Genomic DNA, 94,980 nt, shown 5'->3' with positions numbered 1-94,980 from the left:
CTAACTCATAAAAACGGAATTGAAGTGAACTTCACTTCTATTCTCATGAGCGTTTTTGGCTTCAAAGAGCCGAGTTCCAAAGAACTTGGCTGTTCGCCTCAAACGCCCACGCTTATCGGCTGTATATTTTTAAGGATCGAAGCAGAGAATTTCTTCTTTGCTCCCGACTCGCTGCGATCAGCGAAGCCTTGAATTCTAGCACAGTTTTTAGCGTCGTTGCAATCAAATTTCTTCGATCTTTCCAACACCAGCGATCTGCATCGCTTCTCTTCAGCAGAGCCTTGCATTGTAGCACGTTTTTTCAACCCGCCAACAACAAGAATCCTACCGCAGCAATCAGAGCATCAGCCCCAACCACCAGATAAGACCACCAAAGCAACCCTCTCATAAAAAAAGCCACCCTTGCGGGTGGCTTTTTTCTATCCTGGCGGAAACGGAGGGATTCGAACCCTCGATGAGGCTCTACACCCCATACTCCCTTAGCAGGGGAGCACCTTCGGCCACTCGGTCACGTTTCCGGAATGACGTTATTGTAACGTGCTTTTTTGCCGGTTTCGGCAAAACGATGATTTTATTCCGGCTTGTCGAGACCGAAGGCGGTGTGCAGGGCGCGCACGGCCAGCTCCAGGTACTTCTCGTCGATGACGACGGAGGTCTTGATCTCGGAGGTGGAGATCATCTGGATGTTCACGCCTTCCTGGCTCAGTGCACGGAACATGGTGGATGCCACGCCCACATGGCTGCGCATGCCGATGCCGACAATGCTGACCTTGGCGATGTTGGGGTTGCCGACGACTTCGGTGGCACCCAGGGCGGGCACGACCTTGTCGCGCAGCAGCTCCATGGCGCGTTGGTAGTCGCCCTGGCTGACGGTGAAGCTGAAGTCGGTTTTGCCTTCCTTGCTGATGTTCTGGATGATCACATCGACTTCGATGTTGGCATCAGCCACCGGACCCAGGATGCCGTAGGCGATGCCGGGGGTGTCGGGCACGCCGAGAACGGAGATCTTGGCTTCGCCGCGGTTGAATGCGATGCCGGATACGACGGCCTTTTCCATTTTTTCGTCTTCCTCAAAAGTAATCAGCGTGCCGGAGGTGGATTCCTCCTCCAGGTCGATGTCCCAGGGCGTGAAGCTGGAGAGCACGCGCATGGGCACCTTGTACTTGCCGGCAAATTCCACCGAGCGGATCTGCAGCACCTTGGAGCCGAGGCTGGCCATCTCCAGCATTTCCTCGAAGCTCACGGTGTTCAGGCGCTTGGCGGCCTGCACCACGCGCGGGTCGGTGGTGTAGACGCCGTCCACGTCGGTATAGATAAGGCACTCGGCCGCCTTCAGCGCCGCAGCCACGGCCACGGCCGAGGTGTCGGAGCCGCCACGGCCCAGCGTGGTGACATGTCCGTTGGGATCGATGCCCTGGAAGCCCGTGATGATGACCACGCGGCCAGCGTCGAGTTCGGCACGAACGCGCTTGTCGTCGATGGACTCGATGCGTGCCTTGGTGAAGCTGCTGTCGGTGCGCACGGGAACTTGCCAGCCCGAGAAGCTGATGGCTTCCACGCCTTCGGCCTGCAGCGCAATGGCCAGCAGTGCCGACGACGCCTGCTCGCCCGTGGAGGCAAGCATGTCGAGTTCACGGTAGTACGCCGTTTTGGCCGAGCCGGGAGCCAGCTCGCTGGCCAGACCCAGCAGACGGTTGGTTTCGCCACTCATGGCGCTGGGGACGACCACCATCTGGTGACCGGCACGAGCCCACTTGGCCACGCGCTTGGCAACGTTGCGGATGCGCTCTGTCGAGCCCATCGAGGTGCCGCCGTATTTATGAACGATCAGTGCCATTGGATATCAGGGTGACGAAACTGCTTGCCACGGCGCTGTACGACAGAGGGATGCTTGTGCAAGCCAGGATGTTCGAGAGGACTGCGCATGAAGCGAAATGTCCGCCCGGACCCGTCTTGCGCAAGCCGTTTGGTTTTGGCGCGCCGCCGGTTTTCGTACAAAGTTGGACCAAAACTCGTCAATTGTACCAATCGAGCACCGACCCCAGGCGCCGCACAAAACCCCGCCCCATCTTGAGATGGATGCGGTGGCCTCGCGTACGGCAAACGCCGATCTGCGCGAGCAGCTGATCGAGCTGCGCGGCACTGGGCGTGGTGGCATGCACGCTGCGCAGCCAGTGGCGCAGCACATTGGCCTGGCGCGCGGGGCTCAGCGCCTGCAAGGCGGTGATGCCGGGGGGGGTGCCGATGGCCGCCAGATCGGCCTGCGCCATCTCCTGCAGAAGTTCGGCCGCCTCGGCGCAATGCCGGCTGCTGCGCGCGAACGTGGCGCGAAACTGGGGAAAGGCCTGCTGCAGCGCGGGCAGCAACTGGGCGCGGATGCGATTGCGCGTATAGCGCGCGTCGGCATTGGTCGGGTCCTCCACCCACGCTTGGCCACGCGCCGCAAGCCAGTCACGCAGGACTTGGCCGGGCAGATCAAGCAGCGGACGATGCCATTCGAGACCCGCCCTGCTCCACTGCGCCGGCATGGCAGCCAACCCGGCCACACCGGCGCCGCGAGACAGGGCCAGCAGCAGCGTCTCGACCTGGTCGTCCGCATGTTGCGCCAGCGCCATGCTGCAAACGGGCGGCAAGGGATCTCCGCTGGCGCCCTGCCCAGGCCAGGGTTCGCGGGCGGCCTCTATCAGCGTTGCGTAGCGCAGCTGGCGTGCGGCGTCCTCAGGACTCTGGCCCGGCGCGTGGCGCGCGTCCACGCGGCGAATCTTCAAAGGAACGGCATGCTGCGCGCAGACTTTCTCGCACTGGCCGACAAAGGCGTCGGCCGCTGACTGCAGACCGTGGTGCACATGGATGGCCACGACCTGGCCCGGCCAGCGCTCGGCGCAGGCCAGCAGCAGCGCCGTGGAGTCCGCACCTCCGCTGAAGGCCACGGCCAGCGGCAGTTGCGGCGCAAAGCGATGGATGGCGGCGTCCAAAGCGGCACCCGGTGCAGCACCTGGAGCGGCTGCCGGAACATTGCGCAGCGGGTCGGTGATCGGAATTTCCACAGGCTTGGATCAGGTATGTCAGGACTCAGGCCGAGTCCCGGCGCAAAAAGAAAACGGCTCCCAGGGGAGCCGTTCAGTGTGCCAGAGCGTGGCGCAGGCCTTCAGCGGTTGTCGGCCTTGGTGTCGGCGAAGCGGCCGTAGCTTTGCAGGCGCTCGTAACGGCGGTCCTGCAGTTCCTTGGGCTTGAGGTCCGCCAGCTGGCGATAGGCATCGCCCAGCGCGCGCTTGAGGAAGGCTGCCATTTGCTTGGGGTCGCGGTGGGCGCCGCCCACGGGCTCGTTGACGATCTTATCCACCAGGCCCAGGGCCTTGAGGCGGTGGGCCGTGATGCCCATGGCATCGGCCGCGTCCTGGGCCTTTTCGCCGGTCTTCCAGAGGATGGAGGCGCAGCCTTCCGGGCTGATCACGGAGTAGACGGCGTATTGCAGCATCAGCACCTGGTCGGCGACGGCAATGGCCAGGGCGCCGCCCGATCCACCTTCACCGATGACGGTGGTGATGATGGGGGTCTGCAGCTGGGCCATTTCGTAGATGTTGCGGCCAATGGCTTCGGACTGGCCGCGCTCTTCGGCTTCGATGCCGGGGAAGGCGCCAGGCGTGTCCACGAAGGTGAAGACCGGCAGGCCGAACTTTTCGGCCGTCTTCATGAGGCGCAGGGCCTTGCGGTAGCCCTCGGGGCGCGTCATGCCGAAGTTGCGCAGCGTGCGCTCCTTGGTGTCGCGGCCCTTCTGGTGGCCGATGACCATGCAGGAAATGCCATTGAAGCGCGCCAGCCCGCCCACGATGGACTGGTCGTCGGCGAAGTGCCGGTCGCCGTGCATCTCGATGAAGTCGGTGAAGCAGTCGCGCACATAGTCCAGCGTGTAGGGACGCTCGGTATGGCGCGCGATCTTGGTGATCTGCCAGGGCGAGAGGTCGCTGTAGATGTCCTTGGTCAGCTGCAGGCTTTTTTTGCTGAGCTGCTCGATCTCTTCCGAGATATCGACTGCGCTTTCGGTCTGCACGTAGCGCAGTTCCTCGATTTTGGATTCGAGCTCGGCGATGGGCTGCTCAAAATCCAGAAAGTTCTTTTTCGCCAACTTGTTTCTCCTTGTCCCAGCCAGGCACGGTGCATGCGTTCCGGCCGGAAAACGGGGGTTGATCGGGTGTGATCGGTTTGTCTTCAGGCTGCAGGCTGCGGTTCGAGCGAGCGCCAAATATACCAAGTCGCCACGGTGCACCACGGCTTCCAGGCCTCGGCAACCTCACGCGCCTCACTGCGGCTGACGGGGTCGCCTGAAAAATAGTTCTGGCTGATGCCCGAGATCAGGCCTGCATCGTCCAGCGGCAGCACATTGGGCCGCTGCAGGTAGAAGATGAGGAACATCTCGGCCGTCCACCGGCCCACGCCTCGGATGGACATGAGCTCGGCCACGATGGCTTCGTCACTCATGCCCTGCCAGTCGTCCTGGTGCAGGCGGTGCTCGGTGAAGTGCATGGCCAGGTCCACCAGGTAGTCCACCTTGCGGGCAGACAGGCCCACGGCGCGCATGTCGTCCACCTTGAGCTTGAGCACCAGGTCAGGCGCCATGCGGGCGGGCAGGCGCGCGAACTTGTTCCACAGCGTCTGCGCAGCCTTCATCGAGATCTGCTGGCCCACGATGGAGCGCGCCAGCGTGGCGAAGGCATCGCCACCGGGCTGCAAGGCCAGGTGGGCAAAGCGCGGGATCAGGCGCTTCATCACGCGATCGCGCCGCACCAGCTGGCGGCAAGCCTCGGCCCAATAGGCCGGAGCACCCTCGGGCGGCGCGGGCAGGGATATCTTGGCCTTGGGAGCGGAGGCAGCGGCAGCGGCGGCCGCAGGCGCCGAACCTGCGCGCGCGCCCAGCGTCACCATCGGCAGCGGGGCCGGTTGCTGTTCGGGCACGGGCAGATCGGCCACCAGCGGCAACTGCTCGAAATCCATGGTGTCCAGGGGTTTGGCGGAGGCCATCAAAGCACCTCCCCGCACCTGGCGCGGCACATCTGGCAAGGCATACGGATCAGCCCTTTGCGGCTGCCTCCCAGGTCGTGCCTGCGGGGGAGTCCTTGAGCACGATGCCCTGTTCCAGCAGCGCCTTGCGGATGCGGTCGGCCTCGACCCAGTCCTTGGCCGCCTTGGCGGCTGCGCGTGCGGCAATCTGCGCCTCGATGGCGCCGGCATCCATCTCCGAAGTGCCCGCCTGCAGGAAGGCCTGCGGGTCGCCCTGCAGCAGCCCCAGGCAGCCGGCCAATGCCTTGAGCAGGCCCGCCGTCTCGGCACTCTTGCTGCGGTTGACTTCGGCTGCCAGCTCGAACAGCACGGCCACGGCCTCGGGCGTGCCGAAGTCCTCGTCCATGGCCGCCTTGAAGCGTGCGGCAGCGGGATGATTCCAGTCGATGGCGACCTCGGCAGGCGCGACCAGGCTCAGCGCCGTGTACAGGCGCTTGAGCGCGCCGCGTGCGTCGTTCAGGTGCACGTCGCTGTAGTTCAGCGGGCTGCGGTAGTGGCTGCGCACGACGAAGAAGCGCACGGTCTCGGCGTCGTACTCCTTGAGCACGTCGCGGATGGTGAAGAAGTTGCCCAGCGACTTGGACATCTTCTCGTTGTCCACGTTGATGAAGCCATTGTGCATCCAGACCTGCGAGAACGGCTTGCCGGTCGCGCCTTCGCTCTGGGCGATCTCGTTTTCGTGGTGCGGGAACTGCAGGTCGGCACCGCCGCCGTGGATGTCGAAGCTCTCGCCCAGCATCTCGCAGCCCATGGCCGAGCACTCGATGTGCCAGCCGGGACGGCCCACGCCCCAGGGGCTGGCCCACTTGACCTCTTCCGGCTCGGCGGGCTTGGCGCTTTTCCACAGCACGAAGTCCAGCGGATCCTGCTTGCCATCCTGCACGGCCACGCGTTCGCCGGCCTGCAATTCGTCCAGCGACTTGCCCGACAGCTTGCCGTAGCCGGGGAACTTGCGCACGGCGAAGTTCACGTCGCCATCCGTGCCCTGATAGGCCAGACCCTTGTCCTGCAGACGGCCGATCATGGACAGCATCTGCGGCACGTATTCGGTGGCACGCGGCTCGTGCGTGGGGCGCTCGATGCCCAGGGCGTCGGCGTCCTGGTGCAGGGCGTCGATCATGCGGTCGGTCAGCGAGCGGATGGTCTCGCCGTTCTCGACGGCGCGACGGATGATCTTGTCGTCGATGTCGGTGATGTTGCGCACATAGGTCACGCGATGGCCGCTGGCACGCAGCCAGCGCTGCACCACGTCGAAAGCGACCATGGAGCGTGCGTGTCCCAGGTGACACAGGTCGTACACGGTCATGCCGCACACATACATGCGCACATGGCCCGGTTCGATTGGCGAAAACGCTTCCAATGCACGCGACAGCGTGTTGTAGATACGCAAACTCATGGATGTTTATCAGGGGAGAAAGGGTCGCTGCAGGGGGCGCGTCCCACGCGCCGCCGGACCCTTGGCGCCGATGCAGGCATGCTCAGCAGGGAGCAGGAGCGGCAGGCGCAGAGCCCGTGTGACCCAGCACACCCCTCAGCTACAATTGACCGCAGTATAAGCCCGCGCCGCGGGGCATTCCCCCGAGGCCCCGAAAGCACCTACATGCCTCTACGCAACTCGTTTCGCTCCGCCCTGCGCCTCGCGGCACTGGCGGCCCTGCTCGCAACAGGCCACGCCCACGCCGACGACTATACGGAAGTGAATCAGTTGCTGCGCAACGGCAAGAGCACCCAGGCGCTGGCACGCGCCGATGCCTATCTGGCCAAGAACGCACGCGACCCGCAGATGCGCTTTCTCAAGGCGGTTGCACTGACCGACAGCGGCAAGACAGACGAGGCCATCGCCGCGCTGAATCAGCTCATCGAGGACTACCCCGAGCTGCCCGAGCCCTACAACAATCTGGCGGTCATCTATGCCGGCCAGAACCAGCTCGACAAGGCGCGCTCCGCGCTCGAATCCGCCGTGCGCAACAACCCCAACTACGGCGTCGCCTACGAGAACCTGGGCGACATCCATGCCCGCCTGGCCTACGAGGCCTACTCCAAGGCGCAAGGCCTGGATGGCCGCGCGGCCAGCGTGCGCCCCAAGCTCAAGCTGCTGCGCGACCTGCTGGCGCCCGTCACCGCCGCCAAGTAGGCCCCCGGCCCACGCGCGCAGCCCTTGCGCCAGCGCGCGTGCGGCGGTCGATCGGGTCTTGCCATGCCTGGCGCGCACCCGCAGGAACCTGCCCGGTTTTCCCCACTCCATCCCCCAGCCCTTTGGCTTTCACAGGAGATTCGCATGACCACACGCCGCATTGCGTCGCTTTCCCTGGCCGGCATGGCCCTGGCCGCTTCCCTTTTCACCGCCCTGCCCGCCATGGCGCAGAACGCCACGCCCAAGGTGCAGATCAAGACCAGCATGGGCGACATCGTGCTGGAGCTGAACGAGGCCAAGGCCCCCAAGACCGTGGCCAACTTCATGCAGTACGTGCGCGACAAGCACTATGACGGCACGGTGTTCCACCGCGTGATGGACGGCTTCATGATCCAGGGCGGCGGCATGGATGCCAGCCTCAAGGAAAAGCCCACGCGCGCGCCGATTCCGCTGGAAGCGGACAACGGCCTCAAGAATGACCGGGGCACCATCGCCATGGCGCGCACGGGCAACCCCAACTCGGCCACCTCGCAGTTCTTCATCAACGTGGTGAACAACGACATGCTCAACGCGCCCAAGCCCGATGGACACGGCTACGCCGTCTTCGGCCGCGTGGTCCAGGGCATGGATGTGGTGGACAAAATCCGCACGGTGGCCACGGGCAACCAGGGCATGCACCAGAATGTACCCACCAAGCCGGTGACCATCCTCTCGGCCACCGAAGTCAAGTAAACCGCGCGCCGCGCCTTGCGTGGCACGCCCTTCCCCTCCATCCAACAAGGAATCGCCATGAGCAATCCCCAAGTCGAACTCCACATCGCCGACCACGGCGTCATCACCATCGAACTCGACGCCGCCAAGGCCCCGAAGAGCACAGAGAACTTCCTGGCCTATGTGAACAAGGGCCACTACAACAACACCATCTTCCATCGCATCATCGATGGCTTCATGATCCAGGGCGGCGGCTTCGAGCCCGGCATGAAGCAAAAGGAGACGGACGCCCCCATCGAGAACGAGGCCAAGAACGGCCTGAAGAACGACAAGTACACCCTGGCCATGGCCCGTACCGGCGACCCGCACTCTGCCACCGCCCAGTTCTTCATCAACGTGGCCGACAACGGCTTCCTGAACCACACCTCGCCCAGCGCACAGGGCTGGGGCTATGCCGTGTTCGGCAAGGTGATCAAGGGCACCGAGATCGTGGACAAGCTGCGTGGCGTGAAGACCGGCCGCAACGGCGGTCACCAGGACGTGCCCAAGGATGACGTGATCATCGAAAAGGCCGTGGCCCTGTAATCAGGCGCTTCCGCACACTGGGCGGCCGTGCCCTTTGGGGTCCGGCCGCCCTGTTGTCCATGCGCATGGCACCAGGCCGTGCGCATGGACAACAGACCCGCTCCAGAGCCGTCCCAAGGCTCCTACAGCCCTTCATGCAGCGCCCTTGCCGGGTGCCCCGTCCCATGGCCCAGACCGCCGCGCCCCGCCCTCTTCCCGAGCCGCCCATTGCGGCCGAGTGGACACTGCCTGCGGGCTGGCGCACGCTGGAGTTCATCTCGGACCTGCACCTGCAGGCCAGCGAGCCCGCCACCGTGCAGGCCTTCCGGAACTACCTGGCCGCCACGCGGGCCGATGCCGTCTTTTTGCTGGGCGACCTGTTCGAGGTTTGGGTGGGTGACGACGCCCTGCTGGAGCCGGGCAGCTTCGAGGCCGAATGCGCCACCGCCATGCGCGCGGCAGCCACCCGCACGCCGCTGTTCTTCATGCAGGGCAACCGCGACTTCCTGACCGGCGCGCAGTTCGATGCGCTGTGCGGCACGACCACGCTGACCGATCCCACCGTGCTTGACTGCGGCGGCCAGCGCATCCTGCTCAGCCATGGCGATGCCCTGTGCCTGGACGATGTGGACTACCAGCGCTTTCGCGCCATGGCCCGCTCGGCGGCCTGGCAGGCCGGCTTCCTGGCCCAGCCGCTGCAGGTGCGCCGCGACCAGGCACGCGGCATTCGGCAGGAGAGCGAATCGCGCAAGCGGGAATCGGACGGCCATGGCGCCGCCATGCCCACCTATGCCGACCTTGACGCGCAGGCCACGCGCAGCTGGCTGCATGCCGCAGGTGCCGCCACCCTGATCCACGGCCACACGCACCGCCCGGCCGACCATGACCTGGGCGATGGCCTGCGGCGCATCGTGCTCAGCGACTGGGATCTGGCGGCGCCCGCGCCCCGCGCCGAGGTGCTGCGCTGGGAGCGCGGCATGGGCCTGCGGCGCCTGCCACTGTCCGACGTTCTTGAACAGGCCAGCCCGCCATGAGCCTTTGGCAACAACTGGGCCGCTGGGTCCGCAGACTGGGCCGCCGCGCACGCTCCACGGTGTCGCCGGTGCCCGAGATTCCCGCGCCGCTGTGGCTGTCCACGCTGGCCGCCTACCCTTTTCTCGCGTCGCTGACGCTGGAGGAGCAATCCAAGCTGCGCGCCCTGGCCGCCGCCTTCCTGCAGCGCAAGCGCTTCCACGGCGCGCACGGCCTGGAAGTCAGCGATGCCATGGCGCTTGAAATTGCCGCCCAGGCCTGCCTGCCCCTGCTGCACTGGGGCGAGCCGCAGGGGGCGCTGTCCTGGTATGACGACTTTGTCGGCATCGTGGTGCACCCGGGCGATGCCGTGGCGCGGCGCCAGAGCATGGACGAGGCCGGCGTCATCCACGACTACGACGAAGTGATCATGGGCGAGGCCATGCATGGCGGCCCCGTCATGCTGAGCTGGCAGGCCATTGGCGCAGGGCGCGGCTCCCACGCCAGCCACCATGGCCACGGCGGCCAGCCCGCCAATGTGGTGATCCACGAATTCGCCCACAAGATCGACATGCGCAACGGCGGTGCCGACGGCTGCCCGCCCCTGCCGCCGGGCTTCATGGGCAGCAGCTCCGCGCGCCATGCCCGCGAGATATGGCAGGCCGCCTGGGCACCGGCCTACGACGCCTTCCGTGAGCAGATCACCATCGCCGAGCGCTTTGGTGGCGAATGGCCCTGGCTGGACGGCTATGGCGCCACGGCGCCCGCCGAATTCTTCGCCGTGGCCTGCGAGGCCTTCTTCGTGGACCGCGCCCGCTTTGCCCTGGAATTTCCCACGCTGGCGCCGCTGCTGGCTGCGCTCTTCAAGCCGGCCACCAGTCAACCCTGATCGGAGCAAACCTCCTTCAGTGCCTGGGCGAACAGGCGCTGCTCCTCGTACTGCCCGCCCGCCTTGCGCTCGAACAGGGTGATGGGTGGCAGGGTCCAGCCAAAACGGTGGCGCACGATGCCCACGCCCGCGATGCGCACCAGTTCCTCGGCAATGTCAGCCGGCACGATGGACACGGCCCGCTCATTGGCCGCCACCAGTTCGCCGATCACCTTGGCCGAGAGCGTTTCCACAAACGGCGGCGGCGGCTCCACGCCCGCGCGCAGAAAAAAGTCGGTGATCTGCTCACGCATGGGCGTACGGCGCTGGCCCAGCACCCAGTCAAGCCCCGTGAGTTCGGCCCATTGCAAAGGCCGGCGCCCCAGCCGTGTGGCCAGACTGCGGTGGGCGATCAGGCGAGGCTCCTGCTCATAAAGCACGCTGTGCCGTATGCCGCTCATGTCCAGCACGGCCGAGGCGCGGCCAATCACGCAGTCCAGCTCATGTGCGCGCAACTTTTGCAGCAGGCGGTCGCTGGTGTCCTCATGCAGCGTGACAGTGATGCGCCGGCCTTGCGGCCGCGTCCTGCCGATGGCATCGGCCAGCATGCGCGCCGGCAGAAAGGGGATGACACCCACCTGCAGGTGCGCCGCACGCTGCTGCCCCACGGCCTCAATGTCGTGGGCCCAATGGTCCAGATCGGCCAGCATGCCCCGGGCGCGCGCCAGCACCAGCGCGCCCAGCTCCGTAGGCTCCATGCCGCGCGCAGAACGCAGGAACAGCGGCGCGCCGAACAATGACTCCAGCTCGGCCAGGGCCTGGGTCACGGCGGGCTGGCTGGTGGCCATGCGCTCGGCCACGCGGGTCAGCGTGCCCAGTTCGCTGATGGAGCGCAGCAGCAGCAAATGCTTCATCTTCAGTCGCGTGGCCATGCGGTGGGCCAGTTGGGCAGCGGTCGATGCAGTGCGGTTTTGCGGCATGGATTCAGGCGTGGCGCGTCATAAGCAAAACCATATTGAACAATAAAAACAAACGAATTTCTGCTTATGCGCGCGTTCCAGAATTCCTGCGTCTTGCACACCCAAAACGAAAGGACCAGGCAGACCATGGATGGCATGTTTTTCATCATCGCGCTGGGGGCGGCGGCGGCCGGATTCGTGCAGGGCCTGTCGGGCTTTGCCTTCGGCATGGTGGCCATGTCGTTCTGGGCCTGGGTGCTGGAGCCGCGCGATGCGGCCGTGCTCACCGTCTTCGGCTCGCTGCTGGGCCAGGTGCTGTCGGCCATTACCGTGCGGCGCGGGTTTGCGCTGGCAAAGCTGCTGCCCTTCATCCTGGGCGGTCTTGCCGGCATTCCGCTGGGCGTCTTGCTGCTGCCGCACCTGGACATGGCCTGGTTCAAGGCCCTGCTGGGCGGCATGCTGGTGCTGTGGTGCCCGGTGATGCTGCTGTCGGCCCGGCTGCCCAGGCTGGCGCGCGGCGGCCGGGTGGCCGATGGTACCGTCGGCCTGGCGGGCGGCGTGATGGGCGGACTGGGCGGCTTCACCGGCACGCTGCCCACGCTGTGGTGCACGCTGCGCGGCTACCCCAAGGATGAGCAGCGCTCCGTCATCCAGAACTTCAACCTGTCCATGCTGGCCGTGACCATGGCCACCTACCTGGGCACCGGCATGGTCACGCGCAGCATGCTGCCGCTGTTCGCCATCGTGGCGCCGGCCATGCTCATTCCATCGCTGCTGGGCTCCAGGCTGTATATCGGCATCAGCGAGATGCGTTTCCGGCAGATCGTGCTGGGCCTGCTGTGCCTGTCCGGCGTGGCGCTGCTGGCCTCCTCGGTGCCGGTGCTGCTGCAGCGCGCGGGCTGAGCGCGCCGAACGCGCTTCCGGGAAGGCCTGGAACCAAGCCGGCCGGCTGCAGCAGATGGCCAAGCAACGGCAGCAACACGTGCAGGGGCTGGGCAATGAACTGGCCGCCGCCAAGAAGGATCCGCAGCGCGCGCAAGACGGGGCACTGCCCTCGAAAAAAGGCGGGGCAGGAATCGCTCCCTGCCCCGCCTTCAGGCTCCGCCGCGTGGCGGGAACTCCTTCTTCTCCCTCGATGGCGCATCAGTACCGCGCATCGGCCGGCTTCTTGTCCTTGGGCCAGTCCTTGTGCTTGTTAGCAAAGTCCGGGCGCGGCTGGTGGCTGAAGTACTCGGCCACATCCACGGCCTCCTGGTCGCTGAGGCCGCCCTGGCCCAGCGGGAAGTTGCCATGGAAGGCGATGGGCATGTTGCGCTTGACGAAGGCCGCTGCCGTGTAGGTGCGCGCCATGCCCGCGCCGATGTTGAAGGACTCGTCACCCCACAGCGGCGGATAGACCCACTGGCCCTTGGCATTCTTCACGCCCTCGCCCTCGCCGCCATGGCAGACCGCGCACTGGGCCGCATAGACCTTCTTGCCGTTGTCCACGTTGGGCACGATGGACTGGCTGATCTTGCCCACGCCCCGGCCTTCAACCTTGTCTTCGGGTTTGGTTTCGCGGCGCATCCAGTCGAAGTAGGCGACCATGGCCTTGATTTCGTCGGACTCCAGCGGCAGCGGCTTGCCGTTCATGGAGCGCAGGAAGCAGCCATTGATGCGGTCCTCCAGCGTGATGACGCGGCCCGCGCGCGGCGCATAGCCGGGGAAGAAGGCCGAGACACCGATATAGGGCGAACCATCGGCCACGGTGCCCGCGTTCAGGTGGCAGCTGGCGCAGTTCAGCGCATTGCCCACATTCCTGGGCAGCAGGTCACGCGTCTCTATGTTCAGGCGGGCACCGTAGACCAGTTGCTTCGCGTTGGATTCGTCCAGCATGGCGGCCAGGCGCGGCGTCTCGAAGGGGCGTGCGCTTTCGCCCTTGGCATCGAGCTGCTTGCGCATGGATTGCACCTCCCTGGCATGGATCTCGCGCGCATCGGCACGGCCCCAGCTCTTGCGGGCGAAGTTGAGGATGTCGGCAATCTCCGCATCCTTGAGCTGTGCGAAGGCCGGCATGGTCAGCGGCCGCGCATGGCTTTGCGTGACGGGCGCCTTCCAGCCCACCAGCATCAGATGGATCAGCGTGGACGGGTCCTGCGACTGCAGCGAGAAATTGCCGGCCAGCGGCGGAAACACGTCCTTCACGCCACCGCCATCGGCACGGTGGCAGTCGGCGCAGAACTGCAGATAGCCCAGGCCGCCCCGGCTGGCGTAGAGATCGGCAGGCACGTCGGAAGACACTGCCGACGTGGCGGATGGCGCATGCACGGAAGCCTGCGACGCCGGATGCGGGGCGATGATCGGCCCCGGCCCCTGGGCCACCTGCATGGGCAGATCGTTCTTGCCTGCGGGCAGTGACTTCAGATAAGTGCCAATGGCCAGCAGGTCCTCATCGCTCATGTACTGCGTGCTGTGCTGCACCACGTCGACCATGTTGCCGGAGACCGTGCCGTGGCTGTTGCGCCCGGTCTTGAGCAACTGGGCGGTTTCCTCGGGTGTCCACAGATTGCGCAGGCTCAGCGCGCGCCAGTTCTCCACGGTCTCGCCGGCCAGGAAATACTCGCCCTTGCTGCCCTCGCCGGTCATGGTCTTTTCCTGGAAGCCCACCCCGCGCGGCGTATGGCAGGCGCCGCAGTGGCCCAGGCCCTGCACCAGGTAGGCACCCCGGTTCCACTGGGCAGTTTGCTGCGGTTGGGGCTGGAAGGGCGTGTCATCCAGAAACACCCAGTTCCACAGCGCCAGGCCCCAGCGCTGGTTGAAGGGGAAGCCCAGGTCGGACTCCTTGTTGGCCGCCTTCACGGGCGCCACGCCCTGCAGCAGATAGGCGTACAGGGCCTGCATGTCCTCGGCCGTCATCTTGGCGTAGGAGGGATAGGGCATGGCCGGGTACATGTTGCGGCCATCGGCTGCCACGCCCTTGCGCATGGCGCGGTCGAACTGCTCGAAGCTGTATTTGCCCATGCCCGTATCGGCGTTGGGCGAGATATTGGTGGAATAGATCTTGCCGAATGGCGTCTCCAGCGCCAGCCCACCACCCATGGGCTGGGATTTATTGCCGGTGTGGCAGGCAACGCAATCGCCCAGGCGTGCGATATATCGCCCGCGATCGACCAGGCTTCTTTGCTCCGCCGTCAGGTCCGCCGCGTAATCGGCAGGCAGGTCATCAATGATTTGTGGCATTTGCGCATGGTCCACTCCGGGCGCCGGCGCCGAAATGGCCAGTTGCCAGGCGGCGGCCGACAGCGCGGCCACGCACAGCAGGCCTTGCTTGAGCGAGAGTTTCATCGTCTTCGATCCACTGAAATGAATTATTATTGAAAGAGGCAAAAACGGATATTGACGAGATACTCAACCCAACGCCTGCAGCCATTGCAGCAAATGATCATCTCTTTGCGCAATATCTTCTTATATATACGAATTCTAGTGGTATCCCCTTATTTTTTCCATGCAAGCCGACGAAAACGATAAGCCAATAGCGCATTTAACGCGGGCTTAATCAATGCAAGGAGAAAGCGCGCGCAGCCGCCTCGGGCGCGCACGAAAAAGCGGCCCGCAAGGGGCCGCTGATTTCACCGTCGGTGTATCCGTCAGTGTATGGGGTGGCGGCTCGCCCGCCGGGCTCAGGCCGCCTGGCTGCAGCGGCGCGCCGCCTGCGCCACGCTGTGCGCGTCCACGCCAAAGTGGCCGCGCAACGCGGCACGCGTGTCACTTCGGCCAAAGCCGTCCGTGCCCAGGGTGAGGAATCGCCTGCCTGCGGGCAGGAAGGCGCGCACGGTCTCGGGCACGGCGCGCACATAGTCGGTGGCAGCAATCACCGGGCCCTGCGTGGCGTCCAGCAGTTGGGCGATCCAGGGCTGGCCAGGTGCCTCACCTGCCAGCATGCGCTGCTCGCAGGCCACGCCATCGCGCGCCAGTTCGCTCCAGCTGGTCACGCTGACCACGGTGGCGGCCATGCCCTCGCTGGCCAATTGCTCGGCGGCCTTGAGCACTTCGGTGAGGATGGCGCCCGATCCCAGCAAGGTGACATGCTGCGTGGCACGGCCCGCATCGCCAAAGCGGCTGAACACATAGCCGCCGCGCAGCACGCCTTCGGCCGCGCCCGGTGGCAGGTCGGGCTGGGCGTAGTTCTCGTTCATCAGGGTGATGTAGTAGAAAACGTCGCGCTGCTCCACCAGCATCTCGCGCATGCCGGCGTCCAGGATCACGGCCAGCTCGCCCGCATGCGCGGGGTCCCAGGCCTTGCAGTTGGGAATGGTGGCCGCCACCAGATGGCTGGAGCCGTCCTGGTGCTGCAGGCCCTCGCCGCCCAGCGTGGTGCGGCCCGAGGTGGCGCCCAGCAAAAAGCCGCGCGCCCGCTGGTCGGCCGCCGCCCAGATGGCGTCGCCCACGCGCTGGAAGCCGAACATGGAGTAGTAGATGTAGAACGGCAGCATGGCCAGGCCGTGCACGCTGTAGCTGGTGGCTGCCGCCGTCCAGCTGGCGATGGCGCCGGCCTCGCTGATGCCCTCTTCCAGGATCTGGCCGTCCAGCGCCTCGCGGTAGGACAGCACCGAGCCGATGTCCTCGGGCGCGTAGCGCTGCCCCAGGCTGCTGTAGATGCCCACCTGCTTGAACAGGTTGGCCATGCCGAAGGTGCGCGCCTCGTCCGCCACGATGGGCACGATGCGCGGACCCAGCTGCGCGTCCTTGAGCAGGCCGCCCAGCATGCGCACGAAGGCCATGGTGGTGCTCATCTCCTTGCCGGCAGGCGCCAGCGCAAACTGCGCGTACTGATCCAGCGCTGGAACGGGCACGCGGTCGCACACCGTTTCGCGGCGCGGCAGTGCGCCGCCCAGGGCCGTGCGGCGATCGCGCAGGTACTGCATCTCGGCGCTGTCATCGGCAGGTTTATGGAAGGCCAGGCCCTTGGCCTGCTCGTCACTGAGCGGCAGGTTGAAGCGGTTGCGGAACTCGATCAGGTCGGACTCGTCCAGCTTCTTCTGGCTGTGCGTGGTCATCTTGCCCTGCCCGGCCGATCCCATGCCGTAGCCCTTCTTGGTATGGGCAAGGATCACCGTGGGCTGGCCGCGATGGGCGGCAGCCGCTGCATAGGCCGCATGGATCTTCACCAGGTCATGGCCGCCGCGCTTCAAGCGGTCGATCTGCTCGTCCGTCAGGCCCTGGGCCAGCGCGGCAAGCTCGGGGTTCTGTCCAAAGAAATGCTCGCGGTTGTAGCGTCCGTCCTTGGCGGCGAAGGTCTGCATCTGCCCGTCCACTGTGCCGCCCAGCGTGCGCGCCAGGGTGCCGGTGAGGTCGCGCGCAAACAACCCGTCCCAGTCGCTGCCCCACAGCAGCTTGACCACGTTCCAGCCCGCGCCGGCAAACAGCCGTTCCAGCTCATCGACGATGCGGCCGTTGCCGCGCACCGGGCCGTCCAGACGCTGCAGATTGCAGTTGACCACCCAGACCAGGTTGTCCAGCCCCTCGCGCGCGGCCAGCGTGAGGGCGCTCATGCTTTCGGGCTCGTCCATCTCGCCGTCGCCGAACACGCCCCAGACCTTGCGCTCCTGGCAGTCCAGCAGGCGGCGGTGCGTGAGATAGCGCATGAAGCGCGCGTGGTAGATGCTGCTGATGGGGCCTATGCCCATGGAGCCCGTCGGGAACTGCCAGAAATCGGGCATCAGCCAGGGATGGGGATAGCTGGACAGGCCCTGTGCGCCTGCCGCCGGCGCGCTGATCTCCTGGCGGTAGTGCTGCAGGTCCTGCTCGGTCAGCCGCCCTTCCAGGAAGGCCCGCGCATACACGCCGGGCGCGCTGTGCGGCTGGAAGAACACCAGGTCGCCTCGGTGCTGGCCCGGCGCCAGCCCCTCCCGGGCATGGAAGAAATGGTTGAACCCGGTCTCGAACAGGTCGGCCGCGCTGGCATAGCTGGCAATATGGCCGCCCAGCTCGCCATAGGCCTGGTTGGCGCGCACCACCATGGCCAGCGCGTTCCAGCGCATGATGGACGCCAGCCGCTCCTCGATGGCCAGGTCGCCCGGAAACACCGGCTGCTGCTGCGCCGCCACGCTGTTCACATAGGGCGTGTTCAGGTCGGGCTGCCAGCCCAGGCGCTGCTCGCGCGCCATGCGCGCCAGCTCTTCCAGCACGAAGCGCGCTCGCTGCGGACCTTCTGTGGCGACCAGGGCCAGAAAGGCCTCGCGCCATTCGGCGGTTTCCTGGGGGTCAGTATCGATATCGGCCAGCGCGGCCAGTGGCGTGGGTGCGTTCATGTCCGCCACTTTAGGACTGGCAGGCCGGCATGAGCAGCCGTTCATGGATAAGGAAAACGCCATATTCCAGCATTTCATGCCGGTATCTACATAAAATCCAGCACATGAAACTGGACACCATCGACTTGCGCATTCTGGCCGAGTTGCAAACGGACGGCTCGCTGTCCAACGTGGAGCTGGCGCGGCGCGTGCATCTGTCGCCGTCGCCCTGCCTGGCGCGCGTCAAGGCACTGGAGAAGGCCGGCGTGATCGCGCGCTATGTGGCGCTGGCCAATGCGTCGGCGCTGGGGCTGGGGCTGAATGTGTTCATCAACATCAGCCTGAAGTCCCAGGCCAAGGAATCGCTGGCCGACTTCGAGCGCCGCATTGCCGAGCACGACGAGGTCATGGAGTGCTATCTGATGAGCGGCGACGCCGACTACCTGATCCGCGTGGCGCTGGCCGACATCGGTGCGCTGGAGCGCTTCATCGTGGAGCAGCTCACGCCGATTCCCGGCATAGAGAAGATCCGCTCCAGCTTCACGCTCAAGCAGGTGCGGTACAAGACCGCCCTGCCCCTGCCTGCGGCGGGTTGATCCGAACCCCGACTCAGCCCGCAGGCTTGGCCATCTCGCCGGTGGCGATGCGGCGGCGCAGCTCGCCCAGCACGGCCTTGAGGCGGCGCTCGTTGTCCAGGCCCACGCGCACCAGCATCTTCTGGCCGCTGGACAGGGCCTGCAGCTCAGGGTCGGCGTATTCGTAGCGCACCCAGGGCTGGATGGAGGGCACCTCGCCCTCCACCTTGGTCAGCCGTACCTGCACCGGGCCCGCGGGCTCGGGCGCGGCGCGCAGGTGGTCTATGACGGCAATGAGGCGATCGTTGAAATAGCGGCTGGGATAGCCCAGGTCTTCATAGGCGGTCTGGAACAGGGGATACAGCCGGGCATAGAGCTTGACGGCCCCGTCCATGGGAATGGACTCGGCAAAGGTCACGAACGCCTTGTAGCGTGCGGCGTTGGCGGGGGCGATGGCCTGCGCATCACCAGCCTCTGCCGCGCCCTCCACCGTGAAACGCTGAGGCGCCGGGTGCACGGGCCAAAGCCGTGCAGGGGCCTGGGAGCGGGTCAGGTTGTCCACGGTGGCCACGGCGCGGCGCACAAAGCCGTCCATCTGCAGAAAGCTGCCGGCCTTGTCACGGCCCAGCAGGCCGTTGAGGGCCTGGGTGACATGGGCGTCGGAGTCCTGCAGCGCGGGCAGGCCGGAGGCGGGTTGCTCCAGCGCATCGACAGGGTTCTGGGGCTCGGTCAGCTCGGGCGCGGGGACGGGTTCAAGTTCGGAGGGCTGGGTGGACTGGGCGGGCGCCTGCGCCACTTCCGCCGGCGCCTCGGGCACGGCGGCGGGACGCCACCAGTACCACCAGGCCGCGCCCCCCAGGGCGGCAGCCGCCAGCACCGCTGCGGCGATGCCGAAGGCCGATGGGCCGGAGGATCTGGCGCGAGGGCGGAAGTCTTGGGGATCGCGTTCTGGCATGGATGGGTCCTTTGGCTTGGGCAGGGGGCTGGCAGCTCAGTTGCCGCAGGACGTGCGACAGCAAAGCACAACCAGGGTTCCCCGGCTTTGCTGACACCGGCCCCTGCCTTGTGTTTATAAGCCGCCCCGCTGCCTGCGCAGGCCATCGTGCGCGCCTGGCAACAACGCGTTACCCGGCTTACCCGGCCGTCTCAGCCCTGCGTGCCCAGATCCTGGAGCCAGGCCATGGCAGCCTGCAGCTCGTCGGGGCGGATTTCGTGCATGCTGGGGTACTCGTGGTAGCTCAGTTGCAGCGGCAGGCGCTGCACGTGGCTGCGAATGGCGTGGGCGCTGGTCAGCGGAATGACGTTGTCGTAGGTGCCGTGGCTGACCCAGAGCGACTTGCCGTCAAAGGCCGCGTCAGGAGCCTGGTGCGGCAAGGCCTCGGGCAGCAGGCGGCTGTGCCAGCACATGGCGGCGCGCAGCAGCGCGGGCTGGGTCAGCAGCAGGCTGAGCGCCATGATGCCGCCCTGGCTGAAGCCGCCCGCCACGGTTCGCTGGGCAGGGATGTCCAGCCGCGCTCCGGCCTGCTGCACGGTCTGGGCCACCAGGGCGCGGCTGTGCTCTTCCTGCGATGCGTGGATGTGGCGCGTGCCGTTGGCATCCACCGTGAACTGGAACCAGGCATGGGCTGAGGGACCCATGGAAAACGGAGCGCGCAGGCTGAGCACGTGGAACTGCGGCGGCACGAACGATGCGAGGCCGAACAGATCCTGCTCATTGCTGCCAACGCCATGCATGAGCACCAGCAGCCAGGGCTGCTGCCCCGGTGCGGGTTGTGCGGGGCGCTCCAGCGCCACCAGAGGCAGGTCGATCATCACGGACTCCTTGGTTTTTTAGCGATTTCCAGGACCGGGGTGGTCCCGGGCAACGCGCCATTGTGGCGCCTCGCCAAGTCCGCGGCAGCAGGAGGTTATGCCGCCTGCGCGTCCTCGAAGGCCATCGCATCCATGGCCAGGATGGAATACATGACTTCGCGGCTCAGATACCGTGGCCGCGCTGTCGCGCCGGCCGCGCCCAGCGCGAAGTACAGCGGCATGAAGTGCTCCTCGCTGGGATGGGCGCGCCGGGCCGAAGGCGCGCGGGCGCGGTAGTCCAGCAGCGCAGGCAGGTCCTGCGCCTGCAGGCGCGATTCGATCCAGCGGCTGAAGTCCTGCACGTAGGGCGAGGAGGCGCTGGAGCCGCCGACGGCATGGTCGTCCTGCAGGCCATCCTGGCTGCGCAGGGCCTGCACGGCGTCGTCCACCCGCACCGTGGCCTCGCCCGTGCCGCCACGGAATTCGCCCAGGTTGTGCGTCATGCTGCCGGAGCCGACGATGAGCACGCCCTCATCGCGCAGCCCCGCCAGTGCCGCGCCCAGCGCATGGGTTTCGGCCGGCCCGGCCGAGGCAGGCAGGGACAGCTGCACCACGGGCAGGTCGGCATCCGGCAGCAAATGCATCAGCGGCACCCAGGCGCCGTGGTCGAAGGGCCGCTGCGCGTTGGCGCTGGCGGCAATGCCTGCGGCCTGCAGGCGGTCCATGACTTCCTGCGCCAGCTGGGGCGCGCCGGGGGCCGGGTACTGCAGTTCGTAGAGTGCGGGCGGAAAGCCGCCGAAGTCATGCCAGGTGGAGGGCGTGGCGCCGGTCATGACTTCCACGCCGTGCGACATCCAGTGCGGCGACATGACGACCACGCCGCGCAGCGGGCCGGAGGCCTGGCGCAGCGCCCTGCCCCATTGCGCGAGCACGGGGCCGGTTTCACCCGGCTCCAGCGCGAACATGGGCGAGCCGTGGGAGACATAGAGCACGGGCAGCCGGGCACCGGCGGCGGAGGAAACCCGGGGAGAGTGGGGAGCGTGGGAGTCTTGCATTCCCCTAATGTAGGGACGCCCGGGCGCCGCGCCAAGCCGCCAGCGGCAGCACACATTGTTGCGCTGGCCGGGTCAATCCGGATCAATCGTCGCGCGGGCGCCCGCGCAGGGCCTTGGTGGCGCCGTGCCGGCTCTTGCTTTCCAGGCGGCGCCGCTGCGACCCCAGCGTGGGCCGGGTGGCGCGGCGCAGGATGGGCTCGGGATAGGCGGCGGCCACCAGCACGTTGAGCCGCTGCAGCGCGGCGCGCAGGTTCTGTTCCTGCGTGCGGTGTTGCTGGGCCTTGATGACGACCACGCCCTCGTTGGTGATGCGGCCGTCGCGCAGGGCCAGCAGGCGCTGCTGCACGGCCTCGGGCAGGCGCGAGGCGCGCACGTCAAAGCGCAGGTGCACGGCGCTGGAGACCTTGTTCACGTTCTGGCCGCCCGCGCCCTGGGCGCGCATGGCGGTCCACTGCACCTCGTGCAGCTCGATGGGCCGCATGCGCTCAGGCATCCAGCGCAGCGGTCAATGCCGCCACAAAGGCATCGGGACGCTCATGCATGACCCAGTGGCCCGCGCCGGGCACCAGGGCCAGGCCGCGGAAGTCGCGCGCATGGCGTGCAAAGGCCTGGGCCAGCTCCTGCATCATCGGGCCCGGGTAGAGCGCGTCGTGCTCGCCATAGATGGCCCATACGGGGCCGTCCACGGCCTGCAGGGCACGCGCCAGCACGTCGGTGTGCGAGAGACGGCGGCGCGGAAGGCGGTCACGCTCCACGTTGAGCACATGCAGGGCCAGGGTGTCCTCGTCGATGAGGCTGGCGTCATGCAGCATCAGCGCCTGCAGGTTGTAGCGGTGGGCCACGGCCTGCGCCTCGGGCGTGGCCAGGTGGCGCCAGCCCTTGAGCCGCACGGCCAGGCCCTTGCCCACGCCCATGCCGGGCGCCCCAGCCAGCACCAGGCGCCGGGCCAGCGTGCCGTCGGCGGCGGCCAGCATGCCGGCCGTCATGCCGCCAAAAGAGAAACCGACCAGATCGCACAGCGGGGCGGCGGGCGCACTGCCATCGGCCAGCAGTTGCCGCAGGCCCTGGCGCAGCGGCCCGACCAGGGTGTCGGCATCCTGGCCGCCTGGCACCCCATCGGAATCGCCAAAGCCCGGCAGGTCGGGTATCCACAGCTGGCGCCCCTGGGCCAGCAGCGCGTCCATGCAGCGCAGCCAGTGCGTCCAGCTGCCGCTGCCGCCGTGCAGCATGACGATGGGCAGCTCGCCCGCGCGTGCCTCGCCCCAGACATGCCAGACCATGTGGCCGTCTTCGGGCTGCGCGGCAGACAGCGGCGTGGTCAGGCGCCGCGCCTGGGCGCGCAGGCGCTCAATGGCGGCGGGCGTATTCACCACTGGGCCACGGCGTCAATGGCCAGGCCGTAGCCGGCCACGCCAAAGCCGCACATCACGGCGCGCGCGGCGGCCGACAGGTAGGAGTGGTGGCGGAAGCTCTCGCGCGCATGCACGTTGCTGATGTGCAGCTCCACCAGCGGCACGCCCGTGCCCTTGACGGCATCCAGCAAGGCCACGCTGGTGTGGGTGTAGGCGGCGGCGTTGAAGATCAGGCCGGCCAGACGGCCTTCGGCGTGCACGCGGCCGGCTTCGTGGACCCAGTCCACCAGTTCGCCTTCGTGGTTGCTCTGGCGGAACTCCAGCCCCAGCCCGTAGCGCGCGCAGGCGGCTTCGCACAGCGCACGCACATCGGCCAGGGTCTGGGAGCCATAGATGGCGGGTTCACGCAGGCCCAGCAGGTTCAGGTTCGGGCCATTGAGGACATAGACGGTTTTCACGGCGGGGACACTCCAGGTTTCCAACGGACTGGATTATGCGGGCCATCCCCGGCCCGGTCCTGGCGCAGGCACCACGGAAAAAGCCGCCCCAAGGGGCGGCAAGAGTCGGTTCAGCGTGGTTCAGCTCAGATCAACGGCGCCAGTGGCCATGCCCGTGGCCATGTCCGTGGCCATGGCGGTACTCGCCACGGTATCCACCCCGGTAGCCGCCGCCATAGCCGTATCCGTAGCCGGGAACGACCACGACGGGCGGAGCACGGTAGACGGCGCGCGGCGCGTAGTAGACCGGCGGCGGGGGCGCGTAGTAGATGGGCTGGGGCGGTGCCACATACACGGGGGCAGGCGCGACATAGACGGGCGGGCCATACATGCCCGGCGAATTCAGGCTGATGGACCATTGCACATCGCCCCGGGCCTGGGCGGCGCCCGAAGCCATGAGGGCGGCCAGGGCCAGGCCGGCTGCTGCTGCTTTTGCAACCCACGGGGAAGCTGTCGTTGTCATGGTGTCTCTCCTCGAAGTTGGACAGGCGTGGCAGGCATTGCCGCTGGTGCCGCCTTCCCGCACTTTGGCACAGGGGGACGGCATACGCCCTGCATTCTCAACGCGCGAGAGGGGTCTACGGATGGCAGGCTTTTATACAAGTTTGTTTCCAAATGCCTCAACCCTTGGCTGGCGCGGCTGTCCGAAAGCCGTCCGGAGCGGGTCTGCAGGCGGGCGCCTACAATGCTGCGATGAGCTCTGCTGACGCCTCCCCCATCTCCAAAGATCCGGTCAAACCGAGTAACTTCTTGCGCCAAATCATCGAGGCCGACCTGGCCAACGGTACCCACGCCCAGCGCCGCTGGGGTGGAAGCCCCGGTGATGGCGACCACCACAACCAGGGCCAGGTGGACGTGGCGAAGATCCGCACACGCTTCCCGCCCGAGCCCAACGGCTACCTGCACGTGGGCCACGCCAAGGCCATCTGCCTGAACTTCGGCCTGGCGCGCGACTACGAAGGTGCCTGCCACCTGCGTTTCGACGACACCAATCCCGAGAAGGAAGACCAGGAGTACGTGGACAGCATCATCGATGCCGTCCATTGGCTGGGCTTCGGCTGGAAGGAAGCCGACGGTCACGAGAACCTGTACTTCGCCAGCAACTACTTCGACTTCATGTACCGCGCAGCCGAGTACCTGATCGAGCAGGGCCTGGCCTATGTGGACGAGCAAAGCGCCGACGACATGAAGGCCAACCGCGGCGATTTCTCGCGCCCCGGCGTGGACAGCCCGTTCCGCAGCCGCACGGTGGCCGAGAACCTGGCGCGCTTTCGCGAAATGCGCGACGGCAAGCTGCCCGATGGCGCTGCCGTGCTGCGCGCAAAGATCGACATGGCATCGCCCAACATCAACCTGCGCGATCCCGCCATCTACCGCGTGCGCCATGCCGAGCACCACAACACCGGCAACCAGTGGTGCATCTACCCGATGTACACCTTCGCCCATCCCATCGAGGACGCGCTGGAGCACATCACCCACAGCATCTGCACGCTGGAGTTCGAGGACCAGCGCCCGTTCTACGACTGGCTGCTGGACCATCTGCGCGAAGGCGGCCTGATCGCCGCGCCGCAGCCGCGCCAGTACGAGTTCTCGCGCCTGCACCTGACCTATGTGATCACCAGCAAGCGCAAGCTCAAGCACCTGGTGGACAACGGCATCGTCAGCGGCTGGGACGATCCGCGCATGCCCACCATCGTCGGCCTGCGCCGCCGTGGCTACACGCCCCAGAGCATCCAGGCCTTCTGCGAGCGCATCGGCGTGACCAAGGACTACGCCTGGATCGACTACTCCACGCTGGAAGGCTGCCTGCGCGAGGACCTGGAGAACCAGGCCCATCGCGGCATGGTGGCCCTGGACCCGCTCAAGCTGGAGCTGACCAACTGGGCCGAGGTCTTCGGCAGCGCCGAGCACCTGGAAGCCTGCGAGCTGCCCGCCCTGCCCCACGCCGCCGAAGGCCAGCAGGTGCCGGTGCGCCGCTTCACGCTGGGCCGCGAGGTGTGGATCGAGCGCGAGGACTTCGCCGAAGTGCCGCCCAAGGGCTACAAGCGCCTTTTCCCCGGCAACAAGGTGCGCCTGAAGGGCGGTTACGTGATCGAGTGCACGGGCTGCGAGAAGGATGCCGAGGGCAACGTCACCAAGGTGCTGGCCACCGTGGTGCCCGACACCAAGAGCGGCACGCCGGGTGCGGACAGCGTCAAGGTCAAGGCCGCCATCACCTGGGTGGGCGTGGCCGACGGCGTGCAGGCCGAGGTGCGCCTGTACGACCGCCTGTTCACCGACCCGCAGCCCGATGCGGGTGGCAAGGACTTCCTGACGCTGCTCAACCCGGACAGCCTCAAGGTGGTGACCGCCTATGTGGAGCCTTCGCTGGCCAACGCGCAGCCTGACGACAAGTTCCAGTTCGAGCGCTTCGGCTACTTCGTGGCCGACCGCAAGGACCACGCACCGGGCAAGCCCGTGTTCAACCGCGCAACGGGTCTCAAGGACTCCTGGGGCAAGTAGGCGCATGGCCCGTTGACGGGCACCTGCACCGCTCCTCCCCCGAAGATGGCCCACCATCCTGCTTTGCAGGGGTGGGCCATCGCACATGGGCGCTTTTGCAGGGACCGTGGCCTCAGCACAATGCCAGGCCATGAACCAAGCCTTGCCACAGGCGGCTTCCGCCGCCAAGTTCGACACCTCCCGCGCGGCCGAGTACGAAACGCAAAGCCGTATTGCACTGGCCGGCTACGACGCCTGCCACGAACTGGCCGCCTGCCTGCTGGCTGCCAGCCTGGATGCCGGCCCGAAGTCCGTGCTGATTGGCGGTGCCGGTGGCACGGGCCAGGAGATACTGGCCACGGCGCGGCTCAGGCCGCTGTGGAAATTCACGGCTGCCGACCCCTCGGCCCCCATGCTGGACCAGACCATGGACCGCATCGCCGCAGCGGGGCTGTCGGCCCAGGTGCAAGCCGCCCCCTTCGCCGTGCAGGACCTGCCGGCCGGCACGGTGTTCGACGCGGCCACGCTGATCGGCGTGCTGCACCACGTCCCTGACGACGCGGACAAGCTGCAGCTGCTGCAGGCCCTGTCGGCGCGGCTGGCGCCTGGGGCGCCCTTCATCCTGGCCTGCAATCGCTACCGCTATGACAGCGAGCCGCTGTTCCTTGAAGCCTGGGCCATGCGCTGGCGCATGGCGGGCGTGGACGAGGCCGCTGTCCATGCGAAACTCGGCAAAATCCGGCAGGGCGCGGTTCCACCGGCCTCGGAAGAGGCGGTGGAGCAGATGCTGGCCCAGGCCGGTTTCGTGCAGCCCAAGCGCTTTTTCTCCAGCCTGTTCTGGTGTGCCTGGATTGCCTTCAAGGCCTGACCACGGAACCACTCAGCCACTGAAACACCAGAACGCCCGGCGCCGGTTGACCCTTCCCTTTCTCCCTTTTCCCTTTGATTTGCCTTTCAGCATGAACTTCTCCGCACGCCTTCAGCAACTGCCCACCGTCACCCACCTCGCCGCGCTGCAGCTGGCCGACGCCCAGGGCCAGGTCGTGGCCACCATCGAGAACAAGCCCGGCCAGACCGGCTCGCTGGCCGTGTACCACGCGCTGGCCGCGCTGTACGGCGGCACCATCACGCCGGCCGCCGCCGAGCTGGGCCTGGAGTGGTATGCCGAGCACACGCAGGACGCCATCGCCTTCCCCGGCAAGCACCCCAATATCGACCGCCTGCTGGCCTGGTCCAAGGGTGCCGAGAGCTACCAGGCCCGCCTGATCGCGGCTTGATCGCGGCCTGAGCGCGTCCTGATTCAGCCTGGGTAAACACCGCGTCACAGAAGTTGCGCGGACTGGGGGCATCGGCTGACACGCCGGTGTCAACGCAGGGCGCACTTTGGCGTTCAAATGACATGTGCCTTGCCGCTTCGGCGCGCAAGGCGTTCCTGCCCAGGAGAACGCAATGCTGCAACCCGCCGTGCCCACAGCACGCACCACGGCCCGCTCAACTTCCCACGCTGGCGCCCTGCGCCTGAGCGTGCTGGGCCTGGCCACCGCCCTGGCGCTGAGCGCCTGCAACGAATCCCAGGACAAGCCCCCGCAGGCCGCCAGCGCGCCGCTGCCGCCTGCCACCGAAAACGCCCAGCCCGTCGCCACGCCCGTAGCCTATGTGCCGCCTTCGGCCGAGACGCTCTACCAGATGGTGGCGCCCATTGCGCTGTACCCCGACAAGCTCGTGGCCCAGGTGCTGGCCGCCTCCACCTATCCTGACCAGGTCGGCGCAGCCGAGGTGTGGATGGGGCAGAACCCCGGCCTCAAGCCCGAGGAACTGCAAAACGCCGTCAACAGCCAGGACTGGGACCCTTCGGTCAAGTCACTGGCGCAGTTTCCCAATGTGCTGGCGCAACTGTCATCCAACGTTCCCTGGACCACGGCCCTGGGCAAGGCCTACTACAACGATCCGGCCGATGTGATGAACGCCATCCAGGTGATGCGCCAGCGCGCCTACAAGGCCGGCACGCTCAAGGACTCCAGCCGGCTCAAGGTGGCCGTGGCCACGGCCGATGCCACGCCCCCCGTGCCCCAGCCCGCACCGCAGGCCGTGGGCGAGCCGCTGTCGTCCATGCTGCCCGTGCCGGTGATCGACACGCCGCCGCAATTCATCGAGATCGCACCTGCCCAGCCTGACACCGTCTATGTGCCGCAGTACGACCCGGGCGTGGTCTATGGCGAGCCCGTGCCGATGTACGGCGGATACCGGCCCATCGTGGCGCCGCAGCCCGTGTACGTAGGCAGTTCGGCCGCGCCCGTGGTGGCGGGGCTGATCGGCTTCGGCGCAGGCGTGATCCTGGCCGAGTCCGTGGACCGCCGCCCCTGGGGCTGGAACTCCTGGGGCATGCGCTGGGGCGAGCCCGGCTACCGCTGGCACCGCAATGAGCCGCCGCCACCGCCCTCGCGCCGCCCGGCCGTGATCTACAACAACAACACCTACGTCTCGCGCTCGACCACGGTGGTGCAGAACATCCACAACACGCACATCAACAACGTTGGCAACGTCACCCACATCGCGAACAACCCGCACTTCGAGCCGCGCCGCCCTGACTTCCCGCAGCAAGGTGGTGATCCTCGCCCGGGCGACCCGCGCTCCGGTGACCCTCGTTCTGGTGACCCACGTTCAGGCGGCATGGCCGCTGCGGCCCTGGCCGGAGCAGCAGGCATGGCCGGCGCCGCCGCAGCAGCGCACTCCGGCATGCCCCAACGCCTGGGCCTGAGGCCGCCGCAGGGCGGCCCGCCCCCGTCCGCCCAAGGCATGGTGCCGCCCGGCGGCGCCCAGGGCTTTGCCCGGCACGATGGCGCCGATCGCGGACGCCCGGGCCTCAGGCCTGATGACCGGCCCCAGGCCTCACTGCAGCCCCGGATGAACCCGGTGCCGGCCTCGCAGCCGGGCCAGTTCGGCAAGTGGCCGCAGTCCCCTCAGTCTGCGCAATCGGCCCCCTCATCCCCACCGGGCACCGCGCAGCGACCCGCGCCAGCACTGCCTGCGGCAGCCATGCAGGGTGACAGGGGCCGCGACTCCCGCGTGCCTTCCTGGTCTTCCGCAGCCACGCAGCAGGGCATGAGGCCACAGGACCGGCAGGACCGCGACCGCTCCATGGCCGATGCAGCGCGCCAGCGCCAGCAGCAACAGCAGCAAATGGAGACGCAGGCCGCCCGCCTTCGCGGCGAGGAACAGGCGCGCCAGCAACAGCAGCGCCAGGCCCAGATGCAGGCCCAGGCGCAGATGCGAGATCAGGCCCGCGACCAGGCCCAGGTTCAGGCGCAAGCCCAGGCCCGCCAACAGGCCGAGCGCGATCGCCAGGCCTTGCAGCAGCGCTCCCAGGACCAGGCGCGCCAGCAGCAAATGCAGCAGCAGCAACAGGCACGCGCACAGGAGCAGATGCAGGCAAGGATGCAGGCCCAGCAGCAGGCGCAAAGACAGGCCCAGATGCAGGAGCGGCAGGCGCAGCAGCAAAGGCAGCAGCAGTTCGAGGCTGCCCAGCAGCAACGCATGCAGGCCCAGCAAGCACAGCAGGCCCAGGCACAGGCGCGTGCCCAGCAGCAGCAGGCCCGCGCACAGCAGGAGCAACGCCAGCAACAGCAGCGCATGGCCAACGCGGCCCGCCCACAGGAGCGGCGCGGCGGGCGCGACGAGCGCCGGGACCGTTGAGCGGCGCGCAAGCGCATTTGAATGCCATGGCGTCATGGCGTCATGACGTTGAGGCGTTGGCAAGCTGGCGCGCTGGCATGGCGGACAATGGGGCGCTCGACCACAGCCCCCCCCGCTTCCCCCATGCAGATACCGACGACGAATTCCCGCTCCCGCCGACTGTTTGTGCAATCCCTGTGCGCCTCGGGCGCGGGCCTGATGGTCCCGGCCTGGGCCGCTGCGGCCTCCGGGGAATCCCCCTGGCCGCATGACAGCCGCGTGCCCGGTGGCGTGGCCCGCCTGTCGCTCGGGCCATCGGCCCAGCGGCCACAGGTGCTGGCCGGCGACGTGCCCGTGCTGGTGGTGGGCGACATGATCGAATGGACGGCCGTGGTCGGCATTGCGCTGTCGGTGGCGCCCGGCACGCATGGCGTGACGGTGAAGGGCGAAGGCGCACCGCGCACCCTGCCCTACGAAGTGCGCGACAAGAAATACACCGAGCAGCGCCTGAAGGTCTCGCCCAAGACCGTGGACCTGTCACCCGAGGACGATGCCCGCTACCAGCGTGAGCGCGCCCACCAGCAGACCATCATGGCGCTGTTCACCGAGCCGCCCGCACGCCCTGGCGACCTGCGCATGCGCCAGCCCGTGCCGGGCCGCCGCAGCAGCAGCTTCGGCCTGCGCCGCGTGTTCAACGGCCAGCCGCGCAATCCGCACAGCGGCATGGACATCGCGGCAGCCACGGGCACCAACGTCGTCGCGCCGCTGCCGGGCAAGGTGGTGGATGTGGGCGACTATTTCTTCAACGGCGGCACCGTGTGGCTGGACCACGGCGGCGGCCTGCTGAGCATGTACTGCCATCTGAGCAGCGTGCAGTGCAAGCTGGGCGATCAGCTGGACACGGGAGATGCCTTCTGCAAGGTCGGCGCCACAGGCCGTGTCACCGGCCCGCACCTGCACTGGGGCGTGATGCTCAACCGCACCATGGTGGACCCGGCCCTGTTCCTGGTGGCCTGAACGGGGCCGGCGCCCGCCGGCGTCAGTGGTTGGCCGAGGGAATGGTGTTCTGCGGCGCCACTGGCGTGGGCACGGCGATGGATTCACGGTCCTGCGCCAGGTAGCGCGACACCAGCTCGAAGAAGCTGTCGTAGAAACCGCTCTTGGCAATCGTCTCGCTGCCCACCTTGACCATGGAGTCGCTGCCCGAGGAGAACGGCAGCGACACCGACCCCAGCGCACCCACGCCCAGGCTGGCCGAGTTGGCGCTCTTCTTCAAGGTATAGCGGTCCTGCAGCGCCGTGACAAAGCCGATGCTGACCTGGCCATCGGCCGTCTCGGGCACGCAGACCACGCGGATGTTCATCTGCAGGTTCAGTTCGGGGTCGGGCTGGAAGCTCTTGCTGCCCTCTATGAGTTCGGCCGTGCGCGCCATGGCGATGTAGCCCTGGCTCAGCAGCGCGCGGCGCGCGGCCTCGCAGGTCTGGGCCGGCGAGGCATCGAACATGCGCGAGAAGGTCTCGGTGGAGCCGAAGCTCTCCTGCACGGGCACATGCTGGGGAATGGTCGAGCCGCAGCCCGCAAGCATTGCAATGATGGCCAAAGCTCCCGCGTAGCGCATGCCACGCACCCTGTTTGCTGCACTCCAACGTCGATACACGAACCTGCTCCTTGCTCCGGCGCCGCAGCCTGCGGATGGCATGGCGGCTGGCCGCCTATTCTCACCTGAGCGCAACGCATCGGCCGGCAACTTTGCAGCAATCCGTTTTTTCCGCCTGCATCAAATAGATGCAAAGGAATGTGAATAGCGCCCCGTTCTGACAGGCGCCGCCGCGCATCTGCGTTATGGTGCCCCGGTTCGGCCAGGGCCGGCGCGGCACATGCCGCGCCAGGGCTGCCACCAGCCCGCCGCGCCTGAGCCTGTCTCCGTACCCATCAACCAAGGAATTCAACATGAAGCCAAGCTGGACCTGGTGCCTGCCCGTGATCGTCACCATGGGGCTCGGCGCCTGCAGCCATATCGACAAGGGTGGCAATGCCGAAGAAGGCGCCAAGACCCAGGCGTCGGCCCCTGCCGGCCCACCCGGTGATGCCCAATCGCTGACCGCCTACCACTGGAATCTTCGCCAGGCCTTCACGCCCCAGGGCACCGAAGACCAGAGCTGGTTCCTGACCGCCGCCTCGCGCAAGCGGCCCCTGCAACTGGAATTCGCCGACCAGCGCCTGGCCGTCAAGAACCTGTGCAACGTGGTGACCACGGGCTACCGCACCGAAGGCAACCGCATCGCCACCCAACGCGCCGCCAGCACGCTGATGGCCTGCGATGACGACCAACTGATGGCGTTGGAGCAAAAGGTGGCCCGCATCCTGCCCACGGCCAAGCAATGGTCCGTGCAACTGGGCGAAGGCAAGCAGCCTGCGCGCCTGACGCTCACCTTCATCGATGGCACGCGCTGGCAGTTCGACGGCTCGCCCACGGCCCAGACCCAGTACGGCAGCGCCGGCGAGCGCATCTTCCTGGAAGTGGCACCCCAGCGCACGGCCTGCAATCACCCGCTGATCAAGGACTTCCAGTGCCTGCGCGTGCGCGAGATCCGCTACGGCGACAACGGCGTGAAGACCTCCACCGGCGAGTGGGAGAACTTCTACAGCGAGATCGAGGGCTACAAGCACGAACCCGGCATCCGCAACGTGCTGCGCATCCAGCGCTACAAGCGCCAGAACGTGCCCGCCGACGCATCGGCCTATGCCTATGTGCTGGACATGGTGGTCGAGAGCGAGCGCGTGGGCCGCTGAGCGCGTCTGCCTCCCAACAGCCCTGAAGGCCTGCATTGCGCAGGCCTTTTTCTTTGCAGGCTCACAGCACCGGGCTCAGCATTGCCAGCAGGTTGTTCCAGATGCGGCGGCCCCAGTGCCAGGCGTGGACCTGGGCGGCCGTGATGCGGTCGGACTGGCGGATGTAGTCGGCCTGGCGCTGGCGGATGGCGCGGGTCACGGCCTCGTCCTGCAGCAGCACGTTGTTCTCGAAGTTCAGGTCGAAGCTGCGCAGGTCCAGGTTGGTGGAGCCCACAAGGGCCACCTGCCCGTCCACGCACAGGGTCTTGGCATGCAGCAGGCCGGGGCGGAACTCACGGAGGATGACGCCGGCCCGCAGCAGGTAGCGGTAGGTGCTGCGGCTGGCCGCGCCCACGATCCAGGAATCGTTGCGCGCCGGCAGGATGAGCGTGACCTGCACGCCGCGCCAGGCGGCGGCGCACAAGGCCTCCAGCACGGTGGCATCGGGGATGAAATAGGGCGTGGAGATCACCACTTCGCGCCGCGCACTGGCCAGCAGGGTGGACACCAGCTGCGAGGTGGAGCGCGGCCGCTCGGCCGGGCCTTCGGCAATGACGACGGCGGCAAAGCCTTCGGCGGGCATGTCGGCCGGCCCCGCTTCAGGTTCGGCGGCCAGGGGCATGGACAGTCCATGGTCTGCGCTGCGCGCCTGCGCCCAGTCGCTGGCAAAGACCTGCTGCATCTGCGCCACCACCGGGCCTTGCAGGCGCAGCATGATATCGACCCAGGGCGCGTAGCGGGCCTTCACGGCGAAGGCCTCGTCCGCGCAGTTCTGGCTGCCGCAGTATGTGATGGCACCATCGATCACAGTGATCTTGCGGTGGTTGCGCAGGTCCAGCCGGCTGGTGAACATCACCCTGAACGGGTGGCTGGCCGGCAGAGCCACGGCCAGTTGCACGCCGGCCTGCGCCATCTGCTGCCAGAGGTCGGAGCGCAGCAGCGCGCGCGAGCCCAGCCCGTCCACCATGGCGCGGCAGACCACACCACGCCGGGCCGCGCGCACCAGCGCCTGGGCCACGGCCGTTCCCGTGTCATCGGCCAGCCAGATGTAGTAGAGCACGTTGATCTCGTGCCGGGCAGCCTCCATGTCGGCCAGCATGCGGGCGCGGGCCTGGGCACCATCGGCCATGAGCTGCGCGGCATGGCCCGGCTGTACGGGAAAGCGGTTGATGGACGCCGCATAGCCAAAGGCCGCCTGCCATTGCGGCGCGATGCCCGCCACCGGCACGCCGCTGCCCGTGACCGGGGCGCCGGGCGCAAAGTCCTGCACCTTGCGGTACCGGGCCCGGCCTCGGCGGCGCAGCGTCACCTCGCCAAACAGGTAGTACAGCGCGCAGCTCGCATAGGGGAGCAGCACGATGACGGTGAGCCAGCCCATGCGCACGTCGGGCCGCACATCGTCGCGCAACAGGATGCGCAGGCCAAAGCCTGCAATGAGCAGCAGATGCAATGCAAGAAACAGCCAGGTCATGCAGCCAGCATAGCCGGGGGTCCTGCGGACGGGATTGGGCGGAAGGGATGTTTCACGGCGGCAAACCTGGATCTGCGCGCAGCCGGCGTCGCCTCAGGTAATGAACCGGAATTCCATGCACCCGCCGATCCTTGGATTCAACGATAGTGCACACCCACATTCCAGGAACTTTTCCGCTGCATGACGAAAATGACCGCAGCGTGACGGTTATGCCCAGCGACTGTGGGCCTGCCTGTGGACAAGCTTCGGGACAACCCTGCATTGCCGCGCCAGCCATGGGTTTGCCGCAGGCGCTGAAAAAACAGGCAGATCGCGCAGATGCCGCAATGTTTCACGCGGCCGGGCTGCGCCGTGCAGGCGGGCACCTCAACGGAAGCGGAAACGGCCTTCGACGAACATGGAGGAGCGGTGGCCGCCCTCGCTGGCTGGGTCGGCAAACGACCAGAAGGCCTGCACCGTGCCCTGGGCCGTGTCGATGACCTGGCTGACGGTGAAGCCCGTTTTCTCGATCCAGTTGAGGAAGTGCAGGCTATCGCTGACCTGCAGGTAGCTGAGCCGTTCGCAGCCATCGGATACATGGCCCAGGGAATCGACCACATGCCAGACCATCTGGCCTTGCGGCGTGTACCGCACATCAGCCTTGCTGTCGGGGAAGTCGATGACCGCTTCGCGCCCGATCAAGGTGCCGGCGTATTGCATGGACAACATGGACATGGTGTGTTGCTCCTCTGATGCGGGGTTCTGGCCTGACCCGTGATGGCATATTCTCGCGCCGCGCCGCGGGTGTTTGTGGGAGCAGACCGCATGCCTTCGTCGGCAGCGTGGAGCGGGCACAACGGCCAGCAAGGCGCCGGCATTTCGCAGATACTGCGCGTGCTCCTCCACGGATATCCGATCTTGCCCTCCTCCCCGCTTCCCCCCTCATCGGCCGACAGCCCCGCTGCCGGCCTGCGCAGCAGCGCCTTCGTCCCCTTCGTCATGACGCGCATGCTGTCCATGTTCGCCCAGCAGATGCAGGCGGTGGTCGTGGCCTGGCAGGTGTATGACCTGACGCGCGACCCCATGTCCCTGGCCTACGTGGGACTGGCCCAGTTCCTGCCCATGCTGGCGCTGCTGATCCCGGCCGGCGACCTCAGCGACCGCATGAGCCGCAAGCGCCTGCTGTCGGGCAGCTGGACCGTGGCTGCCCTGTGCTCCCTGCTGCTGCTGTGGCTGTCCTGGCACGAGGGCGCGGCCGCGCACGATGTGCACTGGATCTATGCCGTGCTGGTGCTGTTCGGCTGCAGCCGCGCCTTCACGGGGCCGGCCCTGCAAAGCCTGCTGCCGCAGATCGTGCCGCGCGAGCAGCTGGCCCAGGCGCTGGCCACCAACAGCATGCTGATGCGCACGGCCGCCATTGCGGCGCCTGTGCTGGGCGGAGTGCTCTACGCCTGGGGCGGCGCCGTGCTGACCTATGCGGTCTGCGGCGTCTCCCTGGTGCTGGCCGTGCTGCTGCTGGGCACGGTGCCCGTGCGCTTTGCCGGGGCCATGGCGCCGGCGGGCGGCTCGCTGTGGCAGCGCTTTGGCGAAGGCATCCATTTCATCCGCACGCGCCCCATCATCCTGGGCACGATTTCGCTGGACCTGTTCGCCGTGCTGCTGGGCGGCGTGGTGGCCCTGCTGCCCGTGTATGCGCACGAGGTGCTCAAGGTCGGCCCCGAAGGCCTGGGCCTGCTGCGCTCGTCCATGACCGTGGGCGAGGTGGCCATGGGCCTGTGGCTGTCGGCCCGTCCCATCCAGCGCCATGTGGGCCGCGTGATGTTCGCCGCCGTGGCCATCTTCGGCGTGGCCAACCTGGTGTTTGCGCTGTCGCACTGGTTCTGGCTGTCCATGGCCGCCCTGATGCTGGCCGGCGCGGCCGACATGGTGAGCGTGTACATCCGCTCGGCCCTGGTGCAGTTTTCCACGCCCGACTCCATGCGCGGGCGCGTGAACGCGGTGAACATGCTGTTCATCGGTTCGTCCAACGAGCTGGGCGAATTCCGCGCCGGCACCAGCGCCGCCTGGCTGGGCGCCGTGCCAGCTGCCGTGGTGGGCAGCCTGTGCACGCTGGGCGTGGTCGGCAGCTGGATGACCCTGTTCAAGCCGCTGCGTGATGTGGACCGGCTGGAAGACGCGGCCCGCGTGGGCCAGGGCTAAAGCAACTCGGCCCGCAGCTGCTGCGCAGTTTTGGGCGACAGCAGGCCGGGCGCCACGTCAAACACGGTCTTGCAGCCCGTCTGCCCCGACTGCTGCAGCCTGTGCACGGCGCGCGCATAGGCCACGAGCACGCTGGCCGTGAATTCCGGATTGCTGTCCAGCTGCAGGCGGTATTCGATGGAGTGGTGCAGCCCCTGCGAGCTGCGGCCGCTGCGGATGACGAATCCGCCATGCGGCATGGCCGCATGGTCACGGGCAAGTTCCTCGGCGCTGATGAAATGCACCGTGGTGTCGTATTCGTCAAAGTAATGCGGCATGCCGACGATGGCCTGGCGCACGCCATCGGCATCGGCCCCCTGCTCCAGCACCACAAAGCACTCGCGCCGGTGGCGCTCGCGCGCAGACAGCTCGGGCCGCACGCCGCTGCGCACGCGCTGCACGGCCTCGTCCACGGGAATGGTGTACTGCACGCCGCCGGCCACACCGGGAATGCGGCGGATGGCGTCCGAGTGCCCCTGGCTCAGGCCCTTGCCCCAGAAGGTGTAGGTGGCGCCATCGGGCAGCAGGGCCTCGCCCATGAGGCGTTGCAGGGAGAACATGCCCGGGTCCCAGCCCGCCGAGATCAGCGCCGTGGTGCCGGCTGCGCGGGCGGCGGCATCCACCCGGTCGAAATGCTCGGGAATGCGCGCATGGGTGTCGAAGCTGTCCACCAGGCTGAAATGCGCGGCCAGCGCGGGCGTCTGCTGCGGCAGGTCGTCCTTGGAGCCGCCGCACAGCACCAGCACGTCGATGCCGGCGCGATGGGCCAGCAGGCTGTCCATGCCGTGCACGGGCGTGCCGGGCTGCAGCGGACACAGCCGGGCCGGATCACGGCGGGTGTAGATGCCGGCCAGCACCATGTCGGGGTTGCGGGCAATGGCCGCCTCCACGCCACGGCCCAGGTTGCCGTGGCCGACGATGGCGATGCGGATGGGAGCGGTGCTGCGATGGTCCATGCGGTGTGGTGTGGTGTGGTGTGGTGCGTTTGAGAGGGGTTCAGACACTCCGGTTCACGCGGCGGCGCAGAACCAGGCGCGATCTTGCATCGCCCTGAAGCCGCCAGTCGTGCAACGGGAGGCAGCACTGCGTTGCCCTGCACGGGGGTAGTGCGCGTGGGTCTGCATGGCGGTGGGCGGGCAGCGCCTACACTCACGCCCTCATGTTCCAGCCTTCATCCATCCCCTCCCTGGCCCAGCCGCCAGAGCCCGACGACGCGCCGCTGCACATCCTCTGGCGCGACGAGCATCTGGTGGCGGTGTACAAGCCCGCAGGCTGGCTGGTGCACCGCACGGGACTGGACGCGCACGAGACGCGCTTTGTGCTGCAGACCCTGCGCGACCAATTGGGCTGCCATGTGTACCCCGCGCACCGGCTGGACAAGGGCACCTGCGGCGTGCTGGTCATGGCCTTGCATTCACAGGCCGCCCAGCGGCTGGGCCAGGCCTTTGCCGGGCAGGAAGTGCGCAAGCAATACCTGGCGCTGGTGCGGGGCTGGCTGCCGGATGCGGTGGAGGTGGACCACGCGCTCAGACCCGACGATGCGCCCGAGGACGCGCCAGCCCAGCCCGCACAGACTTCGCTGCGCTGCCTGGCGCGCCTGGAATGGCCCGAGGCCTTTGACCCGCGCCACGCGGCCACGCGGGTCTCGCTGGTCGAGGCCCTGCCCGCCACGGGCCGGCGCCACCAGATACGCCGCCATCTCAAGCATGTGGCCCATCCCATCATTGGCGACGCCACGCATGGCAAGGGGCCGCTGAACCGCTGGTGGGCCGAGCGGCTGGGCCTGCAGCGGCTGTGGCTGCACGCCCATGCGCTGGAGCTGGCGCACCCGATGACGGGCGAGCCGCTGCGCTTCGAGGCCGACTGGCAGCAACTGGGCCATGTGGCCGATGTGCAGCACTGGCGCGCGCTGTGCGCCCTGCCCGGCTGGCAGGCCTGTGCGGGCCTGCCGGCGACGGCCCGGCCGGATCAGACAGCTTCGGCTGGCGCGCCCGTTTCAGGCTGCTCCATCAGCGGCGCTGCCACGTAGGCGTAGTCGGCCGAGGCATCGGCCTTGAGCACGCCAGACAGCAGCTCCACCAGGCGCTCGTTGCCCATCTTGAAGCCGCAGGCCTGGGCATGGCCACCGCCGCCAAAGCTCTCGGCCAGCGGAATGCAGTTGAACTCCGAGCGCGAACGCAGGCCGATCTTCACGCCCTTGGTGCTGGCATGCCACATCAGCGCGAAGCTGCCGCTCTGGCGCGCCAGCAGGTCGCCGACCTGGCTGTGGAACATGCCGGGGCAGTTGACCATCAGCCCTTGCATGCCGTTGAAGACCAGGGGCTGGGCCGCCTCGGAAATGTCGGCGCACAGCTTCTGGAATTTTTCGTCCATGGCGCCGCCGCGCGCCATGAAGGCGGCTTCCTGCTCGGGCGTGAAGGCCGCGATCTCGGCCCAGCGCTCGAAGCTGCGCGGCTCCATGTCCAGCGCCGCGAGAAAGCCCGCGCTCTCGGCGAATTCCCACTTCCAGATGTCGCGGTCCTCGATGAAGCGGATCAGGCCGGGCACGGGCTTGTCGGCCTGGAAGAACTCCCAGGCCAGGCGCGCGCCGGACTTGTTCATGTCGAAGTGCACGACGCCGCAGCGGCACTGGTAGCCGCTCAGCTTTTCGGCAGCGCTCTTGTGGTGGTCCAGCACCACGAGCTTGGCCACGCGCGACTCGATCTCGGCCATGAGCTCGGGCTCGAAGGCGAAGTCCAGCACGTAGACGGCGCGGCCAGCCAGCTCGCCCAGGTCGTCGGCCTTCTGGATCTCGCCATGGTCCAGGCCCCGGAATTCGGCCTGCCCGCCGTAGTACAGCCAGGCCGCCAGCGCCGCGCCGTAGCCGTCCGGGCAGCGGCGGCCGTGGTAGAGGATCAGGGGCTGGGGATCGTCATGCTCGGGGCGCACGAACAATTGCAGGGGCAGGATGGTGTTTTTCATGATGGGGGCGATTGTCGGTCCTGGCGCCATTCCCCTGCACTTGCTCCAGCGCCCGGGCACCCTGGGCAGCCGGGCATTGCGCGGGCTGCTCGCAAAGAACGTAGCGCAAAGCCTGGGCAGCACAAGGCCTATCGCCCCAGCAGGCGCCGCAGGCAAACCCCAGGACCTATCATGTCCGCCTTGTCATTGAATTGCTGCGACCGCCTGCGGACCCGCTGGGCGTGCAGGCCGCCGCGGCCCCTGTATGCGATCCACACCCGACATCACCCCCCACCTCGGCTCCCTGCTGAAGTTCCGCCACGACCTGCATGCCAACCCCGAGTTGCGCTACGAGGAGCACCGCACCGGCGACAAGGTGGCGGCCTACCTGATGGCGCTGGGACTGCAGGTGCACCGCGGGCTGGGCGGGACCGGCGTGGTGGCAAGCATCCACGGCCGGGGGCGCAGCGCCGCCAACCCGGGCCGCAGCATCGGCATACGGGCCGACATGGATGCGCTGCCGGTGACGGAGCTCAACGCCTTCGGCCACGCCAGCCAGAACCCGGGCTGCATGCATGCCTGCGGCCATGACGGCCACACGACCATGCTGCTGGGCGCGGCCACGCTGCTGGCGCAGCAGCCGGATTTCGATGGATCGGTGCACCTGATCTTCCAGCCCGCAGAGGAAGGCGGCGCAGGCGCCAAGGCCATGATGGAGGACGGCCTGTTCGACCGCTTCCCCTGCGAGGCCGTGTTCGCGCTGCACAACTGGCCTGCCCTGCCTGCCGGCGAGATGGCGGTGCGCGTGGGGCCCATCATGGCGTCCACGCTGCGCTTCGAGATCCGTGTGCACGGCAAGGGCGGCCACGCGGCCATGCCCCACACCACGCTGGACCCGATTCCCGTGGCCTGCGCCATCGTCGGCCAGTTGCAGAGCCTGGTGTCGCGCAGCACCGATCCGCTGGACAGCGCCGTGCTCACCGTGGGCAAGATCACCAGCGGCACGGTGGAGAACATCATTCCCGACGAGGCCAGCATCTTCGGCACGGTGCGCGCGCTCAGGACCGAGACGCAGCAGATGTTCATCGAAGGCATGCAGCGCATCAGCGAGCATGTGGCGGCCGCCCATCTGTGCCGCGCCGAGTTCATTCTCAAGCCCGGCTACCCCAACACCACCAACCACGCGCACGAGGCCCGCTTCATGGCCGAGGTGATGCGCGAGGCGGTGGGCGAGGACCGCACCCACGCCGACATCCTGCCGGCCATGACGGCCGAGGACTTCGGCTTCATGCTGGAGGCCGTGCCCGGCGCTTATGGCTGGATAGGCAACGGCCCCGCCACGGGTGAGCCCGGCGTGGGCCTGCACAACCCCGGCTACGACTTCAACGACGACAACCTGGGGCGCGGCGCACGCTTCTGGGACCTGCTGGCGCGCCGCTGGCTGGAACAGTCCAGGACCTGAACGCCCTCACACGCAGGCCCTTGTGCCTGCCCTCACACACTGGCCCTCACGCCGGCTTTCACACGCCGGCAGGCGCCCCCAGTTGCAGATCCACCCACTCGACCGCCGGCAGCGGCCGGCCGTAGTGGTAGCCCTGGAACAGCACGTCCTGGTTCCAGGCCCGCAGCGTGCCGGCCTGCTCTTCGGTCTCCACTCCTTCGGCCACCACGCGCAGGCGCAGGCGTCTGGCCAGCAGCAGGATCGCCTCGACCATGGCGGCATTGCCCGGCGAGGTATGGCAGTCCTGCACAAAGGACTTGTCGATCTTGAGTTCACGGAACGGCAGCCGCTGCAGATAGGCCAGCGATGAATAGCCGGTGCCGAAGTCGTCCAGCCCCATCTCCACGCCCAGCAGCTGCAGCTCGGCCATGCGCTCGCGCGCCTCGTCCACATCGCGCATGACCACGCTTTCGGTGACCTCCAGCGTGAGGCGGCGCGGGTCGGCTCCGGTTGCGGCCAGGGTGCGCTTGAGCTTGTCCACCACGTCGGGCTGGCGGAACTGCCGCCAGCTGACGTTGACCGACAGCCGCCAGCCCTGCTGCACGAACTCGGGCCGCACCAGCATGCGGCAGGCCTGCTCCAGCATCCAGTCGCCCAGTTGCACGATCAGGTCCGATTCCTCGGCCACGGGAATGAAATCACCGGGCTCGACCATGCCCAGGCGCGGATGGTTCCAGCGCACCAGCACCTCGGCGCCCACACAGCGCCCCATGTGGTCCACCTGGGACTGCAGATAAGGCTGCAGCTCGCCGGCAGGAATGGCGCGGCGCAAGTCCTTTTCGATGCGAAAGCGCTTGCCCACGGCCTCGGCCATGTCGGGCTGGAAGATGACGACCTGACCCAGCCCGGCCTGCTTGGCCTGGTGCAGGGCCACGCCCGCGCGCCGCAGCACGTCATGGCCACCGCTGTCGGTGCGCGAGGCGGCAAAGCTGGCCGCGCCAATGCTGCAGCTGGCCTGCACTTCCTCGCCGGTTTCCTCCAGCCACAGCGGCCGCTCCAGCGCGTCCTGCAGCACCTGGGCCAGGGCGCGCATGTGCTGGTCGACCTCGGCCGCCTCCTGGCCGACCTTCTCCAGCAGCACGGCAAATTCGTCGGCGCCCATGCGGGCCAGCAGCACGCCGTCGGGCAGGGCATCGGCCAGGCGCAGCGCCAGCGCGCCCAGCAGCGCATCGCCACGCACCGTGCCGCGCACATCGTTGAAGGCGGTGAAGCGGTCCATGTCCAGCAGCAGCAGACCGTGGCGCGGCTCGCCGCCCTTGCCGCCCTCGCGGAATTCGCGCGCCAGCGCGCGCAGGCGCTGGGTCAGCGACAGGCGGTTGGGCAGGCCGGTGAGCGCGTCGAAATGCGCCAGTGCATGGATCTGGCGTTCTGCGCGCATGCGCTCGGACAGGTCCTGCTTGAGTTCCACATAGTTGACGATGCTGCCGTCCGAGGCGCGTATGGGCGCCACCAGCACGGCCTCGGGCAGGTCCTCGCCCTGGCGTGTGCGGTTGGTCATCTGGCCGCGCCACAGCGCGCCCCGGCCCAGCTGGTGCAAGGCCTCCTCCCATGCAGGCGCGTCCAGGCCCATGGTGGAGTAGCGGTGCGTGGGCTGGCCCAGGACCTCGTTGCGCGCAAAGCCGGTGCGCTGCAAAAAGGCCTCGTTCACGTAGACGATGTTCTGGTGCACGTCGGTGATGACGATGCTTTCGGGGTTCTGCTCCACGGCGCGGTAGAACTTGCGCAGATCGTCCTGGTGCTGCTCCAGCGAGCCCAGCGTGTCCTGCAGTTCCTGGGCACGGCGGATCAGGCTGCGCCTTGCCATCAGCGTGACCGTGCCCGTCAGCCCCAGCATGCCCACGAAGTACAGCATGGAGAACACGGGCGAGGTCTCGCGCTGGCCTATCCAGTCAACCCCCTCGCGGCCCGCCACCCAGAACGCGGCCATGGCCAGCACGGACAGCACCAGCATGGCCAGCGTGGTGCGCACGCCCAGCACCCAGGCGCACATGACGAGCAAGGCCGGAAAGGCCAGCACCGAGCTGCTTTGCACGCCGCCCGTGGCAGCCACCACGGTCACGGCTGCCACCCAGGTGCCCCAGACCAGAAGATTGGAGGCCAGCCTCCAGTGCCGGCGCCAGCCCAGCAGCACGGCGCCGAAGCTCACGCCCGCGGCAACCAGGTTCAGCCGTACGCTGGGCCAGGGAACGGGGTCCTGCGTCAGAAGCGCCATGGCCAGGAGCACGGTGAGGCTGGTGATCCATAGGCTGCCGACCAGAACGACCCGGCGCAGGGACAAATGGATTTCCGCCTCGACTCGATGACGCCGCATGAAAAAGCCCCAACAGAGAAAGAACACTCAACATGCTAGCGGTCGGCGCCGCCTGCGGCTGTGGTGGTTGTGCCACCGCCCCGGTCGGACGCCCTCTTGCACCAAACGGGGTATGCCGGCGCCGGCCGGCGGTGCCTCAGGGCGCGCTTTTGCGCTCGCGCGGGGGGCGCTTGCGCGCCTTGCTGGCGTCCTTGCGCGCCTGGCGCTCGGCATCGCGTTCCTGGCCCACGGCCAGCCACTGCGCGTATTCGTCGGGCGTCTCCAGCGTGATGCGGCCCAGGATTGCTCCGCGGAAATCCGTGAGCACCAGCTCGGCAGCTTTTTGCAGATTGACACGTCCGCCGCTCATCATGGCGCCGCGGCGCCGGCCGATGGCGTCCAGCAGCTCGTCGTCATGCAGGGCTGCAATGCGTTCGTTGTCCAGGCCCAGCTTGTAGCGCGCCTCCAGCAGGTCCGCGTAGTTCTTCTGCAGATAGCCCAGCAGCTCCAGCGCCACCAGTTCCTCGTCATAGGCGTTGCGGCCCACGGCGCCGCTGGCGGCCAGGTTGTAGCCGCTTTGCTCGACGATGATGCGCGGCCACAGCATGCCGGGCGTGTCCCAGAGGTAGAAGTCGTCGGCCAGCACGATGCGCTGCTCCAGCTTGGTGATGCCGGCCTCGTCCCCCGTCTTGGCCTGCCGCTTGCCGCTCATGGAGTTGATCAGCGTGGACTTGCCCACGTTGGGAATGCCGCAGATCAGCACGCGCATGGGCTTGGCCATGCCGCCACGGTTGGGGGCCAGCAGCTTGCAGGCCTCGATCAGCCGGCGCGTGGGCGCGGGCTCGGAGGCGTCCAGCGCAATGGCGCGCGTGTCGCTCTGGGCGTTGTACCAGTCCAGCCACAGCGGCGTGCGCGCGGCATCGGCCAGGTCCTGCTTGTTGAGCACCTGCAGGCGCGGCTTGTGGCCCGTCAGCTCCTGCAGCAGCGGGTTGCTGCTCGACCCCGGCAGGCGCGCATCCAGCACTTCGATGACCACATCGATTTCCTTGACGCGCTCGGTGATCACCTTGCGCGTGAGATTCATGTGACCGGGGAACCACTGTATGGCCATGGGATTACTTTCTGGGAAACGGGGGAACTGGCAGGGGCGCAAGGATAATTCATGGCTTGCGCAGACAGGATGGAACAGCGCGCTGCGCCCCAGCGCAAACCGCAGGCTTCATTCTTTCTTGCGCAAGCCGCAATTGTCCCCCGCTTTTACGCCCCGCCTCACTGCCTATGTCCTTGCCCGATACCCCCTCTTCCCGCTCCGCCTCGCGCAAGGCCGACATCGAACTGTTGATCAAGGGAGTGACCTGCGCCGTGATCGGCCTGATGATTCTGCTGGCGCCGCAGTTCATGGCACCCGGGGGCATCGTGCAGATGATGGCCCAGTCGTACCTGGTCGGCTGGTTCGCCCTGCTGCTGGGCACGGCCTTCATCGTGCTGTTTGTGGTGCGCCGCAGCAAGGCGCGGCGCTGAGCATGGTGCAGGGCCCGCTGGAGCAGGCGCTGTCGCAGATCGGGCTTTGGCAGCAGCGCGCCCAGGCTGCAGGCATTGCACTGCGCCCGGCGCCGCCCCAGCCCACCAGTTGCTGCGGCCGCGGCTGCAACGGCTGCGTCTGGGAAGGCTTCTACGACGCCGTGCTGTTCTGGTGCGAGGATGCAGGCCAGGCCCTGAGTGGCGGACCTGGCTGAGGCACGGTCAGCGCAGGTTCTCGGGCGACATGTAGCGCAGGCGCCATTCCTCGAAGGACAGCGTGTCTGCGGCCTCGATGTCGCGCTGGTCCTGCACGGACTGCGCCGACCATTGCTCGAAGCGCTGCTGCTGCGCCTGGCTCCAGGGCAGGGCCAGCAGCGAATCGCGGGCCTGCTCGGAACGGGCCAGCGTGAAGCGCGAGAAGCTGTTGCCGTACTCGCCCGTCAGCTCGCCCAGCACATGGGCCGACGGCGTGCGCTCCGGATGCTCCAGGCGTTCCAGCGCCTGGGCCAGCGCGGCACTGTAATCCTGCGTGCCGTGCGCGCTGTCCAGCGCCTGGGCATAGGGGCGGCACTGGTCCAGCACTTCATGGGCCCAGTCGCGCAGCGGCACCTCGCGGCCCGCGCGCACCAGCTGCAGGCCGGGCTCGCGGCCACGCTCGGCGGTCAGGTGCTGGTTGTGCTTGAGTTCGGCGATCTCGGCCGGCGTATCGGGCGGGCTGTCGGCATTCAGGCAGTGCAGCAGGAACACGTCCAGCATGCGCATGGTGGGGGCGGCAATGCCCACATCCTCGAAGGGATCGAGGTCCATCAGGCGCACTTCCACATACTCCACGCCGCGCTCACGCAAGGCATGCAGCGGGCGCTCGCCACGGCTGACGGTGCGCTTGGGGCGGATGGTGCCGTAGAACTCGTTCTCGATCTGCAGCAGACCCGTGCCCAGCTGGTTGTAGTCGCCGCCCGGATTGCGCACGCCCAGCATCTCGTAGGCCGGGTAGGGATGGGTCAGCGCCTCATGCAGCGAATTCGCATAGCCTTCCAGGCCGTTGTAGCTGACGTTGATGCTGGCCTGCGCATCGCTCTGGTAGCCCAGGCGGCCCATGCGCAGCGAGGTGGCATGGGGCAGGTAAAGCGCCTGGCCCGTATTGCCCAGCGGCTTCAGGCCATGCTCGCGCCCCTCGACGAAACAGGGACACAGCGCGGGCGATGCGCCGTACAAGTACAGCAGCACGAAGGCATGGCGCCGGAAATTGCGGATCAGCGAGAAATACTGCTCGCTGGCCACGCCGGGCAGCGACCAGTTGTAGTGGATGCCCGAAATCGTCTGCATGCGCCGGCCATAGCGATGGCCCAGGCCCATGCGGTACACGCTCTTGGAGCGGCCCGAATGCGAGGAGCCATAGCGCGCCAGCGGAATCGTCTCGTCCGTGGGCAGCTGGCAGGGCATGCTGGACGACCACAGCATCTCGCCGCCCGCATCGCGCAGGCTGCGCAGCACGAACTGGTGGATCTGCACCAGCTCGTCCAGGCATTCCTGCACGCCCAGGCGCGCGCCCGTGATCAGCTCGATCTGCGATTCGCTGTAGTCGGTGGTGATGTGCGGATGCGTGAGCGCCGAGCCCAGTGCCAGGGGATGCGGCGTCAGCGCCAGGCTGCCGGAAGGCAGCACGCGCAGGCCCTCCTTTTCTATGCCACGGCGTATGCCCTTGAGCCGCTGGGGATCGGGAACCGCCATGGATGCCTGCGATGTTTTCATTCTTGTTTACCGATTCGTTGATGGGCACCGGCCCACACGGAAACCACCAGGATTCCCGGCGGACCCGACCCGGACGCCGAATGATAGAGAAACGGCAGGAAACGCGATGGTGCCTGTCCGCTTAACCACGCGTTTTGGCCTGTTGCCCCGCATGGCACCGCCGCGAGCGAAAGGAATATGTCAGAGTTTCGCCCTCCCGGCAGGCCCTGCCTTGACGCCGGGCAAAGGCTGGCCGGCCAGCGGTGAAATCACTTGCCGGCCTCGCTTCATCAACGGGCAGCGGCCATGGCCTTGCCCACTTCCAGCGTACCCTGCGCGGCGCCGCTGGCAGGCACCTGTTCGCCGCTGCGGTCCAGCACCTGGGCCAGTTGCGCAGCCAGTTGCTCCGGCACCTGATCGCCCTGGCCCAGATACACGCCTTCGGTCAGCGTGATGAAGGCCGCCTCGAAGCCGCCCGCGCCTGCGCACAGCGTGGTACGTGTGGGCGCACTTTCGTGGGCCAGCACCAGCATGGCGGGCACCACGGCCTCGGGCTTGAGGGCGGCCAGCACGGCCTCGGGCATCAGGCCTTCGGTCATGCGGGTGGCCGCCGTGGGGGCCAGCGCATTCACATGGATGCCGTGCTTGGCGCCTTCGATGGCCAGCGTCTGCATGAGGCCGACCTGGGCCAGCTTGGCCGCGCCGTAGTTGGCCTGGCCGAAGTTGCCATACAGGCCCGTGGACGAGGTGGTCATCACGATGCGCCCGTAGTTCTGCGCCTGCATGTGCGGCCACACGGCCTTGCAGCAATGGGCGGCGCCCATCAGGTGCACTTCCACCACCAGGCGGAAATCATCCATGTCCATCTTGGCGAAGCTCTTGTCGCGCAGGATGCCGGCGTTGTTGACCAGGATGTCCACGCGGCCCCAGGCATCGACGGCCTGCTGCACCATGGCCTGCACGGCCGCGAAATCGGTGACCGATGCGCCGTTGGCCAGCGCCTGGCCGCCCGCCGCGCGGATCTCGTCCACCACGGCCTGGGCCGCCGTGGCCGAGCCGCCGCTGCCATCGACCGCGCCGCCCAGATCATTGACCAGCACCTTGGCGCCGCGCGCCGCCAGCGCCAGCGCATGCAGACGCCCCAGGCCGCCGCCGGCCCCCGTCACGATGGCCACGCGGCCTTCAAACTCAATCGCCATGGAGATGCTCCCTTTGTTGCATTGGATGCCGGCTCTGCCCGCCGGATGGCAAGGCGCCGGTCACCCAGCAATGTAGACGGACGCCGCCTTCGTTCCGGTTGCCCAAGCGACTGCGGCAGGGCCGCCAGCCTTGTCCCCACCATTGCGTGACAAGCCTGTGGACAACCATGTGCTGGCCCGGGACTGGTGATCCAAGCGGTTGTTTTGAATGGATTTTTTTCTTTTGCCTATTTTTTAATCAAATCCACAAGTCGTCTGCCCGACTTATCCCGTCTCACCCTGAACAATCTTGTGAACAACTTTCACAGCGGGCGGGATAAGCCACACAAGCCATTGATTCAAAAGGGAAACATGCAGTCCGCTTAAAAAACAGGCAGAAGACCCCGGATTTTCGGGCCGCGTTCCGCTTATCCACCGCACAACCCGCATGTACGCATTTACCCCCATTCGGACTGGACAAGCATGTGGACAAGCGGCTGCAACGGCCTGATTTCGCGGTTAAGTCATTGATTTGAAATACAAGCCCTGCGATTGATTAAAAAACAGGCAAGCAGCGCAATTCCGGACCTGTGCCGACCTGCTCCGTATCGCATACAAATGCAGGCTCGGCAGATCCCATCCAAAGCAGACGCCCATGAGCCAGGATTCACCTACCTCCTCCCCCACATCTCCCCCCGCTTCCTCCCCTTTTTCCCCGCCCTTCTTCACCGCCCGCCTCACGCCCAGCGGCCTGCAGGTCGATGCCTGGGCCGACCAGCCGCTGCTGCATTCGCTGGAGCAGGGCGGCGTGGACTGGCCCAGCTCCTGCCGCAACGGCACCTGCCGCACCTGCATCGGGCAGTTGGTCTCGGGCAGCGTGCGCTACGAGATTGAATGGCCGGGCGTGACGCGCGAGGAACGGGCCGAGGGCTGCGTGCTGCCCTGCATCGCCTATCCCGAAGGCGATGTGGTGCTGCAGGACCCCGGCCCCTGAATCCGGCCAAAGCCCGCGCCGCCTGCGGCCGATGGCCGCTGGAATAGAATGTGCGCTTTCGCAAGGTCATTCCGGGTCATGCCGATTGCCGACAGCGGCTGCGCCGCGCCACACGTTCTTTGGAAGCCCACTTCTGACGCCTGCCAGGCCGATGGAGCCGGCGCGTGTGCCGCGCCCCGTCCGCACGACCCGGCTCCTCCAGAAGGCACTCCATGAACAACTCCACGTCCCCCGTGCCCATCTCGCCGGTGGAAGACATCATTGCCGACATGCGCGCGGGCCGCATGGTCATCCTCGTCGACGAGGAAGACCGCGAGAACGAAGGCGACCTGGTGCTGGCCGCCGACCATGTCACCCCCGAGGCGATCAACTTCATGGCGCGCTTCGGCCGCGGCCTGATCTGCCTGACGCTCACGCGCGAGCGCTGCGAATACCTGAAGCTGCCGCCCATGGCCGCGCGCAACGGCACCGTGTACAGCACGGCCTTCACCGTCTCCATCGAAGCGGCCGAGGGCGTGACCACCGGCATCTCCGCCGCCGACCGCGCGCGCACCGTGCAGGCCGCCGTGGCCAAGGACTCCAAGCCCACGGACCTGGTCCAGCCCGGCCACATCTTCCCGCTGCAGGCCGTCGACGGCGGCGTGCTCATGCGCGCCGGCCATACCGAGGCTGGCTGCGACTTCGCCGCCCTGGCCGGCTGCAGCCCCGCCGCCGTGATCTGCGAGATCATGAAGGACGACGGCACCATGGCCCGCCTGCCCGACCTGCAGCTGTTCGCTGCCGAGCACGGCCTGAAGATCGGCACCATTGCCGACCTGATCCAGTACCGCAGCCGCAACGAATCCCTGCTCAGCAAGGTCGGCACGCGCCCGCTGCAGACGGCGCATGGCGAGTTCATCGCCCATGCCTTCCGCGACCTGCCCAGCCAATCCGTGCACCTGGCCCTGGTCAAGGGCCAGTGGGAAGCCGACACCCCCGTGCCAGTGCGTGTGCATGAGCCGCTGTCCGTGCTGGACGCGCTGGAGACCGGCCGCACCCTGCACTCCTGGAGCCTGGACTCCAGCCTCGAATACATCGCCCGCCAGGGCCACGGCGTGGCCGTGCTGCTCAACTGCGGCGAAACCGGCGACCAGCTGATGGCCCAGTTCGACGGCAGCGCCCGTGCCGCCCAGGCCCCCGAGCGCGGCCGCATGGACCTGCGCACCTATGGCGTGGGCGCGCAGATCCTGCGCGAATGCGGCGTGCAGCGCATGCAGCTCATGGGCCAGCCGCGCCGCCTGCCCAGCATGGCCGGCTACGGCCTCGAGATCAGCGGCTACATCCCCAAGGAATAAGAAATGTTGAACGCAGAAAAGGGCCAGGCCCAGAACCTCGACGGCGCGCAGCTGCGCGTCGGCATCGTCCAGGCCCGCTTCAATGAAAGCATCACCAACAGCCTGACCCAGGCCTGCCGCGAAGAGCTGCTGGCCCTGGGCGTGCAGGCCGGAAACATCGACCACGTCACCGTGCCCGGCGCCCTGGAAGTGCCCGTGGCGCTGCAGGCGATGGCCGAGTCCGACCGGTACGACGCCCTGGTGGCGCTGGGTTGCATCATCCGTGGGGAGACATACCACTTCGAGCTGGTGGCCAACGAATCGGGCGCGGGTGTCACGCGCCTGGCCCTGGACTACCAGCTGCCGATCGCCAACGCGATCATCACCACCGAGAACACGGAGCAGGCCATCGCGCGCCAGACCGAAAAGGGACGCGACGCGGCCCGGGTCGCCGTGGAGATGGCCAACCTGCTCCAAACCATAGCCCGAACATGAGCGACGAACAATCCACACCGGCCTCGGGCCGCCCTCCCCGCCAAAGCCGCGGCGGCCTGACCAGCACCGGCGCGCGCAAGGCCGCCTCCAAGTCCAACCGCAGCCGTGCGCGTGAATTCGCGCTGCAGGCGCTGTACCAGCACCTGGTGGGCGGCAACGACGTGGAGGCCATCGACCGCTTCACGCGCGACCTGTCCGGCTTTCACAAGGCCGACTCGGTGCACTACGACGCGCTGCTGCGCGGCTGCATCAACTCCCAGGTGGACCTGGACGCGCTGATCGCCCCCAAGCTGGACCGCACCATGGCCGAGATCTCGCCCATCGAGCACGCCAGCATGTGGATCGGCGTGTATGAATTCCAGCACTGCCCCGACGTGCCCTGGCGCGTGGTGCTCAACGAGTGCATAGAGCTGGCCAAGGAATTCGGCGGCACCGACGGCCACAAATACGTGAACGCCGTGCTCAACGGCCTGGCGCCCACGCTGCGCGCGGCCGAAGTCGAGCATGACCGTGCGGGCAAGGGCTCCGCGCCCGCGCAGCCCGCCGCCAAGGCAGACACGGCCACCGACGCGGCAGCAGATGCCGCCACGGACGCAGCAGCAGACGACGCTGCCGACCAGGCCGCCGGCTGACGCCGCGCCTCGGGTCTTCGGGGCACAGGCCCCGCCGCATCCGGCCATCCATGGCCCGCCCGCGCCTGCCGGGCGCGGGCGCCTCTTCCAGGATTTCACCCGTCATGAAGTTTTCGACCCGCGCCGACCGCATTGAGCCCTTTTACGTGATGGAGATCGCCAAGGCGGCGCAGGAGATGGCGCGCGGCTGCGCGGACAGCGACACGCCGATGATCTTCCTGAACATCGGCGAGCCCGACTTCACCGCGCCCCCGCTGGTGCAGGAGGCCGCAGCGCGCGCCGTGCAGGACGGCGCCACGCAATACACGCCGGCCCTGGGCCTGCCCCAGCTGCGCGAGCGCATCAGCCACTGGTATGCGCAGCGCTTCGGCGTGGATGTGCCGGCGCGGCGCATCGTGGTCACGGCCGGCGCCTCGGCCGCACTGCAGCTGGCCTGCCTGGCCACCATCGACGCGGGCGACGAAATCCTCATGCCCGACCCCAGCTATCCCTGCAACCGCCACTTCGTGAGCGCAGCCGAAGGCCGGGCCGTGATGGTGCCGACCACGGCGGCCGAACGCTACCAGTTGAGCGCCGACAAGGTCGAGGCCGCCTGGAACGAGCACACGCGCGGCGTGCTGCTGGCCTCACCCTCCAATCCCACCGGCACGTCGATTGCGCCGGCCGAGCTGCGCCGCATCCTCGACGTGGTGCGCGCACGGGGCGGGCTGACCATCATCGACGAGATCTACCTGGGCCTGTCGCATGACGACGCCTTCGGCCAGACCGCGCTGGCGCTGGGCGAGGACGTCATCAGCATCAACAGCTTCAGCAAGTACTTCAACATGACGGGCTGGCGCCTGGGCTGGATGGTGGTGCCCGAGGCCATGGTGCCCGTGGTCGAGCGCGTGGCGCAGAACCTCTTCATCTGCGCCAGCACCGTCTCGCAGCGCGCCGCCCTGGCCTGCTTCGAGCCCGAGTCCATTGCCGAGTACGAGCGCCGCCGCGCCGAATTCAAGGCCCGGCGCGACTTCTTCATCCCTGCGCTCGAGGCCCTGGGCCTGCCCGTGCCCGTGCAGCCCGACGGCGCCTTCTACGCCTGGGCCGACTGCCGTGCCGCTGCCGCCAAGCTCGGCGTCCAGGGCAGCTGGGACTTTGCCTACGCCGTCATGGAGCGCGCCCATCTGGCCATCACGCCGGGCCGCGACTTCGGCACGTTCGAGACCGCCGACTTCGTGCGCTTTTCCACGGCCAACTCCATGGAACAGCTGCAGGAGGCCGTGCGCCGCCTGCAGCGCCTGCTGGCCTGAGGCCCGCCGCACATGGCTTTCGAATTTCCCATCCGCGTCTACTGGGAGGACACCGATGCCGGCGGCATCGTGTTCTACGCCAACTACCTCAAGTTCTTCGAGCGCGCCCGCACCGAGTGGCTGCGCGCCCTGGGCATAGGCCAGCAGCAGCTGCGGGAACAAACGGGCGGCATGTTTGTCGTAACCCAGGCCCAGCTGCAATACCTGCGGGCGGCCCGGCTCGATGACCAACTCCTTGTTACCGCCGAGCTGCAAAGCAGCGGGCGCGCTTCGCTGACAATACGGCAGCAGGCGCTGCTGGCATCCGCCGGCGATGGCAATGCGCCGCCGCCCCTGTTGTGCGAAGGCACGATCCGCATTGGATGGGTGGATGGCTCGACCATGCGCCCCGCAAGAATTCCGAACCGCATCCTGGAGCAACTCTCATGAACTCCCATGACATGTCCATACTCAGCCTCGTGCTGCAGGCCAGCTGGGTCGTGCAGCTGGTCATGCTGATCCTCGTGGGCGCCTCGGTGGCCAGCTGGGCCACCATCTTCCGCAAGTCGCAGACCTTGAAGCGCGTGCGCTCGCTCAACGACGGCTTCGAGCAGGACTTCTGGTCGGGCACCAGCCTCAACGACCTCTACGCCTCGGCGGCCCACCACGCCAAGCAGGGCGGCCCCATGGAACGCATCTTCGCCAGCGGCATGCGCGAGTACCAGAAGCTGCGCGAGCGCCGCATCGCCGATGTGAACCAGTTGATGGACGGCACGCGCCGCGCCATGCGCGCCAGCTTCCAGCGCGAGATGGACGAGGTCGAGTCAGGCCTGTCCTTCCTGGGCACCGTGGGTTCGGTCTCTCCCTACATCGGCCTGTTCGGCACGGTCTGGGGCGTGATGCATGCCTTCACCGGCTTTGCCAACATGGAGCAGATCACGCTGGCCACCGTGGCCCCCGGCATTGCCGAGGCGCTGGTGGCCACAGCCATGGGCCTGTTCGCCGCCATCCCGGCCGTCACGGCCTACAACCGCTATGCCCACCAGATCGACCGTGTGGCCAGCCAGCAGGAAACCTTCATCGAAGAGTTCTCCAACATCCTGCAGCGCAACGTGGGTGCGACCGGCTCCAGCACCCCGTCCGGCCATTGAAGTCGCTCAAAGCCAGCAAGGAGTGAGCACATGCCCGCAGTAGCCTCGCGCGGCGGCCGCAGCCGCCGCACCGTCAACGAGATCAACATGGTGCCCTTCATCGACGTGATGCTGGTGCTGCTCATCATCTTCATGGTGACGGCCCCCATGCTCACGCCGGGCTCCATCAACGTGCCCAGCGCCGGCAAGGCCGCGCGCACGCCCCCGAAGCGCGCCGACGTGATGATCGACAAGGACGGCGGCATCCGCATCAAGGCCGGCAGCACCGACAAGACCGTCACGCTCAAGGAGCTGGGCGCAGCCGCCAGGAGCTGGCAGGACCAGCAAAGCGACGACAGCGCCGTGCTGATTTCGGCGGACAAGAAGCTGCCCTTCGAGACCGTGATGGCCGCCATGTCGGCCCTGCAGTCGGCCGGCGTCAAGCGCGTGGCCTTCGGCGTCAAGTCCTCCCAGTAAGCAGCGCCGCCCGCCTTCGATTCCATGCCCAACCTGCAAGACCACGACCAGTTCGCACCGCCGCGCACGCGCGGCCGCACGCGCTCGTGGGCCCTGGCCGCGGCAGCGCACGGGCTGCTTGTGGCCGCCATGCTGTGGACCGTGCGCCCCCCGAAGCAGGCCGACGAGCCCATGGTCGAGGCCGAGTTCTGGTCCACGGCCGCACCCGCTCCCGCCCTGCCCGTGCCTGCGCCACCGCCGCCACCTGCACCCGAGCCTGTTCCCCAGCCGCCACCGCCGCCGCCCGCGCCCGTGATTGCACCGCCCCCACCTCCCAAGCCGCAGGCCGTGGACGACGACCGCGAGGCCGAGATCGCGCTGGAGAAGAAGCGCAAGATCGAGCAGCAAAAGAAGGAGCGCGCCGAACAGGCCGCCCGTGAGCAGCGCGAGAAGGAACGCCAGGAGCGCCTGGACAAGGAAAAGGCCGACAAGGCGGCCAAGGACAAGGCCGAGCGCGAGAAGGCGGAAAAAGCCGAGAAGGACCGCCGCGACAAGCTCGAGCAGCAGAAAAAGGACAAGGCCGAGCAGGACCGCAAGGACCGCCTGGAGCAGCAAAAGAAGGACAAGGCCGAAAAGGAAAAGGCGGACAAGGAAAAAGCCGCCAAGGACAAGGCCGAGCGCGAGAAAGCCGAGAAGGCCGACAAGGAAAAGGCCGCCAAGGCCGAAGCCGAGAAGAAGGCCGCCGAGGACAAGCGCAAGAAGGAACAGGCCGCCAAGGAAGCCCGCGAGGCCAAGGAGGCCGAGGCACGCCGCCTGGAGAACATCCGCCGCATGCAGGGCCTGGCCGGCAGCGGCGGCTCGGCCGGCGAAGGCGCGGGCGGAAGCAAAAGCGGTGGCTCGGGCAGCTCGGCCGGAGGCCCCTCGGCCGGCTATGGCGCCAAAGTGGCCGCGCGCGTCAAGCCCAACATCGTCTACCCGGACGCCATCAGCGGCAACCCGCGTGCCGAGGTGCGCGTGCGCACCGCACCCGATGGCACCATCACCGGCGCCACCATTGCCAAGTCCAGCGGCAACAAGGCCTGGGACGATGCCGTCATCCGCGCGCTGCAAAAGACCGAGACGCTGCCGCGCGACATCGATGGCCGCGTGCCTTCGGACCTGGTCATCGGATTCCGCCCGCAGGACTGAACGGGCACAGGCCCTTCATCAAAAAGCCCCGCCGGTACATGCCTGCGGGGCTTTTTCCATCTTGCGTTGTATGCAATCCGCCACGCGCCTGCGACTTCGCTTGCGGCACCGGCCGCTTGTCCCTAGCATCCCCGTCTTTGCCGCATTCGCGGCACCCGTCCACCATCGCAAAGGAGAGAACCCATGTCCCATTCGACACGTCCCTTTGCAGTCGTGCACGCTTGAAGCCCTAGCGCCTCCAGGCCACGCTGCAGACCTGATTCCCGGCCCCGCAAGAGGCCCGGCTTTCGGCTGCGCGTGCGCTTTTCCTGATGCCTGTCCATCGAGCTTGCGGCGACTGCCCATTGCGCATTCCGCATCTGCCGGAATGTGCCCCAAGCACTCGATCGAAAGCCATTCATGGGCAATTCCCTTTCGGACATCCATCTTCAGGTGTTCGCCAACCGCGGCGTCTGGATTGAAGACGCCGCCATCCAACAACTTCAAACAACGGCCCGCAACCTGGCCGGCATGCGCGCCGCCGTGGGCCTGCCCGACCTGCACCCGGGCCGGGGCTACCCGGTAGGGGCGGCCTTCTTTTCCGTGGGCCGCTTCTACCCGGCCCTGGTCGGCGGCGACATCGGCTGCGGCATGTCGCTGTACAGCACGGAGCTGGCGGCGCACAAGACCTCGGCCCCCAAGCTGGAAAAGGCGGTGGGCAACATCGACGGCCCCCTGCCCCAGGAACTGCTGGACGCCGTGGACATGCAGCAGCTGGAGCACATCGCCCAGGCCAGCGGCGTGGCCGACCTGGCGTATCTGCAGGACAGCCTGGGCACCATTGGCGGCGGCAACCACTTTGCCGAACTGCAGGTGGTGGACACGCTGTACGAGGACGGCGCGCTCGACAGGAAACGCGTGCACCTCATGGTGCACAGCGGCTCGCGCGGGCTGGGCGGCGCCATCCTGCGCGCCCATGTGGAAGCCTTCAGCCACGACGGCCTGGCCGCCAGCAGCGATGCCGCCACGCAGTACCTGCGCCAGCACGCGGCCGCCATCGCCTTCGCCCAGCTCAACCGCGCCAGCATTGCGGCACGCCTGCTGCGCGCCCTGCGCACGCGCGGCCAGGCCCTGCTGGACATCACCCACAACCACGTGATCGCCCACCACTGGCGCGGAGAAGACGGCTTTTTGCACCGCAAGGGCGCCACGCCGGCCGACCAGGGTCTGGTGGTGATTCCGGGTTCGCGCGGCGACTACAGCTACCTTGTGCGGCCCGTGGCCGGGCGTGATGAGGCACTGCACTCGCTGGCACACGGCGCAGGCCGCAAGTGGGCACGCACCGATTGCATGGGCCGCCTGCGCCCGCGCTTCACGCTGGACGAACTGCTGCGCACCCAATTCGGCAGCGCCGTGGTCTGCGCCGACCGCGAACTGGTCTACGAGGAGGCCCCCCAGGCCTACAAGGACGTGGACTCCGTGGTCGCCAGCCTGCAGGAAGCCGGCCTGGTGCAGCTGGTGGCGCGGCTGCGCCCCCTGCTGACCTACAAGAAGGGAGCCATGCAATGCTGCTGATCCAGCTGACCGCATCCCACGGCCCCGCCGAGTGCGAGCATGCCGTGCGCCTGACCCTGCGCGAGCTGCTGCGCGACTGCGCCGCCAGCGGCATCACCGTGGACGTGCTGGAAGAAACGCCCACGCCGGCCGGCTACAAGTCCGTGCTGCTGCGCTGCGAGGGCGACACCGGCCTGCTCCACGGCACGCTGGGCGCCTGGCTGGGCACCATCCAGTGGGTCTTCGACAGTCCCCTGCGGCCCCATCACCCGCGCAGGAACTGGTTCGTGGCCGTGCAGAAGTGCGAGCCGCCCCGGCAACTGCCGGCAGACGGCGAAATCGTCTTCCAGGCCTGCAAGGCCTCGGGCAAGGGCGGCCAGCATGTCAACACCACGGACTCCGCCGTCCATGCCCTGCATGTGCCCAGCGGGATCTCGGTGAAGGTCATGAGCGAGCGCAGCCAGCACGCCAACAAGCGGCTGGCGCGCGAGCTGCTGGCCCTGAAGCTGGCGCGCCTCAACGCGCAGGGCGAGGGCCAGGCCCGGCGCACGCGCAGCCAGCAGCACTGGGAGGTGGAGCGCGGCAGCCCCGTGAAGGTGTTCCGCGCCTGAACGCCCCGGGGCTAGCCCCTGGCGCACATGTAGATGCCCAGGGCCAGCAGGCCCAGCATCAGCACGCGCTTGAAAACCTGGGGCGACAGCGACTGGCGCAGCCGCTCGCCCCAGGCCATGCCGGCCAGGGCGGGCAGCAGCATCAGTGCGGAAACCAGGGCCGTGCCCCCCCAGCCCGTCCAGGACGAAGCGGCATGGCCCGGCCCCTGCGCCAGCGCCATGCCCGCGCCCAGCGCCAGCGTGGACACCGTGAAGCACAGGCCCATGGCCTGCATCAGCGCCTGCCGGCCCAGCGCCAGCGATTGCAAAAAGGCCACGGCCGGCACCACGAACACGCCGGTCAACGCCGTGATCCCGCCCGTCAACAGACCGCACAACAGACCCAGCCAGGCCTGATGCCTCTGCGGCAACTGCAGGTCCGGCCCCCACAGGCCCCACAGGGCATAAATAACCAGCGCCACGCCCAGCGCCGTGCGCGCCACGGCGGCCTCGCCCACCGGGCCCCACCACAGCATGCCGCCCACCGTGCCCGCGACAATGCCCAGCTGCATCCAGCCCAGGCGCCGCAGCAAAGGCCGCAGCGATGGCATGGGCCGCATCTGCACCACATTGGTCACCAGGGACGGCAGCAGCAGCCAGGCCGCCGCCTGCCCGGCCGGCATGAACAGCGCCAGCAGCGCCATGGACACCGTGGGCAGGCCCAGGCCCACCACTCCCTTGACGACACCGGCCAGCCCGAACACGGCCACCGCCGCGGCCAGCACCCACCACGCATCCCACATCACGGCCACCCTGCACTTTCACTGACCTGGCTCAGGCCTTTCCTGAACCTCATGGCGCCATGCTCGCGCACCATCATAGGGATCACAATCGGGAATCTTCAAACCAAGGCTCAGGCATGGCCTGATCCTTCAGCACCACAGTCCATGCGATTCGACCTCACCGACCTGCAGCTGTTCGTCCATATCCTCGACTGCGGCACGCTCACGGCGGCGGCCGGGCGCGCGCACATGACGCTGGCCTCGGCCAGCGAGCGCGTGCGCGGCATGGAGGCGCAACTGGGCTGCGCCCTGCTCGCGCGCCAGGCGCGCGGCGTGCGGCCCACGGCGGCCGGCCACACGCTGGGTCAGCATGCGCGTGACGTTCTGGCACGGATGCAACGCCTGCGCGGCGACATGGCCGAGTACGGCGCGGGCCTGGCCGGGCATGTGCGCGTATGCGGCAACACCTCGGCCGTGAGCGAGCACCTGCCGCTGGCCGTGGCCGGATTCCTGCGCGGGCATCCGCGCGTGGCGCTGGAGCTGCAGGAATGCCGCAGCGCCGAAGTGCTGGACCGGCTGCGCCAGGGCCTGTGCGACATCGGCGTGGCCAGCGATGCCCAGGACCTGCGCGGCCTGCAGGCCACGCCCTGGCGCCCCGACCCGCTGGTGGCCGTGCTGCCGCGCGCCCACCGCCTGGCCCGGCGCAAGCGGCTGGCCTTGCAGGACCTGCTGACCGAAGACTGGGTAGGCCTGCCGCACGATGCCGCCCTGCAGGTGCTGGTGCGCCAGCAGGCCGCCTTGCTGGAAGGGCCGTCGGGAGGGCAGTTGCGCTGGCGCGCCCAGCTGCAGCACCTGGACAGCATCTGCCAGCTGGTGGGCCAGGGCGTGGGCGTGGCCGTCATGCCAGAGGCAGCCGCGCAGCGCCTGGCCCCGGCCAGCGGCGCCCGCGCCGTGCCCTTGAGCGATGCCTGGGCCCGGCGCCAGCTGCTGCTGTGCACGGCCCGGGAAGACCAGTTGCCCGCCCATGCAAGGCAGTTGCTGGTGCATCTGAAAGGACTGGGCCTGGCGGAGCCATAGCGAACCGTGTTGGAAAGCGCGATGCGGGACAATACGGGGATCATGACCCTCAAAGCCCCCGAACTGCTGCTGCCGGCCGGCTCGCTCGACAAGATGCGTGCGGCCTACGACTTTGGCGCCGATGCCATCTACGCCGGGCAACCCCGCTACAGCCTGCGCGCACGCAACAACGAATTCCGCCTCGAACAGATCGCCCAGGGCATCTCCGAGGCGCATGCGCGGGGCAAGAAATTCTTCGTCACCAGCAACCTGATCGCCCACAACGACAAGGTGCGTACCTATATCCGCGACATCGAGCCCGTGATCGAGTGCAAGCCCGACGCGCTGATCATGGCCGACCCCGGCCTGATCATGATGGTCAAGGAAAAGTGGCCCGAGACCGAGGTTCATCTCTCGGTGCAGGCCAACACCACCAACTGGGCCACGGTGAAGTTCTGGCAGAAGGCCGGCGTCTCGCGCATCATCCTGTCGCGCGAGCTGTCGCTGGACGAGATCGAGAAGATCCGCCAGGAATGCCCGGACATGGAGATCGAGGTCTTCGTGCACGGCGCGCTGTGCATCGCCTACTCGGGCCGCTGCCTGCTGTCGGGCTACTTCAACCGGCGCGATCCCAACCAGGGCACCTGCACCAATGCCTGCCGCTGGGACTACAAGACGCATGACGCGGCGGTGGATCCCAATACCGGCGAGGCCCTGGCCCAGACCATGGAGCAGGACTTCAGCTTCGAGAAGGCCCGCGAGGAAGCCGACAGCCAGTTCACCAGCACCTGCGGCGACGGCGCGCGCCACCCCAAGGCCGAGCAGGTCTACCTGCTGGAGGAAAAGGGCCGCCCCGGCGAGCTGATGCCCATCATGGAAGACGAGCACGGCACCTACATCATGAACTCCAAGGACCTGCGTGCCGTGGAGCATGTGGAGCGCCTGGTGAAGATCGGCGTGGACTCGCTCAAGATCGAGGGCCGCACCAAGAGCCTGTACTACGTGGCCCGCACGGCCCAGGTCTACCGCCGCGCCATCGACGATGCCGTGGCCGGCCGCCCCTTCAACCCGCACCTGATCACCGAGCTCGAAGGCCTGGCCAACCGTGGCTACACGGGCGGCCTGCTGGAGCGCCGTCCCTCGCAGGACTACCAGAACTACGAGACCGGCCACTCGGTGCTGCAGCGCAGCCACTTCGTGGGCGAGGTGCGCAGCTATGCCGACGGCATGGCCGAGGTGGAGACCAAGAACCGCTTCTCGGTGGGCGATACGCTGGAGATCATCCACCCGCAGGGCAACCGCCAGGTGCTGCTGGAGAAGATGTTCAACCTCGACGGCGAACCCGTGCAGGTCGCCCAGGGCAACCCGATCCGCGTGCGCATTCCGCTGGATGCGCCGGCCGAGGGTGCGCTGATCTCGCGCCTGCTGTGAAGCCGGGGCGCAGGCCGCCCTGCCCTCCTTGCCCGTGATTTTTTCCTGGCGGCTGTCCAGGGCCATTGCTGCAATGGCCCGGAGCGGCCGCCGTTCCTTTCATTCCTCATTTCTGCACTGCCATGGACATCGTCGTCAACGAAGAACTCAAGGCCTACATCGACCCGCTGACCCCCGATGAACTCGACGCGCTGGAGCGCAGCATCGTGGCCGAAGGCTGCCGCGACGCGCTCGTGCTCTGGAACGACCTGCTCATCGACGGCCACAACCGCTACGCCATCTGCCAAAAGCACGGCCTGCCCTTCAACACCGTGCAGGCCACGCAGTTCAAGAACATGGACGACGTGCACCTGTGGATGATCGACCAGCACCTGGGCCGCCGCAGCGTGTCCGACTTCCAGCGCGGCGTGCTGGCGCTGCGCAAGCGCGAGATCATTGCCACGCGCCGCTCGGCCGCCGCCGCCGCCGTGATGGCCGCCAAGGCCGATGCGCCCCAGGCCGAGGGTGAAGCCCCCTGGGAAGGCGAGACCGACCCCGTGGTCGCCGCCGCCCTGGCCAGCGTGGCCAAGGTGCCCGACGAGGCGCTGGACACGCGCGAGGCCCTGGCCCGCGTGGCCCGCCTGTCCAGCAGCCAGGTCAAGCTGATCGAGACCATCCAGCAAAAGGCCGCGCCCGAAGTGGTGGCCGCCGTGCGCTCGGGCGACATCTCGCTGAGCACCGCCGCCGTGGTCGCCAGCCTGCCCGTGGACGAGCAGCAGGCCGTGGCCGCCGCAGGTGCCGACGAACTCAAGCAGGCCGCCAAGCGCGTGCGCGATGCCAAGAAAAAGCCCAAGGCCGCCAAGCCCGAAGCCGACGCTGCCGACGGCGAAGGTGCGGCCGTGACCGCCTCGCCCGAGGAGCTGCAGCAGCGCGTGAACGAACTCGAAGCCGAGAACGAGCGCCTGCGCCAGCAGATCAAGGCGCTGCAGGAACTGCTGGCCGAGCAAGGCTGAAGCGGCGCCCGCACCCACGCACGCACGCCGCCATGACGCGCTACCAGGAGCTGGCCGACGATATCGAGGCATCCATCACCGCAGGCGTTCTGTGCCCAGGTGACAAGCTGCCCTCGGTGCGCCAGACCAGCGAGCGGCGCGGCGTCAGCGCCTCCACGGTGTTCCAGGCCTACTACCTGCTGGAGGCGCGCGGCCTGGTGCGCGCGCGCGAGCGATCGGGCTACTTCGTGGCCCAGCGCCCGCGCAGCGCGCCGCCCGAGCCCACCGAGCCGTCTTCGCCAGAGGGCGACAGCTTTGCGGTGGTCGATGTGAGCGAGCGCGTGTTCGAGGTGCTGGAGTCGGCCATGGACCGCGATGTCGTGCCCCTGGGCTCGGCCTTTCCCTCGCCGGGCCTGTTCCCGCTGCGCCGCCTGGGCCAGTGCCTGGCGCATGCCGCGCGCGAGGCCGACCCGCGCAGCGCCATCGACGACCTCACGCCCGGAAGCCTGGCGCTGCGCCGCCAGATCGCACGCCGCTACCTGGCCGACGGCCTGGCGCTGACGCCGGCCGACCTGGTCATCACCAACGGCGCACTGGAGGCTCTGAACCTGTGCCTGGCCGCCGTCACGCGGCCCGGCGGCGCCGTGGTCATCGAATCGCCCTGCTTCTATGGCGCGCTGCAGGCGCTGGAGCGCATGGGCCTGTCGGCCATCGAGGTGCCCACCCATCCGGGCGAGGGCATGGACCTGAACGCGCTGGAGGCAGCACTGCAACGCCACAGGCCCCAGGCCATCTGGCTGATGACCTGCTTTCAGAACCCGCTGGGCAGCCTCATGCCCGAAGCGCGCAAGCGCGCGCTGGTGGAGCTGGTCACACGCCACCGCGTGCCGCTGATCGAGGACGATGTGTACGGCGAGCTGTACTTCGGCGAGCGCCGCCCGCCGCCGGCCAAGACCTTCGACACCGAAGGCTGGGTGCTGCACTGCAGCTCGTTCTCCAAATGGCTGGCGCCGGGCTGGCGCACGGGCTGGGCCGCGCCGGGGCGCTTCACGCGCGCCGTGGCCCGGCAAAAGCTCACCACCACGCTGGCCACGAATGCACCCACCCAGCAGGCGCTGGCCGACTACCTGGAAAGCGGCGGCGCCGACCGCCACCTGCGCCGCCTGCGCCAGAGCCTGGCCCTGCAGCGGGACCACATGGCATCGGCCATTGCCCGCCACTTTCCACAAGGCACGCGGGCCACGCGGCCCGAGGGCGGCTACTTCATGTGGATAGAGCTGCCGCCGTACTGCAATGCGCTGGCCCTGCACCGCGCGGCGCTGGCGCGCGGCATCAGCGTGGCGCCGGGGCCGATCTTCTCGGCCTCGCAGGCCTTCGGCCACTGCCTGCGGCTGAACTACGGCCATGACTGGAGCGACGAGACCGGGCAGGCCCTGGCCACGCTGGGCGAGCTGGCCTGTGCAATGCAGCCCCTTCCAACAGCAAAAGCAGCAAGGTAAGCGCCCGCTGCGCTGGCAGCACCTGCTGCGCTGTAGCGCCCGGGCAACGCGGCCCGGCACAGCTGCTGTCAGCCTGGTGCCGAGCTGGATGATTCTCATTTAGACTCGCACCCCGAACCGGCATCGCCGCCATGCATGCTGACCGGTCCTTGTCTCCTGCTTCCGCCTCGCCCGCCGCCACGCGTCCTGCAGCCTGCCAGCCGACCCTTCAGCGCTGCACCAATCCCAGAGGCACAAAGGAAGTTTTCCATGGTTTCCAGCAATCACTGCGCCACGCTCACACGCTGCGCGGCCGCTGTCGCCGCCGCCCTGCTGTCGCTGCAGGCGTCGGCACAGGCGCCATCCCCCACCACCACCGCACCCGAGGCCGGCCTGTCCGCCATCACCGTCACGGGCAACTGGCTGGACAACCCCACCGAGGAAAAGGTGCTGGACCATGCCGGCGCGCGCACCATCGTCGAACGGGCACGCATCGAGGAAACCGGCTCCTCCAGCCTGCGCGACGTGCTGCGCCTGGTGCCCGGCGTGCAGGTGCAGGACAGCAACGGCACGGGCGGCAGCGACGTGTCGCTGAACATCGGCGTGCGCGGCCTGACGGCACGCCTGTCGCCGCGCTCGTATGTGCTGATGGACGGCGTGCCCGTCTCCTACGCGCCCTACGGCCAGCCCCAGCTGTCGCTGGCGCCCGTGTCGCTGGGCAACCTGGAGTCGGTGGACGTGATCCGCGGCGCGGGCTCGGTGCGCTACGGCCCCCAGAACGTGGGCGGCATCATCAACTTCGTCACGCGCGCCATTCCCAAGACCTTCGCGGCCGAGGCCTCGGTGGGCACCGAGATCTACAGCCACGGCGGCAATGCCAAGACCACGCCCAGCCTGTTCGTGGGCGGCACCAACGAATCCGGCCTGGGCCTGGCCCTGCTGTACTCGGGCACGCATGGCGACGGCTGGCGCGCAGGCAATGACAAGACCGACATCGACGACATCCTGCTCAAGGGTGCCTACCGCATCTCGGCCCAGGACGACATCGCCGTCTCGCTGCACCACTTCGAGGGCTCGGGCCGCATGCCCGGCGGCCTGACCACGGCGCAGTACGCGGCCGACCCGTTCCAGTCCACGCGCTCCTACGACAGCTTCGACGGCCGCCGCACCGATGCCTCGTTCAAGTACAACCACAAGGACGGGCGCAACAACTTCGAGGTGCTGGGCTACTACGTGGACTCGTTCCGCGGCAGCTACATCGAGCAGGACAACGCCAACCAGCGCCGCCTGACCGCCGCGCCGCGCAGCTACCACTACTTCGGCATCGAGCCGCGCTACTCGCGCCTGTTCGAGACCGGCTCCGTGGTGCAGGAAGTCAGCGTGGGCTACCGCTACCTCAAGGAAAGCAGTTCCGAGGTCGCACTGCGCACGGCCTACTACAACCCCGCCACCATGGCCAACGCCATGGCCCTGCCGATCACGCCCTACCAGACCAGCCAGGGCGGCACCACGGCCCATGCCTTCTACATCGATGACCGCATCGACATCGGCAACTGGACCATCACGCCCGGCGTGCGCTACGAACGCATCAACTCCTTCAACAACGTCAGCAACCTGGGCGCCGATGGCAGCACCGTCACCAGCCAGCTGTTCCCCAAGGCCGATGCACGCGAGCTCCTGCCCACGCTGTCCGTGCTCTACCGCATGAATGCGCAGTGGTCGCTGTTCGCCAACGCGGGCAAGTCCTTCGGCCCGCAGCAGTACGCGCAGCTGGCCCAGACCGAGCGAGGCCTGCATCCCGAATCGGCCAAGACCTATGAGGTGGGCACGCACTACAACAGCCCGGCGCTGAACGCCGAGCTGACGCTGTTCAACATCGACTTCGACAAGGAACTGCTGCTGACCCGCGTGGGCGTGGACGGCATCTGGACCGACCTGGGCGCCACGCGCCACCGCGGCATCGAGTCCTCGCTGCGCTACGACCTGGGCCAGTGGAATGCCGCGCTCAAGGGCCTGACGGCGGGTGTGTCCTATACCTATACCGAGGCCGTCTCGCGCGCTGGCGATTTCGCGGGGCGCGACCTGCCGCTGTACTCGCGCCACACCGGGCAGCTGTGGGCGCGCTATGCGCTGGGGCAGTGGACGCTGAATGCGGACCTGGCCGCGCAATCGAAGCAGCGCTCTCCGGGGTCGGGCACGCAGTATGTGACGCAGGAAGATGCTGCGGGGCGGCTGGGTGATATCCCCGGGTTTGCGACCGTGGGCCTGCGTGCGGGCTATGACTTTGGCAAGTCGCTGAGCAATCTGCGGGTGGCCGTGGGGGTCAAGAATCTGTTCGATCGCAGGTACTACACGCGGTCTACGGACAACAATGGGGGCAAGTATGTGGGGATGCCTCGGACGTTGTATGTGCAGGGGACGTTGCCGTTCTGAGGCTGCTATTGCAGGGGCCTGATCTTTTTGGTCCCTGCCGGGGGGGTGTTTTTCGAGGCCGGGTCTCGGCCCGGCAGCCGACTGCCCTTTCTTGATTCGCCAAGAAAGGTCAGATCAAAGAAGGCGACCCGAATGTCCGCGACCCTCCGCTTCGCTGCGGGCAACCTGCGCTGACATACGGGGGTGGGCATGGGGCGGGCCTTCGCTTCGCTCGGCCCGCTGGTTTTGATCAGCCTTCTGCTGTGAATCCCACGCGCTTGACGATGGGGCCCCATTTGGCGAGTTCGGACTGCAGCAGCGCGGCCAGTTCGGCGGGGGTGGAGGATTGGGCATCCAGGCCGAAAGTGGCCAGGCTGTCCACCACGTCGGGCGTGGCAAGGGCCTTGCGCATGTGGCCGTTCAGGCGCTGCACGGTCTCGGCGGGTGTCTTGGCTGGCACGAAGAAGGCGAACCATTCGCTGTGCGCCATGTCCTTGTAGCCCTGCTCCACCAGCGTGGGCACCTGGGGCGCGAAGCGGCTGCGCTTGGCGCCGCTGACGCCCAGGATGCGCATCTTGCCGCCGGCCAGGTGCTGCAGCATGTCGCCCACGGGGCCGCAGACGGCGGAGACGTTGCCGCCCAGCATGTCCAGCAGCGCGGGCTGGGTGCCGCGGTAGCCGGCGTGCTTGAAGTCCACGCCGGCATGCTGGCCCAGCAGGGCGCCGATGAAGTGCGGGGTGGAGCCGGGAGCGGGCGAGCCGAAGTTGGCGCCTGCGGGGTTGGCCTTGGCCCAGGCGAAGAATTCGGGCACCGTGGTCACGCTGGCGGGCACGGCGGGGCCGACGGCGAAGCCGAAGTCGAAGATGCAGCCCACGGTGACTGGCGCCAAGTCGGCCACCGGGTCATAGGGCAGCTTCTTGTAGATGTGCGGGTAGATGGACAGCATGGACGTGGGCGTCTGCAGCAGGGTGGCGCCGTCTGCGGGCCGGCCCTTGACGTAGCTGATGGCGATCTGCCCGCCCGCGCCGGTGCGGTTCTCCACCACGGCGGTCTTGGCATAGCCCGACAGCTTGGTGCCCACGCGGCGGCAGATGGCGTCCGAGGTGCCTCCGGCCGCGAAGCCGGTGATGATGTTCAGGGTCTCGATGGGGCCCTGGGCCTGCGCCCAGGCCTGCTGGCCCAGGCTGGCCAGCAGCGCACCCGCTCCAGCGGTGCCCAGCCATTGGCGGCGGTCGATGTTCATGCGTATGTCTCCGGTTGAAATTGAAACTCTGAAAAAAACAGTGGGGGAACAGCGGGGGGAAATGCGTGCCAGCCCGGCGGCTTCAACTGTCGTCGCGCAGCCAGACCACCTGGCCCGAATGCGTGACCGCACCCTGGTGGGCCGGGCGCACGGTGAGCGCGTATTTTTCCAGCACGCCGCCCAGCGGCGGCATCTGGCGGCGCGCGGCGGCCGATTGTTCCAGACGTGCGGCCAGTTCGGCCTCGCCGATTTCCACCGTGATGCTGCGCGCATCGGCGCGGGCGTCGATGGCGATGAGGTCGCCGTCGCGCAGCGCGGCAATGGGGCCGTTGTCGGCGGCCTCGGGGCCTGCGTAGCCGATGCACAGGCCGCGCGTGGCACCAGAGAAGCGCCCATCGGTCAGCAGGGCCACCTTGTCGCCCATGCCCTGGCCATAGAGCAGCGCCGTGATGCCCAGCATCTCGCGCATGCCGGGGCTGCCGCGCGGGCCTTCGTTGCGGATGACGATGACATCGCCGGCCGCGTACTGCATGGCCTGCACGGCGGCCTGGGCCTGTTCCTCCGACTCGAAGACGCGCGCGGGGCCCCGGTGCACCAGGGTCTTGAGGCCGGCCGTCTTCAGCAACGCGCCATCGGGGCAGAGGTTGCCTTTGAGCACGGTCAGGCCACCGTCGCGCGTTATGGGGTTGCCGGGCGTGCGCACCACCTCGCCATCGGGCGGCGCGGCATCGGCCAGTTCTTCGGCCAGGGTGCGGCCCGTGAAGGTGAGCGCATCGCCGTGGACAAAGCCCTGCTCCATCAGCGTGCGCAGGATCACACCGGCGCCGCCGATGTAGTACACGTCGCGCGCCAGGAAGCGCCCGCCGGGGCGCAGGTCGGCGATCAGCGGCGTGCGCGCGAAGATCTCGGCCACGTCGTCCAGGTGGAAGCGGATGCCGGCCTCGTGCGCGATGGCCGGCAGGTGCAGGGCGGCATTGGTCGATCCGCCCGTGGCGCTGACCACGGCGCAGGCATTCTCCAGCGCCCGGCGCGTGATGATGTCGCGCGGCAGCGGGCCACCGCCTTCGGCGCTGGCCCACACGGCCTGCATGAGCTGGCGCGCGGCGCGGCGCATCAGCGGTGCGCGCTCGCTGAACACGGCGGGCACCATGCTGGAGCCGATGGGCGCCAGGCCCAGCGCCTCGCTCACCATGCCCATGGTGTTGGCCGTGAACTGGCCTGCGCAGGCGCCGGCCGTGGGCAGGCAGGCGCGGCTCATGGCCTCCAGGTCCTGCGCCGTGGCCGTGCCGGCCAGCACCTGGCCGATGGTCTCGTAGGTATCGACCACGTTCAGGTCGCGCCCGTGCACGCCGGGCGCCTGCCCCGGCAGGGCCGAGCCGCCATGCACGAAGACGCTGGGCACATTGCAGCGCACCATGCCCATCATCAGCCCCGGCAGGTTCTTGTCGCAGGCGCCGATGGCGAAGATGCCATCCCACTGGTGGCCGCGCACCGAGGCCTCCACGCTGTCGGCGATCAACTCGCGCGAGACCAGCGAAAACCGCATGCCCGAATGCGCCATGGTCAGCCCGTCGCTGACCGACACCACCGGGCATTCATGCGGCGTACCGCCCCCGGCATAGATGCCGGTCTTGGCATGCTGGGCCTGGTCGCGCAGGTTGAGGTTGCAGGGGCTCATCTCCCCGCCCGTGTGGAACACGCCGATGTGCGGGCGCTCTATGTCTTCGTCGTCCTGGCCCAGGGCATGCAGGAAGCTGCGCGTGGTGGCACGGATGGTGCCGGAGCGGATCAGGGCGGAGCGAAAGGGCGTGGCCGCTGCCGGGCTGCTGCCGGTGGTGCTGGTGGTGCCGGCTGTGGTGGTGGAGGCGGCCAGCGATGCGGAGGCGCTGGACTCGGAAAAGACGTTGTCGGGGGAGGCAGGTTTCTTGTTCATACGCGGGACGGAAAACAGCCGCCCACCATAGCGGGGTCTGCGGATTTCCCTATGAGCATTTACACCAGATCGTGTCGCCCGGGAGTTGCCCGGGGGCCGCCCTTCGGCGCCAGATGGACGGAAAAAAAGGCCCCGGAACAAACTTCCGGGGCCTCAAAACCGATGCCAGTCCACGCTGCAGCGAACCAGGCATCGTGCACAACAACTGCGCCGTACTCCTGAATCAATCCATCCAACCGGCCCTTCAGCGCGGAACCAGGAACGTGCTGTGCGCCTGCTTGGAAAGCGCGGGATCGCCCACCGCCGTGGCCGTGATCTCTACGCCATGCGAGCCAGGGCCCGCCGCGCCATAGGGCGCCTGCAGCCGCACCACGACCCAGCGGTCTTGGGCCGCGCCCACGTCCACCTCGGTCTCCGAAGCCACGCGCAGGCCTTCGATGCCCGAGGCCGACAGCACATAGCGCTGGTCCTGCTCCGTGGCATTGCCGATCTGCACGCGGTAGATGTTCTCGATCTGGCCGCCGGCCACGATGCGCGACAGCGTGCCCCGGTCGCGCACCACGTCCACCTTCAGTGGCGTGCGCAGCGCCAGGCTGGCCACCATGGCCGTGGAGATGGCCACCAGCGCCGTGCCGTAGATGAGCACGCGCGGGCGGAAGATGCGGCGCACCAGCTCGCTCTGGCGCCAGCCCCGGGCCACGCCGTTCTGCGTGGACAGGCGGATCAGCCCGCGCGGGTAGTGCATGCGGTCCATGACGCTGTTGCAGGCGTCGATGCACAGGCCGCAGCCGATGCATTCGTACTGCAGGCCGTCGCGTATGTCGATGCCCACCGGGCAGACCTGCACGCACAGCGTGCAGTCGATGCAGTCGCCAAGCCCCTGGGCCCGGTAGTCCACCCCCTTGTGGCGCGGGCCGCGCGACTCGCCGCGTGCGGCGTCGTAGGTGACGACCAGGGTGTCCTTGTCGAACATGGCGCTCTGGAAGCGCGCATAGGGGCACATGTGCTTGCAGACCTGCTCGCGCAGGAAGCCCGCGTTGCCGTAGGTGGCCAGCGCATAGAACAGCACCCAGAAGATCTGCCATGCGCCGGTCAGCGCCAGCACCTCGGGCAGCAGGCTGCGGATGGGCACGAAGTAGCCGACGAAGGTCAGCCCCGTCCACAGCGAGATCAGCAGCCACAGCGCATGCTTGCCGCCGCGCCGCGCGATCTTCTCCGCACCCCAGCCGCTGCCGTCCAGCCGCAGCCGCGCGCTGCGGTCGCCCTCCAGCCGGCGCTCCACCCACATGAACAGCTCGGTGTAGACCGTCTGCGGGCAGGAAAAGCCGCACCACAGCCGCCCGGCCACCGTGGTGAACAGGAACAGCGCCAGCGCCGAGACGATGAGCAGCACGGCCAGGTAGATGAAGTCCTGCGGATACAGCAGCCAGCCGAAGACGTAGAAGCGCCGCTGCTCCAGGTCGAACAGCAGGGCCTGCCGGCCATGGATCTGCAGCCAGGGAATGCCATAGAAGAACAGCTGCGTGAGCCAGACCATGGCCCAGCGCCAATGGGTGAAGCGCCCCGTGATGGAGCGCGGCTGGATCTTCCTGCGCGATTCGAACAGCGGAGAGTCCGCGCTGGCATCGGCGATGGGAATCACCTTGCGTGGCGCGGGCCGCGGCCGGGGGGCTGCGGCGGTTTCATCGGGAAGCGGTTTCGGTCGTTCTGACATGCGGGGCCTTCGCCCCGGCCGGTGCGCCCTTGATGCGGGCTTGTCATGAATTGCCGGGGACTGCCTGGACTATGCCCAGCGCCCTGCCCTGGCGGTAGCAGCAGATGCAGCGGATTCGACCGTATCAGATGGCGGGTCAGGCCTGCGGCGAGCGCAGCGCCGCAACGGCAAGCCGCAGCCCCCACAGCACCAGGCACAGCCCCAGCAGCGCCGTCAGCGTGCCGATGCGCACATCGGCCTGGAGCACGCCCCAGCGGCTGAAGATCTCCGTCCAGTCATGGTCGCCGCCGCCCACCAGCGGCAGCACCTGGGCGCGCGCGTCCTTCATGTAGTGGGCCACGTTCATGAGGCTCTCTCCCAGCCACATCAGCGCGGCAATCCAGCCCGTGCGCTGGCCCTGCCTGTGGAAATGGCGCATGAACAGGGCCGGGAACAGCAACTGGAACAGCGTGCCGCCGTAGACCGAGAGATGCTGCGAGAACAGGGCCACCAGCGGATGCCCGGCTTCGTGCAGTGCCAGGTTGGCGTTGTCCAGCAGCAGCAGCCAGTGACCCTGGCTGAAGAAGTGGCCCCAGATGATCCAGGCGGCAAAGGCCGTCAGCGCGATGGCGGCAGGCCGGGTGACCGGCTGCCACTCGATCTGCCCGTCCAGCGCATCGCCGCGCTTCATCGCGCCTGCCTTGCAGGTTGTGGGTGCGGATGCAGATGCAGATGCAGATGCAGATGCGGGTGCGGGTGCGGGTGCTGGTGCTGGTGCTGGTGCGTTTGCGCACCAGGGCAAGGGGCAGGCAGGAAAGGCATGTCGGCAGGATTGGGCTAGGCAGCAATGGCAAGAGGATGGCAGGACTCTGGCCGCGATCTTCCCACGGCTCGCCGGAATGCCGTCCTGCGCCGCCATCCATGCACGCGAGGTTCTGGCACAGTCGGGCATCCGACTCTTCAAGCCAAGGAACGTCCGCACCATGAACCTGCGCCCCCTATTGCATGACCTTGTCCGCCAACATGGCCTGGACCGCAAGGCCGCCGTGCAGCTGTTTGCACTGGCGGGATTCGGGCATGAACCGGCCGCCCTCAGAACCCGCCTGTGGCCCGTGGTGGCCTTGCTGGGCGCGGCGCTGGGCGGGCTGGGCATCGTGCTGTGGATTGCCGCCAATTGGGAGAGCATGGGCCGCATGCAGCGCTTTGCCCTGCTGCAGGGCTTCGTGCTCGTGATGTGTCTTGGCGCGGCATGGCGCGCGGCGGCGCGCGTGCCGCTGTCGGTGCTGGCGTTGCTGGGCACGGGTGCGCTGTTCGCCTTTTTCGGGCAGACCTACCAGACGGGAGCGGACCCCTGGCAGCTGTTTGCGCTGTGGGCAGCGCTGACCCTGCCGCTGGCCCTGGCGGCGCGCAGCGATGGCGTCTGGGTGCCCTGGGTGGTGGTTGCCATGACGGGCATTGCGCTGTGGGCGCAGGCCCATACGCCGCAGTTCTGGGAAGTGGAGTCGCGCGACCTGGGCGTACATGCCGTAGCCCTGGGCGCCGCCCTTGCCGTCACCGCGGTCATGGCACCGGCCCTGCGGCGCTTCACGGGCGCGGGGCTGTGGGCCTTGCGCGGTGCGGGCGCGCTGGCGCTGGCGATGATCACCTCCACAGCCGTCAGCGGGCTGTTCCACAGCACGGTGGCGCCGCAGTACCCGCTGGGGCTGGTGCTGCTGGCAGGCGCGGCGGCGCTGGCGGGCCTGCGCAGGCATTTCGATATCTTTTTGCTCAGCGGTGCGGCGCTGGGCCTGAACGTGCTGCTGGTGTGCGGCCTGGTCTACCTGCTGCTGGAGAAACTGGGGGCGGACTTCACGGGCATGCTGCTGCTCGTCGGCCTGGGCGCTGCGTGCCTGCTGGCGGCCACGGTCAGCCTGGTGCTCAAAATGGCACGCAACGCGGAAGGAGGCCTTCAATGAGCCACGAACACGACACCCTGCTGCGCCAGGCCGTGGACCAGGGCATCCTGCCGCCTGCCGCCTCGCAGGACCGCCGCCCTGCCGCCAGCGAACGCCATTGGGCGGTGGTGCTGCTCACGGCGCTGGGCGCCTGGCTGGCCCTTCTTCCCTTGCTGATTCTGTTTGCGTTTGCCCTGTCCGACTGGATAGAGCGCGGCGCCGGCACCTATGTGATCGGCGCCATGATGCTGGCCGCAGCCGTGGCCGTGCTGCGCGCCGAGGAGCTGCCCGTCTTCCTGGAGCAACTGGCCCTGCCTGCCATGCTGACCGGCGCCGGCCTGCTGGGCTTTGGCCTGGCGCGCGACCTGTCGGGGCAGGCTGCGGGCGCGATAGGCCTGGCCATTGCGCTGGCCTGCACGGCCACCATTCCAAGGCCCTGGCTGCGCGTGCTGCTGGGCGCCGCCTGCGCGCTGCTGTTTTGCACCATGCTCTGGCCGGACAACGATCCATCCACCCTGTACGCAGGCCTGCCGACCTGGGTCATCGTGCATGCGGCGCTGCTGCTCTGGATGCTGCTGCTGGCAGCCCAGTGGCGCGCGCTGGGGCAGTCTGCGGCACAGACCCGCATGGCGGCGGCGCTGGAGCCCTTTGCCACGGGCTGGCTGCTGGCGGTGCTGGCTGGCCTGGCCTTTCTGTCCGGCAGGAGCTTCATGGTGGCCGGCGTGCTGGGCGGCGGCCTGGCGGGCGAGCTGGCGCAGGAAGCCGCCCCGAACATCTCCATGGGCGTTCTGACGCAGGCCGGCTCGGCCGTGCTGGCCCTGGCAGCCGCCTGGTTCGCCCAGCGCGCATGGCCCACGCTGCGGCAGCCGCGCGCCGCCGTGGCTGCCATGGTGCTGGCCGTGCTGAGTGCCTTCCTGCCCTGGCTGGGCGCCTGCCTGCTGGCGCTGGCGGTGACCGGCACCAGCGGCCGCTGGCGGCAGGCCGCAGCGGCCGCCCTGGCTGCGGCCTGGATCGTGGGCAGCTTCTACTACCAGCTGGCCTGGCCACTGGCCACCAAGGCCCTGGTGCTGGCCGGCTGCGGCGCCTTGCTGGGCCTGCTGGCCTGGGCAGGGCCGCGTGCCGCATCCCTGCCAGGCAGCGCGGAGACCGCCGCCGCATCGGGCGCCGTGCCCCTGCAGCGCTGGGCGCCGTGGCTGGTGGTGCTGACGGCGGCCTGCACGCTGGCGGTGGCCAATATCGGCATTGCGCAGAAGGAACGCACCATCGCCCAGGGCCGCAAGGTGTTCGTGGAACTGGCGCCGGTGGACCCGCGCTCCCTGATGCAGGGCGACTACATGCGCCTGAACTTCCGCCTGCCTTCCGAGGACAGGGACGTGGAGAAAGAGAACCTGCGCAGCGGACGCCTCTACGCCATCGGCAAGCTCGATGAGCAGGGCGTGGTGCAGTGGCTGCGCACCGGCACGGCCAGCGAGCCGCTGGCGCCGGGCGAGCAGCGCTTTGAACTCACCCCGCGCGGCGGCCGGTGGACGCTGGTGACGGATGCCTGGTACTTCCGCGAAGGCGATGGCCAGCGCTGGGAGCAGGCCCGCTACGGCGAGTTCCGCGTGGAGCCCGACGGGCGTGCGCTGCTGGTGGGCATGGCTGACGCGCAACTGCGCCCCATCGTGCCCTGAGCGCACCACGCAAATCACTCGAAACTGTCGCCCTCGGCCAGCGGCGCATGCCGGTAGCTGGCCGGCGTGCGGCTGAGCTTGACGGGCACGCCCAGGCCCCGGTAGCCGCCCTCCATCTCCACCACCATCTCGCGGTGCAGGGTATGCGGGTGGTTGAGCGCCGCGTCCACGCCCAGCACGGGCGCGGCGGGCACGCCGATGGCCATCAGCGCATCGGCCAGCGCGGGGCCGTCGCTGGCCTGCAAGGCCTGCTCCAGCAGCGGCTTGAGCGCATCGCGGTGGTGCGAGCGCTGGCCGGCCGTGGCAAAGCGCTCGTCGGCCACCAGTTGCGGGCATCCCAGGTGCTCGCACAGCAGGCGGAACTGGCGGTCGTTGCCCACGGCCAGGAAGACCGGCGTGGTGCCCGTGGCAAAGCTGTCGTAGGGATAGATGTTGGGATGGGCATTGCCCGAGCGCCCCGGCGTCCTGCCGCTCATGAACCAGTTGCCCGCATGCGGGTGCAGCAGCGAGATGCCGCTGTCGTACAGCGAGACATCGACCAGCTGGCCCAGACCGCTGCGCTGGCGCTCCTGCAGCGCCAGCAGCACGCCGATGACGCCGTTCATGCCCGTGACCATGTCCACCACGGGCAGGCCCACGCGCAGCGGATCGCCGCCGGCCTCGCCGTTGACGCTCATCAGCCCCGTCATGGCCTGGATGGCCGCGTCATAGCCGGGCCAGGCGCCCAGCGGGCCATCGGCGCCGAAGCCGCTGACGCGGCACCAGATGAGGCGCGGAAAGCGCTCGCGCAGCTGCTCCCAGCCAATGCCCCATTTCTCCATGGTGCCGATCTTGAAGTTCTCCACCACCACGTCGGCCTGCTCCATCAGCGCCAGCACGGCCTGCTGGCCTTCGGGCTGGGACAGGTCCAGGAACTGCAGCCGCTTGTTGCGGTTCAGGCCCCGGTAGTAGGAGGACACACCGTCCTGGAACGGCGGCCCCCAGGCGCGCGTATCGTCGCCCTGCGGCGGCTCCACCTTGAGCACGTCGGCGCCGTGGTCGCCCAGGATCTGTCCGCACAGCGGGCCACCAAGAATGCGGGAGAGGTCGAGGACACGGATGCCCTGGAGCGCTCCCGCCCGTTGATTTGTGTTCATGGGGATACTCTCGTCAGTCGAGCTTCGCGCCGGAGGCATCGACCACGGCCTTCCATTTCGTGACCTCCTGCGCGATGAAGGTCGACAGCCCCGCAGGCGAAAGATCGGAAGCCGGCTCCAGCCCCTGGTCGGCAAAGGTCTTGCGGATGCGCTCGCTGCTCAGGGCCTTGCGAAAGGCCGCGTTCAGCGTCTCGATGCGGTCGGCCGGCGTGCCGGCCGGTGCCACCACGCCGAAGAACACGCTCACGTCGTAGCCGGGCAGGCCCTGCTCGGCGATGGTGGGTATGTCGGGCATGGCCTGGGAGCGCTTTTCCGTGGCCACGCCAATGGCCTTGAACTTGCCGGCCTTGATGTAGGGCATGGCGGTGAGGATGTCGGTGAAGGTCATGTTCACCTGCCCCGCCAGCAGGTCGTTGAGCGCCGGGCCCGTGCCCTTGTAGGGAATGTGCTGCAGCGAGGTGCCGGCCATCTTGTTGAACAGCACGCCCGCCAGGTGCGAGGAGGCACCGTTGCCCGAGGACGCATAGTCCAGGCTGCCCGGCTTGGCCTTGTCCTGGGCAATCAGCTCCTGCACGGTGGTGGCCTTGGTGGCCGGGTTGACCACCAGCACATTGGGCAGGTAGCCCACGCGAATGATGGGCGCGAAGCTGGTCTGCGGGTCGTAGTTGATCTTGCGGTACAGGTGCTTGTTGATGGCCAGCGGCCCCGAGGTGCCGAACATGATGGTGTAGCCGTCGGACCTGGCGCGGGCCACGAAGTCGGCGCCGATGTTGCCGCCCGCACCGGCCTTGTTCTCCACGATCACGCTCTGGCCCAGCGTCTCGGTCAGCGATATCGCCAGCGTGCGGGCCATGGCGTCCGTGGGCCCGCCGGGCGGGAAGGGAACGACGAAGCTGATGGGCCGCTCGGGAAAGCGCTCGGCCAGTGCGGCGGCCGGCAGCGCGGCGGTGGCGGCGAGCGCACAGGCCCAAAGGAGTCGGCGTTTCTGGAAGGACGGCTTCTGGTCAGTGCAAGGCATGGTGTTTGTCTCCGGTACTTGTGCGGTCATCCCTGTGGACGGGATGTGTGTTCTGGGTCGGTGCGGTCGATGGGCTCAGCGTGTCCAGCCTTCGGGCAGGTCGCCTGCCGCCAGCGGGTCGCGCGGCAGCACGCGGTGCAGCAGCACCAGCTGGGCCCAGCGCATGCGTTCGGCACTGCGTGTGCAAGAGGCCTCCCAGGCCATGGCCGTGGCCGTGAAGCAGTGGTACAGGCCCGAGGCGGCGGCGCGCGCCAGGCGGTCACCGCCCTCCTCGGCCGCGCGCAGGGCCAGGGCCGCAGCCTTGTCCATGCTGGCCGACAGCGCGGCCTTGAAGTCCGTGGCCGCCTCGGTCTGGGCCAGCAGCTGGGCCGCGTGGTCACGCAGCACGGGCAGCGAGCCTTCGCGCTTGATGGCGCGGATCACGTCCAGCGCCACGATGTTGCTGGTGCCTTCCCAGATCGATCCCAGGTGGGAGTCGCGCACCAGGCGCGGGTCGCTCCACTCCTCGATGTAGCCGCATCCGCCGCGCACTTCCATGGCGTCGCCCGTGACCTTGCGCGCGTCGCGGCAGGCTCGGAACTTGATCATGGGCGTGAGGATGCGCAGCAGCGCGTAGGCGCCGTCTTCGCCTGCGTCCGAACGCTGCAGCGCCTGGGCCGTCTGCAGCACCATGGTGCGGGCCTGCTCGGAGTAGATGCGCAGCTTGTCGAGCTGGCGCTGCATCAGCGGCATGTCCTGCAGGGCCTTGCCGAAGGCGCGGCGCTCGCGCGCCACGTACTCGGCCTCGGCCACGGCGCGGCGCATCAGCCCGGCCGAGCGCACGCCGTTGGACAGGCGCGAGTTGTTCACCATGTCGGCCATCTGCACGAAGCCCCGGCCCTGCTCGCCCACCAGGTAGGCGACGGCGCCTTCGAGCACGATCTCGCCGCTGGCCATGGAGCGCGTGCCCAGCTTGTGCTTGAGGCGCACGATGCGGTAGTGGTTGGCCGAGCCGTCATCGAGCCGGCGCGGCAGCAGGAACAGCGAGATGCCCTTCATGCCCGCCGGCGCGCCCTCCACGCGCGCCAGCACCATGGCGAAGTCGGCATCGGGGTTGGAGCAGAACCACTTGTCGCCGGACAGGCGCCAGCTGCCGTCGGCGGCCGGGCGGGCCAGCGTCTGGGTGTTGGAGATGTCGGAGCCGGCAGCCTGCTCGGTCATGAACATGGCGCCCTGGGCCTGGTCCTCGAAGCGCAGCTGCGTCATGCGCGGCCAGTACCTTTCGACCAGGGCCGGCTCGCCGTACTTGCGCAGCGTGCGCGCCAGCGAGTCCGTCATGGACAGCGGGCAGCACAGGCCGAACTCGGCCTGCACGAACAGATAGGTCAGCGCGTACTTGGCCAGCGGCGGCAGCTTGCCATCCCAGCCCAGCACGCCCGTGCGGTGCGACATGACGGCCAGGCCGAACTCGCCATAGGCAATGCGCTCCATCTCCACATAGGCCGGGTGCTTGACGATGCGCTGCGCATCGCGCCCCGTGCGGTCGCGGTGCTCCAGCTCGGGCGGGTTGCGGTCGGCGGTCAGCGCCCATTCATCGATCTCGCGGCCGGCCAGCGCGCCCATGCGCTCCAGATGGGGCTGCAGGTGCGCGTTCACCTCGGGCGGCAGGTACAGCGCCAGCAGCGGCTGCAACTGCGAATCGGTGGTGTACAGGTTGCTGCCGTGGCGGTCTGGCACGGCCTGGAAAGCCTGGGCGGGGGAAGACTGCATGGCGGCCAGCGCCTGCGGTTCGGGGTTCATGGTCTGTCTCCTGTGCGGGAACCGGGCCCGGGCGCACGGGCTCCGGGTCTTGGGGATGCCCCCATTCTTGGAAACAGTCCTATTCGAGTCAAATATCGATAACGTATTGATCAATAGTCAAACCGGATAGAACGCCATGGAGCTGAGACAACTGAGGTACTTTCTGGTGCTGGCCGAGGAGCTGCACTTCAGCCGCGCAGCCCAGCGCCTGTCCATCTCCCAGCCGCCGCTGAGCGTGGCCATCCGCCAGCTGGAGGAAGAGTTGGGCGCCCAGCTGTTCGAGCGCACCAGCAAGGAGGTGCGGCTCACGGCCGCCGGCAAGCACCTGCGCGTGCAGGCCCAGGAAATCATGGAGCAGGCCCAGCGCGTGCGCCAGGACATGCGCGCCATCGCCGACGGCGTGCAGGGCCGCATCCGGCTGGGCTTTGTGGGATCGGCCATCTACCGCGGGCTGCCCGAGGCGCTGGAGAGCTTTCGCGCCCGGCACCCGCTGGTGCGCATCGACATGCTGGAGCTCAACAGCGCCGAGCAGATCGCCGGCCTGCAGCAGGAACGCCTGGACCTGGGCCTGCTGCACGCCACGCGCCCCGCGCCTGGCCTGCAATCACACACCCTGGTGAGCGAGCCCTTCATGGCCTGCCTGCCCGCAGGCCATGCGCTGGCCGGACTGCGCAAGCTGCAGGTGCGCCAGCTGGCGGGCGAGCGCATGGTGCTGTTCTCGCGCCAGGTCTCGCCCGACTACCACCAGCAGATCTGGCAGATCTGCCAGAGCGAGGGCTTCACGCCCGACCTGCACCACGAGGTGCGGCACTGGCTGTCGGTGCTGTCCATGGTGTCGCTGGGCCAGGGCGTGTCCCTGGTTCCGTCCTGCCTGCAGCGCGTGGGCTTTCCGGGGCTGGCCTTCGTGCCCATCCAGGGCCGGCACCCGCAGTCGCAGATGCAGGCCATGTGGCACCCGGGCCATGTGCAGCCCCTGGTCGAATCGCTGCTGGCCCACCTGCGCGACAGCGTGGGCAGGCTGGGGCAGCAGCCATAAACGCCACACCCTTGCTCAGTTCACTATGTCCAAAACTGGCGTGCCCCAAAAGCGAGGGACACCGAGCAAGGGCCGCCCTGCCGCCAGGGTGTCGTCCCCCTTCCAGGGGGAAGCCGCATAGCGGCTCAGGGGGTTTCCAACTTCATTCAAGGAGCTGCCTGAGAACGTACGGCAGGATGCCGCCGTGCCGGTAGTAGTCCACCTCGATGGGCGTGTCGATGCGCAGCTTGACCACCACGGTCTGCTTGCTGCCATCGGCACGCGTGATCACCAGCTGGGCCTCGCTTTGCGGTGCCAGGTCGGCGGCGGGAATCACTTCCACGAACTCCTCGCCCGTCAAGCCCAGGGTCTGCCAACTGTCCGTGCCCAGGAACTGCAGCGGCAGCACGCCCATGCCCACCAGGTTGGAGCGGTGGATACGCTCGAAGCTGCGCGCCACCACGGCCTTGATGCCCAGCAGCTGCGTGCCCTTGGCGGCCCAGTCGCGGCTCGATCCCGTGCCGTATTCCTCGCCCGCGAAGATCACGGTGGCACGGCCCTCGGCCTGGTACTTCATGGCCGCGTCGTAGATGGGCATCTTGGTGACCTGGCCCGTGCCGTCGCGGTACAGCGTCAGGCCGCCCTCCTCGCGCGAGCCATCGGCCTGCGCCGGAATCATCAGGTTCTTGATGCGCACGTTGGCAAAGGTGCCGCGCATCATCACCTCATGGTTGCCGCGCCGCGAGCCGTAGCTGTTGAAGTCGGCCTTTTGCACGCCATGGGCCAGCAGCCACTGGCCTGCGGGCGAGCTTTCCTTGATGGAGCCGGCCGGCGAGATGTGGTCGGTGGTGATGGAGTCGCCGAACAGCGCCATCACGCGCGCGCCGTGCACCACGTAGGGGTTGGAGCCTTCGGCGCCGGCGGCAGGCGCTTCCAGCTCAAGCCGGAAGCCGTCGAAGAACGGCGGCTCGGCAATGTAGGTGCTCTCGGGCCAGGTATAGGTGGCGCCCGTCACGCCGTGGATCTTTTCCCAGAGCTTGCCGGGCTCGGAGCGCACCTTCTCGTAGTTCTCGCGGAAGGCCTTGCCGTTCATGGCGTACTTCATCAGCGCGTGGATCTCTTCGCTGGTCGGCCAGATGTCGCCCAGGTAGATGTCACGGCCGTTCTTGCCCTGGCCCACGGGCTCGGTCATCAGGTCGCGGCGCACCGTGCCGGCAATGGCATAGGCCACGACCAGGGGCGGGCTGGCCAGGAAGTTGGCCTTGATGTTGGGGTGGATGCGCGCCTCGAAGTTGCGGTTGCCCGACAGCACGGCCGCGCAGACCAGGTCGTTGCTGGTGATGGCCTCGTTGAGCTCTGGCGTGAGGTCGCCCGCGTTGCCGATGCAGGTGGTGCAGCCGTAGCCGGCCAGCGCAAAGCCCAGCTTTTCCAGGTAGGGCAGCAGGCCGGCCTCGGTCAAATACTCGGTCACCACGCGCGAGCCCGGCGCCAGAGAGGTCTTGATGTGCGGCTGCACCGTGAGCCCGGCCTTCACCGCCTTCTTGGCCAGCAGGCCGGCGGCCAGCATCACGCTGGGGTTGGAGGTGTTGGTGCAGCTGGTGATGGCGGCAATCAGCACGTCGCCGTTGGCGATGCTCAGGCGCTTGGCAGGGGCGGGGGCATCGACCGGTGCCTCGCTGTGGGCGGCCTCCAGCTTGGGCTTGTTGGCCTCCATCTCGGCCAGCGAGCGCTGCGCGCCGGGCGGATGGGCCGGCGTCTCGGGCGCCACCTCGCCCTCGCCGCCACCGCCTACGCGAAAGCTCCGGCCCAGCCGTTCGATCGGCTGGTTGAACCCGTTGTGCGCCGCAGGGGCGCTGAACAGCTCATCGAACTTGGACGATACATTGCCCAGCTCGATGCGGTCCTGCGGGCGCTTGGGTCCGGCCAGGCTGGGCGCCACCGTGCCCAGGTCCAGGCGCACCACATGCGAGTAGTCGATCTCGCCGGCGGCCGGCACGCCGAACAGTTCCTGCGCGCGGAAATAGCCCTCGAAGGCCTCGATCTCGGCCTTGCTGCGGCCCGTGCCCCTGAAGTAGTCGATGGTCTTTTCATCGACGGGGAAAAATCCCATGGTGGCGCCGTACTCGGGCGCCATGTTGCCGATGGTGGCGCGGTCGGGCAGCGCCAGGGTGCGCGTGCCTTCGCCGAAGAACTCCACGAACTTGCCCACCACCTTCTCGCGGCGCAGGATCTCGGTCACCGACAGCACCAGGTCGGTGGCCGTCACGCCCTCGCGCAGCTGGCCCGACAGCTCGAAGCCCACCACATCGGGCGTGAGGAAGTACACGGGCTGGCCCAGCATGGCGGCCTCGGCCTCGATGCCGCCCACGCCCCAGCCCACCACGCCGATGCCGTTGATCATGGTCGTGTGGCTGTCCGTGCCCACCAGGGTGTCAGGGTAGTGCACGCCGTCCTTGGTCTTGTGCACGCCGCGCGCCAGGTACTCCAGGTTCACCTGGTGCACGATGCCGAAGCCCGGCGGCACCACGCCGAAGGTGTCGAAGGCCTGCATGCCCCACTTCATGAACTGGTAGCGCTCCTTGTTGCGCTGGAACTCCAGCTTCATGTTCAGGTCCAGCGCCTTCTTGGTGCCGAAGTAGTCCACCATGATGGAGTGGTCAACCACCAGGTCCACGGGCACCAGCGGCTCGATGGACTTGGGCTTCTTGCCCAGTCTGGCGGCCGTGCTGCGCATGGCGGCCAGGTCGGCCAGCAGCGGCACGCCCGTGAAGTCCTGCAGCACCACGCGCGATACCACGAAGGGGATCTCGTCCACGCGCTCGGCCTGGGGCTTCCAGTTCGCCAGTTGCTCCACATGCTCGCGCGTCACCTTGTTGCCATCGCAGTTGCGCAGCACGGACTCCAGCACGATGCGCAGCGACACGGGCAATCGCCGGACCTGTGGATATTGCCTTGCCAGTTCAGGCAGGGAGAAGAACTTGCCCTTCTTGCCCCCCGCCGCAGCAAAGGATTTGAGGGTGTTTTCATATTCGTGGCGCATCGTGAGACTCCTGGATGAAACTCTGGGAAGGCACATGCGCGCCGCCTTTTTCCGGGCTGCTGGGCATGTACCAAGACTCTGATTTCCATTGTGCCCAGAAGTGCCCGCGGATGCTGTGGTCCATTGGCGATAGTCACACGCGGACAACGCTGTCCGCGCAGCAAAAGCGGCAGGCTTTCACGGGGCTGTCATCGAACCGGCCAGCGAAGCCCTGCTGCGCCACAACCCCGCGCACTGCAGATCGCCCAGCGCCACGCCGATGGCCGCCTGGCCCAGCACCCATGCCCAGCCTGCGGGCGCAGGCTCCAGCACGCCGCTGTACAGCACAACCCCGCAGGCCAGGGCCCAGCCGAAGTTGCCGAACACGGCAAGCGCCACCAGCCCCCTGCTGCGCGGCATGCGGCACGCGCCCCAGCCAGCCACGCAGGCCCAGGCCAGCAAGAAGCACCCCGTGCCCAGCAGCAGCGCCTGCGGCAAGCCCGTGACAACGGCCAGCGGCTGCGCAAAGGCCAGCTGCACCGCACCGGCCGCGGCGCAGCAGATGGCGTCGGCCCACAGGGTGCGGGGCAGGAAACGGGCATGGGAAAACATCGGCATCAGCACTCCTTGTGGATTGCCGGGCATGCACCTCGCAAGCCGGCCCCACCGATGCTCCGCCGCCACCACCCCCGAGTCGATGACCTACCAGGTCATGCCAGCCCCGCTGGAGCAACTCCAGTCGCTATGCCACAATCCGCATCAGCCCCCTGTCACGGGGCCGGTGCTTGAAAACACCTTTGAAGAATAGCGGAGCGGCCTCCCCGATAGCGAGGCCTTGTCACGTCTGATTTGCTTGGATCGTGGGCGCTTGCCTGCATCCGAACGGTTTGGGACGGGATGGGGCTCACCGCAAGGCTGCCCGCACGACTATTCTCGTGTTTTCAACATCCCGTCCACCATTGCTGTGCTTGAAAACCCGGCCTGGTGGTTCAGTCTCGAATAGGAGCACGGAACCATGTACATCGCATCCCTCTCGATGGCCCGCCTCACCTTTGCACGGAGAGCCGAGCCATGACACCCAGACCCCCACCCAGCGCCGAGCATTTCACCCAGGTCGTGACCGAGGTGGACCGCCTGGTGCAGCAAGGCTGTGCCGAGATCTCGGCGCTCTCCCGCATGGCCCTGCTGTGGCTGGAAACGCCCGAGACCAGTAACCGCCTGGACGTGCTCGCCAGCGCCCTGCGCACCATCCGCAACAGCGCCGACATGCTGGCCAGCGAAACCAGCGGCGAAGTCGTCGCCGTGGGCTGCTCCCACTACGTCAAAAGCAGCGCACCCCCTGAACCGGGCCGAGCGCAGCAAAGGCCCGAGCCCACTCCCTGTATGTCAGCGCCTGCGTCGGGCCGCCTGCGGGGTTGCAGTCCTGCCGAAGGACAGGACTGCTTCGTCAACTGACTCGCCGCAGTTGCCAGGTCATGCCAGCCCCGCTGGAGCAACTCCAGTCGCTATGCCACAATCCGCACCAGCCCCCTGTCACGGGGCCGGTGCTTGAAAACACCTTTTCCAAGACTAGCGGTGCAGCCTCCCCGTCAGCGAGGCTTTGTCACGTCTGAATCCTGTATTCGTGGGCGCTTGCCCACGTCTGTGCGATTTCGGGCGGGATGGGGCTCACCGCAAGGCTGCCCGCACGACTAGTCTCGTGTTTTCAACATCCCGCCCACCTGCCTGCGCTTGAAAACGCAACCCGGTGGTCTCAAGCCTCGACTAGGAGCACGGAAGCATGCGCAACGTTTGCCTTTCCACGGCCTCTCTCAACCTTGCATGGAGAGCCGAGCCATGACACCCAGACCCCCACCCAGCGCCGAGCATTTCACCCAGGTCGTGACCGAGGTGGACCGCCTGGTGCAACAAGGCTGTGCCGAAATCTCGGCACTCTCCCGCATGGCCCTGCTGTGGCTGGAAACGCCCGAAACCAGCAACCGCCTGGACGTGCTCGCCAGCGCCCTGCGCACCATCCGCAACAGCGCCGACATGCTGGCCAGCGAAACCAGCGGCGAAGTCGTCGCCGTGGGCTGCTCCCACCACGTCAAAAGCAGCACAGCCCCCTGACCCGGGCCCAGCGCAGCGAAGGCCCGCACCAGCTCCCCGTATGCCAGCGCCTGCGTCGGGCCGCCTGCGGGGTTGCAGCCCTGCCGAAGGACAGGACTGCTTCGTGATCTGACTCGCCGTGATTGTCTGAACGTAGCGCGCAGCGCGAAGTGAGTTTCACGGCGAACCCCGCAGGCGGCCCGACGCAGGTTGCCCCGCAGCGCAGCGAAGGGGTCGCGGGCATCCGGGTCGCCTTCTTTGGCCTGACCTTTCTTGGCGAATCAAGAAAGGGCAGTCGGCTGCCGGGCCGAGACCCGGCCTCGAAAAAACACCCCCCGGCAGGGGCAGAAACAGTCCCCTCACCCGACAACCACGGACCGCGCAGCGCCGACAACATCCCGCGTTCGCCTCAACCCAGTCCACTGCAACTCAGCCAACACCACAACCACCAACGCCTGAGCCAACACCCACGCCACCCCCCAGGCAGACAACCCCAACCCACCAAACGCCAACAGCGCAACACAGCCCACAGCCCACCCCAAATTCCCCACAACCACAAGCCCGATCAACCGCCGCGGCACAGGCGAGCGCGCCGCCATCCACGCAGCCAGCAGCGCATAGCCCAGCAAAAACCAGCCTGTGGACTGCAGCAGCGCCAGAGGCAACCCCGTCACATCCGACAGCGGCTGCCCCGCCACCAGTTGCAAGGCGCCCGAGGCAGCGCAGGAAGCAGCATCGGCCCACATCACGCGGGGCAGGAAACGGGGGGAAGCAAACATCGACATGGCGAACTCCTTGAGAGCAACAGGCACACACCGTGCATGCCATGGACTGCATGGTCCGCCGCAGGCTGCACAGGGTCGATAACCTCGCAGGTCATGGCCGCCACGCCGGCCCCGCCGCTACGATGCGGACCATGACCTCCACCGCCCATCCACCGTCCGCGCGCTCGCCCTTCGGCGACCATCTGCGCCACTGGCGCCAGCACCGCCGCCTGAGCCAGCAGGGCCTGGCGCTGGAGGCCGAGATCTCCACGCGCCATTTGAGCTATGTGGAAACCGGCCGCGCCCAGCCCAGCCGCGAGATGGTGCTGCGCCTGGTAGAGCGCCTGGGCGTGCCGCTGCGCGAGCGCAATGCCCTGCTAGTGGCCGCTGGCTATGCGCCCATGTACCAGGCCCGGCCGCTGGACCACCCTGACCTGGCCGCCGCGCGCCAGGCCGTGGACCTGGTGCTCAAGGGCCACGAACCCAATCCCGCCCTGGCCGTGGACCGGCACTGGAACCTGGTGGCCGCCAACGCCATCGTGCCGCTGCTGCTGGCCGGCGTGGCGCCCTGGCTGCTGGAGCCGCCCGTCAATGTGCTGCGCCTGAGCCTGCACCCCGAAGGCCTGGGCCCGCGCTTGGCCAATGCAGCCCATTGGCGCGCGCATCTGCTGCACCGCCTGCAGCAGCAGATTGCCGCCACGTCGGATGCGCAGTTGCAGGCGCTGCACGACGAGATTGCCGCCTACCCGTTCAAGGAAGATGAAGCGGACTCACATGGCGCAGCACCTGCCAGCCACATCGCTGTGCCCTTCGCGCTGGACACCGACCATGGCCGCCTGAACTTCATCAGCACCATCACCATCTTCGGCACGCCGGTGGATGTGACCCTGCAGGAGCTGGCCGTGGAGTCGTTCTTTCCGGCGGATGCGCAGACGCAGGAGGTGCTGGGGCGGTTGAGGCAGGCTGCGTAAACCGGAAAGTACAGAGCCAGAAAGCAGCAAAGCCCGCCGAAGCGGGCTTTGCTCATGGAGCCGGATCAGGCCGGACTCAGGCGCTCACGCCCCTGGCCACGTCCGCGTACTCTTCGATCTGGTCGAAGTTCATGTAGCGGTAGACGCTGGACTTGTCGGCATCGATCACACCCATTTCCTTGAGGTATTCCTCCTTGGTGGGCAGCTTGCCCAGGCGCGATGCGATGGCGGCCAGTTCGGCCGAGCCCAGGAACACGTTGGTGTTCTTGCCCAGGCGGTTGGGGAAGTTGCGGGTCGAGGTGGAGATCACCGTAGCGCCTTCGCGGACCTGGGCCTGGTTGCCCATGCACAGCGAGCAGCCCGGCATTTCGGTGCGGGCACCGGCCGTGCCGAAGGCAGCGTAGTGGCCTTCCTTGATCAGCTCGTTCTGGTCCATCTTGGTGGGCGGAGCCACCCACAGCTTGACGGGGATGTCGCGCTGGCCGCCCAGCAGCTTGGCTGCTGCGCGGAAGTGGCCGATGTTGGTCATGCACGAACCGATGAAGGCTTCATCGATCTTGGTGCCGGCCACTTCGGACAGGAACTTGGCGTCATCGGGATCGTTGGGGCAGCAGACGATGGGTTCCTTGATGTCGGCCAGGTCGATCTCGAACACGGCAGCGTATTCGGCGTCCTTGTCGGCTTCGAGCAGGTCGGGCTTGGCCAGCCAGGCTTCGACCTTTTCGATGCGGCGCTGCAGCGTCTTGGCGTCGGCGTAGCCGTCGGCGATCATGTTCTTCATCAGAACGATGTTCGAGGTCAGGTACTCCTTGATCGGCTCGGGGTTGAGCTTGATCGTGCAGCCGGCAGCCGAGCGCTCGGCCGAGGCGTCGGACAGCTCGAAGGCCTGTTCCACCTTCAGGTCGGGCAGACCTTCGATTTCCAGGATGCGGCCCGAGAAGATGTTCTTCTTGCCGGCCTTGGCCACGGTCAGCGCGCCTGCCTTGATGGCGTACAGGGGAATGGCATGCACGAGGTCACGCAGGGTGACGCCGGGCTGCATTTCGCCCTTGAAGCGCACGAGCACGGACTCGGGCATGTCCAGGGGCATCACGCCCGTGGCGGCGCCGAAGGCCACCAGGCCGGAACCTGCGGGGAAGGAGATGCCGATGGGGAAGCGCGTGTGCGAGTCGCCGCCCGTGCCCACGGTGTCGGGCAGCAGCAGGCGGTTGAGCCAGGAGTGGATCACGCCGTCACCGGGACGCAGGGCCACGCCGCCGCGGTTGCTGATGAAGGCAGGCAGCTCGCGGTGCGTCTTGACGTCCACGGGCTTGGGGTAGGCGGCCGTGTGGCAGAAGGACTGCATGACCATGTCGGCCGAGAAGCCCAGGCAGGCCAGGTCCTTGAGCTCGTCGCGGGTCATGGGGCCGGTGGTGTCCTGCGAACCCACGGTGGTCATGCGCGGCTCGCAGTAGGTACCGGGGCGCACGCCCTGGCCTTCCGGCAGGCCGACGGCGCGGCCGACCATCTTCTGGGCCAGCGTGAAGCCGGCGTTCGAAGCAGCGGGCGCCTGGGGCAGGCGGAACACGGTGGAGGCAGACAGGCCCAGGAATTCGCGGGCCTTGGCGGTCAGCGAGCGGCCGATGATCAGGTTGATGCGGCCGCCGGCGCGCACTTCGTCGAACAGCACGTCGCTCTTGAGCTGGAACTCGGCGACGGTTTCGCCGTTCTTGACCAGCTTACCGTCATAGGGCAGCACGTCGATGACGTCGCCCATTTCGAGCTTGGTGACATCGACTTCGATGGGCAGCGAGCCCGAATCTTCCTGCGTGTTGAAGAAGATGGGAGCAATCTTGCCGCCCAGGGTCACGCCACCGAAGCGCTTGTTGGGCACGAAGGGGATGTCCTGGCCCGTGGCCCAGACGATGGAGTTGGTGGCCGACTTGCGCGAGGAGCCGGTGCCGACCACGTCGCCCACGTAGGCGACCAGGTGGCCCTTTTTCTTGAGGTCGTCGATGAACTGCATCGGGCCGCGCTTGCCGTCTTCCTCGGGCTTGAAGGCCGCGTCGGGACGGGTGTTCTTGAGCATGGCCAGGTAGTGCAGCGGGATGTCCGGACGGCTCCAGGCATCGGGCGCGGGCGACAGGTCGTCAGTGTTGGTCTCGCCGGGCACCTTGAAGACGGTGACGGTGATCTTCTTGTCCACTTCGGGGCGCGAGGTGAACCACTCGGCGTCAGCCCAGCTCCTCATGACTTCCTGGGCCTTGGCGTTGCCGGCCTTGGCCTTGGTGGCCACGTCGTTGAAGAAGTCGAACATCAGCAGCGTCTTCTTCAGCGCATCGGCGGCCACACCGGCGACTTCGGCGTCGTCCAGCAGCTCGATCAGGGGATGCACGTTGTAGCCACCCACCATGGTACCCAGCAGCTCGGTGGCCTTGGCCTTGGAGATGAGAGCCACCTGGATGTCACCGTGGGCCACGGCTGCCAGGAAGCTGGCCTTGACCTTGGCGGCATCGTCCACGCCCGGAGGAACGCGGTGCGTGAGCAGGTCGAGCAGGAAGGCGTCCTCGCCAGCGGGCGGGTTCTTGATCAGCTCGATCAGTTCGGCAACCTGCTTGGCTTCCAGCGGCAGCGGGGGGATACCGAGCGCGGCGCGTTCGGCCACGTGGTCACGGTAGGCTTTCAACATGATTCTCTCTCCATGGTTTTCTAAAGTGGGGCTGCTTGCGGGACGCTCAGGTCCGGGCCTGGATTACTGGCCGGCGGGCTTGGGTGCTTCCAGCAGGCTGGGAGGCGGGTTCTTCTTGATGGCCTCGGCCACCTGAAGCTGATCGGGGCTCATGCATTCGTCGGCCAGGCGCTGGCCGACCTTCTGGTTCATGAGCATCGATTTGTTGGCGATCTGCAGCCAGACGGCGCCGGCATGCTTGTCTTCCAGGCGCACGGTGCCGGTCGAGGTCTTGACGGGCGACATGTGGTACTTGAAGCCCTTGCCGTCGATGTTGAAGTAACCCGGGTTGGCCTGGTCGGCCGTCACATTGACGAAGGCGCCCAGCTCGCAGGGGATGCGGCCGGTGTGCACGCGCTCGGAAATGGCCAGGTCTTCGGCGGACAGCGGCTGTTGGGCAGCAGTTGCAACGGCGGCCGCACCGCCGACGGCGGCAGCGCCGGCAGCGGCCTTGGCCGTGGTGGCCTTCTTGGCGGGGGCCTTCTTGGCCGCAGGCTTGGCAGCGGCCTTGGCCGGTGCCTTCTTTGCGGTGGCGGGCTCGGCGGCGCTGGCACCCAGGCCCATGGCCAGCAAGGGGGCTACGATCAGGATGGAGGCGATAGCTGTCTTCATACGTTGGGCTCCTGCAAATTCCCGGTGTGGGCTAAGCAAGTGATTCTGATGCAAACCAGGGCTGCACCTGTGGGGGCAGCGCCTGGCCGGTCTGGTGGGCACGTGTGAGCAACTGCCAGAAATAGCGGTAGCTCGCCCGGTCATGTAATACACCATCCACGCTGACGGGCGCCCAATCGGCGGCCTCGGCGGCGGTAAGTATTTGTGCGGCCTGCGCCACTTCGTCGGCCTGGGGCGCGAAGGCGGCGAGGATGGGGCGGATCTGGTCCGGGTGGATGCTCCACATGCGGGTATAGCCGAGCCGCCGTGACGCCTGTGTGGCAGCGGCCTGCAGCGCCTGTGGATTCCTGAATTCGGTGACCACGCAGTGCGAAGGCACCTTGCCGTGCGCGTGGCAGGCGGCTGCGATCTCCAGCTTGGCACGCACGACCAGCGGATGGTCGAACTGGCCGGCCGAGCCCATGGCCGAGGCAGGAATCGCGCCGCCATGGGCCGAGACGAAGTCCATCAGGCCGAAGGAAATGCTCTGCACGCGCGGGTGTGCCGCGATGTCGAAGGCACGGTGCACGGCGGCGGGCGACTCGATGAGCACATGCAGCGGCAGTTCGCGGCAGCCCAGGCGACCCAGATGCCGCTCGACCAGCAGCACGTCGTCCACGCTTTCCACCTTGGGCAGCATGAGGTGGCACAGGCGGTCGCCGGCCTCGCCGACGATGATGTCCAGGTCCTGCGCGAAGCTGGCGTGGTCCACGGCATGCACGCGCGCAGCCACGCGGGCACCGGGCGCGGCATCGCGCGCCAGCGAGGCCACCAGGCGCGCATGGGCCTCCTCCTGGCCCACGGGGGCGCCATCCTCGCAGTCCAGCGTGACGTCGAAGACGCAGGTGCCGAACTCGGCCATCATCTCGGCCTGCAGCTGCAGGCTCTTGCGCATGCGCACTTCCACGCCGCTGTAGTGGTCGCAGACGGGCAGGTGCAGGGCACCGCCCTGCGCATCGAGCAGCACCTGGGCCGGGTGTGCGCGAGAGGGTGTGGACGTGGCGGCGGTCATGGCTTGCGCTGGGCGACGATGAACAGGCGGGGGAAGGCCAGCAGGCGCCGGCCGTCGGCGCGCACGCCGTAGGCGGCGTCCACGCGGTTTTCGTATTCGGTGAGGAAGTCGGCCTGCAGGGCTTCGGGCAGGCCCTCGACGAAGGGCTTGAGGCCGGTGCCGCGCAGCCACTGGACGATGGCGCCGGCCGAGTCCATCGGATGCTGGTAGACGGTGTGCCAGACATCGACGGCGCCGGCCTCGACGCCGGCCTGCTCCTGCGGGCCGGCCAACAGGTCGTAGTAGCTGCGGATAGGCAGGATGTCGGCCCGCACCTTGGCGGCATCGCCGATGTAGGCGGCGAACTTGGGCAGGCTGGCGATCTCGCGCATCACGCGGTGCGTGGCTTCCTGCCGGTTGTCGGGCATCTGTATCGCCAGCACGCCCCCTGGCGCCAGTTGGGCGAACAGGCGGGGTATCAGCGTTTCATGCTCCCCCACCCACTGGAGGGAGGCATTGGCATAAATCAGGTCGGGAGCGCTCTCGCCGGGGGCGGGCGTCCAGGAAGCAATGTCGGCCAGCGCGAAGCGGGCCTCAGGCAGATGCTGGCGCGCGGTGGCCAGCATCGCCTGGGAGTTGTCTATGCCGGTGATCGTGGCACCGGCATAGCGCTGTGCAAGCAGCTCGGTGGAATTGCCCGGCCCGCATCCCAGGTCCACCACATGGCGGGCCTGGGCCAAGGGCACACGCGCCAGCAGCTCGGCTGCGGGGCGCGTACGCTCATTGGCGAAACGCAGGTAAAGCGCGGGATTCCAGTCGAGCATGGCTTGCCGGCGGCTTACAGCAGGTGCTTGACGCCGTCCTGTTCGCCTTGCAGCTCGGCCAGGGTCTTGTCGATGCACTCTTGCGAGAAGGCGTCGATTTCCAGGCCTTCGACGATCTTGTACTCGCCGTTCTCGGTGGTGACCGGGAAGCCGAAGACGATGCCGGCGGGGATGCCGTATTCGCCGTTGGAGGGCACGCCCATGGTGACCCATTCGCCGCCAGAGCCCAGGGCCCAGTCGCGCATGTGGTCGATGGCAGCGTTGGCAGCCGAGGCAGCCGAGGACAGGCCACGAGCGGCAATGATGGCGGCGCCACGCTTGCCGACGGTGGGCAGGAACACGTCCTTGTTCCAGGCCTGGTCGTTGATCTTGGCCTTGACGCTTTCACCGTTGACGGTGGCGAAGCGGTAGTCGGCGTACATCGTGGGCGAGTGGTTGCCCCAGACGGTCAGCTTGCGGATGTCGCCCACCTTGAAGCCGGCCTTGGCAGCCAGTTGCGATGCAGCGCGGTTGTGGTCCAGGCGCAGCATGGCGGTGAAGTTCTTGGCCGGCAGGTCCGGAGCCGACTTCATGGCGATGTAGGCGTTGGTGTTGGCGGGGTTGCCGACGACCAGCACCTTCACGTTGCGCGAGGCAGCGGCGTTCAGCGCCTTGCCCTGGGCCGTGAAAATCTGTGCGTTGGCAGCCAGCAGGTCGGCACGTTCCATGCCGGGGCCGCGGGGACGCGCGCCGACCAGCAGGGCGTAGTCGGTGTCCTTGAAGGCTTGCAGGGGGTCGGAGTGGGCTTCGATGCCGGCCAGCAGGGGGAAGGCGCAGTCTTCGAGTTCCATGATCACGCCCTTGAGCGCGTTCTGGGCCTTCTCGTCGGGAATCTCCAGCAGTTGCAGAATGACGGGCTGGTCCTTACCCAGCATTTCGCCGGAGGCGATGCGGAACAGCAGGGCGTAACCAATTTGACCGGCGGCACCGGTGACGGCGACACGAACGGGCTTCTTGCTCATGATGAAACTCCAGGGATGGGGAAAAAATCAGGTGTTATCGGCGCCAGGTCGCACCAGCGTCAGAAACCAGCAGCCCGTGCTCCGCAAACAACGCGAAAGTGTACTCCCGATTTCGAAGCCCGGTCAATTTGTCTTATGTCTTATATAAGATATGATCGACGTCTGTTTCCAAGTCTTTCATCTGCGTCGCCGGGAGCCTCCCCACCCCGAACTTTCCCATGCCAGTCCTGCCTCCCCTCGCCTCAGACAACGCCGCTCCCACCATCGGCGCGGGCGCATCGACCCCGGCCTTCAGCCCTTTGTATCAGCAGATCAAGGGACTGATACTGCAGAGCCTTGAAGCAGGCGAATGGCGGCCCGGCGAACTGATTCCCAGCGAAATGGAGCTGGCCGCGCGCTTTCGCGTGAGCCAGGGCACGGTGCGCAAGGCCATCGACGAGCTGGCCGCAGAGAACCTGGTGATGCGCCGCCAGGGCAAGGGCACCTTCGTGGCCACCCACGCGGCCCAGCATGTGCAGTACCGCTTCCTCAAGCTGCAGCCCGACGGCGGCGACCAGCAGGGCGAGGGCCGTGCCGAGCGCCGCATCATCGACTGCCGGCGCCTGCGCGCATCGGCCGACGTGGCGCGCGGCCTGGCGCTGCGCAGTGGCGATGCCGTGATGCATGTGCGCCGCGTGCTGTCGTTCTCCGCAATCCCGACCATTTTGGAAGACATCTGGCTGCCGGGCCACGCCTTCAAGGGCCTGACCGCCGAGCAGATGTCCGCCTACCAGGGCCCCACGTACGCCATGTTCGAGCTGGACTACGGCGTGCGCATGGTGCGCGCCGACGAAAAGATCCGCGCCGTCCTGCCCGAGGCAGAACAGGCCCTGCTGCTGGATGTCCCCAGCACCACGCCCCTGCTGAGCGTGGAGCGCACCGCTTACACATACAACGATGTTCCCATGGAGTTACGCCGTGGCCTGTACCGCACCGACACCCATCACTACCGCAACGCGCTGAGCTGAACGATCCGTTCCCCAGAGAAGCGGGCGAAAATACGCAATTCCCAGCAAAGCTGTTTTTATTGCATTGCAATAGAATTTTGCATCGCCGCCCCTGAGCGATTACGAAGCAGTTACATCCACGAAAGTACCCTGCCATGACTGAGCAAGCCAAAAAGCGGCCAGAGTTCCGCAACATCAACTTCTTCAAGGACCTCCCCACCTACCGGTTGCCGCCGGCCGGCATCGTGTCCATCCTGCACCGCATCAGCGGCCTGCTGATGTTCATCCTGCTGCCTTTCATCCTGTGGATGATGGACATGTCGCTGACTTCGGAGATCTCCTTCGACGGCTTCACCTCGGTTTTCGCGGGTCCCTTCGGATGGTTCCTCAAGCTCGTGTGCCTGGCATTGATCTGGGCCTACCTGCACCACTTTTGCGCCGGCGTCCGCCACCTGTTCATGGATGTGAACCACCACGCCGTCAACAAGCAGTTCGGCAAGTCCTCGGCCCTGGTGGTGCTGGTCCTGAGCGTTGGCCTGACCCTGATCCTGGGTGCCAAGCTGTTCGGCCTGTACTGATTCACGATCTCTCCCTCACGATAAGGAAAAAGAACCATGTCCGTGAATTACGGCTCCAAGCGCACCGTGGTCGGTGCGCACTACGGCATCCGCGACTGGATGGTGCAGCGCGTCACTGGCGTGCTGATGGCACTGTTCACCATCGTGCTGCTGGCCAAGCTGATCTTCAGCACCGGCTCCGTCGGCTATGACCTGTGGGCCGGCATCTTTGCCCCGCAGTGGATGAAGTTCCTGACCTTCGCCGTGATCGTCTCGCTGGCCTGGCACGTCTGGGTCGGCGTGCGCGACATCTGTATGGACTACGTCAAGCCCGTGGGCCTGCGCCTGGTGCTGAACGTTTTCACCCTGGTCTGGCTCGTCGGCTGCGCCGGCTGGGGCATCCAGATCCTGTGGCGTATCTGATAGAGACGCGGTCTCCACGATTGAAGGTTAAGAATGAGCTACTCCAAAGCAAACATCACCAAGCGCAAGTTTGACGTCGTCATCGTCGGCGCTGGCGGCTCCGGCCTGCGTGCCGCGCTGGAACTGTCGCGCGCCGGCCTGTCCGTGGCCTCGCTGTCCAAGGTCTTCCCCACGCGCTCGCACACCGTGGCTGCGCAGGGCGGCGTGTCCGCTTCGCTGGGCAACATGAGCGAAGACAACTGGCACTACCACTTCTACGACACCATCAAGGGCTCCGACTGGCTCGGCGACCAGGATGCGATCGAGTTCATGTGCCGCGAAGCGCCCAACGTCGTGATCGAGCTGGAACACTTCGGCATGCCGTTCGACCGCAACCCCGACGGCACCATCTACCAGCGCCCCTTCGGCGGCCACACGGCCAACTACGGTGAAAAGCCCGTGCAGCGCGCCTGCGCCGCGGCCGACCGTACCGGCCACGCCATGCTGCACACGCTGTACCAGCAGAACGTCAAGTCCAAGACCAACTTCTTCGTGGAGTGGATGGCGCTGGACCTGATCCGCAACACCCAGGGCGACGTGGTCGGCGTGACCGCCATCGAACTGGAAACCGGCGACCTGTACGAGCTGCACGCCAAGGCCGTGCTGCTGGCCACGGGTGGCGCAGGCCGCATCTTCCAGGCATCGACCAATGCCTTCATCAACACCGGCGACGGCCTGGGCATGGCTGCACGCGCAGGCATCCCGCTGCAGGACATGGAGTTCTGGCAGTTCCACCCCACCGGCGTGGCCGGCGCGGGTGTGCTGCTGACCGAAGGCTGCCGTGGCGAAGGCGCCATCCTGCTCAACAGCGAAGGCGAACGCTTCATGGAGCGCTACGCTCCCACGCTGAAGGATCTGGCACCGCGCGACTTCGTGTCCCGCTCCATGGACCAGGAAATCAAGGAAGGCCGTGGCTGTGGTCCCAACAAGGACTACATCCTGATGAAGCTGGACCACCTGGGTGCAGACACCATCCGCAAGCGCCTGCCTTCGGTGGAAGAGATCGGCCACAACTTCGCCAACGTGGACATCACCAAGGAACCGATTCCCGTGGTGCCCACCATCCACTATCAGATGGGCGGCATTCCCACCAACATCAACGGCCAGGTCGTGGTGTGGGACGGTCAGCAGAACAACGTGGTCAATGGCCTCTATGCCGTGGGCGAATGCTCCTGCGTGTCGGTGCACGGCGCCAACCGCCTGGGCACGAACTCGCTGCTGGACCTGCTGGTCTTCGGCAAGTCGGCCGGCAAGCACATCGTGCAGTTCGTCAACGGCTTCGGCGACCACAAGGCCGTGCCGGCCGATGGCTCCGAGCGCACGCTCACGCGCCTGAACCAGCTCGACGACTCCAAGGAAGGCACCTACGCCCAGGACCTGGCTGGCGACATCCGCGCCACCATGCAGCAGCATGCCGGCGTGTTCCGCACGCAAAAGAGCATGGACGAAGGCGAAGTCAAGATCAACGCCATCCGCGAACGCGTGGGCTCCGTGACCCTCAAGGACAAGTCCAAGGTCTGGAACACCGCCCGCATGGAAGCGCTGGAAGTGGACAACCTGATCGAAGTGGCCCAGGCCACCATGATCTCGGCCGCTGCCCGCCACGAATGCCGCGGTGCCCACACCGTGTACGACTACGAGCATCCTGCCGACCACGCCGAGTTCCCGCTGGGCCGCAATGACAAGGAATGGCTCAAGCACACCCTGTGGTACAGCGCCACCAACAGCCTGGACTACAAGCCCGTGAACCTGAAGCCCCTCACGGTGGACAGCGTGCCGCCCAAGGTCCGCACGTTCTAATCCAGCAGCCCACGAGAGAACAGACAAATGAAGCGCACTTTCAAGATCTACCGCTACGACCCGGACAAGGATGCCAAGCCCTACATGCAGACCGTCGAGGTCGAGCTGGACGGCCACGAGCGCATGCTGCTGGACGCCCTGGTCAAGCTCAAGGAGATGGACCCCTCCATCTCGTTCCGCCGCTCCTGCCGCGAAGGTGTGTGCGGCTCGGACGCGATGAACATCAATGGCAAGAACGGCCTGGCCTGCCTGACGAACATGAAGACCCTGCAGGGCGACATCGTTCTCAAGCCCCTGCCCGGCCTGCCCGTGATCCGCGACCTGATCG

General features: G+C 67.6%; 86 protein-coding genes and 1 tRNA gene (1 of these 87 cut by a window edge). 46 read left to right on the top strand and 41 right to left on the bottom strand.

Features of this window, described 5'->3' with window-relative positions:
- Window positions 1-192, top strand: a 192-nt coding sequence (locus tag LGR64_RS20995) for a hypothetical protein (RefSeq protein ID WP_230356834.1), incomplete at its 5' end; no start/stop codon positions are given.
- Window positions 193-425: 233 nt separating this feature from the next.
- Here the strand turns inward: LGR64_RS20995 and LGR64_RS20990 are convergent.
- The 6 genes from LGR64_RS20990 to cysS form a co-directional block, all read right to left on the bottom strand.
- Window positions 426-518, bottom strand: a tRNA-Ser gene (locus LGR64_RS20990).
- 53 nt (window positions 519-571) lie between these two features.
- Window positions 572-1,837, bottom strand: coding sequence for an aspartate kinase (locus LGR64_RS20985; protein WP_012204430.1), 1,266 nt, complete (start codon window positions 1,835-1,837; stop codon window positions 572-574).
- A 178-nt stretch (window positions 1,838-2,015) separates the two neighbouring features.
- Entirely contained in the window at window positions 2,016-3,023 is a 1,008-nt protein-coding gene (gene tilS / locus LGR64_RS20980; protein ID WP_198822162.1) for a tRNA lysidine(34) synthetase TilS, read from the bottom strand.
- A 125-nt stretch (window positions 3,024-3,148) separates the two neighbouring features.
- Complete coding sequence (locus LGR64_RS20975) at window positions 3,149-4,126, bottom strand: acetyl-CoA carboxylase carboxyltransferase subunit alpha (protein WP_012204428.1); 978 nt, start codon at window positions 4,124-4,126, stop codon at window positions 3,149-3,151.
- Window positions 4,127-4,209: 83 nt separating this feature from the next.
- Window positions 4,210-5,019, bottom strand: a complete 810-nt coding sequence (locus LGR64_RS20970; RefSeq protein WP_034391589.1) for a DNA-3-methyladenine glycosylase family protein — start codon at window positions 5,017-5,019, stop codon at window positions 4,210-4,212.
- 49 nt (window positions 5,020-5,068) lie between these two features.
- On the bottom strand, window positions 5,069-6,454 hold the full coding sequence (gene cysS / locus LGR64_RS20965) for a cysteine--tRNA ligase (RefSeq protein WP_141829197.1): 1,386 nt from the start codon (window positions 6,452-6,454) through the stop codon (window positions 5,069-5,071).
- 204 nt (window positions 6,455-6,658) lie between these two features.
- On the opposite strand from cysS, the gene LGR64_RS20960 reads away from it, so the two are divergent.
- The 5 genes from LGR64_RS20960 to LGR64_RS20940 all read left to right on the top strand — a co-directional run bounded on the left by LGR64_RS20960 (window position 6,659) and on the right by LGR64_RS20940 (window position 10,367).
- Window positions 6,659-7,192: a tetratricopeptide repeat protein gene (locus LGR64_RS20960; protein ID WP_013803374.1), complete on the top strand. Its 534-nt coding sequence runs from the start codon at window positions 6,659-6,661 to the stop codon at window positions 7,190-7,192.
- A gap of 144 nt (window positions 7,193-7,336) precedes the next feature.
- A complete protein-coding gene (locus LGR64_RS20955; protein ID WP_013803375.1) occupies window positions 7,337-7,924 on the top strand; it encodes a peptidylprolyl isomerase in 588 nt (195 codons plus the stop codon).
- A gap of 57 nt (window positions 7,925-7,981) precedes the next feature.
- Window positions 7,982-8,488, top strand: coding sequence for a peptidylprolyl isomerase (locus LGR64_RS20950; protein WP_141829199.1), 507 nt, complete (start codon window positions 7,982-7,984; stop codon window positions 8,486-8,488).
- 164 nt (window positions 8,489-8,652) lie between these two features.
- Window positions 8,653-9,501 carry a UDP-2,3-diacylglucosamine diphosphatase gene (locus tag LGR64_RS20945; protein ID WP_141829201.1) on the top strand — a complete coding sequence of 283 codons (849 nt, stop codon included), beginning with the start codon at window positions 8,653-8,655 and terminating at the stop codon, window positions 9,499-9,501.
- Window positions 9,498-10,367, top strand: coding sequence for a zinc-dependent peptidase (locus LGR64_RS20940; protein ID WP_141829203.1), 870 nt, complete (start codon window positions 9,498-9,500; stop codon window positions 10,365-10,367). The genes LGR64_RS20945 and LGR64_RS20940 overlap by 4 nt, the downstream gene beginning before the upstream one ends.
- On the opposite strand, the gene LGR64_RS20935 is transcribed toward LGR64_RS20940, so the two are convergent.
- Complete coding sequence (locus tag LGR64_RS20935; RefSeq protein ID WP_012204420.1) at window positions 10,358-11,326, bottom strand: LysR family transcriptional regulator; 969 nt, start codon at window positions 11,324-11,326, stop codon at window positions 10,358-10,360. The two genes, LGR64_RS20940 and LGR64_RS20935, sit on opposite strands and share 10 nt — an antisense overlap.
- A 126-nt stretch (window positions 11,327-11,452) precedes the next feature.
- Here LGR64_RS20935 and LGR64_RS20930 point away from each other — a divergent pair, with 126 nt between their 5' ends.
- Window positions 11,453-12,208 (top strand): sulfite exporter TauE/SafE family protein, encoded by a 756-nt coding sequence (locus LGR64_RS20930; protein WP_230356832.1) that lies wholly within the window; start codon window positions 11,453-11,455, stop codon window positions 12,206-12,208.
- Window positions 12,209-12,448: 240 nt separating this feature from the next.
- On the opposite strand, the gene LGR64_RS20925 is transcribed toward LGR64_RS20930, so the two are convergent.
- Both LGR64_RS20925 and mdeB read right to left on the bottom strand, forming a co-directional pair.
- The gene (locus tag LGR64_RS20925) at window positions 12,449-14,629 is read right to left on the bottom strand and encodes a c-type cytochrome (protein ID WP_230356829.1); all 2,181 of its coding nucleotides are present in this window, start codon (window positions 14,627-14,629) and stop codon (window positions 12,449-12,451) included.
- A gap of 335 nt (window positions 14,630-14,964) precedes the next feature.
- Window positions 14,965-17,595 carry an alpha-ketoglutarate dehydrogenase gene (mdeB, locus tag LGR64_RS20920; RefSeq protein ID WP_141829209.1) on the bottom strand — a complete coding sequence of 877 codons (2,631 nt, stop codon included), beginning with the start codon at window positions 17,593-17,595 and terminating at the stop codon, window positions 14,965-14,967.
- Between the two features lie 104 nt (window positions 17,596-17,699).
- On the opposite strand from mdeB, the gene LGR64_RS20915 reads away from it, so the two are divergent.
- The gene (locus LGR64_RS20915; protein ID WP_012204416.1) at window positions 17,700-18,170 is read left to right on the top strand and encodes an Lrp/AsnC family transcriptional regulator; all 471 of its coding nucleotides are present in this window, start codon (window positions 17,700-17,702) and stop codon (window positions 18,168-18,170) included.
- Window positions 18,171-18,183: 13 nt separating this feature from the next.
- On the opposite strand, the gene LGR64_RS20910 is transcribed toward LGR64_RS20915, so the two are convergent.
- The 7 genes from LGR64_RS20910 to LGR64_RS20880 form a co-directional block, all read right to left on the bottom strand.
- Entirely contained in the window at window positions 18,184-19,104 is a 921-nt protein-coding gene (locus tag LGR64_RS20910) for a DUF3014 domain-containing protein (RefSeq protein WP_141829212.1), read from the bottom strand.
- Between the two features lie 191 nt (window positions 19,105-19,295).
- Window positions 19,296-19,961 (bottom strand): alpha/beta hydrolase, encoded by a 666-nt coding sequence (locus LGR64_RS20905; RefSeq protein ID WP_013803384.1) that lies wholly within the window; start codon window positions 19,959-19,961, stop codon window positions 19,296-19,298.
- Between the two features lie 95 nt (window positions 19,962-20,056).
- Window positions 20,057-20,995 carry a dioxygenase family protein gene (locus LGR64_RS20900; RefSeq protein WP_141829214.1) on the bottom strand — a complete coding sequence of 313 codons (939 nt, stop codon included), beginning with the start codon at window positions 20,993-20,995 and terminating at the stop codon, window positions 20,057-20,059.
- 82 nt (window positions 20,996-21,077) lie between these two features.
- Window positions 21,078-21,488, bottom strand: coding sequence for an alternative ribosome rescue aminoacyl-tRNA hydrolase ArfB (arfB, locus tag LGR64_RS20895; RefSeq protein WP_017405644.1), 411 nt, complete (start codon window positions 21,486-21,488; stop codon window positions 21,078-21,080).
- Window positions 21,481-22,365, bottom strand: coding sequence for an alpha/beta fold hydrolase (locus LGR64_RS20890; RefSeq protein WP_141829216.1), 885 nt, complete (start codon window positions 22,363-22,365; stop codon window positions 21,481-21,483). The genes arfB and LGR64_RS20890 overlap by 8 nt, the downstream gene beginning before the upstream one ends.
- Window positions 22,362-22,805, bottom strand: coding sequence for a type II 3-dehydroquinate dehydratase (gene aroQ, locus LGR64_RS20885; RefSeq protein ID WP_012204410.1), 444 nt, complete (start codon window positions 22,803-22,805; stop codon window positions 22,362-22,364). The genes LGR64_RS20890 and aroQ overlap by 4 nt, the downstream gene beginning before the upstream one ends.
- Before the next feature lie 130 nt (window positions 22,806-22,935).
- Window positions 22,936-23,307, bottom strand: a complete 372-nt coding sequence (locus LGR64_RS20880; protein ID WP_088166912.1) for a hypothetical protein — start codon at window positions 23,305-23,307, stop codon at window positions 22,936-22,938.
- A gap of 230 nt (window positions 23,308-23,537) precedes the next feature.
- On the opposite strand from LGR64_RS20880, the gene LGR64_RS20875 reads away from it, so the two are divergent.
- The 5 genes from LGR64_RS20875 to LGR64_RS20855 all read left to right on the top strand — a co-directional run bounded on the left by LGR64_RS20875 (window position 23,538) and on the right by LGR64_RS20855 (window position 30,014).
- Entirely contained in the window at window positions 23,538-25,346 is a 1,809-nt protein-coding gene (locus LGR64_RS20875) for a glutamine--tRNA ligase/YqeY domain fusion protein (RefSeq protein WP_034391560.1), read from the top strand.
- A 130-nt stretch (window positions 25,347-25,476) separates the two neighbouring features.
- Window positions 25,477-26,193 (top strand): class I SAM-dependent methyltransferase, encoded by a 717-nt coding sequence (locus tag LGR64_RS20870; RefSeq protein WP_141829218.1) that lies wholly within the window; start codon window positions 25,477-25,479, stop codon window positions 26,191-26,193.
- A 91-nt stretch (window positions 26,194-26,284) separates the two neighbouring features.
- Window positions 26,285-26,602 carry a DUF2322 family protein gene (locus tag LGR64_RS20865; RefSeq protein WP_043823779.1) on the top strand — a complete coding sequence of 106 codons (318 nt, stop codon included), beginning with the start codon at window positions 26,285-26,287 and terminating at the stop codon, window positions 26,600-26,602.
- 172 nt (window positions 26,603-26,774) lie between these two features.
- A complete protein-coding gene (locus tag LGR64_RS20860) occupies window positions 26,775-29,018 on the top strand; it encodes a DUF3300 domain-containing protein (protein ID WP_141829220.1) in 2,244 nt (747 codons plus the stop codon).
- 123 nt (window positions 29,019-29,141) lie between these two features.
- Window positions 29,142-30,014: a peptidoglycan DD-metalloendopeptidase family protein gene (locus tag LGR64_RS20855; protein ID WP_096915733.1), complete on the top strand. Its 873-nt coding sequence runs from the start codon at window positions 29,142-29,144 to the stop codon at window positions 30,012-30,014.
- Between the two features lie 22 nt (window positions 30,015-30,036).
- Here LGR64_RS20855 and LGR64_RS20850 read toward each other — a convergent pair whose 3' ends face one another.
- On the bottom strand, window positions 30,037-30,615 hold the full coding sequence (locus LGR64_RS20850; RefSeq protein ID WP_013803394.1) for a DUF2242 domain-containing protein: 579 nt from the start codon (window positions 30,613-30,615) through the stop codon (window positions 30,037-30,039).
- A gap of 332 nt (window positions 30,616-30,947) precedes the next feature.
- On the opposite strand from LGR64_RS20850, the gene LGR64_RS20845 reads away from it, so the two are divergent.
- Window positions 30,948-31,790, top strand: coding sequence for an META and DUF4377 domain-containing protein (locus LGR64_RS20845; protein ID WP_013803395.1), 843 nt, complete (start codon window positions 30,948-30,950; stop codon window positions 31,788-31,790).
- Between the two features lie 61 nt (window positions 31,791-31,851).
- Here LGR64_RS20845 and cls read toward each other — a convergent pair whose 3' ends face one another.
- Both cls and LGR64_RS20835 read right to left on the bottom strand, forming a co-directional pair.
- On the bottom strand, window positions 31,852-33,300 hold the full coding sequence (gene cls / locus LGR64_RS20840; RefSeq protein WP_230356827.1) for a cardiolipin synthase: 1,449 nt from the start codon (window positions 33,298-33,300) through the stop codon (window positions 31,852-31,854).
- Window positions 33,301-33,666: 366 nt separating this feature from the next.
- The gene (locus tag LGR64_RS20835; protein ID WP_012204400.1) at window positions 33,667-34,014 is read right to left on the bottom strand and encodes a MoaF-related domain-containing protein; all 348 of its coding nucleotides are present in this window, start codon (window positions 34,012-34,014) and stop codon (window positions 33,667-33,669) included.
- A gap of 90 nt (window positions 34,015-34,104) precedes the next feature.
- Here LGR64_RS20835 and LGR64_RS20830 point away from each other — a divergent pair, with 90 nt between their 5' ends.
- A complete protein-coding gene (locus LGR64_RS20830) occupies window positions 34,105-35,478 on the top strand; it encodes an MFS transporter (RefSeq protein WP_230356825.1) in 1,374 nt (457 codons plus the stop codon).
- Here LGR64_RS20830 and LGR64_RS20825 read toward each other — a convergent pair.
- Complete coding sequence (locus LGR64_RS20825; RefSeq protein ID WP_230356823.1) at window positions 35,475-36,473, bottom strand: diaminopimelate dehydrogenase; 999 nt, start codon at window positions 36,471-36,473, stop codon at window positions 35,475-35,477. The genes LGR64_RS20830 and LGR64_RS20825 overlap by 4 nt on opposite strands.
- A 203-nt stretch (window positions 36,474-36,676) precedes the next feature.
- Between LGR64_RS20825 and LGR64_RS20820 the strand changes: the two genes are divergently transcribed.
- Window positions 36,677-37,546: a pseudouridine synthase gene (locus tag LGR64_RS20820; protein ID WP_230356821.1), complete on the top strand. Its 870-nt coding sequence runs from the start codon at window positions 36,677-36,679 to the stop codon at window positions 37,544-37,546.
- Here LGR64_RS20820 and LGR64_RS20815 read toward each other — a convergent pair.
- A complete protein-coding gene (locus LGR64_RS20815; RefSeq protein ID WP_071954811.1) occupies window positions 37,486-38,478 on the bottom strand; it encodes a DHH family phosphoesterase in 993 nt (330 codons plus the stop codon). The genes LGR64_RS20820 and LGR64_RS20815 overlap by 61 nt on opposite strands.
- 244 nt (window positions 38,479-38,722) lie before the next feature.
- Between LGR64_RS20815 and LGR64_RS20810 the strand changes: the two genes are divergently transcribed.
- On the top strand, window positions 38,723-39,919 hold the full coding sequence (locus LGR64_RS20810; protein WP_198822139.1) for a M20 aminoacylase family protein: 1,197 nt from the start codon (window positions 38,723-38,725) through the stop codon (window positions 39,917-39,919).
- A gap of 58 nt (window positions 39,920-39,977) precedes the next feature.
- On the opposite strand, the gene LGR64_RS20805 is transcribed toward LGR64_RS20810, so the two are convergent.
- Together LGR64_RS20805 and ylqF are read right to left on the bottom strand one after the other, a co-directional pair.
- Window positions 39,978-42,269 carry a putative bifunctional diguanylate cyclase/phosphodiesterase gene (locus LGR64_RS20805; RefSeq protein WP_088166903.1) on the bottom strand — a complete coding sequence of 764 codons (2,292 nt, stop codon included), beginning with the start codon at window positions 42,267-42,269 and terminating at the stop codon, window positions 39,978-39,980.
- Window positions 42,270-42,405: 136 nt separating this feature from the next.
- The gene (ylqF, locus tag LGR64_RS20800) at window positions 42,406-43,359 is read right to left on the bottom strand and encodes a ribosome biogenesis GTPase YlqF (RefSeq protein ID WP_012204393.1); all 954 of its coding nucleotides are present in this window, start codon (window positions 43,357-43,359) and stop codon (window positions 42,406-42,408) included.
- Window positions 43,360-43,526: 167 nt separating this feature from the next.
- Here ylqF and LGR64_RS20795 point away from each other — a divergent pair, with 167 nt between their 5' ends.
- Window positions 43,527-43,769: a hypothetical protein gene (locus LGR64_RS20795; RefSeq protein WP_230356818.1), complete on the top strand. Its 243-nt coding sequence runs from the start codon at window positions 43,527-43,529 to the stop codon at window positions 43,767-43,769.
- Window positions 43,770-43,771: 2 nt separating this feature from the next.
- Entirely contained in the window at window positions 43,772-43,984 is a 213-nt protein-coding gene (locus LGR64_RS20790) for an oxidoreductase-like domain-containing protein (protein WP_012204391.1), read from the top strand.
- 7 nt (window positions 43,985-43,991) lie between these two features.
- Here the strand turns inward: LGR64_RS20790 and gshA are convergent, their stop codons facing one another.
- Both gshA and LGR64_RS20780 read right to left on the bottom strand, forming a co-directional pair.
- Entirely contained in the window at window positions 43,992-45,521 is a 1,530-nt protein-coding gene (gene gshA / locus LGR64_RS20785; RefSeq protein WP_230356816.1) for a glutamate--cysteine ligase, read from the bottom strand.
- Between the two features lie 269 nt (window positions 45,522-45,790).
- The gene (locus LGR64_RS20780) at window positions 45,791-46,699 is read right to left on the bottom strand and encodes an SDR family NAD(P)-dependent oxidoreductase (protein WP_013803405.1); all 909 of its coding nucleotides are present in this window, start codon (window positions 46,697-46,699) and stop codon (window positions 45,791-45,793) included.
- Between the two features lie 634 nt (window positions 46,700-47,333).
- Here LGR64_RS20780 and LGR64_RS20775 point away from each other — a divergent pair.
- The 11 genes from LGR64_RS20775 to prfH all read left to right on the top strand — a co-directional run bounded on the left by LGR64_RS20775 (window position 47,334) and on the right by prfH (window position 56,298).
- Entirely contained in the window at window positions 47,334-47,672 is a 339-nt protein-coding gene (locus LGR64_RS20775) for a 2Fe-2S iron-sulfur cluster-binding protein (RefSeq protein ID WP_230356814.1), read from the top strand.
- A 212-nt stretch (window positions 47,673-47,884) separates the two neighbouring features.
- Window positions 47,885-49,006: a bifunctional 3,4-dihydroxy-2-butanone-4-phosphate synthase/GTP cyclohydrolase II gene (ribBA, locus tag LGR64_RS20770; RefSeq protein ID WP_013803408.1), complete on the top strand. Its 1,122-nt coding sequence runs from the start codon at window positions 47,885-47,887 to the stop codon at window positions 49,004-49,006.
- 3 nt (window positions 49,007-49,009) lie between these two features.
- A complete protein-coding gene (gene ribH, locus LGR64_RS20765; RefSeq protein ID WP_012204386.1) occupies window positions 49,010-49,480 on the top strand; it encodes a 6,7-dimethyl-8-ribityllumazine synthase in 471 nt (156 codons plus the stop codon).
- Complete coding sequence (gene nusB, locus LGR64_RS20760) at window positions 49,477-50,112, top strand: transcription antitermination factor NusB (protein ID WP_013803409.1); 636 nt, start codon at window positions 49,477-49,479, stop codon at window positions 50,110-50,112. Before ribH ends, nusB begins: the two co-directional genes overlap by 4 nt.
- Before the next feature lie 104 nt (window positions 50,113-50,216).
- Entirely contained in the window at window positions 50,217-51,401 is a 1,185-nt protein-coding gene (locus tag LGR64_RS20755) for a pyridoxal phosphate-dependent aminotransferase (RefSeq protein ID WP_043796416.1), read from the top strand.
- Window positions 51,402-51,413: 12 nt separating this feature from the next.
- Window positions 51,414-51,830: a tol-pal system-associated acyl-CoA thioesterase gene (ybgC, locus tag LGR64_RS20750; RefSeq protein ID WP_016450455.1), complete on the top strand. Its 417-nt coding sequence runs from the start codon at window positions 51,414-51,416 to the stop codon at window positions 51,828-51,830.
- Complete coding sequence (gene tolQ / locus LGR64_RS20745; RefSeq protein ID WP_012204382.1) at window positions 51,827-52,531, top strand: protein TolQ; 705 nt, start codon at window positions 51,827-51,829, stop codon at window positions 52,529-52,531. The genes ybgC and tolQ overlap by 4 nt, the downstream gene beginning before the upstream one ends.
- Before the next feature lie 30 nt (window positions 52,532-52,561).
- A complete protein-coding gene (locus tag LGR64_RS20740; RefSeq protein ID WP_012204381.1) occupies window positions 52,562-52,987 on the top strand; it encodes an ExbD/TolR family protein in 426 nt (141 codons plus the stop codon).
- A 24-nt stretch (window positions 52,988-53,011) separates the two neighbouring features.
- Window positions 53,012-54,154 carry a cell envelope integrity protein TolA gene (gene tolA / locus LGR64_RS20735; protein WP_141829233.1) on the top strand — a complete coding sequence of 381 codons (1,143 nt, stop codon included), beginning with the start codon at window positions 53,012-53,014 and terminating at the stop codon, window positions 54,152-54,154.
- A gap of 399 nt (window positions 54,155-54,553) precedes the next feature.
- The gene (locus LGR64_RS20730; RefSeq protein WP_198822147.1) at window positions 54,554-55,708 is read left to right on the top strand and encodes an RNA ligase RtcB family protein; all 1,155 of its coding nucleotides are present in this window, start codon (window positions 54,554-54,556) and stop codon (window positions 55,706-55,708) included.
- Window positions 55,699-56,298 carry a peptide chain release factor H gene (gene prfH, locus LGR64_RS20725; protein WP_074923113.1) on the top strand — a complete coding sequence of 200 codons (600 nt, stop codon included), beginning with the start codon at window positions 55,699-55,701 and terminating at the stop codon, window positions 56,296-56,298. The genes LGR64_RS20730 and prfH overlap by 10 nt, the downstream gene beginning before the upstream one ends.
- Window positions 56,299-56,309: 11 nt before the next feature.
- Here the strand turns inward: prfH and LGR64_RS20720 are convergent, their stop codons facing one another.
- A complete protein-coding gene (locus LGR64_RS20720; RefSeq protein WP_230356812.1) occupies window positions 56,310-57,080 on the bottom strand; it encodes a sulfite exporter TauE/SafE family protein in 771 nt (256 codons plus the stop codon).
- A 144-nt stretch (window positions 57,081-57,224) separates the two neighbouring features.
- On the opposite strand from LGR64_RS20720, the gene LGR64_RS20715 reads away from it, so the two are divergent.
- The 5 genes from LGR64_RS20715 (at window position 57,225) to LGR64_RS20695 (ending at window position 64,428) form a co-directional block, all read left to right on the top strand.
- On the top strand, window positions 57,225-58,136 hold the full coding sequence (locus LGR64_RS20715; protein ID WP_230356810.1) for a LysR family transcriptional regulator: 912 nt from the start codon (window positions 57,225-57,227) through the stop codon (window positions 58,134-58,136).
- Between the two features lie 21 nt (window positions 58,137-58,157).
- Complete coding sequence (trhP, locus tag LGR64_RS20710; RefSeq protein ID WP_012204375.1) at window positions 58,158-59,546, top strand: prephenate-dependent tRNA uridine(34) hydroxylase TrhP; 1,389 nt, start codon at window positions 58,158-58,160, stop codon at window positions 59,544-59,546.
- A gap of 122 nt (window positions 59,547-59,668) precedes the next feature.
- Window positions 59,669-60,538, top strand: a complete 870-nt coding sequence (locus LGR64_RS20705) for a plasmid replication/partition related protein (protein WP_071954801.1) — start codon at window positions 59,669-59,671, stop codon at window positions 60,536-60,538.
- A 32-nt stretch (window positions 60,539-60,570) separates the two neighbouring features.
- Window positions 60,571-62,016, top strand: coding sequence for an aminotransferase-like domain-containing protein (locus LGR64_RS20700; protein WP_013803417.1), 1,446 nt, complete (start codon window positions 60,571-60,573; stop codon window positions 62,014-62,016).
- A 249-nt stretch (window positions 62,017-62,265) separates the two neighbouring features.
- Window positions 62,266-64,428, top strand: a complete 2,163-nt coding sequence (locus LGR64_RS20695) for a TonB-dependent receptor family protein (protein ID WP_141829242.1) — start codon at window positions 62,266-62,268, stop codon at window positions 64,426-64,428.
- 229 nt (window positions 64,429-64,657) lie between these two features.
- On the opposite strand, the gene LGR64_RS20690 is transcribed toward LGR64_RS20695, so the two are convergent.
- The 4 genes from LGR64_RS20690 to LGR64_RS20675 all read right to left on the bottom strand — a co-directional run bounded on the left by LGR64_RS20690 (window position 64,658) and on the right by LGR64_RS20675 (window position 69,967).
- The gene (locus LGR64_RS20690) at window positions 64,658-65,650 is read right to left on the bottom strand and encodes a Bug family tripartite tricarboxylate transporter substrate binding protein (protein WP_012204371.1); all 993 of its coding nucleotides are present in this window, start codon (window positions 65,648-65,650) and stop codon (window positions 64,658-64,660) included.
- A gap of 82 nt (window positions 65,651-65,732) precedes the next feature.
- The gene (ilvD, locus tag LGR64_RS20685) at window positions 65,733-67,583 is read right to left on the bottom strand and encodes a dihydroxy-acid dehydratase (RefSeq protein WP_185750871.1); all 1,851 of its coding nucleotides are present in this window, start codon (window positions 67,581-67,583) and stop codon (window positions 65,733-65,735) included.
- Window positions 67,584-67,827: 244 nt separating this feature from the next.
- Window positions 67,828-69,297: a cytochrome c oxidase accessory protein CcoG gene (gene ccoG, locus LGR64_RS20680; RefSeq protein ID WP_230356807.1), complete on the bottom strand. Its 1,470-nt coding sequence runs from the start codon at window positions 69,295-69,297 to the stop codon at window positions 67,828-67,830.
- A gap of 136 nt (window positions 69,298-69,433) precedes the next feature.
- Window positions 69,434-69,967: a hypothetical protein gene (locus LGR64_RS20675; RefSeq protein ID WP_012204368.1), complete on the bottom strand. Its 534-nt coding sequence runs from the start codon at window positions 69,965-69,967 to the stop codon at window positions 69,434-69,436.
- Window positions 69,968-70,259: 292 nt separating this feature from the next.
- On the opposite strand from LGR64_RS20675, the gene LGR64_RS20670 reads away from it, so the two are divergent.
- Together LGR64_RS20670 and LGR64_RS20665 are read left to right on the top strand one after the other, a co-directional pair.
- The gene (locus LGR64_RS20670; RefSeq protein WP_230356805.1) at window positions 70,260-71,231 is read left to right on the top strand and encodes a DUF2157 domain-containing protein; all 972 of its coding nucleotides are present in this window, start codon (window positions 70,260-70,262) and stop codon (window positions 71,229-71,231) included.
- A complete protein-coding gene (locus LGR64_RS20665) occupies window positions 71,228-72,883 on the top strand; it encodes a GDYXXLXY domain-containing protein (protein WP_230356802.1) in 1,656 nt (551 codons plus the stop codon). The genes LGR64_RS20670 and LGR64_RS20665 overlap by 4 nt, the downstream gene beginning before the upstream one ends.
- Window positions 72,884-72,897: 14 nt before the next feature.
- Here LGR64_RS20665 and LGR64_RS20660 read toward each other — a convergent pair whose 3' ends face one another.
- The 3 genes from LGR64_RS20660 to LGR64_RS20650 all read right to left on the bottom strand — a co-directional run bounded on the left by LGR64_RS20660 (window position 72,898) and on the right by LGR64_RS20650 (window position 76,816).
- Window positions 72,898-74,019, bottom strand: a complete 1,122-nt coding sequence (locus LGR64_RS20660) for a CaiB/BaiF CoA transferase family protein (protein WP_141829251.1) — start codon at window positions 74,017-74,019, stop codon at window positions 72,898-72,900.
- A gap of 13 nt (window positions 74,020-74,032) precedes the next feature.
- A complete protein-coding gene (locus tag LGR64_RS20655; protein WP_230356800.1) occupies window positions 74,033-75,037 on the bottom strand; it encodes a Bug family tripartite tricarboxylate transporter substrate binding protein in 1,005 nt (334 codons plus the stop codon).
- 75 nt (window positions 75,038-75,112) lie between these two features.
- Window positions 75,113-76,816: an acyl-CoA dehydrogenase family protein gene (locus tag LGR64_RS20650; RefSeq protein WP_230356798.1), complete on the bottom strand. Its 1,704-nt coding sequence runs from the start codon at window positions 76,814-76,816 to the stop codon at window positions 75,113-75,115.
- Between the two features lie 136 nt (window positions 76,817-76,952).
- On the opposite strand from LGR64_RS20650, the gene LGR64_RS20645 reads away from it, so the two are divergent.
- Window positions 76,953-77,852, top strand: a complete 900-nt coding sequence (locus LGR64_RS20645; protein WP_096915716.1) for a LysR family transcriptional regulator — start codon at window positions 76,953-76,955, stop codon at window positions 77,850-77,852.
- 142 nt (window positions 77,853-77,994) lie between these two features.
- Here LGR64_RS20645 and LGR64_RS20640 read toward each other — a convergent pair whose 3' ends face one another.
- Both LGR64_RS20640 and LGR64_RS20635 read right to left on the bottom strand, forming a co-directional pair.
- Window positions 77,995-80,871 carry an aconitate hydratase gene (locus LGR64_RS20640; RefSeq protein ID WP_230356796.1) on the bottom strand — a complete coding sequence of 959 codons (2,877 nt, stop codon included), beginning with the start codon at window positions 80,869-80,871 and terminating at the stop codon, window positions 77,995-77,997.
- Window positions 80,872-81,048: 177 nt separating this feature from the next.
- On the bottom strand, window positions 81,049-81,468 hold the full coding sequence (locus LGR64_RS20635; RefSeq protein ID WP_123693043.1) for a hypothetical protein: 420 nt from the start codon (window positions 81,466-81,468) through the stop codon (window positions 81,049-81,051).
- A 453-nt stretch (window positions 81,469-81,921) separates the two neighbouring features.
- On the opposite strand from LGR64_RS20635, the gene LGR64_RS20630 reads away from it, so the two are divergent.
- Together LGR64_RS20630 and LGR64_RS20625 are read left to right on the top strand one after the other, a co-directional pair.
- Window positions 81,922-82,305 carry a hypothetical protein gene (locus LGR64_RS20630; RefSeq protein WP_230356794.1) on the top strand — a complete coding sequence of 128 codons (384 nt, stop codon included), beginning with the start codon at window positions 81,922-81,924 and terminating at the stop codon, window positions 82,303-82,305.
- A 381-nt stretch (window positions 82,306-82,686) separates the two neighbouring features.
- Complete coding sequence (locus tag LGR64_RS20625) at window positions 82,687-82,959, top strand: hypothetical protein (RefSeq protein ID WP_012204360.1); 273 nt, start codon at window positions 82,687-82,689, stop codon at window positions 82,957-82,959.
- A 338-nt stretch (window positions 82,960-83,297) separates the two neighbouring features.
- Here LGR64_RS20625 and LGR64_RS20620 read toward each other — a convergent pair whose 3' ends face one another.
- Window positions 83,298-83,723: a hypothetical protein gene (locus LGR64_RS20620; protein ID WP_099752099.1), complete on the bottom strand. Its 426-nt coding sequence runs from the start codon at window positions 83,721-83,723 to the stop codon at window positions 83,298-83,300.
- Between the two features lie 131 nt (window positions 83,724-83,854).
- Between LGR64_RS20620 and LGR64_RS20615 the strand changes: the two genes are divergently transcribed.
- Window positions 83,855-84,673, top strand: coding sequence for a helix-turn-helix domain-containing protein (locus LGR64_RS20615; protein ID WP_047218608.1), 819 nt, complete (start codon window positions 83,855-83,857; stop codon window positions 84,671-84,673).
- Between the two features lie 76 nt (window positions 84,674-84,749).
- Here the strand turns inward: LGR64_RS20615 and acnB are convergent, their stop codons facing one another.
- The 5 genes from acnB to LGR64_RS20590 form a co-directional block, all read right to left on the bottom strand.
- A complete protein-coding gene (acnB, locus tag LGR64_RS20610) occupies window positions 84,750-87,341 on the bottom strand; it encodes a bifunctional aconitate hydratase 2/2-methylisocitrate dehydratase (RefSeq protein ID WP_230356792.1) in 2,592 nt (863 codons plus the stop codon).
- A gap of 63 nt (window positions 87,342-87,404) precedes the next feature.
- Entirely contained in the window at window positions 87,405-87,992 is a 588-nt protein-coding gene (locus LGR64_RS20605; RefSeq protein WP_141829264.1) for a hypothetical protein, read from the bottom strand.
- Between the two features lie 31 nt (window positions 87,993-88,023).
- Complete coding sequence (locus tag LGR64_RS20600; protein WP_141829266.1) at window positions 88,024-89,043, bottom strand: HpcH/HpaI aldolase/citrate lyase family protein; 1,020 nt, start codon at window positions 89,041-89,043, stop codon at window positions 88,024-88,026.
- Window positions 89,040-89,846 carry a trans-aconitate 2-methyltransferase gene (gene tam / locus LGR64_RS20595; RefSeq protein WP_013803434.1) on the bottom strand — a complete coding sequence of 269 codons (807 nt, stop codon included), beginning with the start codon at window positions 89,844-89,846 and terminating at the stop codon, window positions 89,040-89,042. The genes LGR64_RS20600 and tam overlap by 4 nt, the downstream gene beginning before the upstream one ends.
- 14 nt (window positions 89,847-89,860) lie before the next feature.
- On the bottom strand, window positions 89,861-90,847 hold the full coding sequence (locus LGR64_RS20590) for a malate dehydrogenase (protein ID WP_013803435.1): 987 nt from the start codon (window positions 90,845-90,847) through the stop codon (window positions 89,861-89,863).
- Between the two features lie 218 nt (window positions 90,848-91,065).
- On the opposite strand from LGR64_RS20590, the gene LGR64_RS20585 reads away from it, so the two are divergent.
- From LGR64_RS20585 to LGR64_RS20565, 5 genes are all read left to right on the top strand, one after another.
- Window positions 91,066-91,854, top strand: coding sequence for a GntR family transcriptional regulator (locus LGR64_RS20585; protein ID WP_012204348.1), 789 nt, complete (start codon window positions 91,066-91,068; stop codon window positions 91,852-91,854).
- 134 nt (window positions 91,855-91,988) lie between these two features.
- Entirely contained in the window at window positions 91,989-92,411 is a 423-nt protein-coding gene (sdhC, locus tag LGR64_RS20580; protein ID WP_012204347.1) for a succinate dehydrogenase, cytochrome b556 subunit, read from the top strand.
- A gap of 36 nt (window positions 92,412-92,447) precedes the next feature.
- A complete protein-coding gene (sdhD, locus tag LGR64_RS20575; RefSeq protein WP_141829268.1) occupies window positions 92,448-92,813 on the top strand; it encodes a succinate dehydrogenase, hydrophobic membrane anchor protein in 366 nt (121 codons plus the stop codon).
- Between the two features lie 33 nt (window positions 92,814-92,846).
- Window positions 92,847-94,652: a succinate dehydrogenase flavoprotein subunit gene (sdhA, locus tag LGR64_RS20570; RefSeq protein WP_012204345.1), complete on the top strand. Its 1,806-nt coding sequence runs from the start codon at window positions 92,847-92,849 to the stop codon at window positions 94,650-94,652.
- A 27-nt stretch (window positions 94,653-94,679) separates the two neighbouring features.
- Window positions 94,680-94,980, top strand: the 5' end (the start) of a protein-coding gene (locus LGR64_RS20565; RefSeq protein ID WP_012204344.1) for a succinate dehydrogenase iron-sulfur subunit. It continues 404 nt past the right edge of the window; the window shows 301 of its 705 coding nt (coding positions 1-301); it begins with the start codon at window positions 94,680-94,682; its stop codon lies off the right edge, out of view.

The sequence above is a fragment of the Delftia sp. Lp-1 genome (assembly GCF_020523835.1).
Taxonomy (GTDB): domain Bacteria; phylum Pseudomonadota; class Gammaproteobacteria; order Burkholderiales; family Burkholderiaceae_C; genus Comamonas; species Comamonas acidovorans.
This window is presented reverse-complemented; position numbering and strand designations above follow the sequence as displayed.

Excerpts from the sequence above, each read along its gene's own strand:
- LGR64_RS20985 (WP_012204430.1), bottom strand. The coding sequence starts at position 1,837 with ATGGCACTGATCGTTCATAAATACGGCGGCACCTCGATGGGCTCGACA.
- LGR64_RS20970 (WP_034391589.1), bottom strand. The coding sequence starts at position 5,019 with ATGGCCTCCGCCAAACCCCTGGACACCATGGATTTCGAGCAGTTGCCG.
- cysS (WP_141829197.1), bottom strand. The coding sequence starts at position 6,454 with ATGAGTTTGCGTATCTACAACACGCTGTCGCGTGCATTGGAAGCGTTT.
- LGR64_RS20960 (WP_013803374.1), top strand. The coding sequence starts at position 6,659 with ATGCCTCTACGCAACTCGTTTCGCTCCGCCCTGCGCCTCGCGGCACTG.
- LGR64_RS20955 (WP_013803375.1), top strand. The coding sequence starts at position 7,337 with ATGACCACACGCCGCATTGCGTCGCTTTCCCTGGCCGGCATGGCCCTG.
- LGR64_RS20950 (WP_141829199.1), top strand. The coding sequence starts at position 7,982 with ATGAGCAATCCCCAAGTCGAACTCCACATCGCCGACCACGGCGTCATC.
- LGR64_RS20945 (WP_141829201.1), top strand. The coding sequence starts at position 8,653 with ATGGCCCAGACCGCCGCGCCCCGCCCTCTTCCCGAGCCGCCCATTGCG.
- LGR64_RS20940 (WP_141829203.1), top strand. The coding sequence starts at position 9,498 with ATGAGCCTTTGGCAACAACTGGGCCGCTGGGTCCGCAGACTGGGCCGC.
- LGR64_RS20935 (WP_012204420.1), bottom strand. The coding sequence starts at position 11,326 with ATGCCGCAAAACCGCACTGCATCGACCGCTGCCCAACTGGCCCACCGC.
- LGR64_RS20930 (WP_230356832.1), top strand. The coding sequence starts at position 11,453 with ATGGATGGCATGTTTTTCATCATCGCGCTGGGGGCGGCGGCGGCCGGA.
- LGR64_RS20925 (WP_230356829.1), bottom strand. The coding sequence starts at position 14,629 with ATGAAACTCTCGCTCAAGCAAGGCCTGCTGTGCGTGGCCGCGCTGTCG.
- mdeB (WP_141829209.1), bottom strand. The coding sequence starts at position 17,595 with ATGAACGCACCCACGCCACTGGCCGCGCTGGCCGATATCGATACTGAC.
- LGR64_RS20915 (WP_012204416.1), top strand. The coding sequence starts at position 17,700 with ATGAAACTGGACACCATCGACTTGCGCATTCTGGCCGAGTTGCAAACG.
- LGR64_RS20910 (WP_141829212.1), bottom strand. The coding sequence starts at position 19,104 with ATGCCAGAACGCGATCCCCAAGACTTCCGCCCTCGCGCCAGATCCTCC.
- LGR64_RS20905 (WP_013803384.1), bottom strand. The coding sequence starts at position 19,961 with ATGATCGACCTGCCTCTGGTGGCGCTGGAGCGCCCCGCACAACCCGCA.
- LGR64_RS20900 (WP_141829214.1), bottom strand. The coding sequence starts at position 20,995 with ATGCAAGACTCCCACGCTCCCCACTCTCCCCGGGTTTCCTCCGCCGCC.
- arfB (WP_017405644.1), bottom strand. The coding sequence starts at position 21,488 with ATGCCTGAGCGCATGCGGCCCATCGAGCTGCACGAGGTGCAGTGGACC.
- LGR64_RS20880 (WP_088166912.1), bottom strand. The coding sequence starts at position 23,307 with ATGACAACGACAGCTTCCCCGTGGGTTGCAAAAGCAGCAGCAGCCGGC.
- LGR64_RS20875 (WP_034391560.1), top strand. The coding sequence starts at position 23,538 with ATGAGCTCTGCTGACGCCTCCCCCATCTCCAAAGATCCGGTCAAACCG.
- LGR64_RS20870 (WP_141829218.1), top strand. The coding sequence starts at position 25,477 with ATGAACCAAGCCTTGCCACAGGCGGCTTCCGCCGCCAAGTTCGACACC.
- LGR64_RS20865 (WP_043823779.1), top strand. The coding sequence starts at position 26,285 with ATGAACTTCTCCGCACGCCTTCAGCAACTGCCCACCGTCACCCACCTC.
- LGR64_RS20860 (WP_141829220.1), top strand. The coding sequence starts at position 26,775 with ATGCTGCAACCCGCCGTGCCCACAGCACGCACCACGGCCCGCTCAACT.
- LGR64_RS20855 (WP_096915733.1), top strand. The coding sequence starts at position 29,142 with ATGCAGATACCGACGACGAATTCCCGCTCCCGCCGACTGTTTGTGCAA.
- LGR64_RS20850 (WP_013803394.1), bottom strand. The coding sequence starts at position 30,615 with ATGCGCTACGCGGGAGCTTTGGCCATCATTGCAATGCTTGCGGGCTGC.
- LGR64_RS20845 (WP_013803395.1), top strand. The coding sequence starts at position 30,948 with ATGAAGCCAAGCTGGACCTGGTGCCTGCCCGTGATCGTCACCATGGGG.
- cls (WP_230356827.1), bottom strand. The coding sequence starts at position 33,300 with ATGACCTGGCTGTTTCTTGCATTGCATCTGCTGCTCATTGCAGGCTTT.
- LGR64_RS20835 (WP_012204400.1), bottom strand. The coding sequence starts at position 34,014 with ATGTCCATGTTGTCCATGCAATACGCCGGCACCTTGATCGGGCGCGAA.
- LGR64_RS20830 (WP_230356825.1), top strand. The coding sequence starts at position 34,105 with ATGCCTTCGTCGGCAGCGTGGAGCGGGCACAACGGCCAGCAAGGCGCC.
- LGR64_RS20825 (WP_230356823.1), bottom strand. The coding sequence starts at position 36,473 with ATGGACCATCGCAGCACCGCTCCCATCCGCATCGCCATCGTCGGCCAC.
- LGR64_RS20820 (WP_230356821.1), top strand. The coding sequence starts at position 36,677 with ATGTTCCAGCCTTCATCCATCCCCTCCCTGGCCCAGCCGCCAGAGCCC.
- LGR64_RS20815 (WP_071954811.1), bottom strand. The coding sequence starts at position 38,478 with ATGAAAAACACCATCCTGCCCCTGCAATTGTTCGTGCGCCCCGAGCAT.
- LGR64_RS20810 (WP_198822139.1), top strand. The coding sequence starts at position 38,723 with ATGCGATCCACACCCGACATCACCCCCCACCTCGGCTCCCTGCTGAAG.
- LGR64_RS20805 (WP_088166903.1), bottom strand. The coding sequence starts at position 42,269 with ATGCGGCGTCATCGAGTCGAGGCGGAAATCCATTTGTCCCTGCGCCGG.
- ylqF (WP_012204393.1), bottom strand. The coding sequence starts at position 43,359 with ATGGCCATACAGTGGTTCCCCGGTCACATGAATCTCACGCGCAAGGTG.
- LGR64_RS20795 (WP_230356818.1), top strand. The coding sequence starts at position 43,527 with ATGTCCTTGCCCGATACCCCCTCTTCCCGCTCCGCCTCGCGCAAGGCC.
- LGR64_RS20790 (WP_012204391.1), top strand. The coding sequence starts at position 43,772 with ATGGTGCAGGGCCCGCTGGAGCAGGCGCTGTCGCAGATCGGGCTTTGG.
- gshA (WP_230356816.1), bottom strand. The coding sequence starts at position 45,521 with ATGAAAACATCGCAGGCATCCATGGCGGTTCCCGATCCCCAGCGGCTC.
- LGR64_RS20780 (WP_013803405.1), bottom strand. The coding sequence starts at position 46,699 with ATGGCGATTGAGTTTGAAGGCCGCGTGGCCATCGTGACGGGGGCCGGC.
- LGR64_RS20775 (WP_230356814.1), top strand. The coding sequence starts at position 47,334 with ATGAGCCAGGATTCACCTACCTCCTCCCCCACATCTCCCCCCGCTTCC.
- ribBA (WP_013803408.1), top strand. The coding sequence starts at position 47,885 with ATGAACAACTCCACGTCCCCCGTGCCCATCTCGCCGGTGGAAGACATC.
- ribH (WP_012204386.1), top strand. The coding sequence starts at position 49,010 with ATGTTGAACGCAGAAAAGGGCCAGGCCCAGAACCTCGACGGCGCGCAG.
- nusB (WP_013803409.1), top strand. The coding sequence starts at position 49,477 with ATGAGCGACGAACAATCCACACCGGCCTCGGGCCGCCCTCCCCGCCAA.
- LGR64_RS20755 (WP_043796416.1), top strand. The coding sequence starts at position 50,217 with ATGAAGTTTTCGACCCGCGCCGACCGCATTGAGCCCTTTTACGTGATG.
- ybgC (WP_016450455.1), top strand. The coding sequence starts at position 51,414 with ATGGCTTTCGAATTTCCCATCCGCGTCTACTGGGAGGACACCGATGCC.
- tolQ (WP_012204382.1), top strand. The coding sequence starts at position 51,827 with ATGAACTCCCATGACATGTCCATACTCAGCCTCGTGCTGCAGGCCAGC.
- LGR64_RS20740 (WP_012204381.1), top strand. The coding sequence starts at position 52,562 with ATGCCCGCAGTAGCCTCGCGCGGCGGCCGCAGCCGCCGCACCGTCAAC.
- tolA (WP_141829233.1), top strand. The coding sequence starts at position 53,012 with ATGCCCAACCTGCAAGACCACGACCAGTTCGCACCGCCGCGCACGCGC.
- LGR64_RS20730 (WP_198822147.1), top strand. The coding sequence starts at position 54,554 with ATGGGCAATTCCCTTTCGGACATCCATCTTCAGGTGTTCGCCAACCGC.
- prfH (WP_074923113.1), top strand. The coding sequence starts at position 55,699 with ATGCTGCTGATCCAGCTGACCGCATCCCACGGCCCCGCCGAGTGCGAG.
- LGR64_RS20720 (WP_230356812.1), bottom strand. The coding sequence starts at position 57,080 with ATGTGGGATGCGTGGTGGGTGCTGGCCGCGGCGGTGGCCGTGTTCGGG.
- LGR64_RS20715 (WP_230356810.1), top strand. The coding sequence starts at position 57,225 with ATGCGATTCGACCTCACCGACCTGCAGCTGTTCGTCCATATCCTCGAC.
- trhP (WP_012204375.1), top strand. The coding sequence starts at position 58,158 with ATGCGGGACAATACGGGGATCATGACCCTCAAAGCCCCCGAACTGCTG.
- LGR64_RS20705 (WP_071954801.1), top strand. The coding sequence starts at position 59,669 with ATGGACATCGTCGTCAACGAAGAACTCAAGGCCTACATCGACCCGCTG.
- LGR64_RS20700 (WP_013803417.1), top strand. The coding sequence starts at position 60,571 with ATGACGCGCTACCAGGAGCTGGCCGACGATATCGAGGCATCCATCACC.
- LGR64_RS20695 (WP_141829242.1), top strand. The coding sequence starts at position 62,266 with ATGGTTTCCAGCAATCACTGCGCCACGCTCACACGCTGCGCGGCCGCT.
- LGR64_RS20690 (WP_012204371.1), bottom strand. The coding sequence starts at position 65,650 with ATGAACATCGACCGCCGCCAATGGCTGGGCACCGCTGGAGCGGGTGCG.
- ilvD (WP_185750871.1), bottom strand. The coding sequence starts at position 67,583 with ATGAACAAGAAACCTGCCTCCCCCGACAACGTCTTTTCCGAGTCCAGC.
- ccoG (WP_230356807.1), bottom strand. The coding sequence starts at position 69,297 with ATGTCAGAACGACCGAAACCGCTTCCCGATGAAACCGCCGCAGCCCCC.
- LGR64_RS20675 (WP_012204368.1), bottom strand. The coding sequence starts at position 69,967 with ATGAAGCGCGGCGATGCGCTGGACGGGCAGATCGAGTGGCAGCCGGTC.
- LGR64_RS20670 (WP_230356805.1), top strand. The coding sequence starts at position 70,260 with ATGAACCTGCGCCCCCTATTGCATGACCTTGTCCGCCAACATGGCCTG.
- LGR64_RS20665 (WP_230356802.1), top strand. The coding sequence starts at position 71,228 with ATGAGCCACGAACACGACACCCTGCTGCGCCAGGCCGTGGACCAGGGC.
- LGR64_RS20660 (WP_141829251.1), bottom strand. The coding sequence starts at position 74,019 with ATGAACACAAATCAACGGGCGGGAGCGCTCCAGGGCATCCGTGTCCTC.
- LGR64_RS20655 (WP_230356800.1), bottom strand. The coding sequence starts at position 75,037 with ATGCCTTGCACTGACCAGAAGCCGTCCTTCCAGAAACGCCGACTCCTT.
- LGR64_RS20650 (WP_230356798.1), bottom strand. The coding sequence starts at position 76,816 with ATGAACCCCGAACCGCAGGCGCTGGCCGCCATGCAGTCTTCCCCCGCC.
- LGR64_RS20645 (WP_096915716.1), top strand. The coding sequence starts at position 76,953 with ATGGAGCTGAGACAACTGAGGTACTTTCTGGTGCTGGCCGAGGAGCTG.
- LGR64_RS20640 (WP_230356796.1), bottom strand. The coding sequence starts at position 80,871 with ATGCGCCACGAATATGAAAACACCCTCAAATCCTTTGCTGCGGCGGGG.
- LGR64_RS20635 (WP_123693043.1), bottom strand. The coding sequence starts at position 81,468 with ATGCCGATGTTTTCCCATGCCCGTTTCCTGCCCCGCACCCTGTGGGCC.
- LGR64_RS20630 (WP_230356794.1), top strand. The coding sequence starts at position 81,922 with ATGACACCCAGACCCCCACCCAGCGCCGAGCATTTCACCCAGGTCGTG.
- LGR64_RS20625 (WP_012204360.1), top strand. The coding sequence starts at position 82,687 with ATGACACCCAGACCCCCACCCAGCGCCGAGCATTTCACCCAGGTCGTG.
- LGR64_RS20620 (WP_099752099.1), bottom strand. The coding sequence starts at position 83,723 with ATGTCGATGTTTGCTTCCCCCCGTTTCCTGCCCCGCGTGATGTGGGCC.
- LGR64_RS20615 (WP_047218608.1), top strand. The coding sequence starts at position 83,855 with ATGACCTCCACCGCCCATCCACCGTCCGCGCGCTCGCCCTTCGGCGAC.
- acnB (WP_230356792.1), bottom strand. The coding sequence starts at position 87,341 with ATGTTGAAAGCCTACCGTGACCACGTGGCCGAACGCGCCGCGCTCGGT.
- LGR64_RS20605 (WP_141829264.1), bottom strand. The coding sequence starts at position 87,992 with ATGAAGACAGCTATCGCCTCCATCCTGATCGTAGCCCCCTTGCTGGCC.
- LGR64_RS20600 (WP_141829266.1), bottom strand. The coding sequence starts at position 89,043 with ATGACCGCCGCCACGTCCACACCCTCTCGCGCACACCCGGCCCAGGTG.
- tam (WP_013803434.1), bottom strand. The coding sequence starts at position 89,846 with ATGCTCGACTGGAATCCCGCGCTTTACCTGCGTTTCGCCAATGAGCGT.
- LGR64_RS20590 (WP_013803435.1), bottom strand. The coding sequence starts at position 90,847 with ATGAGCAAGAAGCCCGTTCGTGTCGCCGTCACCGGTGCCGCCGGTCAA.
- LGR64_RS20585 (WP_012204348.1), top strand. The coding sequence starts at position 91,066 with ATGCCAGTCCTGCCTCCCCTCGCCTCAGACAACGCCGCTCCCACCATC.
- sdhC (WP_012204347.1), top strand. The coding sequence starts at position 91,989 with ATGACTGAGCAAGCCAAAAAGCGGCCAGAGTTCCGCAACATCAACTTC.
- sdhD (WP_141829268.1), top strand. The coding sequence starts at position 92,448 with ATGTCCGTGAATTACGGCTCCAAGCGCACCGTGGTCGGTGCGCACTAC.
- sdhA (WP_012204345.1), top strand. The coding sequence starts at position 92,847 with ATGAGCTACTCCAAAGCAAACATCACCAAGCGCAAGTTTGACGTCGTC.